Annotated in this window: 107 protein-coding genes and 1 tRNA gene (2 of these 108 running past the window's edge); 71 read left to right on the forward strand and 37 right to left on the reverse strand. The window is 70.8% G+C overall.

The features are described from left to right. Positions 1–1,096, forward strand: partial view of a formaldehyde dehydrogenase, glutathione-independent gene (gene fdhA, locus HRF36_RS03205; RefSeq protein ID WP_173206081.1) — the 3' portion only. The gene continues 125 nt to the left of window position 1, outside the view; only the last 1,096 of its 1,221 coding nucleotides appear in the window; its start codon lies beyond the left edge, outside the window; it ends in the stop codon at positions 1,094–1,096. A gap of 145 nt (positions 1,097–1,241) precedes the next feature. After that, complete coding sequence (locus HRF36_RS03210) at positions 1,242–2,762, forward strand: MFS transporter (RefSeq protein WP_173206084.1); 1,521 nt, start codon at positions 1,242–1,244, stop codon at positions 2,760–2,762. 7 nt (positions 2,763–2,769) lie between these two features. Here the strand turns inward: HRF36_RS03210 and HRF36_RS03215 are convergent, their stop codons facing one another. The 4 genes from HRF36_RS03215 to aroA all read right to left on the reverse strand — a co-directional run bounded on the left by HRF36_RS03215 (position 2,770) and on the right by aroA (position 6,873). Continuing rightward, a complete protein-coding gene (locus HRF36_RS03215) occupies positions 2,770–2,910 on the reverse strand; it encodes a hypothetical protein (protein WP_173206087.1) in 141 nt (46 codons plus the stop codon). Between the two features lie 477 nt (positions 2,911–3,387). Next, entirely contained in the window at positions 3,388–4,149 is a 762-nt protein-coding gene (locus tag HRF36_RS03220) for an inositol monophosphatase family protein (RefSeq protein ID WP_217270975.1), read from the reverse strand. A 125-nt stretch (positions 4,150–4,274) separates the two neighbouring features. Further along, the gene (gene rsgA / locus HRF36_RS03225; RefSeq protein ID WP_173206106.1) at positions 4,275–5,405 is read right to left on the reverse strand and encodes a ribosome small subunit-dependent GTPase A; all 1,131 of its coding nucleotides are present in this window, start codon (positions 5,403–5,405) and stop codon (positions 4,275–4,277) included. A 52-nt stretch (positions 5,406–5,457) separates the two neighbouring features. Continuing rightward, positions 5,458–6,873, reverse strand: coding sequence for a 3-phosphoshikimate 1-carboxyvinyltransferase (gene aroA, locus HRF36_RS03230; RefSeq protein ID WP_173206109.1), 1,416 nt, complete (start codon positions 6,871–6,873; stop codon positions 5,458–5,460). A 96-nt stretch (positions 6,874–6,969) separates the two neighbouring features. On the opposite strand from aroA, the gene HRF36_RS03235 reads away from it, so the two are divergent. Genes HRF36_RS03235 through HRF36_RS03245 form a run of 3 tightly spaced genes read left to right on the forward strand, consistent with a single transcriptional unit; the run spans position 6,970 to position 8,401 of the window. Beyond that, complete coding sequence (locus tag HRF36_RS03235) at positions 6,970–7,659, forward strand: sigma-70 family RNA polymerase sigma factor (protein WP_173206112.1); 690 nt, start codon at positions 6,970–6,972, stop codon at positions 7,657–7,659. Beyond that, a complete protein-coding gene (locus tag HRF36_RS03240) occupies positions 7,656–7,901 on the forward strand; it encodes a zf-HC2 domain-containing protein (protein ID WP_043593711.1) in 246 nt (81 codons plus the stop codon). Before HRF36_RS03235 ends, HRF36_RS03240 begins: the two co-directional genes overlap by 4 nt. A gap of 59 nt (positions 7,902–7,960) precedes the next feature. Continuing rightward, positions 7,961–8,401, forward strand: coding sequence for a GNAT family N-acetyltransferase (locus tag HRF36_RS03245; protein ID WP_173206115.1), 441 nt, complete (start codon positions 7,961–7,963; stop codon positions 8,399–8,401). 410 nt (positions 8,402–8,811) lie between these two features. Here the strand turns inward: HRF36_RS03245 and HRF36_RS03250 are convergent, their stop codons facing one another. Then, entirely contained in the window at positions 8,812–12,570 is a 3,759-nt protein-coding gene (locus HRF36_RS03250) for a multifunctional oxoglutarate decarboxylase/oxoglutarate dehydrogenase thiamine pyrophosphate-binding subunit/dihydrolipoyllysine-residue succinyltransferase subunit (protein WP_173206119.1), read from the reverse strand. Between the two features lie 122 nt (positions 12,571–12,692). Here HRF36_RS03250 and HRF36_RS03255 point away from each other — a divergent pair, with 122 nt between their 5' ends. The 3 genes from HRF36_RS03255 to HRF36_RS03265 all read left to right on the forward strand — a co-directional run bounded on the left by HRF36_RS03255 (position 12,693) and on the right by HRF36_RS03265 (position 16,783). Then, entirely contained in the window at positions 12,693–14,129 is a 1,437-nt protein-coding gene (locus tag HRF36_RS03255) for a GuaB1 family IMP dehydrogenase-related protein (protein WP_173206122.1), read from the forward strand. A gap of 156 nt (positions 14,130–14,285) precedes the next feature. Continuing rightward, positions 14,286–15,746: a hemolysin family protein gene (locus tag HRF36_RS03260; protein WP_173206125.1), complete on the forward strand. Its 1,461-nt coding sequence runs from the start codon at positions 14,286–14,288 to the stop codon at positions 15,744–15,746. Then, positions 15,743–16,783, forward strand: a complete 1,041-nt coding sequence (locus tag HRF36_RS03265) for a hemolysin family protein (RefSeq protein WP_173206128.1) — start codon at positions 15,743–15,745, stop codon at positions 16,781–16,783. The genes HRF36_RS03260 and HRF36_RS03265 overlap by 4 nt, the downstream gene beginning before the upstream one ends. A gap of 96 nt (positions 16,784–16,879) precedes the next feature. Here HRF36_RS03265 and HRF36_RS03270 read toward each other — a convergent pair whose 3' ends face one another. After that, a complete protein-coding gene (locus HRF36_RS03270; RefSeq protein ID WP_173206132.1) occupies positions 16,880–18,013 on the reverse strand; it encodes an NADH:flavin oxidoreductase/NADH oxidase in 1,134 nt (377 codons plus the stop codon). Between the two features lie 8 nt (positions 18,014–18,021). After that, on the reverse strand, positions 18,022–18,156 hold the full coding sequence (locus HRF36_RS16035) for a hypothetical protein (protein WP_256428743.1): 135 nt from the start codon (positions 18,154–18,156) through the stop codon (positions 18,022–18,024). 102 nt (positions 18,157–18,258) lie between these two features. Here HRF36_RS16035 and HRF36_RS03275 point away from each other — a divergent pair, with 102 nt between their 5' ends. Beyond that, complete coding sequence (locus HRF36_RS03275) at positions 18,259–19,092, forward strand: NAD(P)H-hydrate dehydratase (RefSeq protein WP_371739982.1); 834 nt, start codon at positions 18,259–18,261, stop codon at positions 19,090–19,092. A gap of 114 nt (positions 19,093–19,206) precedes the next feature. Here the strand turns inward: HRF36_RS03275 and HRF36_RS03280 are convergent, their stop codons facing one another. From HRF36_RS03280 to HRF36_RS03295, 4 genes are all read right to left on the reverse strand, one after another. Next, entirely contained in the window at positions 19,207–19,899 is a 693-nt protein-coding gene (locus HRF36_RS03280) for a YceI family protein (RefSeq protein ID WP_173206135.1), read from the reverse strand. Between the two features lie 114 nt (positions 19,900–20,013). Continuing rightward, the gene (locus HRF36_RS03285; protein WP_173206137.1) at positions 20,014–20,835 is read right to left on the reverse strand and encodes an amino acid ABC transporter ATP-binding protein; all 822 of its coding nucleotides are present in this window, start codon (positions 20,833–20,835) and stop codon (positions 20,014–20,016) included. Beyond that, positions 20,832–21,671 carry an amino acid ABC transporter permease gene (locus HRF36_RS03290; RefSeq protein WP_371740048.1) on the reverse strand — a complete coding sequence of 280 codons (840 nt, stop codon included), beginning with the start codon at positions 21,669–21,671 and terminating at the stop codon, positions 20,832–20,834. The genes HRF36_RS03285 and HRF36_RS03290 overlap by 4 nt, the downstream gene beginning before the upstream one ends. Before the next feature lie 29 nt (positions 21,672–21,700). Continuing rightward, positions 21,701–22,534, reverse strand: coding sequence for an ABC transporter substrate-binding protein (locus HRF36_RS03295; protein WP_173206144.1), 834 nt, complete (start codon positions 22,532–22,534; stop codon positions 21,701–21,703). Between the two features lie 79 nt (positions 22,535–22,613). Between HRF36_RS03295 and HRF36_RS03300 the strand changes: the two genes are divergently transcribed. The 3 genes from HRF36_RS03300 to HRF36_RS03310 all read left to right on the forward strand — a co-directional run bounded on the left by HRF36_RS03300 (position 22,614) and on the right by HRF36_RS03310 (position 25,719). Further along, entirely contained in the window at positions 22,614–23,948 is a 1,335-nt protein-coding gene (locus HRF36_RS03300) for a glycosyltransferase 87 family protein (RefSeq protein ID WP_173206147.1), read from the forward strand. Then, on the forward strand, positions 23,945–24,274 hold the full coding sequence (locus HRF36_RS03305; RefSeq protein WP_173206150.1) for a thiamine-binding protein: 330 nt from the start codon (positions 23,945–23,947) through the stop codon (positions 24,272–24,274). The genes HRF36_RS03300 and HRF36_RS03305 overlap by 4 nt, the downstream gene beginning before the upstream one ends. Positions 24,275–24,468: 194 nt before the next feature. Then, positions 24,469–25,719, forward strand: a complete 1,251-nt coding sequence (locus HRF36_RS03310; RefSeq protein WP_173206153.1) for an MFS transporter — start codon at positions 24,469–24,471, stop codon at positions 25,717–25,719. Between the two features lie 391 nt (positions 25,720–26,110). Here HRF36_RS03310 and HRF36_RS03315 read toward each other — a convergent pair whose 3' ends face one another. The 5 genes from HRF36_RS03315 to HRF36_RS03335 form a co-directional block, all read right to left on the reverse strand. Beyond that, positions 26,111–26,788 carry a response regulator transcription factor gene (locus HRF36_RS03315; protein ID WP_173206156.1) on the reverse strand — a complete coding sequence of 226 codons (678 nt, stop codon included), beginning with the start codon at positions 26,786–26,788 and terminating at the stop codon, positions 26,111–26,113. An 86-nt stretch (positions 26,789–26,874) separates the two neighbouring features. After that, positions 26,875–28,125 (reverse strand): hypothetical protein, encoded by a 1,251-nt coding sequence (locus tag HRF36_RS03320; RefSeq protein WP_173206160.1) that lies wholly within the window; start codon positions 28,123–28,125, stop codon positions 26,875–26,877. After that, on the reverse strand, positions 28,122–29,279 hold the full coding sequence (locus tag HRF36_RS03325) for a sensor histidine kinase (RefSeq protein WP_173206162.1): 1,158 nt from the start codon (positions 29,277–29,279) through the stop codon (positions 28,122–28,124). Before HRF36_RS03325 ends, HRF36_RS03320 begins: the two co-directional genes overlap by 4 nt. A gap of 175 nt (positions 29,280–29,454) precedes the next feature. Next, on the reverse strand, positions 29,455–30,654 hold the full coding sequence (locus tag HRF36_RS03330) for a homoserine O-acetyltransferase (protein WP_173206165.1): 1,200 nt from the start codon (positions 30,652–30,654) through the stop codon (positions 29,455–29,457). A gap of 102 nt (positions 30,655–30,756) precedes the next feature. Continuing rightward, a complete protein-coding gene (locus HRF36_RS03335; protein ID WP_173206169.1) occupies positions 30,757–32,088 on the reverse strand; it encodes a bifunctional o-acetylhomoserine/o-acetylserine sulfhydrylase in 1,332 nt (443 codons plus the stop codon). Positions 32,089–32,270: 182 nt separating this feature from the next. On the opposite strand from HRF36_RS03335, the gene HRF36_RS03340 reads away from it, so the two are divergent. Next, the gene (locus HRF36_RS03340) at positions 32,271–33,047 is read left to right on the forward strand and encodes an SDR family oxidoreductase (protein WP_173206172.1); all 777 of its coding nucleotides are present in this window, start codon (positions 32,271–32,273) and stop codon (positions 33,045–33,047) included. On the opposite strand, the gene HRF36_RS03345 is transcribed toward HRF36_RS03340, so the two are convergent. Next, positions 33,034–33,636, reverse strand: coding sequence for a hypothetical protein (locus HRF36_RS03345; RefSeq protein WP_173206175.1), 603 nt, complete (start codon positions 33,634–33,636; stop codon positions 33,034–33,036). The genes HRF36_RS03340 and HRF36_RS03345 overlap by 14 nt on opposite strands. A 620-nt stretch (positions 33,637–34,256) precedes the next feature. Here HRF36_RS03345 and HRF36_RS03350 point away from each other — a divergent pair. The 7 genes from HRF36_RS03350 (at position 34,257) to HRF36_RS03380 (ending at position 40,069) form a co-directional block, all read left to right on the forward strand. Continuing rightward, the gene (locus tag HRF36_RS03350) at positions 34,257–35,225 is read left to right on the forward strand and encodes a glycosyltransferase family A protein (protein ID WP_173206178.1); all 969 of its coding nucleotides are present in this window, start codon (positions 34,257–34,259) and stop codon (positions 35,223–35,225) included. 105 nt (positions 35,226–35,330) lie between these two features. Continuing rightward, positions 35,331–36,527: an FAD-binding domain-containing protein gene (locus HRF36_RS03355; protein ID WP_173206181.1), complete on the forward strand. Its 1,197-nt coding sequence runs from the start codon at positions 35,331–35,333 to the stop codon at positions 36,525–36,527. 80 nt (positions 36,528–36,607) lie between these two features. Further along, the gene (locus tag HRF36_RS03360) at positions 36,608–37,372 is read left to right on the forward strand and encodes a YqjF family protein (protein WP_254280992.1); all 765 of its coding nucleotides are present in this window, start codon (positions 36,608–36,610) and stop codon (positions 37,370–37,372) included. A 34-nt stretch (positions 37,373–37,406) separates the two neighbouring features. Next, positions 37,407–37,955, forward strand: a complete 549-nt coding sequence (locus tag HRF36_RS03365; protein ID WP_173206184.1) for a phosphoribosyltransferase — start codon at positions 37,407–37,409, stop codon at positions 37,953–37,955. After that, on the forward strand, positions 37,952–38,695 hold the full coding sequence (locus HRF36_RS03370; protein ID WP_371739983.1) for a Type 1 glutamine amidotransferase-like domain-containing protein: 744 nt from the start codon (positions 37,952–37,954) through the stop codon (positions 38,693–38,695). Before HRF36_RS03365 ends, HRF36_RS03370 begins: the two co-directional genes overlap by 4 nt. Then, positions 38,692–39,435, forward strand: a complete 744-nt coding sequence (locus HRF36_RS03375) for a uracil-DNA glycosylase (protein WP_173206187.1) — start codon at positions 38,692–38,694, stop codon at positions 39,433–39,435. Before HRF36_RS03370 ends, HRF36_RS03375 begins: the two co-directional genes overlap by 4 nt. A gap of 40 nt (positions 39,436–39,475) precedes the next feature. Next, positions 39,476–40,069, forward strand: a complete 594-nt coding sequence (locus HRF36_RS03380; RefSeq protein ID WP_173206190.1) for a GNAT family N-acetyltransferase — start codon at positions 39,476–39,478, stop codon at positions 40,067–40,069. A gap of 3 nt (positions 40,070–40,072) precedes the next feature. On the opposite strand, the gene HRF36_RS03385 is transcribed toward HRF36_RS03380, so the two are convergent. Together HRF36_RS03385 and HRF36_RS03390 are read right to left on the reverse strand one after the other, a co-directional pair. Continuing rightward, entirely contained in the window at positions 40,073–40,654 is a 582-nt protein-coding gene (locus tag HRF36_RS03385) for a TetR family transcriptional regulator (RefSeq protein WP_173206193.1), read from the reverse strand. A 5-nt stretch (positions 40,655–40,659) separates the two neighbouring features. Further along, a complete protein-coding gene (locus HRF36_RS03390; protein WP_173206196.1) occupies positions 40,660–40,998 on the reverse strand; it encodes a multidrug efflux SMR transporter in 339 nt (112 codons plus the stop codon). Between the two features lie 121 nt (positions 40,999–41,119). Here HRF36_RS03390 and HRF36_RS03395 point away from each other — a divergent pair, with 121 nt between their 5' ends. After that, on the forward strand, positions 41,120–42,544 hold the full coding sequence (locus HRF36_RS03395) for an amidase (RefSeq protein ID WP_173206199.1): 1,425 nt from the start codon (positions 41,120–41,122) through the stop codon (positions 42,542–42,544). 9 nt (positions 42,545–42,553) lie between these two features. Here HRF36_RS03395 and HRF36_RS03400 read toward each other — a convergent pair whose 3' ends face one another. Genes HRF36_RS03400 through HRF36_RS03420 form a run of 5 tightly spaced genes read right to left on the reverse strand, consistent with a single transcriptional unit; the run spans position 42,554 to position 47,649 of the window. Beyond that, a complete protein-coding gene (locus HRF36_RS03400; RefSeq protein ID WP_371739984.1) occupies positions 42,554–43,360 on the reverse strand; it encodes an ABC transporter ATP-binding protein in 807 nt (268 codons plus the stop codon). Next, a complete protein-coding gene (locus tag HRF36_RS03405) occupies positions 43,357–44,136 on the reverse strand; it encodes an ABC transporter ATP-binding protein (protein ID WP_173206201.1) in 780 nt (259 codons plus the stop codon). The genes HRF36_RS03400 and HRF36_RS03405 overlap by 4 nt, the downstream gene beginning before the upstream one ends. Then, on the reverse strand, positions 44,133–45,053 hold the full coding sequence (locus tag HRF36_RS03410; protein WP_173206204.1) for an ABC transporter permease: 921 nt from the start codon (positions 45,051–45,053) through the stop codon (positions 44,133–44,135). Before HRF36_RS03410 ends, HRF36_RS03405 begins: the two co-directional genes overlap by 4 nt. Beyond that, complete coding sequence (locus tag HRF36_RS03415) at positions 45,050–46,003, reverse strand: ABC transporter permease (RefSeq protein ID WP_173206207.1); 954 nt, start codon at positions 46,001–46,003, stop codon at positions 45,050–45,052. The genes HRF36_RS03410 and HRF36_RS03415 overlap by 4 nt, the downstream gene beginning before the upstream one ends. Continuing rightward, positions 46,000–47,649, reverse strand: a complete 1,650-nt coding sequence (locus tag HRF36_RS03420; RefSeq protein ID WP_371739985.1) for an ABC transporter substrate-binding protein — start codon at positions 47,647–47,649, stop codon at positions 46,000–46,002. The genes HRF36_RS03415 and HRF36_RS03420 overlap by 4 nt, the downstream gene beginning before the upstream one ends. Before the next feature lie 135 nt (positions 47,650–47,784). On the opposite strand from HRF36_RS03420, the gene HRF36_RS03425 reads away from it, so the two are divergent. Beyond that, positions 47,785–48,213: an SIP domain-containing protein gene (locus HRF36_RS03425; RefSeq protein WP_173206213.1), complete on the forward strand. Its 429-nt coding sequence runs from the start codon at positions 47,785–47,787 to the stop codon at positions 48,211–48,213. A gap of 13 nt (positions 48,214–48,226) precedes the next feature. Continuing rightward, positions 48,227–49,174 (forward strand): siderophore-interacting protein, encoded by a 948-nt coding sequence (locus tag HRF36_RS03430; protein WP_173206216.1) that lies wholly within the window; start codon positions 48,227–48,229, stop codon positions 49,172–49,174. An 84-nt stretch (positions 49,175–49,258) separates the two neighbouring features. Here HRF36_RS03430 and HRF36_RS03435 read toward each other — a convergent pair whose 3' ends face one another. The 3 genes from HRF36_RS03435 to HRF36_RS03445 are packed head-to-tail and all read right to left on the reverse strand — an operon-like array spanning position 49,259 to position 51,830. Next, entirely contained in the window at positions 49,259–50,080 is an 822-nt protein-coding gene (locus HRF36_RS03435; protein WP_173206219.1) for an SDR family NAD(P)-dependent oxidoreductase, read from the reverse strand. Further along, positions 50,077–50,433 carry a Fe-S oxidoreductase gene (locus HRF36_RS03440; RefSeq protein WP_173206221.1) on the reverse strand — a complete coding sequence of 119 codons (357 nt, stop codon included), beginning with the start codon at positions 50,431–50,433 and terminating at the stop codon, positions 50,077–50,079. Before HRF36_RS03440 ends, HRF36_RS03435 begins: the two co-directional genes overlap by 4 nt. After that, a complete protein-coding gene (locus tag HRF36_RS03445) occupies positions 50,430–51,830 on the reverse strand; it encodes an NAD(P)/FAD-dependent oxidoreductase (protein WP_173206224.1) in 1,401 nt (466 codons plus the stop codon). The genes HRF36_RS03440 and HRF36_RS03445 overlap by 4 nt, the downstream gene beginning before the upstream one ends. 193 nt (positions 51,831–52,023) lie before the next feature. On the opposite strand from HRF36_RS03445, the gene HRF36_RS03450 reads away from it, so the two are divergent. Then, positions 52,024–52,194, forward strand: coding sequence for a CsbD family protein (locus tag HRF36_RS03450; protein WP_043595102.1), 171 nt, complete (start codon positions 52,024–52,026; stop codon positions 52,192–52,194). An 81-nt stretch (positions 52,195–52,275) separates the two neighbouring features. Here HRF36_RS03450 and HRF36_RS03455 read toward each other — a convergent pair whose 3' ends face one another. The 6 genes from HRF36_RS03455 to HRF36_RS15720 form a co-directional block, all read right to left on the reverse strand. Beyond that, positions 52,276–53,142: a crotonase/enoyl-CoA hydratase family protein gene (locus HRF36_RS03455; RefSeq protein WP_173206227.1), complete on the reverse strand. Its 867-nt coding sequence runs from the start codon at positions 53,140–53,142 to the stop codon at positions 52,276–52,278. Beyond that, positions 53,139–53,966, reverse strand: coding sequence for an arginase family protein (locus tag HRF36_RS03460; protein ID WP_371739986.1), 828 nt, complete (start codon positions 53,964–53,966; stop codon positions 53,139–53,141). Before HRF36_RS03460 ends, HRF36_RS03455 begins: the two co-directional genes overlap by 4 nt. A gap of 13 nt (positions 53,967–53,979) precedes the next feature. Next, positions 53,980–55,083 (reverse strand): DUF418 domain-containing protein, encoded by a 1,104-nt coding sequence (locus HRF36_RS03465; protein ID WP_217270857.1) that lies wholly within the window; start codon positions 55,081–55,083, stop codon positions 53,980–53,982. A 32-nt stretch (positions 55,084–55,115) separates the two neighbouring features. After that, positions 55,116–55,838 carry a PspA/IM30 family protein gene (locus HRF36_RS03470; protein WP_173206233.1) on the reverse strand — a complete coding sequence of 241 codons (723 nt, stop codon included), beginning with the start codon at positions 55,836–55,838 and terminating at the stop codon, positions 55,116–55,118. Between the two features lie 115 nt (positions 55,839–55,953). Further along, positions 55,954–57,975 carry a TPM domain-containing protein gene (locus HRF36_RS16040; RefSeq protein WP_371739987.1) on the reverse strand — a complete coding sequence of 674 codons (2,022 nt, stop codon included), beginning with the start codon at positions 57,973–57,975 and terminating at the stop codon, positions 55,954–55,956. A 58-nt stretch (positions 57,976–58,033) separates the two neighbouring features. After that, on the reverse strand, positions 58,034–58,441 hold the full coding sequence (locus HRF36_RS15720) for a hypothetical protein (RefSeq protein WP_254280993.1): 408 nt from the start codon (positions 58,439–58,441) through the stop codon (positions 58,034–58,036). Between the two features lie 51 nt (positions 58,442–58,492). On the opposite strand from HRF36_RS15720, the gene HRF36_RS15725 reads away from it, so the two are divergent. The 3 genes from HRF36_RS15725 to HRF36_RS03490 all read left to right on the forward strand — a co-directional run bounded on the left by HRF36_RS15725 (position 58,493) and on the right by HRF36_RS03490 (position 60,430). Further along, positions 58,493–59,383: a DMT family transporter gene (locus tag HRF36_RS15725; RefSeq protein ID WP_371739988.1), complete on the forward strand. Its 891-nt coding sequence runs from the start codon at positions 58,493–58,495 to the stop codon at positions 59,381–59,383. A gap of 150 nt (positions 59,384–59,533) precedes the next feature. Beyond that, positions 59,534–59,749, forward strand: a complete 216-nt coding sequence (locus tag HRF36_RS03485) for a hypothetical protein (RefSeq protein ID WP_173206239.1) — start codon at positions 59,534–59,536, stop codon at positions 59,747–59,749. A 96-nt stretch (positions 59,750–59,845) separates the two neighbouring features. Next, a complete protein-coding gene (locus HRF36_RS03490) occupies positions 59,846–60,430 on the forward strand; it encodes a recombinase family protein (RefSeq protein WP_173206242.1) in 585 nt (194 codons plus the stop codon). Between the two features lie 64 nt (positions 60,431–60,494). Here HRF36_RS03490 and HRF36_RS03495 read toward each other — a convergent pair. Beyond that, a tRNA-Arg gene (locus tag HRF36_RS03495) sits at positions 60,495–60,569 on the reverse strand. 77 nt (positions 60,570–60,646) lie between these two features. On the opposite strand from HRF36_RS03495, the gene HRF36_RS03500 reads away from it, so the two are divergent. Together HRF36_RS03500 and HRF36_RS03505 are read left to right on the forward strand one after the other, a co-directional pair. Next, positions 60,647–61,366, forward strand: a complete 720-nt coding sequence (locus HRF36_RS03500) for a pyridoxal 5'-phosphate synthase (protein ID WP_173206245.1) — start codon at positions 60,647–60,649, stop codon at positions 61,364–61,366. 101 nt (positions 61,367–61,467) lie between these two features. Next, on the forward strand, positions 61,468–62,268 hold the full coding sequence (locus tag HRF36_RS03505) for a gamma-glutamyl-gamma-aminobutyrate hydrolase family protein (RefSeq protein ID WP_254280994.1): 801 nt from the start codon (positions 61,468–61,470) through the stop codon (positions 62,266–62,268). A 39-nt stretch (positions 62,269–62,307) separates the two neighbouring features. On the opposite strand, the gene HRF36_RS03510 is transcribed toward HRF36_RS03505, so the two are convergent. Next, positions 62,308–62,934 carry a hypothetical protein gene (locus HRF36_RS03510; protein WP_173206248.1) on the reverse strand — a complete coding sequence of 209 codons (627 nt, stop codon included), beginning with the start codon at positions 62,932–62,934 and terminating at the stop codon, positions 62,308–62,310. 64 nt (positions 62,935–62,998) lie between these two features. Between HRF36_RS03510 and argS the strand changes: the two genes are divergently transcribed. The 21 genes from argS to HRF36_RS03615 all read left to right on the forward strand — a co-directional run bounded on the left by argS (position 62,999) and on the right by HRF36_RS03615 (position 85,224). Beyond that, positions 62,999–64,660: an arginine--tRNA ligase gene (gene argS, locus HRF36_RS03515; protein WP_173206251.1), complete on the forward strand. Its 1,662-nt coding sequence runs from the start codon at positions 62,999–63,001 to the stop codon at positions 64,658–64,660. An 83-nt stretch (positions 64,661–64,743) separates the two neighbouring features. Beyond that, positions 64,744–65,523, forward strand: coding sequence for a DUF2993 domain-containing protein (locus tag HRF36_RS03520; protein WP_173206254.1), 780 nt, complete (start codon positions 64,744–64,746; stop codon positions 65,521–65,523). A 66-nt stretch (positions 65,524–65,589) separates the two neighbouring features. Further along, a complete protein-coding gene (lysA, locus tag HRF36_RS03525; RefSeq protein WP_217270859.1) occupies positions 65,590–67,038 on the forward strand; it encodes a diaminopimelate decarboxylase in 1,449 nt (482 codons plus the stop codon). A gap of 50 nt (positions 67,039–67,088) precedes the next feature. Then, positions 67,089–68,420 carry a homoserine dehydrogenase gene (locus tag HRF36_RS03530; RefSeq protein ID WP_173206260.1) on the forward strand — a complete coding sequence of 444 codons (1,332 nt, stop codon included), beginning with the start codon at positions 67,089–67,091 and terminating at the stop codon, positions 68,418–68,420. Continuing rightward, positions 68,420–69,502, forward strand: coding sequence for a threonine synthase (gene thrC, locus HRF36_RS03535; RefSeq protein ID WP_173206263.1), 1,083 nt, complete (start codon positions 68,420–68,422; stop codon positions 69,500–69,502). The genes HRF36_RS03530 and thrC overlap by 1 nt, the downstream gene beginning before the upstream one ends. Further along, positions 69,499–70,452 carry a homoserine kinase gene (gene thrB / locus HRF36_RS03540; protein WP_173206265.1) on the forward strand — a complete coding sequence of 318 codons (954 nt, stop codon included), beginning with the start codon at positions 69,499–69,501 and terminating at the stop codon, positions 70,450–70,452. Before thrC ends, thrB begins: the two co-directional genes overlap by 4 nt. 271 nt (positions 70,453–70,723) lie before the next feature. Beyond that, entirely contained in the window at positions 70,724–72,991 is a 2,268-nt protein-coding gene (gene rho, locus HRF36_RS03545) for a transcription termination factor Rho (protein ID WP_173206268.1), read from the forward strand. A 2-nt stretch (positions 72,992–72,993) separates the two neighbouring features. Beyond that, positions 72,994–74,076, forward strand: coding sequence for a peptide chain release factor 1 (gene prfA / locus HRF36_RS03550; RefSeq protein WP_173206271.1), 1,083 nt, complete (start codon positions 72,994–72,996; stop codon positions 74,074–74,076). Further along, entirely contained in the window at positions 74,073–74,963 is an 891-nt protein-coding gene (gene prmC / locus HRF36_RS03555; protein ID WP_371739989.1) for a peptide chain release factor N(5)-glutamine methyltransferase, read from the forward strand. Before prfA ends, prmC begins: the two co-directional genes overlap by 4 nt. A 39-nt stretch (positions 74,964–75,002) precedes the next feature. Continuing rightward, positions 75,003–75,680: an L-threonylcarbamoyladenylate synthase gene (locus HRF36_RS03560; protein ID WP_173206276.1), complete on the forward strand. Its 678-nt coding sequence runs from the start codon at positions 75,003–75,005 to the stop codon at positions 75,678–75,680. Further along, positions 75,677–76,957 (forward strand): MraY family glycosyltransferase, encoded by a 1,281-nt coding sequence (locus HRF36_RS03565; protein WP_173206279.1) that lies wholly within the window; start codon positions 75,677–75,679, stop codon positions 76,955–76,957. Before HRF36_RS03560 ends, HRF36_RS03565 begins: the two co-directional genes overlap by 4 nt. Next, positions 76,954–77,379 carry a hypothetical protein gene (locus HRF36_RS03570; RefSeq protein WP_173206282.1) on the forward strand — a complete coding sequence of 142 codons (426 nt, stop codon included), beginning with the start codon at positions 76,954–76,956 and terminating at the stop codon, positions 77,377–77,379. The genes HRF36_RS03565 and HRF36_RS03570 overlap by 4 nt, the downstream gene beginning before the upstream one ends. 182 nt (positions 77,380–77,561) lie before the next feature. Then, positions 77,562–78,368 (forward strand): F0F1 ATP synthase subunit A, encoded by an 807-nt coding sequence (atpB, locus tag HRF36_RS03575; RefSeq protein WP_173206285.1) that lies wholly within the window; start codon positions 77,562–77,564, stop codon positions 78,366–78,368. Positions 78,369–78,422: 54 nt separating this feature from the next. After that, the gene (gene atpE / locus HRF36_RS03580; RefSeq protein WP_043594505.1) at positions 78,423–78,656 is read left to right on the forward strand and encodes an ATP synthase F0 subunit C; all 234 of its coding nucleotides are present in this window, start codon (positions 78,423–78,425) and stop codon (positions 78,654–78,656) included. A 20-nt stretch (positions 78,657–78,676) separates the two neighbouring features. After that, the gene (locus HRF36_RS03585; RefSeq protein ID WP_173206288.1) at positions 78,677–79,237 is read left to right on the forward strand and encodes a F0F1 ATP synthase subunit B; all 561 of its coding nucleotides are present in this window, start codon (positions 78,677–78,679) and stop codon (positions 79,235–79,237) included. Positions 79,238–79,239: 2 nt separating this feature from the next. Continuing rightward, positions 79,240–80,034 carry a F0F1 ATP synthase subunit delta gene (locus HRF36_RS03590; RefSeq protein ID WP_173206291.1) on the forward strand — a complete coding sequence of 265 codons (795 nt, stop codon included), beginning with the start codon at positions 79,240–79,242 and terminating at the stop codon, positions 80,032–80,034. Positions 80,035–80,093: 59 nt separating this feature from the next. Further along, the gene (gene atpA, locus HRF36_RS03595) at positions 80,094–81,731 is read left to right on the forward strand and encodes a F0F1 ATP synthase subunit alpha (RefSeq protein WP_173206294.1); all 1,638 of its coding nucleotides are present in this window, start codon (positions 80,094–80,096) and stop codon (positions 81,729–81,731) included. 44 nt (positions 81,732–81,775) lie between these two features. Continuing rightward, positions 81,776–82,675, forward strand: coding sequence for a F0F1 ATP synthase subunit gamma (locus HRF36_RS03600; RefSeq protein ID WP_173206298.1), 900 nt, complete (start codon positions 81,776–81,778; stop codon positions 82,673–82,675). Positions 82,676–82,716: 41 nt separating this feature from the next. Next, positions 82,717–84,177: a F0F1 ATP synthase subunit beta gene (atpD, locus tag HRF36_RS03605; protein ID WP_173206301.1), complete on the forward strand. Its 1,461-nt coding sequence runs from the start codon at positions 82,717–82,719 to the stop codon at positions 84,175–84,177. Between the two features lie 2 nt (positions 84,178–84,179). Then, on the forward strand, positions 84,180–84,440 hold the full coding sequence (locus tag HRF36_RS03610; protein WP_173206304.1) for a F0F1 ATP synthase subunit epsilon: 261 nt from the start codon (positions 84,180–84,182) through the stop codon (positions 84,438–84,440). A gap of 28 nt (positions 84,441–84,468) precedes the next feature. Then, positions 84,469–85,224 (forward strand): YaaA family protein, encoded by a 756-nt coding sequence (locus HRF36_RS03615; RefSeq protein WP_173206307.1) that lies wholly within the window; start codon positions 84,469–84,471, stop codon positions 85,222–85,224. A gap of 31 nt (positions 85,225–85,255) precedes the next feature. Here HRF36_RS03615 and HRF36_RS03620 read toward each other — a convergent pair whose 3' ends face one another. Further along, positions 85,256–85,819 (reverse strand): methylated-DNA--[protein]-cysteine S-methyltransferase, encoded by a 564-nt coding sequence (locus HRF36_RS03620; protein WP_173206310.1) that lies wholly within the window; start codon positions 85,817–85,819, stop codon positions 85,256–85,258. A 192-nt stretch (positions 85,820–86,011) separates the two neighbouring features. Here HRF36_RS03620 and HRF36_RS03625 point away from each other — a divergent pair, with 192 nt between their 5' ends. The 9 genes from HRF36_RS03625 to HRF36_RS03665 all read left to right on the forward strand — a co-directional run bounded on the left by HRF36_RS03625 (position 86,012) and on the right by HRF36_RS03665 (position 102,356). Then, the gene (locus tag HRF36_RS03625) at positions 86,012–86,560 is read left to right on the forward strand and encodes an FHA domain-containing protein (RefSeq protein WP_173206313.1); all 549 of its coding nucleotides are present in this window, start codon (positions 86,012–86,014) and stop codon (positions 86,558–86,560) included. Continuing rightward, positions 86,557–87,354, forward strand: a complete 798-nt coding sequence (locus tag HRF36_RS03630; protein ID WP_173206316.1) for a protein phosphatase 2C domain-containing protein — start codon at positions 86,557–86,559, stop codon at positions 87,352–87,354. Before HRF36_RS03625 ends, HRF36_RS03630 begins: the two co-directional genes overlap by 4 nt. 175 nt (positions 87,355–87,529) lie before the next feature. Then, positions 87,530–88,951: a serine/threonine-protein kinase gene (locus HRF36_RS03635; RefSeq protein WP_173206318.1), complete on the forward strand. Its 1,422-nt coding sequence runs from the start codon at positions 87,530–87,532 to the stop codon at positions 88,949–88,951. Then, positions 88,951–94,755 carry a fibronectin type III domain-containing protein gene (locus tag HRF36_RS03640; protein WP_173206321.1) on the forward strand — a complete coding sequence of 1,935 codons (5,805 nt, stop codon included), beginning with the start codon at positions 88,951–88,953 and terminating at the stop codon, positions 94,753–94,755. The genes HRF36_RS03635 and HRF36_RS03640 overlap by 1 nt, the downstream gene beginning before the upstream one ends. Positions 94,756–94,790: 35 nt before the next feature. Beyond that, positions 94,791–95,762, forward strand: coding sequence for a MoxR family ATPase (locus tag HRF36_RS03645; RefSeq protein ID WP_173206324.1), 972 nt, complete (start codon positions 94,791–94,793; stop codon positions 95,760–95,762). Continuing rightward, positions 95,759–97,222: a DUF58 domain-containing protein gene (locus HRF36_RS03650; protein WP_371739990.1), complete on the forward strand. Its 1,464-nt coding sequence runs from the start codon at positions 95,759–95,761 to the stop codon at positions 97,220–97,222. The genes HRF36_RS03645 and HRF36_RS03650 overlap by 4 nt, the downstream gene beginning before the upstream one ends. After that, positions 97,219–99,591, forward strand: coding sequence for a transglutaminase domain-containing protein (locus tag HRF36_RS03655; RefSeq protein ID WP_173206327.1), 2,373 nt, complete (start codon positions 97,219–97,221; stop codon positions 99,589–99,591). The genes HRF36_RS03650 and HRF36_RS03655 overlap by 4 nt, the downstream gene beginning before the upstream one ends. Beyond that, positions 99,591–101,402, forward strand: a complete 1,812-nt coding sequence (locus HRF36_RS03660) for a zinc-ribbon domain-containing protein (RefSeq protein WP_217270860.1) — start codon at positions 99,591–99,593, stop codon at positions 101,400–101,402. The genes HRF36_RS03655 and HRF36_RS03660 overlap by 1 nt, the downstream gene beginning before the upstream one ends. Positions 101,403–101,498: 96 nt before the next feature. Then, positions 101,499–102,356, forward strand: coding sequence for a hypothetical protein (locus HRF36_RS03665; RefSeq protein ID WP_173206333.1), 858 nt, complete (start codon positions 101,499–101,501; stop codon positions 102,354–102,356). On the opposite strand, the gene HRF36_RS03670 is transcribed toward HRF36_RS03665, so the two are convergent. Then, positions 102,353–103,369: an asparaginase gene (locus HRF36_RS03670; protein WP_173206336.1), complete on the reverse strand. Its 1,017-nt coding sequence runs from the start codon at positions 103,367–103,369 to the stop codon at positions 102,353–102,355. The genes HRF36_RS03665 and HRF36_RS03670 overlap by 4 nt on opposite strands. 68 nt (positions 103,370–103,437) lie before the next feature. Here HRF36_RS03670 and HRF36_RS03675 point away from each other — a divergent pair, with 68 nt between their 5' ends. The 12 genes from HRF36_RS03675 to HRF36_RS03730 all read left to right on the forward strand — a co-directional run. Continuing rightward, positions 103,438–103,929 (forward strand): OsmC family protein, encoded by a 492-nt coding sequence (locus tag HRF36_RS03675; RefSeq protein ID WP_173206339.1) that lies wholly within the window; start codon positions 103,438–103,440, stop codon positions 103,927–103,929. 74 nt (positions 103,930–104,003) lie between these two features. Continuing rightward, on the forward strand, positions 104,004–104,564 hold the full coding sequence (locus HRF36_RS03680) for an FKBP-type peptidyl-prolyl cis-trans isomerase (protein WP_173206342.1): 561 nt from the start codon (positions 104,004–104,006) through the stop codon (positions 104,562–104,564). A gap of 36 nt (positions 104,565–104,600) precedes the next feature. Beyond that, positions 104,601–105,614 (forward strand): FKBP-type peptidyl-prolyl cis-trans isomerase, encoded by a 1,014-nt coding sequence (locus tag HRF36_RS03685; RefSeq protein ID WP_173206345.1) that lies wholly within the window; start codon positions 104,601–104,603, stop codon positions 105,612–105,614. 63 nt (positions 105,615–105,677) lie between these two features. After that, positions 105,678–106,754 carry a 1-deoxy-D-xylulose-5-phosphate reductoisomerase gene (locus HRF36_RS03690; protein ID WP_173206348.1) on the forward strand — a complete coding sequence of 359 codons (1,077 nt, stop codon included), beginning with the start codon at positions 105,678–105,680 and terminating at the stop codon, positions 106,752–106,754. 84 nt (positions 106,755–106,838) lie between these two features. Further along, positions 106,839–108,170 (forward strand): RIP metalloprotease, encoded by a 1,332-nt coding sequence (locus HRF36_RS03695; protein ID WP_371739991.1) that lies wholly within the window; start codon positions 106,839–106,841, stop codon positions 108,168–108,170. 79 nt (positions 108,171–108,249) lie between these two features. Next, positions 108,250–109,398 (forward strand): flavodoxin-dependent (E)-4-hydroxy-3-methylbut-2-enyl-diphosphate synthase, encoded by a 1,149-nt coding sequence (gene ispG, locus HRF36_RS03700; RefSeq protein ID WP_171007237.1) that lies wholly within the window; start codon positions 108,250–108,252, stop codon positions 109,396–109,398. Between the two features lie 232 nt (positions 109,399–109,630). Continuing rightward, complete coding sequence (locus HRF36_RS03705; RefSeq protein ID WP_173206351.1) at positions 109,631–110,554, forward strand: MetQ/NlpA family ABC transporter substrate-binding protein; 924 nt, start codon at positions 109,631–109,633, stop codon at positions 110,552–110,554. Positions 110,555–110,637: 83 nt separating this feature from the next. Continuing rightward, a complete protein-coding gene (locus tag HRF36_RS03710) occupies positions 110,638–111,711 on the forward strand; it encodes a methionine ABC transporter ATP-binding protein (protein ID WP_173206354.1) in 1,074 nt (357 codons plus the stop codon). A 1-nt stretch (position 111,712) separates the two neighbouring features. Next, on the forward strand, positions 111,713–112,372 hold the full coding sequence (locus HRF36_RS03715; protein WP_371739993.1) for a methionine ABC transporter permease: 660 nt from the start codon (positions 111,713–111,715) through the stop codon (positions 112,370–112,372). Positions 112,373–112,427: 55 nt separating this feature from the next. Further along, complete coding sequence (locus HRF36_RS03720; RefSeq protein ID WP_173206358.1) at positions 112,428–113,459, forward strand: MoxR family ATPase; 1,032 nt, start codon at positions 112,428–112,430, stop codon at positions 113,457–113,459. A 5-nt stretch (positions 113,460–113,464) separates the two neighbouring features. After that, the gene (locus HRF36_RS03725; protein ID WP_173206361.1) at positions 113,465–114,352 is read left to right on the forward strand and encodes a DUF58 domain-containing protein; all 888 of its coding nucleotides are present in this window, start codon (positions 113,465–113,467) and stop codon (positions 114,350–114,352) included. Then, a protein-coding gene (locus HRF36_RS03730; protein ID WP_173206364.1) for a hypothetical protein crosses the window boundary here: on the forward strand, positions 114,339–114,596 show its 5' portion. The gene runs 225 nt beyond the window's last position; only the first 258 of its 483 coding nucleotides appear in the window; its start codon is at positions 114,339–114,341; its stop codon lies beyond the right edge, outside the window. The genes HRF36_RS03725 and HRF36_RS03730 overlap by 14 nt, the downstream gene beginning before the upstream one ends.

Below are 114,596 nucleotides of genomic sequence, written 5' to 3' on the forward strand. Positions count from 1 at the left end.
CAACCACGGCGCGATCCTGCGCACGATCGCGACGAACATCTGCGGCTCCGACCAGCACATGGTCCGCGGTCGCACCACGGCCCCGTCGAATCTCGTCCTCGGCCACGAGATCACCGGCGAGGTGGTCGAGGTCGGCCCCGACGTCGAGTTCATCAAGGTCGGCGACATCGTCTCGGTGCCCTTCAACATCGCCTGTGGCCGCTGTCGCAACTGCAAGGAGCGCAAGACCGGCATCTGCCTCAACGTCAACCCCGACCGTCCGGGCAGCGCCTACGGGTACGTCGACATGGGCGGCTGGGTCGGCGGCCAGGCCGAGTTCGTGCTCGTGCCCTACGCCGACTGGAACCTGCTGAAGTTCCCCGACCGCGACCAGGCCATGGAGAAGATCCTCGACCTGGCGATGCTCTCCGACATCTTCCCGACCGGGTTCCACGGCGCCGTCACCGCCGGGGTCGAGGTCGGCTCGACCGTCTACGTCGCCGGAGCCGGCCCCGTCGGCCTCGCCGCCGCCACCGGAGCCCTGCTGCTCGGTGCCAGCGTCGTCATCGTCGGCGACATGAACGCCGACCGGCTCGCCCAGGCCCGCAGCTTCGGCTGCGAGACCGTCGACCTGACCAAGGGCGAACCGGGCGAGCAGATCGACCAGATCCTCGGCGAACCCCTCGTCGACTGCGCCGTGGACGCCGTGGGCTTCGAGGCGAAGGGCCACGGAGGCGGATCGGGCGAGGAAGCACCGGCCACCGTGCTCAACTCGTTGATGGACATCACCGCGGCCGGCGGCGCCATGGGCATCCCGGGGCTCTACGTCACGGGCGACCCGGGCGGCATCGACGCCGCGGCCCAGAAGGGGTCGCTCTCGCTCAGCCTCGGCACCGGTTGGGCCAAGTCGCTGTCGTTCACCACGGGCCAGTGCCCGGTGATGAAGTACAACCGGCAGCTGATGATGGCGATCCTCCACGACCGTACGAGCATCGCGAAGAACGTCCACGCGCAGGCCATCAGCCTCGCGGACGCCCCGCGTGGCTACGCCGAGTTCGACAAGGGCGCCGCCACGAAGTACGTCCTGAACCCGAACGACCTGATCAAGGCGGCCTAGCGGTCGTCGCGACCCGCGCCTCCTCGGCTCTCGGCCCACCGGCCGACACAGCCCGGGAGGCGCGGGTCGGCCCACCCGGGCCGGCCGCGTTCCGCAGGCACGCGCGTCGTTGCACGTCGTGCACGGTGTATGACGGAACGATCCCATGACGAAGACATCCGACACCCCTGCCTCGGGCCGCTCCGACGCCGCCCGCCCCGCCTCCGGCCCCCGATCCGACGAGGAGCGCCAGAAGTGGCGCGCCTTCGCCGTCTGTGTCGGCGTCGCCGCCCTGACGATCCTCGACCTGTCGAAGGTCAACGTGGGCCTGCCCAGCATCGAGGCCTCGCTCGGTGCCGGCCCCACCGCCCTGCAGCTGATCGTCGCCGGCTACGCGCTCGCCTTCGGCCTGTCGCTCGTGCCCTCCGGGCGGCTCGGCGACCTCAAGTCGCGCCGCATGATGTTCGTCATCGGCCTGACCTCGTTCACCGTCGCCAGCCTGCTCTGCGCCCTCGCGCCCACCATCGAGCTGCTCGTCGCCGCTCGCATCCTGCAGGGCGTCGCCGCCGGCATCCAGATGCCTCAGGTGCTCGGGCTGATCCAACAGCTCTTCCAGGGCAAGGAGCGCGGGCGGGCCTTCGGTTTCTTCGGCGCCATCATCGGCGTCAGCACGGCGTTCGGCCCCACCCTCGGCGGCCTGCTCATCGCGATCGGCGGGCCTGAGGACGGGTGGCGGCTGCTGTTCTGGATGAACATCCCGCTCGGCCTGATCGCCATCTTCTTCGCGCTCAAGCTGCTGCCGAAGACCCGCACGGCCTCGAACGGACACAACGAGCTCGACCTCTTCGGCATCGTGCTGCTCGGCTTGACGATCTTCACCCTGATGCTGCCGTTCGTGCTGACGACCGGCCAGGGCGACGATCCGCTGCGCTGGCTGTTCTTGATCGGCTTCGTCGGCTTCGGCGCCGCCTTCGTCTGGTGGGAGCAGCGCTACAAGGCCCGGGGCAAGTCACCGGTCGTGCACTTCAGCCTCTTCTCGCTCGCGTCGTACCGCAACGGCACGCTGATCGCCACGGTGTACTTCTGCGCCCTGCCCGCGACCTTCCTGCTGACGACGCTCTACCTGCAGCAGGGGCTCGGCCTCGAGCCCGTCTACGCCGGCATGGTGACGATCCCGTTCGCCCTGACCAGCGCCGTCGCCGCCTTCTACGGCGGACGCCTGGTCGACCGTTTCGGCCGCAGCCTCGTCGTGCTCGGCCTGGTCCTCGTGGCGGTGGGTTTCGTCGCCCTGCTCCTCGCGGCCGTGCTCACCCCCCGCGAGATCACGCCGTACGCGATGGGCGTCGGCATGCTGATCGCCGGTACGGGTGGTGGCTTCGTCATCTCGCCGAACCAGACGCTGACCCTGGCCGAGGTGCCCGTCGAGATGGGTGGCGTCGCCGGCTCGATGGGCCAGGTCGGTCAGCGCGCCGGCACGGCCATCGGCACCGCGGCGGCGGTCTCGACGTTCTATTCGGTGATCGCCGGGGCCGGGGGAGCCGCAGGCTCGAATCTCGACGTCTACCACGAGGCCTACCGCAACGGCTTCTTCGTCACGATCGCCCTGGTGGCCGTGGCGCTCGCGCTCGGCCTGATGGACCTGCGGGCTCGCAAGAAGGGCCGCGTGGGCGAGGCGGCGGAGGCGTAGTCGGTGGTCAGAGGCGGGCGAAGGCCTCGACGACGTAGCTCGTGACGTCGACCTGACGTGTGCCCGGCAGGGCGATCGACGCGGGGTCGATCGAACCGGCGGCGGTGCTGGCGGTGGCGGTGGCGGAGACGACGGGCGTGACGAACATGGTGGGCCTTTCGGTCGGCTGGTGAGGCGGTTGGCGGGGCCCGGCCGCCCCTCACAGGGAGACGGGCGGCGGAGCCCCCGGCGCCCCTGCCCGAGATGCTCGGTGCTCCTGTCCGGAGCCGGTGACGTCGTGCGACCAGTCAAGCCGCCTCGACGTTGCGTGACCATGGGCGCAGGGCTGAGAGTCCCTCCGTCGGAGGGATGAACCTCGGCCCGGGCCCGGGACAATCGGGTGCACGGACGCACGCGCGCACGTTCATTTGCCGCGCCGCCGCCGCCGCCGCCGCCGCCTCGCCGCCGCGTCGCCGCGTCGCCGCCGCGTCGCCGCGTCGCCGCCGCGTCGCCGCGCCGCCGCCGCGTCGCCGCGTCGCCGCGCCGCCGCCGCGTAGCCGCGTCGCCGGGTCCACTGTGGGCGTCGATCCGGTACGTACCGGATCACACAAAGAGACGGATGCGTCCCTGGGCGGAACGGCGCGACTCAGGCAGGAGGCGCGGCCACGACCCCGAGGACGCTCTCGTGCAGCAGTCCGTTCGTCGCCATCGCGGTGCCGTGCCAGGGTCCCGGCTGCCCGTCGGCGCTCGTGAAGCGCCCACCGGCCTCCTCGACGACGACCGCCACGGCCGCCATGTCGTAGGGCTGCAGGTCGAACTCGCCCGCGACGTCGAGTGCGCCCTCGGCGACGAGCATGTACGACCAGAAGTCGCCGTACGCCCGCGTCCGCCAGACCCGGCTGGTCAGCTCGAGCAACTGCGGCAGGCGCCCGGCGTCGATCCAGTACTCGAGCCCGTTGAAGCTGAGCGAGGCGTCGGCCAGGTCGCGCACGCCCGACACCCGCAGTGGGCCGTCGTGCTCGGTCGAGAACGCTCCGCCGCCCTGCGTCGCCCACCAGCGCCGTCCGAGGGCCGGAGCGCTCACCACGCCCACAACAGGCACCCCGTCGACGACCAGCGAAATCAACGCGGCCCAGACCGGCACCCCGCGCAAGAAGTTGGCCGTGCCGTCGATCGGGTCGACCACCCACTGGCGGTGCGAGGGGGCGTCGTGGCCGTACTCCTCGCCGTAGAAGGTGTCGTCCGGACGCGCGGCCGCGACCCGCTCACGGATCGCCCGCTCGACGGCCCGATCGGCGTCGGTCACGTGCGAACGGTCGGGCTTGAGCGACACGTGCAGGTCGGCCGAGCGGTACCGCTCGGTGCTGATCGCGTCGGCCAAGTCGGCCAGCTCGAGCGCGAGCGCCAGGTCGTCCGCCCAGGGTGCCCCGGTCGATCGGTCGGACGAGGAGGCTCGGGTCGGCTCGGCAGCATCGGTCACCCCGTCAGCGTACCCAGCCCGCCCTGCTCGTCCGGGCCCTGCGCGCCGGCGCGCTAGCCGAGCTCGTCGCTGCGTGCGTCGTCGGCGGCCGCGGCGAGGTCCCGACCGCTGACGCCGCCCTTGGACTGGAGCAGCGACTGCAGCGACTCGAGCCGTTCACGGCCGACGTCGCCGAGCTCGCCGGCCTCGACGCGGTCGACGATCTCCCAGTCGTGGGCCTCGGCCAGGGGAATGCCGTCGACCGGCTCGCCCTCGGCCGGGATCGCGTGCGCCGCGAACGACTTGAGGATGTTCTCGGGGTCGACGTGCCCGAGCCCGAACGACCGGACGCCCGGGGTGTCGACGATCCAGCCGCCCGTCGGCACCTTGAACGACACCGTCGACGACGAGGTGTGCCGCCCGCGGCCGGTGACGGCGTTGACCACGCCCACCTCACGCCGCGACCCGGTCAGGGCGTTCACGAGCGTGGACTTGCCGACGCCAGAGTGGCCGACCGTCACCGTGACGTGACCGTCGAGGACGCCACGCAGTTCGTCGAGCGCGGGGGAGACCTGCCCGCCCGGCGCGACCTCGTCGAACGAAGTCGACGTCGTCGTGACGATGCGCAGGTCGAAACACGAGAAGTGCGCCGCGAACGGCGTCGGGTCGGCGAGGTCGGTTTTCGTGATGCAGAGGATCGGTTCGACCCCCGCGTCGAACGCGGCCACCATGTACCGGTCGACCAGGCGCGGGCGCGGTTCGGGGTCGGCCGCGGCCACGACGATCAGCATCTGGTCGGCGTTGGCGACGATGACTCGCTCGACCGCGTCGCTGTCGTCGGCGCTGCGCCGCAGCAGCGTGGACCGCTCGTGCACCTTGACGATGCGGGCGAGCGACCCCTCGGAGCCGCTCGTGTCGCCGACCACGCCGACGCGGTCGCCGGTCACGACGCTCTTCTTGCCGAGTTCGCGCGCCCGGGCCGTCGTGATCTCACGCTCGTCGGGCGTGCCCGCATCCATCAGCACGCCGTAGCGGCCGCGGTCCACCGTCCAGACGACGCCCTCCTCGGCGTTCGCGTAGGCGGGCCGCTGCTTGGTGCGCGGCTTGTTGCCCTTGGGGTTCGGGCGCACCCGCACCGAGCTCTCGTCGTACTCGCCGTAGTCGCGCTCGTCGTCGGCCTCGTCGCCGTCGGTCCACCAGCTCATCGTGTCCTGCCCATCGTCGACCGTGCCCTGCCCATCGTCGTCGGCCCGGCGCCTAGAGGAACCCGAGCAGGTCGATGTCGGCGGGGCTCTGGTGGACGGCCCGACCGAGCATCTCGTCCCACAGCTCGACGAACTGCGGCAGGGTCTTGCCCACGACGCGGACGTCGTCGAGCTCGACCCCCTCGACCGCGAGGCCGATGATCGCCGCCGCGGTCGCCATGCGGTGGTCCTCGTAGGTGCGCCACTGGCCCGCGTGCAGCGGGGACGGCTCGACGCGCAGGCCGTCCTCGAGTTCGGTCACCGCGCCTCCCAGGGCGTTGATCTCGGCCGCCAGGGCTGCGAGACGGTCCGTCTCGTGACCACGCAGGTGACCGATGCCGGTGATCGTGCTCGGGCCCGACGCGAGGGCGGCGAGGGCGACCAGCGCGGGGGCGAGTTCGCCGCCGCGCGAGAGGTCGACGTCGACGCCGGGCAGTGAGCCGCCGCCGACGAGGCCGGGACCGCCGTCGACGGTGAGGGTGTCGCCGTCGAGCGTCACGGTCGCCCCCCAGAGCGGCAGCAGGTCGATCAGGTCGGCCCCGACCTGCGTCGTGTCGGCGGGCCAGTGGGCGATGGACACGGTGCCCCCGGCGACCAGGGCCGCCACGAGGAACGGCGCCGCGTTTGACAGGTCGGGCTCGATGACCACCTCGCGCCCCGCGATCGCGGTCGGCGGAACGATCCACGTGCCGGTGGAGGGCGACTCGACCTCGACCCCGCGCTGCGCGAGCGCGTCGATCGTCATCTCGATGTGCGGCAGGCTCGGCAGGCGTTCGCCGGTGTGGGTCAGGGTGAGGCCGCGCTCGAAGCGCGGCGCGGAGAGCAGCAGTCCCGAGACGAACTGGCTCGAGGCCGAGGCGTCGATCTCGACGTCACCGCCCTCGACCTCGCCGGTGCCGTAGAGGCTGAACGGCAGCATGCCCCGGCCGTCGTCGTTGACCTCGACGCCGAGGGAGCGCAGAGCCTCGATCGTGGTGCGCATCGGGCGCTTGCGGGCACCGGCGTCACCGTCGAACGTGACCGGTCCGAGCGCCAGCGCCGCGACCGGTGGCAGGAACCTCATGACCGTGCCGGCCAGGCCGCAGTCGATCGTGGCGCCGCCCTGCAGCTCGCCCGGCGTGACGACGAGGTCGGGCCCGAACGGGGAGTCCGACGGGAACTCGGTGACCGTCGTGCCGAGCGCCTTGAGCGCCTCGATCATCAGCGCCGTGTCGCGGGAGTGCAGCGGCAGGCGCAGCGTCGACGGCGACGACGCCAGCGCCGAGAGCACGAGTTCGCGGTTCGTGAGCGACTTCGACCCGGGCAGGGACGTCGAGGCGCGCAGCGGTCCGGAGGCGGTGGGCGCGACCCAGCGCCCCTCGTCGACCTCGGGAACCTTTCCGTCGCCGTAGGGAGAGAACTCGGGCCCGGAATACCTGTACACCTGCATCGGTTCACCACAGTAATGCAGCAAGAACCTGGAGGACCTGTGCCTGTCGCACTCGCACCGAGGGAAATCACCGTCGCCGAACTAGAATCGGCCCTGATGAGCACCCCCGAGGGCCACGAGCCCACACCGACCGATGCCGCCGTCGAACCGACCGAGGCCGACGTCGACGCCGCCCTCGAGGCGATCGACGCCGACGCCGAGAAGCGCGCCCTGTTCGAAGAACAGGCGCTGCCCTTCATGGACCAGCTCTACGCCGCGGGCATGCGCATGACGCGCAACCCGGCCGACGCGAGCGACCTGGTGCAAGAGACGTTCGTCAAGGCCTACGCGGCGTTCGCGCAGTTCCAGCAGGGCACCAACCTGAAGGCCTGGCTGTACCGCATCCAGACCAACACGTTCATCAACACGTACCGCAAGAAGCAGCGCGACCCCTACCAGGGCACGATCGACGAGTTGGAAGACTGGCAGATGGGCGGCGCCGAGTCGGCGACCCGCGCCTCCGGCTCGACGCGCTCGGCCGAGGCCGAAGCGATCGACCATCTCCCCGACAGCGCCGTGAAGGACGCCCTGCAGAAGGTCCCCGAGGACTTCCGCATGGCCGTGTACTTCGCGGACGTCGAAGGCTTCTCGTACCAAGAGATCGCCGACATCATGAAGACCCCCGTGGGCACCGTGATGAGCCGCCTGCACCGCGGCCGTCGCCTGCTCCGTGAACTCCTCGCCGACTACGCACGCGATCGTGGCATCGCCGTTCCGGTCGGCTCGTCGAAGGGCGGAAAGAAATGACCGACTGTGGTTGCACCAAAGCCAAGGCCGAGCTCGAGGACTACCTGCACAACGAGTTGTGCCGCGAGGACGCGGCCGACATCCGCGAGCACATGGCGAACTGCGGTGACTGCTCGGGCGAGCACAAGGTCGGCGTCGTGCTGACCGAGGCCGTCCAGCGGGCCTGCCGCGAGACGGCACCCGAAGACCTGCGTGCCACCGTGCTGGCGCGCCTGCGCGAGCTGCAATCGGCCCACCGCTAGCCGCGGCCACCGGGGGCACCCGGTCGTCACACGCCGAGAGCCTGCGCTAGCGTCGTGGCATGACCGCACCGGTGCAGCCCCTCGGCATCCCGACCACCAGCGACCTCGACGACCTCGTGTCGTTGATCGGACTGCTCGGCTACACGCTCGACACCGACGTCCTGTCGGCCCGCCTGACGCGCTTGACGGCCGATGCGGGGCACGAGACCTGGGTCGTGCGCGGTGACGACGGGCGCATCACGGCGGTGGCCGGCGGTCACGTCGTGTGGGCGTACAACGACGATGCACCGACAGCCGAATTGTTGTTGCTCGTGGTGTCCGCCGAGGCCCGTCGTGACGGCGTCGGATCGTACCTGCTCGGGCACTTCGAGGCCTGGGCCCGGGGCCACCAGGCGCGTGTGCTCAACGCGGTCTCGGCCGCGGCCACGGACTCGGCCAACCGCTTCTACCGCAAGCGCGGCTACCACGAGGCCGGCGTCCGCTACTCGAAGCTGATCTGACCGCCGGGACGGATGTTCCCGCCGCCTGCGGCTCCTTAGGCCCCTGCGGCCCCTGCGGCCGGTCGGCGATTCGGGCCCCCCGTCCTGCCGGGTGATCGACATTCCCCTGGGCGTACCTGTCCTGGTCGGCGAGCCCGTGACGGGTGGTCGCCCGGTTCCCTGGGCGGCGACCACCGCCTCCGGCACCGCCCCGCTCGAGCATCGTCGTGGGTCGTGGGTCGGTAATTCAGGGCTGCTGCTTCGGATCGGGTCCCCGGCGCGGGACGGGGTGACAGGAGCCCTGAATTGCCGACGCGCAGGGCGAGGCGGCGCTGCCGCGACAGCGAGCCAGGGCCGACGGATCGCGGTGAGACGACCGTGGCCGCGCCTCCCGTAGGAGGCGCGGCCACGGTCGTTCGATCGGTGGCCGTCTACAGGTCGAGCGCCTCGGCGATCAGAGCCGCCTGCTGCACCGCGCTCGCCTTGTTCGACCCGGCGGCCGGCGAGGCCGACGCGGGGCGCGAGGCCACGCGGATCTGTCGGTCGAGGTGCTTCTGCAGCTCGAGCACGACGAAGGGCCAGGCCCCCTGGTTCTCTGGCTCCTCTTGCGCCCAGACCAGTTCGGCGGACGGGTACCGGTCGAGCACGCGGCGGATCTCGTCGAGGGGCAGCGGGTAGAGCTGCTCGAGGCGGACCAGCGCGACGTCGTTCTGCACGTCACGCTTGTCGAGCTCGGTCGCCAGGTCGTAGTGGATCTTGCCGCTGTGCAGCACGACACGCTTCGTCGACTCGGGCTCGGTGACCCGGGTGCAGTCGAGCACCGGCTCGAAGCGCCCCGAGGTGAACGCGTCGACCCCGCTGGTCGCTCCCCGGAGGCGCAGCATGGCCTTCGGGGTGAAGACCACGAGGGGGCGACGCGGGCGGGCGTAGGCCTGACGACGCAGCAGGTGGAAGTACGACGCAGGCGTCGACGGCCGCGCGATCGTCATGTTGTCCTCGGCGCAGAGCTGCAAGAAGCGTTCCATGCGGGCCGAGGAGTGGTCGGGGCCCTGACCCTCGTAACCGTGCGGCAGCAGCAGCACCACGCTCGAGCGCTGGCCCCATTTCTGCTCGGCCGACGAGATGAATTCGTCGATGACGGTCTGGGCGCCGTTGCTGAAGTCACCGAACTGGGCCTCCCACAGCACGAGCGCGTCGGCCCGTTCGACCGAATAGCCGTACTCGAACGCCATGGCCGCGTACTCGCTGAGCAGCGAGTCGTAGATCCAGAGCTTCGCCTGGTTGTCGGCGATGTTCTGCAACGGCAGCCATTCTTGGCCGTTCTCGCGGTCGTGCAGCACCGAGTGCCGCTGCACGAAAGTGCCGCGACGGCTGTCCTGCCCGGCGAGGCGCACGGGGGTGCCCTCGGTGAGCAGCGAACCGAAGGCGAGCAACTCGGCGAAGGCCCAGTCGATGCCGCCGTTGCGGCTCATGTCGACGCGCTTCTTGAGCAGCTGTTGCAGCTTGGGGTGGACCGAGAACCCGGCCGGCGGGTTGTCGTGGGCGTCGCCGATGTCGTGCACGAGTTCGAGCGAGACGCCCGTGCTCTCGGGCTCGCCGCGGGCGTCGTCCTGCTGGGCGACGGGCCGCTCGAGGTCGGCCACGTCGCCGTCGTCGTTCGTCACCACCGGGATCGACCCGGTCTGCGCGGCGTGCGTCTCGGCGAAGGCCCGCTCGAGTCGGTCCTGGAAGTCGCGGTGGGCGCCGTCGTACTCGTCTTGCGTGATGTCGCCGCGACCGACGAGGGCCTCGGTGTAGAGGGTGCGCACCGAGCGCTTCTGCTCGATCAGGTTGTACATCAGCGGTTGGGTCATCGACGGGTCGTCGCCCTCGTTGTGACCGCGTCGGCGGTAGCAGACGAGGTCGATGACGACGTCGCGCTTGAACTGCTGACGGTACGAGAACGCCAGCTCGGCCACGCGGGCCACGGCCTCGGGGTCGTCGCCGTTCACGTGGAAGATCGGCGCCTGGATCGTCTTGGCGACGTCGGTCGAGTACACCGACGTCCGCGACTCGGACGGCGGCGTCGTGAAGCCCACCTGGTTGTTGATGACGACGTGGATGGTTCCCCCGACGCGGTAGCCCCGCAACTGCGACATCTGCAGCGTCTCGACCACGACGCCCTGGCCGGCCATGGCCGCGTCACCGTGGATCAGGATCGGCAGCGTGCTGAACGCACCGGCCGTCCCCCTGTCTTGCTTGGCGCGCACGATGCCCTCGAGGACGCCGTCACCGGCCTCGAGGTGCGAGGGGTTCGCGGCCAGGTACACCGGGATGGTCTCGCCGACGGCACTGGTGAATTCGCCCTCGGTACCGAGGTGGTACTTTACGTCGCCCGACCCCTGGACGGTCTTGGGGTCCTGGGTGCCCTCGAACTCACGGAAGATCTGGCCGTAGGTCTTGCCGGCGATGTTCGTCAGCACGTTGAGGCGGCCACGGTGGGCCATGCCGATCGCGACCTCGTCGAGACCCTCGCGGGCGGCGTGCTGCATGACCGTGTCGAGCAGCGAGATGGTGGATTCGCCGCCCTCGAGGCTGAACCGCTTCTGGCCCACGTACTTCGTCTGCAGGAAGGTCTCGAACGCCTCGGCCTCGTTGAGCTTCGCGAGGATGCGCATCTGCTCGTCGTGCGAAGGCTTCGTGTACGGCACCTCGAGGTGGTCCTGGATCCACGTGCGCTGCGCGGGATCTTGGATGTGCATGTACTCGACGCCGATCGTGCGGCAGTACGAGTCGCGCAGGATGCCGAGGATGTCGCGCAGCAGGGCGTGCGTCCGACCGCCCAGGCCACCGGTCACGAACTCGCGGTCGAGGTCCCAGAAGGTGAGCCCGTGGCTCTCGATCGCGAGGTCGGGGTGGGTGCGCTGCCGGTACTCGAGCGGGTCGATGTCGGCCATCAGGTGGCCGCGGACCCGGTAGCTGTTGATGAGTTCTTGTACGCGGGCCGTCTTGCTGACGCGCTCGGCCAGGTTGACGTTGATGTCGGCGTTCCAGTGGATGGGCTCGTACGGGATGCGCAACGCCGCGAAGATGTCCTCGTAGAAGCCCCGCTGCCCGATCAGCAGCTCGTGCACCTTCTTGAGGAACTCGCCCGACCCCGCGCCCTGGATGACCCGGTGGTCGTAGGTGCTGGTCAGCGTGATGGTCTTGCCGATGCCCAGTTCGACGAGCGTCTTCGAGGCCGAACCCTGGAACTCGGCCGGGTAGTCGAGCGCGCCGGCACCGATGATGGCCCCCGCGCCCTTCATCAGGCGGGGCACGCTGTGCACGGTGCCGATGCCGCCGGGGTTGGTCAGCGAGATCGTGTTGCCCTGGAAGTCGGCGGCGGCGAGCTTGTTGTCGCGGGCGCGCTTGACGATGTCCTCGTAGGCGGTGAGGAACTCGCCGAAGTGCATCTCTTCGGCCTTCTTGATGCCGGGCACGAGCAGGGCACGGGTGCCGTCGGGCTTCGGGATGTCGATCGCGAGGCCGAGGTTGACGTGAGCCGGTGTGACGACCGACGGCTTGCCGTCGACCTCGTCGTAGTAGACGTTCTGGCTGGGGAACTCTTTCAGCGCCTGCACCAGTGCCCAGCCGATGAGGTGCGTGAACGACACCTTGCCGCCGCGGGCCCGCTTGAGGTGGTTGTTGATGACGATGCGGTTGTCGATCATCAACTTCGCCGGGATCGTGCGGACGCTGGTCGCGGTGGGGACGGTCAGGCTGGCGTCCATGTTGGTCGCGAGCGACTTGGCCATGCCGCGCAGCGGCGAGACGACGTTCTCGGCCTCGGGTGTGGGCTGCTCACCGGGGGTCGCGGGCTTCGCCTTGGCTTTGTCGGGCACCTGGGCCGGGATCGGCTTCGCCGCCGGCTCGACCGACGTGGTGCGCGCGGCGGCCTTCTGGCCGGCGGGCGCAGCGGCCTCGGCCGGAGCGCCGGCGCCAGAGGACGCAGGAGGCGCGGGTGCGGTCGCGACGGACGGCTCGGCGGGCGACGTGGGGGCGGACCCGCCCTCGGGCGGCGTGTAGGCCTCGAGGATCGGCCACCACGATTCGTCGACCGAGTTCTTGTCGACCACCCACTGCTCGTAGAGCTCGTCGACGAGCCATTCGTTGGCCCCGAACTCCGCCGCAGCGCCGTCGTCAGTTGTACCGGTCACGTGGCTTGACACAGCCGATCGCCCACTCTCCGTTGATTGTTGATCAGTGCGTGGGCAGCGATGCCCACCTCGCCCAGCTTAAGCGCAAAGGGTCGGTCCTCGGCGGGACGACTCACAGGGATTACCGTGGACCCATGCGGTTCTACGAGACGACCCCCACACACGATCTGACCTACTCCGACGTGTTCCTCGTCCCGAGCCGGTCCTCGATCACCAGCAGGCTCGACGTGTCCCTCGCTCCGGGCGACGGCACCGGCGCCACGATCCCGATCGTGTCGGCCAACATGAACTCGGTCACGGGGCCCCGCCTCGCGGCGACCCTGGCCCGCCGCGGCGGCCTCGGTGTGCTGCCGCAGGACATGCACCTGCAAGACCTCGACGCCGCCATCCGGTGGGTCAAGGCGCAGCCCGTCGAGTACGACACCCCGTACTCGTTGGACGCCGGGCAGACCGTCGAGCAGGCGCTCTCGGTCGTCCCGGCCGTCGAGGGCCACGGCATCGTGCTGCACGACGGCACGGGTGCCTACCTCGGCTGCATCGCCACCTCGCGCCTGGCCACGGCCCCGCGTGACGCCCTGCTCGGCGACCTGCTGCACGGGGCGCTGACCTCGCTCGACGCCGATGACGTCGAGAGCCCGCGCGACGCGTTCGACCGCATGGTCGCGGCCGACATCCACTTCGCCCCCGTGCTGCGGCACGGTCAGGTCGTCGGCACGGTCAGCCGCAAGAGCGCGCTGCGGTCGACGGTCTACCAGCCCGCCGTCGACGCCGACGGTCGGCTGCGGGTCGCCGCGGCGATCGGCATCAACGGCGACGTCGCGGGCAAGGCGAAGGCCCTCGCCGCGGCGGGTGTGGACGTGCTCGTGATCGACACGGCGCACGGTGACCAGGACGGCATGATCCGGGCCGTGCAGGCGGTGGCCGCCCTCGGCCTGGGCCTGCCGATCGTCGCGGGCAACGTCGTCACCGAAGAGGCCGTGCGGCACCTCGTCGCGGCCGGCGCGTCGATCGTCAAGGTGGGCGTCGGACCGGGCGCCATGTGCACCACGCGCATGATGACCGCCGTGGGACGCCCCCAGTTCTCGGCCGTGCTCGAGACGGCCGCCACCGCCCGCGCCCTCGGTGCCCACGTCTGGGCCGACGGTGGCGTGCGGTACCCGCGCGACGTGGCGCTGGCGCTCGCGGCGGGCGCCTCGTCGGTGATGATCGGCTCGTGGTTCGCCGGCACGATCGAGGCGCCGGGCGAGCTGGCGAGCGACGAGCGGGGACTCTACAAAGAGAGCTGGGGCATGGCCTCGACCAAGGCCGTCCGCGGTCGGTTCGAGCGCCTCGATCCGTACGAACTGGCTCGCAAGACGCTCTTCGCCGAGGGCATCTCGTCCTCGAAGATCTACCTCGACCCGCTCCGCCCCGGCGTCGAGGACCTCCTCGACATGATCACCTCGGGGGTTCGCAGCTCGTTCACGTACGCCGGGGCCACGTCCCTCCCCGAGTTCGCCGAGCGCGCGCTCGTCGGGGTGCAGTCGGCGGCCGGTTACGAAGAGGGCAAGGCGCTCCCCGTCAGCTGGTGAGACCGCGTGACGTCGAACCACGGGAATCGTGCACGTGCCGTAAGATCTCCCGTCTATGGATGACCCTCCGTCTCAGACGACCGCACCCTCGCACCATCGCACGCCGCGCCTCCTGACCACGGGCCCCACGACCTCCGAGCGGGGTGAGGGCACCCGGTGAACGAGTGGATACTGCTCGCCTTCGGCCTGTTGCTCACCGTCGGCACCGGTCTCTTCGTGGCCAGCGAGTTCTCGCTGGTCAACCTCGACCGGTCCGACCTCGAGGCCCGTCAGTCGCGGGGTGAGAAGGGGCTCGCCCCGACCATCGGCGCGTTGCGCATCACCTCGACCCACCTGTCGAGCGCCCAGCTCGGCATCACCTTGACCACCCTGCTGACCGGCTACACGATGGAGCCCGCGATCTCGAGGCTCCTCTCGCCGCCGCTCACCGCCGTCGGCGTGCCCGAGGGGGTCGTCGCGGTCGGCGCACCGATCGTCTCGATCGTCGTCGCCACCCTGCTGTCGATGATCATCGGCGAGCTCGTGCCCAAGAACTTCGCGCTCGCCCTGCCGCTCCAGACGGCCAAGCTGGTCATCCCGTTCCAGGTGCTGTTCACCACGGTGTTCAAGCCCGCCGTCGCCCTGCTGAACAACACGGCCAACGGGGTGTTGCGCGCCATGGGCATCGAACCGAAAGAAGAGCTGTCGGGTGCTCGCACGGCCGAAGAGCTCTCGTCGCTCGTCCGTCGCTCGGCGACCGAGGGCAGCCTCGACCGCGACACGGCGACCCTGCTGGCCCGGACGCTCGTCTTCAGCGACCACACCGCCTCCGACGTCATGACGCCGCGACCCCGCCTGTCGACCGTCGCGCGTGGCGACTCGGCCGAGACCGTGCTCGAGTTGGCGCGGCGCACCGGCTATTCACGGTTCCCGGTGACCGACGACGGGATCGACGACGTCGTGGGCCTCGTGCACGTCAAGCAGGCCGTCTCGGTGCCGCGTGAGAAGCGGGCCGACGTGCCCGTCTCGGCCTTGTTGACCGATGCCGTCCGTGTTCCCGAGACGATGACTCTCGACAACCTGCTGGGCGAGGTCCGAGGTCGCGGCTACCAGATGGCCGTCGTGGTCGACGAGTACGGCGGCACCGCCGGCGTGGTCACCCTCGAGGACCTCATCGAAGAGCTGGTCGGCGAGGTCAGCGACGAGCACGACCGCAGCCGCGTCGACGTGGTGCGGTCGCGCAACTGGCTGACGTTCCCCGGTCTGCTGCGGCCCGACGAGCTGCTCGAGCGCGCCTCGGTCAAGGTGCCGGAGGACGGCCCGTACGAGACGGTCGGCGGCTGGCTGATGAGCGAACTCGGACGTGTGCCGAAGGTCGGCGACGTGGTCGAGACCGACGACGGGGTCTTCCGCGTCGAACGGCTCGACGGCCGACGCATCGACCGCATCCGCTTCACACCCACGCCCGACGAGGTGGTCGAGCCGACCGCGACGGAGCCTGGCCGACGAGACGGACGAGACGGCCGAGACGGCCGCGACCGTTCGGGCCGACGCGACCCGAAGGTGTTGCCCGACAAGGTGCGCACGGGTGTCGAGGACGACCGGCGTGCCGTCCGCACGAAAGAGGTGACGCGATGAGCAGCGACTGGTGGGGCATCGTCTGGCTCGTCGTGCTGCTCGCCGGCAACGCGTTCTTCGTGGCCGCGGAGTTCGCCGTCATCTCGGCTCGGCGGTCGCAGATCGAGCCCAAGGCCGAGGCCGGCAGCCGTGCCGCCAAGACCACGTTGTGGGCCATGGAGCACGCGACGATGATGCTCGCGACCACGCAGCTCGGCATCACCATCTGTTCGCTCTTGATCCTCAACGTGTCCGAGCCGTCGATTCACCACCTGCTCGAGGGGCCGCTCGGCTGGACGGGGCTCAGCCCCGAGCTGGTCAGCGTCGTCGGCTTCGTCATCACGCTGGTTCTCGTGTCGTTCCTGCACGTGGTGTTCGGCGAGATGGTGCCCAAGAACATCTCGTTCTCGCTGCCCGACCGCGCCGCACTGCTGCTCGCCCCGCCGCTCGTCGCGATCGCCCGTGTGCTGCACGTGGTCGTGTTGGCCCTCAACCACTCGGCCAACGCCGTGTTGCGGGCCTTCAAGGTCGAGCCGAAGGACGAGGCGACGAGCGCGTACACGGTCGACGAGGTCGCGACCATCGTCGCCCAGTCGCAACGCGAGGGCATGATCACCGATGCCACCGGCACGGTGCGGGCCGCGTTCGAGTTCACCGAGAAGACCGTCGCCCAGACGGCCGTCCCGATGGACCAGCTCGTCACCCTGCCCGAGGACGCGACGCCGCACGACGTCGAGCGCGCGGTCGCCCAGCGCGGCTTCTCGCGGTACGTGCTCGTGGACGACGGCGGTGACCCCACCGGCTACCTGCACCTGAAGGACGTCATCGACCTCGACGAGGACGAGTTCGCCGATCCGGTGCCCCCGAAGCGCATCCGCCAGTTGATCTCCATCTTCCAGGGCACCGAGCTCGAGGACGCCCTGGCGACCATGCGTCGCAGCGGGGTGCACGTCGCGCGGTCCTTCGACGAGTCCGGCGCCACGCGAGGCGTGCTCTTCCTCGAGGACATCCTCGAAGAGCTCATCGGCGAGGTGCAGGACGCGACCAGGCGTCGCTGACCGGGCCCGACGCAGACGACGCGACCCGCGCCTCCTGACCCCGAGAGGGTACGGAGGCGCGGGTCGCGTCGTCCGCGAGGCCGCGGCCCCTGCGGCTCAGCGCCCGCGGAACGGTGCGCGCTGGTACTGCGGCGGGGTGTAGTCGAGGTCGATCCCGAGCTCGGCCGCGGCGCGCAGGGGGAAGTGCGGGTCACGCAAGAACTCGCGGGCCATCAGCACGACGTCGGCTCGCCCGCTCGCGACCACCTCGCTCGCCTGCTCGGCTCCGACGATGAGGCCGACGGCGCCGGTCTCGACGCGGCCCTGCGTGCGGACGTGCTCGGCGAAGCGCACCTGGTAGCCGAGGCCGACCGGGATGCTGACGCCGGCGACGAGGCCGCCGGTCGAGATGTCGAACAGGTCGGCGCCCGCGTCGCGCGCCCAGGCGGCGACGGTCGCGGTGTCGTCCTCGTTCCAGCCGCCGTCGGCCCAGTCGGTCGCCGAGAAGCGGACGAGCAGCGGATACTCCTCGCCGACCTCGGCTCGGACCGCCGCGACGACCTCGAGCAGGAAGCGCGCACGGTTCTCGAGCGAGCCGCCGTACCGGTCGTCGCGCCGGTTGCTCAGCGGCGAGAGGAACTGGTGCAGCAGGTAGCCATGGGCGGCGTGCAGCTCGATCAGCTCGAAGCCGGCGTCGATCGAGCGGCGCGCGGCGACCCGGAACGCCTCGACGAGGTCGCTCACCGCCTCGGTGGTCAGGGCGACGGGCTCGTCGTAGCCCTCGAAGGCAACGGCCGAGGGGGCCACGGTGGTCCAGCCGCCCTGGTCGGCGGGGACGGTGCCCTGCGTCTCGCTCCACGGGCGGAAGGTCGAGGCCTTGCGGCCCGCGTGCGCGAGCTGCACGCCCGGCACCGAGCCCTGCGAGCGGATGAAGGCCGTGATCGGGCGGAACGCCTCGACCTGGGCGTCGTTCCAGAGGCCCAGGTCCTGCGGCGAGATGCGTCCCTCGGGTGTGACCGACGTGGCCTCGGCGATCACCGCACCCGCGCCTCCTCGGGCGAGCGAGCCCAGGTGCACGAGGTGCCAGTCGGTGGGGACGCCGTCCTCGAGCTCGGCCGAGTACTGGCACATGGGCGCCACCCAGAGCCGGTTGCGGAAGGCCTGCCCCCGGAGGGTGATGGGGTCGAAGAGGCCGACGGGGGCGTCGGAGGGGGTCGTGGGGGCGGGTGCCGTCTGTGCTGCGTTCGTCACGAGGGGGGTCAGCGCCTTTCGGTGGGGTGGGCCGCGAGTTCTTCGACGAAGCGTCGGAGGGGCTCGGGCCCGGTGGACAGGTGCCCGATGATGCCGAGCTCCTGGGCGGCCTCGACGTCGTCGGACCTGTTGTCGATGAACACCGCGCCGGCGGCCGTTGTTCCGAGTTCAGCCAGCGGGGTACGTGTTCATCGCTCCACCGTATCGGCGGACCCGGCGCAGGCGGGCCCGACTACCGTCGAGGCGTGACCATCGAAACCCGCTTCGCCGACTGGACCCCCTCCGACGCCTCCGACTGGATCGCCGTCCCCTCCGAGAACGACGACAAGTACAGCCGCGGCGTGCTCGGCGTCGTGACCGGTTCGAGCGCGTACCCGGGGGCCGCCGTGCTCGGCGTCGAGGCCGCGCTGCACACCGGGGTCGGCATGCTGCGCTACCTCGGCCCGGCCCGCGCCTCCGACTTCGTGCTGCACCGTCGGCCCGAGGCCGTGACGAGCCCGGGTCGCGTGCAGGCGTGGTTGCTCGGCTCGGGTGTCGACCCGGACGATCTCGACGCCGAGACGCGCGACGGGTTCGCGACCGGCGCCTCCTCGGGGCTGCCACTCGTGCTCGACGCCGGTGCGCTGGCGCTGCGCGAGCAGGCGACCGGGCCGGTCGTGCTGACGCCGCACTTCCGTGAGCTGGCGAAGGCCTCGGGGCGTGAGGTCGACGAGGTCGCCGCCGATCCGGCCGGCGCCGCCGAACGGGCCGCGGGGGAGTGGGGCTGCACCGTGCTCGTCAAGGGCCACCGCACGTACGTCGCCTCGCCCGGCGGCGCGAGGCTCGTCGCGGCCAGCGCCCCGTCGTGGCTCGCGACCGCGGGCGCAGGTGACGCCCTCGGGGGAGTCCTGGGCGCGCTGGTCGCGACACACGCCGACGAGGTCGCCGAGGACGAGGAGGCGCTGGCCCGGTTGGCCGCGACGGCCGCGGTGGTCCACGGCCTCGCCGCGTCCCGCGCCAGCGCCGGGGGCCCCGTCACCGTGCTCGGCCTGATCGACGCCCTGCCCGCCACGATCGCCGAGCTGCTGAGCCGGGCCTGAGCCGGGCCCGACCCGGGCCGTGGGACACCGCGCCACGAAGTGAGCGTCGCACCACCAAACTCGGTGGTGCGACGCTCGGTTCGTGGTGCGACGCCCGCCGACGTGCGCGGAGGGTCAGGAGGCGGGGGTGGCGGCCACGAGGAACTCGACCGTTCCTTGGTCTTCGACCTTGACGAAGCCGAGGCTCGGCGCCTCGACGCCGTAGTCCGAGAAGGTCACCGGGATCGAACCGCTCACCTGCACGCCGTCGCCCGAGAGCGCCGCCTGCAACGGGACGGTGACCGTCTTCGTGACGCCGTGCATGGTCAGCTCGCCGGTCGCGTCGACGCTCGCGACCTCGCCGTCGGCCGGAACCGCGGCCTCGATCGGCTGGGTCAGCGTGAAGGTGGCCGTCGGGTACTGGTTCACCTGCATGGCGGTGCCCCGGAAGTAGTCGTCGCGGTTGCCGCTGTCGGTGGCGATCGAGGCCACGTCGACGTCGATGGTCGCGGCCGAGATGGTCGTCCCGTCCACGGTGACGGTGCCGGAGACCTGGTCGGTCTTGCCGACGACGGTGACGTCGGTGCCGTTCAGCACCTCGTCGACCCGGTACCCGGCCGTGCTGCCGTCCCCGATGTTCCAGTCACCCGAGAGCTGGTCGGGGTCGAGCGTGCTCGTCCCGGGGGTGAGGGCGGCGGTGGGCGCGGCCTCGGGTTCACCGACGATCACGTCGCGGTAGAAGGCCGGCCCGGCGAAGGCCGCGGTGGCCCCCAGGACGACGACGACGGCTGCGGCGATGCCGAGCCCGATGGTGGTCTTCTTCTTCATGATGGTCGTCCTTCGGAGGGGTCGGCGTGACGCGCGGCGAGTCCACGGGGCTGACCCGATGGTGACGCGTCACCCTCGCAGGAACCTGGGAGGCGCGGGTGAAGACGGTGGGGGTCAGGGCGCGGTGAAGCGGGTGAGGAATTCGCGCGTTCTGGCCTCGCGGGGCGCCGTGAAGAGCTGGTCAGGCGGCCCCTGCTCGGCGATGCGGCCCCGGTCGAGGAAGACGACCCGATCGGCGACGTCGCGGGCGAAGGCCATCTCGTGCGTCGCCATCAGGATCGTCGTGCCGACCTCTTTCAGCGTGCGCACGAGGTCGAGCACCTCGCCCACCAGCTCGGGGTCGAGCGCGCTCGTGATCTCGTCGAGCAGCAGGACGGCGGGGCGCGGGGCCAAGGCCCTGGCGATGGCGACCCGCTGCTGCTGCCCGCCGGAGAGGCGGTCGGGGTAGGCGCCGGCCTTGTCGCCGAGGCCCACGCGCTCGAGGACCTCGAGGGCGCGCTCGTTCGCGGCGGCCTTGGGCTGGCGCAGCACGTGGCGACTGGCCAGTGCGACGTTGTCGAGCACGGTCAGGTGTGGGAAGAGGTTGAAGTGCTGGAACACGACTCCGATGCGGGCCCGCACGGCGTCGACGCGCACCCGGGGATCGGTGATGTCGTCGCCGCCGAGCACGATGCGGCCGTCGTCGACCTGCTCGAGCAGGTTCACGGTGCGGAGCAGTGTCGACTTGCCCGAGCCGCTGGCGCCGATCAGAGCCACGACCTCGTCCCGTGCGACCTCCAGGTCGATGCCGTCGAGCACGACCGTGTCGCCGAACGACTTGCGCACGCCGTCGAGCCGCAGCACGGTCTCGGGGGGCCGGACCGTCTCGGGGCCGGTGGCAGCGGGTGCGTCGGGAACCGTGCCTCCTGAGGTGGTGTCGGGGGTGTGTGCGGTCATACGACGCTGCCCGCCTGTTCGCGACGACGGAGGCGCGCCGACAGCCAGTCGGTCAGCCAGATGGTGGGCAGGGCGAGCAGCACGAAGAGCAGCCCGGCGAGCACGTAAGGCGTGAAGTTCGCCGCGGTGGCCGTCTCGATCTGCGCGGCGCGGACGGCGTCGACGGCACCGAGCACCGAGATGAGACCGACGTCTTTCTGCATCGAGACGAAGTCGTTCATCAGGGCGGGCGTCACCTTGCGCAGGGCCTGGGGGAACACGACGAGGCGCAGCGTCTTGGCGTGGCTGAGGCCGAGCGACCGGGCCGCCAGGCGCTGCGACGGGTGCACGGCGTCGATGCCGGCGCGGATGACCTCGGACACGTAGGCCGAGTAGGTGAGGATGAGCGCGATCGTGCCCCAGAACTCGGCGGGGAGGCGCGGAATGCCGAGGCCCAGGCCCGGCACGCCGAAGCCGACGAGGTAGAGCACGATGATCAGCGGCATGCCGCGGAACAGGTCGGTGTAGCCGCGCACCAGGGCCCTGACCGGGAAGAACACAGCCCCCCGGAGGGTGCGGAGGGCGGACAGGACCGTGCTCAGGACGGCCACGCCGACGGCCGCGACCAGCAGTACCCGGACGTTGAGCCAGAGGCCCTCGACGACGCGCGGCCAGGCCGAGGCGAAGGTGGCGCCGTCGAAGAAGCTGAACTGCACGCGGGACCAGCCGGGCGTGCTCGTGACCGCCCACCAGGCAAGTGCGGCGAAGGCGACCGTGCTGACGGCGGCGATCACGACGGAGCGGGTCGACTGCCGTCGACGGAAGGCTCGACGGTCTAGTTCGAGGTCGCTGACCACCACGGGGTCGGCAGCGACCGTGCGAGGCGCTACGACAGCTCTTTCACGTCGTAGTCGGCGAGCCACTGCTGCTGCAGCTCGGCGAGCGTGCCGTCGGCCTGGAGGTCGTCGACGGCCTTCGTGACGTCGGCGGTCAACGAGCTGCCGAGCGGCAGGACGATTCCGAGCTGGTCGCTCGCACCGTCGATCGCGGGCAACTGGCCGAGCACGACGCCGTCCTCGACGAAGTAGGTGGCGGTGGGGACGTCGAGCACGATGGCGTCGACCTGACCGGCCTCGAGCGCCGCTTTGGCGTCGTCGTTGGAGTTGTACGCCTGGACGCCGTCGTCGGGATCGATCGCGTTCTCGGCGGCGGTGAAGCTCGTCGTGCCGCTCTGGGCTCCGATCGCGAGGCCCTTGAGCTCGGCGATCGAGGTGGCGTCGGCTGCGGCCGTACCGGGCAGGGTGACGACCGCCTGGCGCGTCTCGTAGTAGGCGGGCGAGAAGTCCACGGCCTTCTTGCGCTGATCGGTGATCGAGAACTGCTGCAGGTTGAGGTCGAAGGTCTTGGGGCCGGGCGCGATGGCCTCGTCGAAGGTCGTCCGCACCCAGACGACGTCGGAGTCGTCGTAGCCGAGCTTCTCGGCCACGGCGTAGGCCACGGCCGCCTCGTAGCCCTTGCCGGACGTCGGATCGTCGTCTTCGACCCACGGGCCGTAGGCCGGTTCGCCCGTCGCGACCGTGATCTTGCCGTCGGTGACGGGGCCGACGGCCGCCCCGTCGGTGCCCGAGCCCCCGCCGGACGAGCAGGCGGCGAGCGATCCGACCAGAACGAGGGTGGCGGCGGCGGTCGCGACGAGTCGGAGGGAGGCGGGTCTGCGCATGAGAGGGATCGTAGCGGCGACGGACGACGTCGGCCGACGCATGACGCCCGGTGTCGGGGTCGGCGGCTAGCCTGTGGGCATGCCGACCTCCGTGCCGCCCGCGTCGGCCGATCCCGGGGCGCCGCCGGCCGTGCCCGACGCGGGCTCGCCGCGCACCCGTGCGGGGGCCGACGATCGCACCGCCCTCGTCGATCGGGCGAGGTCGCTCGCCGCGTCACCCGTGGTGCTCGGTATCGCCTTCGTGCTGGTTCACGCCTGGCTCGTCCGGCTGAACCTCGTCGGGGGCAACCGCACCCTGGGCGACGTGGACGTCGTCTACCGCACCTGGATGCAACAGGGCGTCGGGGGCGGCGACTGGGTGGGCGTCGACCGACCCTGGGTCTACCCCCTCCTCGCCGCGGTGCCGATGCTGGTCGCGCGCCTGGGGGGCGACTCGGGTTACGGAGCGGTCTGGCTCGTGCTGGTGTCCTTGCTGAACGCTGGTGCGTTCGTCGTGCTCCTCGCGCGACGACGCGTCGGGTCGGTGGTCGCCGCGTGGTGGTGGCTGGCGTTTCTCGTCGCCCTGGGGCCGATCGCCCTCGGCCGCATCGACGCCGTCACGGTCGCGCTCGCACTGGTGGGCCTCGTGCTCGTCTCCACCAGGCCCTCGCTGGCGTCCGCGCTGCTCACGATCGCGGCGTGGGTCAAGGTCTGGCCCGCCGCCCTCGTGGTGGTGGCCCTCCTCGCCGTGCGCCGTCGGGTCGAGGTCGCCGTGGCCGCCGCGGTGACGAGCGCCGTCGTGGTGTCCATCTCGCTCGTGCTCGGCAGCGGCTGGAACGTCGTCGGCTTCGTCGGCCAGCAGGCCGGTCGGGGGCTGCAGGTCGAGTCGCCGGCGGCGGTGCTCTGGCTCTGGCGGGCAGCCGCGGGGGCCCCCGGTACCTTCGTCTACTACGACCGCGAGATCCTCACCTACCAGATCGCCGGCGACGGGGTCGGCTTCGCGGCGAAGGCCATGAGCCTCGTGATGGCCGCCGTCGTGCTGGGCGTCGTGCTGCTGGGTCTGCGGGCGGTGCGCCGCGGGGTGACGGCCACGCGCCTCCTCGGCCCGTTGTCGCTGGCCGTCGTCGTCGCATTGATCGTGACCAACAAGGTCGGTTCGCCGCAGTTCGTGGCCTGGTTGGCGGTGCCCGTCATCGTCGGGCTCGTGCTCGCTCGCTCGGGTGGTCCGCGATTCGTCGTGCCGGCGGTGCTGGCCGTCGTCGTCGCGGGGTTGACGCAGGTGGTCTACCCGCTCGAGTACGACGCCCTGCTCGCCGCGCGGCCCGACCTGGTCGCCGTGGTCACCGTGCGGGCCCTGCTCGAGCTCGGGTTGCTGGCGTGGGCGGCCGTCACGCTCTGGCGTGTGCGGCCCGCACACGCGAGGATGGGCGCATGATCGTCGCGTTCTCCGTCTCGCCCAGTGGTGCCGCTCCCGAGGGCGGGCCCTCCGCCGGTTCCGAACCCGATTCGGTCCATTCGGCCGTGGCCGCCGCCGTCGCGGTGGTGCGCGCCTCAGGGTTGCCCAACCACACCTCGTCGATGTTCACCGAAGTCGAGGGCGATTGGGACGAGGTGATGGCCGTGGTCAAGGCCGCGACCGAGGCCGTCGGCGCCTTCGGATCACGCGTGTCGCTCGTGCTCAAGGCCGACATCCGTCCGGGGCGCACCGGCGAGCTGAGCGGCAAGGTCGAACGGCTCGAGGCCGCGCTCGGCGACGTCTGACCACGACCGCCCCTTGAGTTCGGCCTCACGGGTCGTACACTGGTTTCCGTACCGCGCGGTCGAATCGATACGACCCGGCGCAGAGCACCCGTCAGGGTGGCCGCGCCGTCTTCGGGCCCGCGCCCTTCCCAGCTCGACGGCGAGCCGTGGCAGGCTCCCTCGCTGACACCCCCTCGATCCTGAAGGCCCCGCTCGTGACCCATCTCTCCCGCCGTCGCCGCACGGCCGCCCTGATCGCCCTCGCCCTGGGCGGCTTCGGCATCGGTTCCACCGAGTTCGTGGCCATGGGCCTGCTGCCGAACATGGCCGGCGATCTGCTGCCCGATCTGTACTCCCGGTCGGCCGATGCCGGCATCGCCCAGGCCGGCTGGTTGATCAGCGCCTACGCCCTCGGCGTCGTCGTCGGGGCCCCGACCATCGCCGCGATGTCGTCGCACTTCCCGAAGAAGAAGCTCCTGCTCGCCCTGTTGGCGGCCTTCACCGTCGGCACGATCGCCTCGGCACTGCTGCCGTCGTTCGGTTGGGTGCTCGCCGCCCGCTTCGCCGCCGGTCTGCCTCACGGTGCCTACTTCGGCATCGCGTCCATCGTCGCCGCCTCGATCATGGGGCCGGGCAACCGCGGCAAGGGCGTCGCGCTCGTGCTCAGCGGCTTGACGATCGCCAACGTCATCGGCGTGCCCACGATCACCTGGCTCGGTCAGCAGGCCGGCTGGCGCGTCGCCTACCTCGCCGTCGCCCTGATCTTCGCCCTCACCTTCGCCGCCGTCGCCCTCGCGGTGCCGCACCAGGACGGCGACGCGTCCGCCTCGATGAAGCGTGAGCTCCGAGCCTTCAAGCAGCCCCAGGTGTGGTTGGTGATGGGCATCGGAGCCATCGGCTTCGGGGGGTTCTTCGCGGTGTACAGCTACATCGCCAACGCCGTGACCGAGGGCGCGGGTGTGTCCGAGGGAATCGTCCCCTGGGTGCTCGTCACGGTCGGCGTCGGCATGACGATCGGCAACCTGCTGGGCGGCTGGTTGGCCGACCGATCGCTCAAGCTCGCCATGTACCTCGGCTTCGTCGGCCTCATCGCCGCGCTCTCGGCCTACGCGCTCACCTCGAGCTCGATCGTCGGCATCTTCGTCAGCACGTTCTTCGTCGGCCTCGTCGGATCGAGCGTCGGCCCCTCGGTGCAGTCCCGCCTGATGGAGGTCGCCGGCGAGAGCCAGGTCATCGGCGCCGCCCTGAACCACTCGGCCATGAACCTCGGCAACAGCTTCGGCGCCTACCTCGGCGGCGCGGTCATCGCGGCCGGCCTCGGCTTCTCGGCACCCGGCTGGGTCGGCGTCGTGCTGGCCCTCGCCGGAGTCGTCCTCACCATGGTCAGCTTCGGCATGCAGCGCATCGACGACCGACGCGGCACGGCCCGGGCCAGGGCCGACGAACGCGAGTCGGTCTCGGCGTAGACGTCCTCGGAACGCCGACCCGCGCCTCCTCGGGTCGTGCTCGACCTCTCGTGGACGAGGATGCACCTGCTGTGCGCGTTCGGATGCGGGCTGCCGGCCCGGGATGACCTCTGGCCCGTGCGCCGTGCCGAACCCGACTCGCCTCGTGCCGTCAGGCGTGCCGAACCCGACTCGCCTCGTGCCGTCAGGCGTGCCGAACCCGACAGAAGGCGTCCGACTCGCCGCTCATCTCTGCCTGGAACCGCGCGTCGGCCGCAGACTTGTCGCGATTTGCACAACGCAGGCGGGTGGGCAGGGCGGGGGAGTGCGGCTCAGGAGGCGCGGGGGACGCCGACGGCGGACGGCCCGGCCCAAGAAGGGGCCGGGCCGTCGCGCGGGGTCGCGCCGGGGGTCAGAAGCTGGTCTGGGCCGGGGTGTCGGTCTGCAACAGGATGCCGTCCTGGATGGCTCGCTTCCGCAGGGCCACCTTGGTGCCCACGTCGTAGCCGGCCACACGGTACTTCTCGCGGATGCGCTTGAGGTAGCTCTTGGCGGTCTCTTCGCTGATGCCGAGTTGGTAGGCGACGGCCTTGACGGGCTCGCCGCCGCCGTAGAGCGCCATGACACGACGTTCTTGCGCGCTGAGCTTGGGCACCCCGCCGATCTCGGCGGCGTTGAGGGCCAGGTCGAGCTCGGCCGAGATGTAGGACTCGCCCTTGGCGGCCGAGCGGATCGCCTCGACGATCATCTCGGCGTCCTCGCTCTTGACGAGGTAGCCCAGTGCACCGGCGGCGAGGGCTTCGCGCACGACGTTCGGCTCGGAGTAGGTGCTCATCAGCACGGTCTTGACGCCGGTGGTCTTGAGCGTGTTGATCTTGAGCGAGATCGGGATGTTGTCTTTCAGGTCGAGGTCGAGCAGCACGACGTCGACCGGGAACTCGGGGTGCGTCAGCAGCTCGGGCCAGGACGCGACGGCGGCGACCATCGAGATGTCGCTCGCGGCTCCGCGGATCCATTCGCTGAGGGCGCCCAGCAGCATCTTGTGATCGTCTACGAGGGCGAGGCGGATGCGGTCGTCGGGGTCTGACACGTCGGGACCTTCTTTCAGGGCGGAGTGGTGTTCATGCTACGGGCGGAGGCGGTGATCGGGATCGACCACGCGGGGGACTCGTCGGCTCAGACCTCGGCGGGGTTGTCGACGATGCAGCTGAGCGAGATCTTGACGCTGGACTCGTGGGACGACACGACGTATTCGCCGGCGCGCTCCAGGGCGTTCCAGGTCGCGGGTGTCACGCGGTTGCGGCGGATGCCCGTCGTCGAGATCACCACGGGCACGCACACACTGCGACCGGCGAACGACTGGGACGCCGCGGTGACCGGGCCGAGGGCCAGCTGGATCGTCGTGCCCGGGGCGCGGCTCTTCGAGTCGCCGAGCAGCAGCCAGACGCCCTGCAGCAGCCCGTCGCGCTGCGGCGGGGCCAGTAGGCCGGCCAACGACGAGGGGTCGACCAACGTGACCGACCGGCCGAGGTACTCGGACTCGGTGACGGCGTGGTGCAGCCAGGTCTCGCGTCGACCCTCGATGAGGTGCAGCCGGAGCTCGGTGGCGAGCGACGCGGCCTGCGAGGCGACCTTCGGGGCGAGAGGCAGCGGGACGTCGCCATTGGACACACCGTCGAGCAGCTTCTCGGCCGCGAGGTCGAGCCGTGCCAGCTCGTCGCTCGCGAGCATGCCCACCGCGAAGCGCGGTTGTGACACGTTGCTCTGCACGAGCACGCGGTCGAGCTCGACCTGCACCATGCGCCGGAACCGGTGCACCGCGAACGTGGCGATGGCGCTCGGCAGGACGGCCAGGGCCACGACGGTGATCTGCTGCGGGCCCGAGTCGCTGGTGACGGGGGTCGAGAGCGCCACCATGACGACGAGCGCCACGAACAGCAGAGCGGTGGCCACGACGACCTCGCGCACGGGCCTCAAGGTGACGATCGGCAGCAGACCGAAGCCGACGGCCACGCTCGAGGTGGCGTAGGCGCCCACGTCGTGCAGCGGCCAGATGGCGACGAAGTCGAGCGCGACGACCACGGCCAGCACGACCCCGATCACCGCGAAGACGCCCGTCGTCAGCCTCTCGCCCCGCACGGTCACGAGGACGGCCGTGCCGATGAAGGTCGCGACGTAGAGCAACCAGGAGACCAGCACCGGAGCGACGTCGGGATAGGTCGAGAGGTGGCTGAGGAAGAACGTGAGGCCGTACACGGCCTGGAGGGCTGCGACCACGGCCGCACCCACCCCGAGGTAGCCGGTGCCGAGCGTGGCTCCCGCCGCCCGGGCCTGGCGGAGCGAGCGCGCCCCGGTCGAACTGATCGGCAGGCCCCGAGCCGCCCGCCGGCCACGGACGACCCCGAAGGTGTTCTCGTCGACGCTCAACGCGGTGCCTCCAGGACGACGGTCGTGCCCGAGCCGGGGGACGAGAACAGACGGGCGCTGCCGCCGACCTCGTGCAGTCGACCGACGACGGACTCCTTGAAACCGAGGCGTTCTTCGCTGATGCCGGCGAGATCGAATCCCACGCCGGCGTCGGTGACCATGGCGCGGACCATCGAGTCGTCGTGGATGATCGTGACGTGCGCCTCGGTGACGCCGGCGTGGCGTCGGACGTTCTCGAGGCACTCGGCGAGGGCCAGCAGGAACGCGTCGAGCACGTGCGTGGGCAGCAGCACCTGCCCGGTGCCGTGCCAGCTCACCTCGAGGCCCATACGGCCGAAGCGTTGCTTGACCGACTCCAGGGTCTGGCCGAGCGGGGACTCCTCGACGGTCTCGAGGCTGTAATCGCCCGAGGCCTGGGGTTGGGGTGTGCCGCCGAGACGCAAGTGGCGAAGCAGGCGCGCGTCCTCGGCCGCCTGGTCCTGCAGGGCCTGGGGCGTGACCCCGAAGCCCGAGTGGGCGAGCAGCGTGAGCGTGGCCAGGACGGTGTCGTGCAGCAGTCGAGCACCCTGACGGCGTTGGGCCTCGGTCTCGCTGGCCTGGCGCTCGGCCCGGTGGGCGTTGCCGATGCTGTAGATGCGGCGGGCCGCCCGCGGGACGGCGCGCCCGAGCCAGAGACCCGTGACGAAGCAGGACACCCAGCCGAGCAGGACGGCCGCCACGGGGAAGGTGAAGAGCGAGCCGGTGGCCAGGGCGACCAGGGCGAGTTCGACGAGGAAGGCCACGACGGCCGTGGTCAGACGCGGTCGGCTCGACGAGAGCATCAGGCTGAAGGCGGCGGTCGCACCCCCGGCCAAGGGAATGATCGCGGTGGCGAGCGGGCCGTCGTCGGGGCCGCCGGCGGGCAGCAGGGCGACGACGGTCGCGGCGATGCCCGAGGCCAGCCCGACCGGCACCCAGACGCGGGCGCGGGGACCCGTGACGAACAGCAGCGACACGATGAGCAGCGCGGCGAGCGGTGCGATCGCCGCCAGGTGGAGGGGGTCGGTGACGCCGGGGATCGCCAGTGCCACGATCGAGACCGCCGCGCAGGCGAGACCCAGGGTGCGGGTCGTGCTGCTGAGCAGACGATCGCGCTCTTGGGCGAAGATGTCCATGGTTCGTGAGTGGCTTCCGACGGTGTCGTCGCTCCGGCCGGGTGGCTGGCGACCCCTCATGTTTTCATACCCAGCCCCCTCTCAGGGGGTCATGCAGGGACCGAATCGCCGATCGGGAGGGTAACGATCCGGTCGCGGCGCGGAACTGTACCCCGAGGTGTCCACCGAAGTGGGGTCAGTCGAGCAGGCGGCGCAGATGTGCGCCCACCTCATCGCCTTCGATGAGGAAACCGTCGTGCCCGTACGGGCTCTCGACCACGGCCACGTCGTGGCCGTCCAGGCCGTGTCGCAGGTGTCGCGCGATCTCTCGCTGGTCGGCCACGGGGAACAACCGGTCGCTGTCGACGCCGAGGACGAGCGTCGGGGCCGTGACGCGGCTCAAAGCCGCGGCGACGCCACCCCGGTCGCGTCCCACGTCGTGCGAGTTCATCGCTCCCAGCAGCGTCACGTAGCTGCCCGCGTCGAAGCGGCGGGTGAACTTGTTGCCGTGGAAGTCCAGGTAGCTCTCGACCTGGAACCGCCCCGGACCGCCCAGCGGCGATATCTCGCTCTGCCAGTTGCGTCCGAACCGCGCGTTGAGCTCGTCGGGGGAGCGGTAGTTGAGCAGAGCCATGCGGCGCGCGAGGGCGAGGCCTCGGTAGGGGCCGTCGACGGCGTCGTAGTAGTCGCCGCCGTCGAAGGCGGAGTCCATGCGGATCGCCTCGTACTGCACGGTGTTCAGGGCGATCTGGTCGGCGCTCACGACGGGTGGTGCGGCCAGTACGGCGAGGCGGGCGACGCGCGACGGATGCGTGATCGCCCACTCGAGGGCGTGCATGCCACCCATCGAACCGCCGACGACGGCGGCCCACCGATCGATCCCGAGGCGGTCGGCGAGGGCGGCCTGGGCGGCGACCTGGTCGCGGATCGTCAGGTGCGGGAACCTCGAACCCCATTCGACGGCGTCGGGGGCGAACGACGAGGGGCCCGTGCTGCCCTGGCAGCCGCCGAGCACGTTCGGCGCGACCACGAACCACCGGTCGGTGTCGATCGCCAGGCCCGGACCGACGACGCCGTTCCACCAACCCGCCGTGGGGTGACCGCGCCCGGCCGAGCCGGCGACGTGGCTGTCCCCGGTCAGGGCGTGTGACACCAGCACGGCGTTGCCGTGGTCGGCGTCGAGCTCGCCCCAGGTCTCGAACGCCAGTCGAGGCCGGGGCAGCACGACACCGCTCTCGAGCGCGAGGTCGTCCAGGGCCACGAACGATCGTCCCCCGGGGTCGTCGCCGTCGCGCCAGGCGCCGGTGACCGGCGGGCGCCCCAGCATCGCCAGCCGGGTGCGCTCGCTGACGACGCTCGACGGGACCGTGTCCTCGGGTGTGCTCTGCCAGTCCATGTGAGATCCATCCTGGACGAGCCGAGGAGGCGCGGCGCGTTTGTTACGCGCACCGCGCCTCCTCGGGGTTTCCGCGGCCGGTGTGGCCCCGTCGCGGTCGTCCTAGCTGCTGCTCAGCGACTCGCGGGTGACCGCGCGCGCAGCGGCGAAGCCCGCGTCGAGGTCGGCCTTCAGGTCGTCGACGTTCTCGAGGCCGACCGAGAGTCGGACGAGTCCCGGGGTGACCCCGGTCGTCAATTGCTGCTCGGGGGTGAGCTGCGAGTGCGTCGTCGAGGCGGGGTGGATCACGAGGCTGCGCACGTCGCCGATGTTCGCGAGGTGGCTGAACAGGCGCAGGGCGTCGACGAGCGCCCGACCGGCATCGACACCGCCCTTCAATTCGAACGAGAGGACGGCCCCGACACCCCGGGGGGCGTACTTGTTCGCCGCGGCGTACCACGGGCTGGTCGGCAGTCCCGCGTAGTAGACCGCGGCGACGTCCTCCCGGGCGTCGAGCCACTCGGCCACCTCCTGCGCGTTCTGGACGTGGCGCTCGATGCGCAGGCTGAGCGTCTCGATGCCCTGGATGAGCGAGAACGCGGTGTCGGGGCTGTTCGACGCCCCGAGGTCGCGCAGCAGTTGCACCCGGGCCTTGACGACGTAGGCGAGGCCGTCGCCGACCGCCTCCGTGTAGACGGCCCCGTGGTACGACGGGTCGGGCCGGGTCAACCCGGGGAAGCGGTCCGCGTTCGCCGACCACGGGAACGTGCCGCCGTCGACGACGAAGCCACCGATCACCGTGCCGTGTCCGCCGAGGAACTTGGTCGCCGAGTGCACCACGATGTCGGCCCCGTGCTCGAGGGGCCTGATCAGGTACGGCGTCGCGATCGTGTTGTCGACGATCAGGGGCACGCCCTCGGCGTGCGCCACGCCGGACACCTTCTCGAGGTCGAGGATGTTGATCTTCGGGTTGCCGATCGTCTCGGCGAAGAACAGTTTCGTGTTCGGACGGACGGCACGGCGCCACTCGTCGGCGTCGTCCTGGTTCTCGACGAAGGTCGTCTCGATGCCGAGCTTCGCGAGCGTGTACTTGAAGAGGTTGTAGGTGCCGCCGTAGATCGACGACGACGACACGATGTGGTCGCCCGCCTCGGCGATGTTCAGCACCGCGAAGGTCGACGCGGCCTGACCCGACGCCACCAGCAGGGCACCCGTCCCGCCCTCGAGCGCGGCGATGCGCTTCTCCACGACGGCGTGGGTGGGGTTCATGATGCGCGAGTAGATGTTGCCGTTCTCGGCCAGGGCGAAGAGGTCCTGCGCGTGCTGCGCGTCCCGGAAGACGTACGAGGTCGTCTTGTAGATCGGCGTCGCACGGGCGTGGGTCGTGGGGTCGGGCTGGGCCCCGGCGTGAATCTGCTGCGTCTCGAACTTCCAGTCGGGCTGGGCGTCGGTCATGGTCTGCTCCTGCGGTCGGGGTGCGTTCGCCGGGGTGGTCGGCGGGGTCTGCGGTGCCAGCCACGGTACGGACCGTGCACCTTGGCGTCCACGATGCCGGACACGGGGCGTAACCGGGGCCGCTAGCGTGGGCCGGGCGCGTCCGCGGTGGGCGACGACGAACGAGACAACAGGAGGCGCACATGGTGGGACGGGTCGTGGTGACGGGAGCCAGCTCGGGCATCGGAGCGGCGACGGTGCGGCTGTTCCGCTCGCGCGGCTGGGACGTCCTGGCGGTCGCCCGGCGCGAGGACCGCCTCCGCGCGCTCGCCGACGAGACGGGGGCGTCCTGGTTCCGGGCCGACCTCACGCGCGAGGACGACGTGGCCGCCCTGCGGGCCCACGTCGAGGCGACCGGGCCGTTGCACGCCCTGGTCAACAACGCCGGCGGTGCCTTCGGGCTCGACAGCGTCGAGAACGGCTCGATCGACGACTGGCAGCGCATGTTCGACGTCAACGTGCTCGGCACCAAGCGCATGGTCACGGCCCTGTTGCCCTCGCTTCGCCGCGGTGCCGAGGAGGCGCGGGGCGCCGACATCGTGACGGTCACCTCGATCGCCGGTCACGTCGCCTACGAGAACGGCGGCGGATACAACGCCTCGAAGTTCGCCGAGCACGCCCTCGTGGCCGTGCTGCGACTCGAGCTGGCGGGGGAGCCGATCCGGGTGATCGAGATCGCGCCGGGCATGGTGCACACCGAGGAGTTCTCGCTCGTGCGCTTCGGCGGCGACCGGGACCGTGCGGACGCCGTGTACCGCGACGTCGAATCGCCGCTGACGGCCGACGACGTCGCCGAATCGATCGTGCACTCCGTCGAGCTGCCGGCCCACGTCAATCTCGACCTGGTGACGATCAAGCCCGTGGCGCAGGCGGCCACCTACAAGGTCGCCAAGGGCGAGCTGAAGGTCAAGAAGGACTGAGTCGGGACCGGTCGACCGGCACGGTGCCGTCGAACCGGGCCCGGCGCAGTGCCGCGAGATCACCTTCGACGAGGTCGCGCAACCGTTCGGGACGACCGTCGTCGTAGTCGTCGTCGGGACGAGCGGCCCAACCGAGCCGATCGACGACGGTCTGTCCGACGTCGTCCCACGCCCGGGAGCGGGCGGCGGCCACGACCTCGGCCACGAAGTCGTCGTCGTCCCGCCGGGTGGCCAGAGCGCGGGCCACGCCCTTCGAGGCGGCCTCGCGCAGCTTCAACGCGTCGACGTCCTCCGGGCGGTAGTCGAACTGGTGGCGCGACTGGCCGTACGACCGGCCCGTCATCCGTCGCAGGCGACGCACCCGGACGGCGGCCGCGGTCTGCTCGGCAATCAACCGGTCGATCTCGTCGCGCGCGGCCTCGGTGGCGACGGCCTCGTCGAACGGCAGGTGCTCCTGCAACGCCCGGCGGATGATGTGGTTCGTCACGGCGACGACCAGGGCCGACCGGACGATGAGCAGCCCCTCGTCGACGGCGCGCTCCAGGGCGGTGCGTTCCGCGCGACGGCGGGTACCGGGGCCGTGGGGCACTCGTCGACGTCCTCTCGTGCTGGTGGGTCAGGCCCCGACCCTACCGGCGACGGGGTGGGTGTCGATCGGGTGAGGAGCCGAGCGGACGCCCGGGCGATCCACGCGTGGCACGGGTCACCAGAGGGTGGTTCCGGCGCGGAGTGACCCGTCCGGGGGCCGGGCCGACGGTGCGGACGGCACCCGTGCCTCCTGCCGTTCCTGGCCTGGCCGGCCCTCGAACCGCACAGGACGGCGGGCCTCACCCGGAGCACGGCGACGCGGACCGGGCCCCACCCGGACGTCACCCGGGCGCGGCGTCCCTCGAAAGGGGGACCCCTGCGGGTCTCGTTTTCCCAGCCACCCCCGCGTACCGTTGACGGGGTCAGGACGTCCCGAACCCGAATCCGGGGCGAGCCTCTGCCACGGTCGCCCGAATCGACCGTCGGCCGACGACGCCGGGCCACCCACCCATCGACGTCACCGAACGCACCCTCCGACGAGGGTCGCCACCCGAACGCGCCCTCCCGCGGCGTGCCGGCGACCGTCGACGAACCCAGAGGAACCCCCGTGACCCTCCGCGTCCGCCCGCCCCGGCCCGCCGTCCGCCTGTCCAGCTGCCGTCCCGTTCAGGGAGGCACCGCGTGAACCGCCCGGCCCCCCGTGTCAGCGTCGTCGTCTGCGCCGACGGCTCCACCCCGTTCGACGGCCTGACGGCCGCGCTCGACTCCGTCCTGCGCGACGGAGACGTGCACGACGTCCTGGTCGTCGTCGACAGGGCACCACGACTCCGCGACCACCTGCGCCACCGGTACGACGACCTCGTCGTCGTCGACAACACCCGCACCCCGGGGCTCGCCGGCAGCCGCGACACCGGGATCGAGTCCGCACGTGGTGACGTCGTGGCGTTCCTCGGCGCGGACTGCGTCGCCCACGCCGGCTGGGCCCGCGCGCTCGCCGCGCCCTTCGACCAGGTCGACGTGATCGCCGTCGTCGGTCGGACCGAACCGACCTGGCCCGGCACAGCCGCGTCGGCCCTGCCCGACGACCTGCTGTGGGCCGTCGACTGCACTCCCCGCTGGCGACCCGACGGCCTCGTCGGGCTCGACGACGTGGCGGGGGCCACGGTCGCTTTCCGGCGGTGGGACCTGCTGCAGGTCGGCGGCCTGGCCAGCGGGGTCGACGCTCACGAGGGCGTGCCCCGCGGTGCCGAGTTCGTCGAGCTGTGCCTGCGTCTGGCGGCGGACGAGCCGGAGGCGCGGGTCGTCTCGACCTCGTCGGCCCGCGTCTCGCGCACCGTGCGTCCCGGCGAGACGCGTCCACGGTCCGTCGTGGCCGCCGCCGTCGACCGCGGTGTCGCCCACAGGGCACTGCGACGCTCGGTCGGAGGGGAGGGCGACTCCGGCACCGGCGCCCCCCGGGGCGTCACCTTCGGTCGACTGGCCTCGAGCGCGTGGCGGTCGTTCGTCGGTCGCCGTCGGGGAACGACGGTGCTGGCCGCCGCCGCGATCGCCCTGGCCACCGGTCACCTGCTCGGCCTGGTGCGGGGAACGCGCATCGGCCTGCCGGTCGACCAGCTCGTCCCGCTGCGCTCGGCCACCGTCCGCCGATGACCGCGGGCGCCCGGGGAGGGGCGCGTCGCGCGTTCCGGTGACGCCCCTCCGCGGCCTGTGGGACGACACCGGGCCCCACGGCCCACCGGGTCGCATGATGGAAGCGTGTTCATCGCCACCAGAGTCGCCGGTCTCGAAGCCCTCGACGAATTCCTGCCCCACGCCGGCTCCGCCTACGCCCGAGACCGGAACCACGACCTGGGGGCCTCGCGTCGTGCCGTCTCGGGACTGTCTCCCTACCTGCGGCACCGGCTCGTGACGGAACGCGAGGTCGTCGGCGCGGTCCTGGAGCGTCACACGCTCGGTGCCGCCGAGAAGTTCGTGCAGGAGGTGTTCTGGCGCACCTACTGGAAGGGATGGCTGGAACAGAACCCGGAGGTGTGGCGGCGGTACCGCCGGGACGTCGACCGTGTCGCCGACGAGGGCGTGCCCGCGGGGTACGACGAGGCGGTGGCCGGCCGGACCGGCATCGACGCGATGGACGCCTGGGTGCGCGAGCTGGTCGACACCGGGTACCTCCACAACCACGCGCGCATGTGGTTCGCCAGCATCTGGATCTTCACCCTCGGTCTGCCCTGGCACCTGGGTGCCGACTTCTTCCTCCGCCACCTGCTGGACGGGGACGCGGCCTCGAACACCCTGTCGTGGCGGTGGGTCGCGGGCTTGCAGACCGCCGGCAAGACCTACCTGGCGACGGCCGAGAACATCTCGCGCTTCACCGACGGGCGGTTCTCGCCCGCGGGCCTCGCCACCACGGCCCGGGCGCTCGACGAGGAGCCGCTGCCGCCGCGGACCCCGGTCGAGCCGGCCGACGTCGTGGGGGCCCCGCGGTCCCGGGTCGGACTGTTGCTCCACGACGAGGACCTCGAGCCCGAGAGCCTGCTCGCCGAACGCCCCGGCCTCGTCGCCCGGGTGACGGCCACCGCTGTGGTCGCCGACCCGGGAGCACGGTCCCCCCGGGAGGCATCCGCTGCGGTGGTGAGCTTCACCAGGGAGGCCGTCGACGACGCGGCGAGGCGCACGCCGGACTCCGACGGTCGTCCCGCCCGGACGCTGCCCGACGCGGGCTCCGACACCGTCGTGGACTGGGCGACCTCCGAGGGGCTCGACACGGTGCTCTCGCCGTACGCGCCGGTCGGTCCGGCCCAGGAGCGCCTGGCGACGGTGCGCCGTGCCCTCTCGGCCGAGGGGATCGACCTCGTCACCGTCCGCCGCCGGTGGGACGGCGAGGCCTGGCCGTCCGCCTCACGGGGTTTCTTCCCGTTCCGAGGGCGCATCCCGGAGCTCGTCCGCCAGCTCTGACGAGGCTCGACACAGGGTCCGCCGACGACACCCGGGCCGAGATGTGGGTCGTTCAGGAGGGCATCCGTAGCGTGGCCTCCATGGACCAGACCATGCCGGGGGCCGAGCCCGCTCCGGTGACCCGCATCGCGCCTCCGTTGCTCCGCCCGGCGTTCATCCGGCAGCACTGGGGCGGCCTGGCCTTCGCGCACTGGCGGGTCGAGCCCGACCGCGTCGCACCGCTGCTGCCGCCCGGCACCCGCCCCGACGTGTTCGACGGATCGACCTGGGTCGGGCTCATCCCGTTCAAGCTGACCGGCAGCGCCTTCGGGCCCTTGCCTGCGGTGCCCTGGGCCGGCGACTTCCTCGAGACGAACGTGCGGCTGTACTCGGTCGACGCCCTGGGGCGTCGCGGCGTCGTGTTCCGCACCCTCGAGGCGCAGCGCCTCGTGTCGGTGCTCGCCGCCAACGTGGGGCTCGGCCTGCCGTACCGGTGGGCGTCGATGCACGAGACCAGGGAGGACGGGGTCGTGACGTATCGCAGCACGCGGCTCGGACCGGGCACGAACCCGTCGTCGCGCCTGGCCGTCCGCCCGACCGACGAGGTCGTCGACGGCGACCCGCTCGCCGAGTTCCTGACCGCCCGCTGGGGCATGCACGTCGCCCGGGGCGGTCGCACGCGGTACTGGCCGAACCACCACGACGCCTGGTCGCTGCGCCGGGCCGAGCTGGTCGACCTCGACGACGAACTGGTGTCCGACGGAGGCCTGCCGGGCGTCACCGACCGCGAGCCCGACTCGCTGCTCTGGTCCGATGGCGTCGACACCGTCTTCGCGCCTCCCGGGGGTGCCTGGGTCCCCGCGTGACGCGCGGGGGCCTCCGCGCGTTACGGTTGTCGGCATGGTCACCCCACCCGACGACAGCCAGGCCGCCCCCGCACGACCCGAGGTCGAGGCTCCCGAGAGAGAGGTGCTGGGCTGGCTCGAGTTCGGCGAGGCCGCTCGCCACCTGGCCTCGGACGTCGTCCAGGCGGGGTTCACGCCCGACGTCATCGTCGCCGTCGCCCGCGGCGGGCTCGTCCTCGCCGGGGCCGTGGCCTACGCCCTCGACACCAAGATGTGCGGCTCGATCAACGTCGAGTTCTACACGGGCGTCGACGAGCGGCTGCCCGAGCCCGTCCTGCTGCCACCGACCCTCGACGCGCCGTCGCTCGAGGGCAAGAAGGTGCTCGTCGTCGACGACGTGTCCGACTCGGGTCGCACCCTCGTGCTCGTGCGCGACCTGCTCGCCGAGGTCGCCGCCGAGGTGCGCACCGTCTGCCTGTACAGCAAGCCCCGGACCGTGCTCGAGCCCGACTTCGTCTGGAAGCGCACGGATCAGTGGATCACCTTCCCGTGGAGCGCGCTGCCGCCCGTCACGCGCGAGGTCGGCTCGGGGGTCGGCGCGTGAGCATCCACCTCGTGGGCGGCGGCTGGTCGCCCGACGACACCGAGCTCTACGACCTCTTCGTGGCCGAAGCCGCCGTTCGTGGCACCGCCGTGGGCCGGAGCGTGCCGCGCATCGCCGTGCTGATCGTCGTGGCCGACGATTCGCCGTCCGCCGAGTTCCGGGACGGCTACCCCGCCATGATCGCCGCCGGCGGACGCTGCGAGGCGCTCACCACCGTCGTCACCGCGGGCGACGAGTTCGACACCCGCGTCCTCAGTGACGTCGACGGGTTGCTCGTCGCAGGCGGGGTCACCCCGGCCTACCTCGACGCCGTCGCACCGCTGATCGACCAGGTGCGCCTGCTCGTCGCCGACGGGTTGCCCTACCTCGGCTTCTCGGCCGGGGCCATGATCGCCGCCGACCGCGCCCTTCTCGGCGGCTGGCTGATCGGTGACGTGCCGGTCTGCCCGGAGGACGCCGCCGAGGACCTCGACGAGGTGACCCTCGCCGACGGACTCGGCCTGGTCGACCTCGCCATCGACGTGCACGCCGCCCAGTGGGGCACCCTCACCCGGCTCATCGCCGCCACCGAGGCAGGCTTGGTCCGCGGCGGTGTCGCCATCGACGAGAACACGGCCCTGGTCGTCGGCGAGGGCGCCCTCGCGGTGCTCGGCACCGGCAGCGTCTGGCGGGTCGAACCGCAGCACGACGAGGACGGCGAGATCGTCGGCGTCTCCGTCGGCACGCTCGGGGTCGAGTGACCCACGCGACCGGCCCCGGCGGGGGCGACGAGCAGGGCCGCGACGAGACACACGACCACCGTCGGCCGCTCTCCGAGCAGATCGACCCGTCGTGGGCGTCCGCCCTCGAGCCCGTCGCCGACCGCATCGCCGACATGGGCGAGTACCTGCGCTCCGAGGTGCGTGCGGGGCGCGGCTACCTGCCCTCGGGCGAGAACGTGCTGCGGGCCTTCCGGCAGCCGCTCGAGGACGTCCGCGTCCTCGTCCTCGGGCAGGACCCCTACCCGACGCCCGGCCACCCGATCGGGTTGTCGTTCGCCGTCGACCCCCACGTCCGTCCGGTGCCGCGCAGCCTCGCGAACATCTACCGCGAACTGCACGACGACCTCGGCGTGCCGGTCGTCGAGCACGGCGACCTGACCTCGTGGTCTCGCCACGGCGTGCTACTGCTCAACCGCGTGCTGACGGTGCGCCCGGGCGAGACGGCATCGCACCGCGGCAAGGGCTGGGAGCCCGTCACGCAGCGCGCGATCGAGGTGCTGGCCGCCCGGGGAGGCCCCCTCGTGGCCATCCTGTGGGGCCGTGACGCTTCGGCGCTCAAGCCTCTGCTCGGCGACGTCCCCTCGATCGAGTCACCCCACCCGAGCCCCCTGTCGGCGTCGCGGGGGTTCTTCGGCTCGCGGCCGTTCAGCAGGGCGAACGAGCTGCTCGTCGCCCAGGGCGGCGAACCCGTCGACTGGACGCTTCCCCCCACGGTCTGAGCTGCGGGCCGGGCCCGCACAGGCATGACAGAGTGGGGCCGTGCTCGAAGAGGAATACCAGCCCCGGCGGCGACTGCCCCGCGCCCTGCGGCCCCCGGCCCCGGTCGAGCCCCCGTTCACGTTCGAGATTCGCCCGGCGACGACCGCCGACCTGCCCTACGTACGAGAGATCTACAACCACTACGTCGCGAACTCGTCGGTCACCTTCGACGAGGACGCCATGACCCTCGCCGAATGGCGCCGCAAGCACGCCTTCGTCACCAGGCTCGGCATGCCCTTCCTGGTCGCGGTGAACCCCTCCGGCGAGGCCCTCGGTTACGCGGTCGCGACCCCGTGGGGTGGCAAGGCCGCCTACCGCTACACCGTCGAGAGCTCGATCTACCTCCGGGCCGCGTCGACGGGCAAGGGCCTCGGCCGTGCCTTGCTCGAGGCGCTCGTCGAGGCCTGCCGTGACGCGGGCATCCGAGAGATGATCGCCGTCATCGCCGACAAGAACGCCGAGGCCTCGATCGGCTTGCACGAACGGCTCGGTTTCTCCGAGGTCGGCCGCATGGGGCGGGTCGGCTTCAAGTTCGGTCGGTGGCTCGGCACGGTCACGATGCAGAAGTCGCTCAAGAAACGCCGCCGCGCCTGAGGCTCAGGGCAGCGGACCGACGATCTCGTCCAGCACCCGTGCCGTGGCGGCGACGGTGCCCGGTTCGCCACGCCAGAGCATGCGGACGATCAAGCCGTCGACCGCCAGGGCCACGACGTCGAGCCGCTCGGCCGGCACGCCGGCCCTCGTCAACACGTGCTCCAGTGAGGAGTACCAGAGCTCGGCGTCCTCACGCAACGACGCATCCCGCATGGCGGTGAAGAGCAGTTCGTACTGCGCCCGGGCCGACCCACGCTCGGTGATCGCGTACCGGACGAGCGTCTCGGCGAGGTCGCGTACGGAGGCGCGCTCGAGTCGGTCGAACGACCGCACCCAGTCGGTGGTCGCGTGGCGGAGCGCCGCACGCAGCAGGTCGTCCCGGCCGGCGAAGTAGTACGTGGCCGCCGACACCGGGACACCGGCCGCACGGGCGACCGCCCGGTGCGTCACGGCCGAGGGGCCGCCCGCCTCGAGGACGGAGAGGACGCCGTCGAGCAGGGCGCGCCTCCTGGTCTCGCCCTTGGGGGTGAGGGCCGGACCCCCAGGGGACGGGGCCGGGTCGTGGCCCGACGTCGTGTCGGCCACCGGCGTCAGGCCGTGACCTGGTGTCGGCCACCGAGCTCGAGCATCGTGACTCCACCGATGACGAGGACGATGCCGCCGAGTTGCACCAGCGTCAACGGTTCCTTGAAGAAGATCCAGCTGATGAGGGCGACCAGCACCACGCCGACGCCGGCCCAGATCGCGTAGGCGATGCCGAGCGGTACACCCTTGGTCAACGACTGCGAGAGCATGGCGAACGCGAAGACGTAGCCGACCACGACCGCCGCGTACTGCCACCATTTGGCGTCGGGGCTGCTGGTGACCTTGAGGAAGCTCGTGGCGAAGACCTCGCCGACGATGGCGAGCGCGAGGAAGAGGTAACCCATGACGGTGTCCTGTCGAGACGTGCGGCGGTCCCGGTGGCGACCTGCGACCGGGGGAGCACGAATGGGACAAATGTACCAGAAAAGGCAGTCGGTGGCGAGGGCCGCAGCCTAGGCTCGAGGGGTGTTCGAACTCCACCATCTGAGCGCCCACGAGCAGTGGGACTGGCTTCGCCGCGGCGAGGTCTCGCCCCGCGAACTGACCACCCACTACCTGGAGCGCATCGCGCGCCTCGACGGCGACCTCGGCGCCTTCGTCACGGTGACCGGCGGCGCCGCGCTCGAGCGGGCCGACGCCCTCGCCGCCGCCGGCCCGACGGTCGCGCCGCTCTGGGGGTTGCCGCTGGCCGACAAGGACCTCAGCGACCGTGCCGGCGTGCCGACCTGGTCCGGTTCGCGCCTCAGCCGTGGGCGGGTGCCCGCGGCATCGTCCGAGATCACCGAGGTGCTCGACGAGGCCGGTGCCATCAGCCTCGGCAAGACGGCCACGCCCGAGTACGGGCTGACCGCCTACACCGAGACGCTCGTCGGTCCGCCGACGCGCAATCCGTGGTCACCCGAGACGGGCGCGGGCGGGTCGAGCGGCGGGGCCGCGGCCGCCGTGGCCGCGGGGCTGCTGCCCTTCGCTCCCGGGTCGGACGGCGGGGGCAGCATCCGCATCCCGGCCGCCGCCACCGGCCTGGTCGGCCTCAAACCCTCGCGGGGCCGGGTGCCGGCGCAGTCGGGGCTGACCAGCCTCGCGGGCCTTCCCGTCGGCGGTGCGCTGGCCCGATCGGTCGCCGACGCCGCCTTGCTGCTCGACGCGATGGTGTCGCCCGACGGCCGTCCGCCGCGTCACCATCAGGCGCTCTCGGCTCCGCCGTCACCCGACGGGGCGTACCTCGGCACCGCCGTGCGGGGCGAGGGACGCTTCCAGGTCGCCGTGATGACGACCAGTCCGTGGGACGACACGTTCGACGTCCGGGTCGACCCGCGCCTCCTCGGCGTCCTCCACGAGACCGCCGACCTCTTGGCGACCACGGGGCACGGGGTCGACGAGACCAGCCTGCCTCCGTCGGACTACCCGGCGCTCTTCCGGACGATCTGGCAGGCCGGTGCGGCGGGCATCCCCGCCGAGACCGAGGCCGAGCTGGCGCTGCTCGAACCGATCACCCGATGGCTGGTCGAGCAGGGCCGACGCGTGACGGGACGCGACCTCTCGGCCGCTCTCGTCGGGCTCGCGGCGTTCGAGCGCGACGTGATCGAGCGGTTCTCGGCGTTCGATGCCGTCGTGACGCCGACGCTGGCGATGCTGCCCCGACCGATCAGCTGGTACGACGCCGAGGACGCCGAGCGCAACTTCGAGCAGCAGTGCCTCTACTCGCCGTTCACGTCGTTCGTCAACGTGGCCGGGCTGCCCGCGATCAGCCTGCCCGTGGGCGAAGTCGACGGCCTGCCGGCGGGCGTGCAGCTGATCGGTCGGCCGGGGCGCGAGGACGTCCTGCTCGCGATCGGCGCCCAGCTCGAGCGGCGGCTGCGGTGGCAGCGTCGGCATCCACCGATGTGGTGAGCCGGTCCGTCACTCGAGCGTCGGCACCGAGTCGACGAGGGCGCGCGTGTAGTCGTGCCGTGGGCGACGCAGCACGTCGTCGGTGGGGCCCTGCTCGACGATGCGTCCGTCACGGAGCACCGCGACCCGGTCGGCGAGGTGCTGCACGAGCCCGATGTCGTGCGACACGAGCAGCAGCGACAGCCCCCGTTCGTCGCGCAGCTCGCGCAACAGCTCGAGGATCTGAGCCCGGACGGTGACGTCGAGCGCGCTCATCGGTTCGTCGCCGATCAGCAGCCGCGGCCGGTGCACGAGGGCCCGGGCCAGGGCGATGCGCTGGCGCTGTCCTCCGCTGAACTCGTGTGGCCAGGCCCCGGCGTCGTGTGCCGCAAGCCCCACGCGGTCGAGCATCTCGGCCACCAGGCGGTCGTGGTCGCCCTCGACGCCGAGGGCGCGCAAGGGCTCGGCCACGATGTCACCGACACGCATGCGGGGGTCCAGCGAGCTGTAGGGGTCCTGCAGGACGATCCCGGTCTGCCGACGCAGCCAACGCAGACGTGAGGCGCGGTCGGGAGCGACCGGTCGGCCGTCGAAGGTCACCGTGCCGGACGTCGCGTGGTCGAGGGCGAGCAGCAGGCGCACCAGCGTCGATTTGCCCGACCCGGACTCGCCGATCAGCGCGACGCTCTCGCCGGCCGCGACCTCGAGGTCGGCGTCGACCAGCGCGTGGCGCTGTGGGCCCGGCTGGAACGGCGACCGGCGCGGCAGCGTGAACGTGCGGGTGAGGCCCCGGGCGATCAGCAGAGGAGGCACGGGTGCGGTGACGGGGTCGCTCACGAGGCCCTCCAGGTCGTCGCCCTCGTGGCCTCGACGAGACCGCGGGTGACCTCGTGCTCGGGGCGGTGCAGCAGCTGCTCGACCGGGCCGCGCTCGACGACGCGGCCGTGCGACAGCACCGCCGCGTGATCGGTGATGCGCGAGAGCACGGCGAGGTCGTGCGTCACGAAGAGCAGCGACGTGCGCTGCTCATCGACCAGACGTTGAAAAAGTGCGAGCACCTCGGCCTGCGTCGTGACGTCGAGCGCCGTGGTCGGCTCGTCGGCGAGCACGAGGCCCGGGCGGTTGATCAGGGCCATCGCGATGCCGACGCGCTGTCGTTGGCCGCCCGAGAGCTGGTGTGGATAGAGGTCGACGACGGTCTCGGGGTCGGGCAGGCCGACCTCGGCGGCGGCCGCCACCGCCCGCGCGCGGGCGTCGCGCCGGCCGAGGCGACCGTGCAGGCGGAGGGGCTCGGCGATCTGCCGCCCGACCGTGACGACGGGGTCGAGGGCCGTGCGGGGGTCCTGGAACACCGTGCCCACCACACGGCCGCGGAGGCCCGCCAGTTCACGGTCGGGGGCCCCGAGCAGTTCGCGTCCGTCGAGCCGGATGCTGCCCGTGGCCCGCGCGCCGTCCGGGAGCAGGCCGAGCACCGCCAGCGTCGTGAGCGATTTGCCCGAGCCGGACTCGCCGATCAGCCCGACTCGTGCGCCGTCGGGCACGTCGAGCGAGAGGCCGTCGACGAGTCGGCGGTCGCCGATCGTCACCGTCAGGTCGTCGATCACGAGACTCACGAGATGACCTCCGGTGCGACGGGCTGCGGGGGAGCGGTGCGCGGCGACGACCCGTCGGTGGGCGCCCCCCGACCGACTCGTCGTGACCGCAGCCGGGGGTCGGACGCATCGCGCACGGCGTCGCCCAGCAGGTTCAGGGCCAGCACGGTCAGCGTGATGGCGAGCCCCGGCCAGACGACCGAGCCGGGGTGGACGCCGATGAACTTCTGCAGGTCGCTCAGCAGGCGGCCCCACGATGCCGTGCCGGCCGGGGCTCCGTAGCCGAGGAACGACAGTCCGGCCTCGGCGAGCACGCTCGTGGCCATCGACAACGAGAGCTGGACGACGAAGACGGGCGCGATGTTCGGCAGCACGTGACGTCGCAGCACGGCCCCGGTGCCGAGTCCGTTGGCCCGGGCGGCCAGCACGTAGTCGGTCCGCACGACCTGACGGATCTCGGACCGACTGACCCGGGCGATCGTCACGCCGTAGCCGATGCCGACCGCGACGACGACCACGGTGAGCGACCCGCCGAACGCCGCCGCGAGGGCCATGGCGATCAACAGCGTCGGGAATGCCACGAGCACGTCGATCAGCACGGCGACCGACTCGCGTACCCAGCGGGCCGTCAACGAACCCAGGGCCGCGAGGCCCACACCGACGACGGTCGCGACCACCCCCGAGGCGACGGCGACCACGACGGTGGTGCCGGTGGCGGCGAAGACGTAGCTGAAGATGTCGCGGCCGACCGAGTCGGTTCCGAACGGGTGCGCGAGCGACGGCGTGAGCCAGGCCGCGTACGGGTCGGTGTCGAACGGGTCGAGCGGGGTCCAGAACCGGCTCACCAGGGCCGACGCCACGATCAGGGCCAGCCAGCCGACGCCGAAGGCGCCCTGCGGCCGCCGCAGCAGGTCGAGGACGAACGAGCCGCGCCTCATCGGTCGCCCTCGCGCAGGCGCGGGTCGAGTCGTCGGTGCACGACGTCGATCACGAGCCCGATGAACAGCACGAGCGTGGTCAGCGTCATCAGTTCACCCTGCACCTTGGTCAGGTCGCGGCGACCGACGTCCGTCACGAGCATGCGGCCGAGCCCCGGCAGCGTGAACAACTGCTCGATGACGACGGCCGACACGATGAGGCCCGCCACCTGCAGGCCGAGGATCGACACCACGCTGAGCATGACGTTCGGCAGTCCGTGCCGCACGAGGGCACGCGACCGAGTCATGCCGTTGGCGGCGGCCGTCCGCACGTAGTCCTGATCGAGGGCGCCGAGCGCCGCCGAGCGCGTGAAGCGCAGCAGCACGGCTCCCTCGACGATGCCGATCGTGAGCGCCGGCAGCACGAGCGAGCGGAGTGCGGGCCCGGGTTCGCTCCAGCCGTTGGCCGGGAAGCCCTGCGTGGGCAGCAGCCGCAGGGTCACGGCGAAGACGCCGATCAGCAGCATGCCCGCCCAGACGGCGGGTACGGCCGCCAACACCTGGGCACCCGTGCCGAGGACGACGCCGGAGGCGCGGCCGCGGCGGAGCGCGCTCGTCACGCCGAGCGGGATGCCGATCAGCAACCCGAAGACCAGCGAGAGGCCGGCGAGCGGCAGGGTGACGGCGAGCTTGTCGAGCACCTCGTCGACCACCGGCGTCCCCGTGACGAGCGACTCGCCGAGGTCGAGGCGCAGCAGCCCGTCGGCCCAGTCGAGGTACTGCACCACGACGGGCCGGTCGAGACCGAGCTGCTGACGGAGGGCGGCGACCTGTTCGGGCGAGCCGGTGGTCCCCGCGATCGCCTGGGCGACGTCGCCCGGCAGCAGGCGCAGGGTGGCGAAGATCAGCACGCTCGCGACGGCCAGCCCCCCGACGAAGAGGAGCAGGCGGCCGACGACGAAGCGGGTCACTCCGCCGTGGCCAGGTCAGCCAGGTCGAGGCGGGTCGTGGTCGAACTCGTCGGGAACCCGCTCACGCCGTCGTGGACGGCCGTCAGGGTGGTCGCCGTGTAGAGCCACTCGGCGGGGGCGTCGTCCGAGACGATCGCCGCGGCCTCGGCGAGCTTCTCGTCGGCGACCTGCGGGTCGGTCGCGGCGATCGACTCGGCGTAGAGCTGCTGGACGGGCGCGCTGTCGTAGCCCCAGTAGTAATCCGGGTTCGCCCAGTTCGCGAAGTCGTGGGTCTCGGCGTGGTTGACCATGCTGAGCTCGAAGTCCTTATTCGAGTAGACGTCGTCGAGCCAGGTGCTGAAGTCGACCTGCTGGACGGTCAGCGTGACGCCGACCGCCTTGAGCTGGGTGGTGAGCACGTCGCCGATCGCGGTCGGGTAGACGTTGGGGTACTCGAGCGTCAGCGACAGGTCACCGTCGTGGCCGGCCTCGGCGAGCAGGCTCTTCGCCTCGTCGGGGTCGTAGGCGTCGACGCTCGTGAGGTCTCGGTAGCCGGGGTCGAGCTCGGGGATCGGACCGCCCTGGTCGACCGCCGAGCCCCCGACTGCAGCGATCAGCGCGTCGTTGTCGATCGCGAGCCGCAGGGCCTTGCGGACCTTGGCGTCGGTGAACGGCGCAGCGGCGTTGTTGAACGCGAGGGTGTACTTGTCGGTCGTCTTGCCCTTCTCGACCGTGATGCCGTCGACGCCGTCGAGCTGGCTCGACAGCGTCGCGTCGACCGCGGTCTGCACGTCGACGTCGCCCGAGATCGAGGCGTTGATCGCCGCGGACGGGTCGGTCACGTAGCGGAAGGTGACGCCCGCGACCTTCGCCGGAGTGCCCCAGTAGTCGTCGAAGCGCCCGAGCTGCAGGTTGTCGCCCTGTCGCCAGCTCGTCAGCTCGAAGGGCCCGGTGCCGTTCGCCGTGGTCGAGAGGTCGTTCGTCGCCGACTGCTGCAGCACGAGACCCGCCCGCCCCGTGAGGTTGAACAGCAGGGACGAGTCGGGTCGCGAGAGCGTGAGCACGACGGTGTCGGTGGCGGGCGCCGTGATGGTCGAGACGGCGGCGAGGTCGGCGTGGTTCGCGAGCGAGGCGTCGTCCTTGACCTGCGACAGCGACCAGACGACGTCGGCGGCCGTCATCGCGGCACCGTCGTGGAAGGTCACACCGTCGTTCAGGGTGAACGTGTAGGTGAGTCCGTCGTCGCTCAGGGTGTGGCTCGCGGCCAGCACGTCGCGGATCTCGTTGTCCTGCGTGCGGCCGACGAGGCCCTGGTACACGTTGTCGATCAGCACCTGGTCGAGCGCGATGCCCGCCGTGCTCCGGATGTCGAGGTCGCTCGGCTCGAGCACGAGACCGACCGTGACGGTCGCCTCGGGGTCGGGGGTGCCCGACCCGTCGGGGGACGAGGTGGACGAGCAGCCCGTCACGACGAGCAACAGCGCGGCGACGGCGGCGGAGAGAGGGAGGGTGCGCACCTGGTGGGGCCTTCCGGGGATGGCCGTGGCGGATCGTCCACGGCGACGAGGGACCGGAGGCACGAAGGAGGCACCCGGTCGTTCGGCGGGGGAGTCCCGGTCGCTGCTGAACCGGTCCACGCGATCCGCCACCGTGTTGCTGTCGGACACGGCACGGCCCCTTGCGCCGGGCGTCGCTGACGGACTCCCGAACCCGTGAGAACTTACCATCACGGCAGCGAGGTCGCTGTCAATCGAGAGACCCGTGTGGCGGTTGAGGCAAGCCTTACCTATATTGGAGGGGTCATGCTCCTCGTAGACCAGAACTCGCCCCTGCCGCACGACGCCCTCCGCGTCCTGTTCGCCGCAGACGCGTCGTCGATCCCCGTCCTGCGAGAGATGCTCTCGGTCCTGCCGATCTGTGCCCGGGGCCAGGTGTTCGTCGAGGTCGACAGCGTCGACGACATCGTCCCGTTGGCCTCGCCGGGTCGCGTGACCGTGACCTGGCTCGCCCGAGACCGCCGTTCGGGTGTGCCCGGCACGAGCACCGCCTGCGCCCCCGGCCAGGCCCTCGAGCGGGCGGTGCGAGCCTGGCTCGGTGAGATGTACGTCGAGCCCGAGACCGTGGCGACGGGTGACCACGTCGTGTGGATCAGCGGCCCGCCCTCGTTCGCGTACGACCTGCGCCACGACCTGCATCAGCTCTTCCGTGTCGGCACCCCCGCCGCCGCCTGACCGGCGAACCTCGATGACCGCCACGGCCGGCACGGCCACCACCACCGTCGAGCGCCCCGCGAAGCCGGCGCACCGTCCCTACCGAGTCCGGGTCTCGGCCGTGCGCCGACTCGCCCCCTCCTTCGTGCGCGTCACGTTCACGGGCGACGACCTCGGCGACTTCGGCGTCGACGGACTGGACCAGCGCATCAAGGTCGTCCTTCCCCTCGAGGGCCGCGGCTACGACACGTTCCCCACCGACGACTGGTACGCCTCGTGGCGGGCGCTTCCGCCCGAGCAGCAGAACACGTTCCGCACGTACACCGCGCGAGCCGCCCGACCCGCACTGCGCGAGGTCGACGTCGACTTCGTCTGCCACGGCGACACCGGTCCGGCCTCGGCCTGGGCCGGTCGTGCGCGCGTCGGCGACGAACTCCTGCTGATCGGGCCCGATGCGACCAGCGGCGTCACGGGCAGTGGGGTCGAGTGGTCGCCGGGTGACGCCCGCACGCTGCTGCTGGCCGGCGACGAGACGGCGGCCCCGGCGATCTGCTCCATCGTCGAAGCGTTGCCGCCCGACGCCCGGGGGTGCGTCTTCATCGAGATCCCGACGGCAGCCGACGAGCTCGACCTCGTTGCGCCTCCCGGGGTCGACGTGCACTGGCTACCGCGACGCGAGGCGTCCTCCGGCCACGGCGAGGCCTTGGTCGTCGCCGTCCGCCGCTGGACCGCCCGCTACGTCACGGCATGGCACCACGGAGTCGAGGTGAGCGAGGTCGACGTCGACCACGACCTCCTGTGGGACGTCCCGCACGGCGACGACCCGCACGGTGCGGCCGTCAGTGCCGACCTCTACGCGTGGTTCGCGGGCGAGGCGGGCGCCATCAAGACTCTCCGTCGCTTCCTCGTCAGCGAGGTCGGCATCGACCGCCGCCAGGTCGCCTTCATGGGCTACTGGCGGGTCGGCAAGTCCGAGTCCTGACGCGAGGCCCACGAGAACGCGGGAGGCGCGCCCCTGTCGGTCGCGCCTCCTGCGTGTCGTCCTCGGACCGCTCCTAGACCTCGGCTAGACCTCGGCGGGCAGGCCCACGAGTTCGGAGCTGCGCTCCCAGAGGGCCTCGGCGAGCAGAGGGTCGGTCGCCTGACGATGCAGGCGACCGTCTGCCTTCAGCTGGTCGAAGTAGGTGCCGCTCTCGACCGCGATCGTCGTCGGGCCGGCGAGCTGGATCAACGGCACGGCGCCGGCCGACGCCGAGATGCCGTAGTTGCCGTTGGTCAGCACGTTCGCGACCCGCATCGAGCGTGAATCCGAGCCGAAGCCGGTCATCACGACGCCCGGGTGGAACGAGAACGCGTCGAGCCCCGTGCGCTTCGCCAGCTCGCGGATGAACAGCACGGTCTCGATCTTGGTCGTGCCGTACTGACGCCAGCCCCCGGCCCATCGGCGCTTCGACCAGTTGAGGTCGTCCAGTCGGACGTGCCCGAGCAGATTGGCCGCACTGGCCGTCGAGACGACACGGCCGCCGCTCTCGACGAGGCGAGGCAGGAGCAGCCGGGTCAACAAGAACGGTGCGAGGTGGTTCGACTGGAGGGTGCGCTCGAAACCGTCCGCTGTGACGCCCCGTTCGCTGACGAGACCGCCGGCGTTGTTCGCGAGGGCGTCGATTCGGGGGTAGCGCTCGAGCAGGCGGTCGGCCAACGACCGGACGTCGTCGAGCCTGTCGTAGTCGACCAGGAAGGCCGTTCCGCCCACCTCGTCGGCCACGGCCTGCGTGCGCTCGGGGTTGCGTCCGACCACGCCGATCTCGGCGCCGCCCTTCGCGAGCTCGCGGGCTGCCTCGCGGCCGATGCCGCTGCTCGCCCCGGTGATGATCACGGTGCGGGTCATCGATATCCGCCCTTCTCGAGGCCGGCCTCGATTTCGAATCTGTTCGACAGCGGGTCGCTGCCAGCCAAGAAGTACAGTACGGGCATCAGCATGCCGTACTTCCGCCACTGACGGACGTGCACGGCCTCGTGTTCGAGGACGCGCGGCCCGTCGTTGTCCCGGGTGAGGTACACCCGACCGACGCACGTTCCCCCGCGTTTGAACGCCCAACGGGGCAGTCCCCGGCACACGATCAGGTCACCGACCACGCGGACGCGCCCGACGCTGAGCGGCACGCCGACCGCGAGGCCGACGGCCGTCGCCCAGGCGCAACCGAGCCTCGAGACAGGGGAGTCGAGCAGGGGGTTCTTCACGGACGGCCGTATGCGTCGAGCAGGCGCAGCCAGACCTCGCTGACCGTGGGGTACGAGGGCACGGCGTGCCACAGGCGGTCGATCGGCACCTCGCCGACGACCGCGATCGTGGCGGCGTGCAGCAGGTCGCTGACGTCCGGGCCGACGAAGGTCGCGCCGACGATCACCTTGCGGGACTCGTCGACGACCAGGCGGGCCTGGCCCTCGTACTCGTCCGAGTGGAGGGCCGAACCGGCCACGGCGGCGAGGTCGTAGTCGACGACCTTCACGTCGATGCCACGCTTGCCGGCGGCGTCGGCGGTGAGGCCGACGCTCGCGACCTCGGGATTCGTGAAGGTGACCTGGGGCACGGCTGCGTCGTCGGCGGTGGCGACGTGGGCACCCCACGGCTCTGCGTGCACGGGCTTGCCGAACGCACGAGCGGCGATGACCTCGCCGGCGGCACGCGCCTGGTACTTGCCCTGGTGGGTGAGCAAGGCGCGGTGGTTGACGTCGCCCACGCCGTAGAGCCAATCGGTGCCCTTCACGAGCATGGTGTCGTCGACGTCGAGCCAGTCGCCGGGGGTGAGGCCGACGTTCTCGAGGCCGAGGTCGGAGGTGCGGGGCACGCGTCCGGTCGCGACGATGATCTCGTCGGCGATGACCGTCGAGTCGTCGTCGAGACCGACCTCGACCGTGTCGTGCTCGGTGCGCAGCACGGTCGAGGGCGAGACGCCGAGGCGTACGTCCACGCCGAGTCCTCTCAGCGAGTCGGCGACGAGTTCGCCGGCGAAGGGCTCCTGCCCGCCCAGCAGACCGCTGCGGGCGATCACGGTGACGGTCGAGCCGAGCTGCTGGTAGGCCGTGGCCATCTCGGCCGCCACCACGCCGCCGCCGACGATGACGACGCTCTGCGGCAGCGACTTCACGCTGGTGGCCTCGCGGCTGGTCCAGGGGTTCGCCTCGGCGAGGCCGGGGATGTCGGGCAGAAGGGCCGACGAGCCGGTCACGGCGGCCACGGCGTACGTGGCCCGGTGCACCTCGCCGTTCACCGTCACTTCCTTGACGCCGGTGATGGTGGCGTGACCGCGGATCAGGTCGATGCCGGCACCCTCGACCCAGTCGGCCTGACCCGAGTCGTCCCAGTTGCTGGTGAACGAGTCGCGCCGGCGCAGGACGGCCGCGACGTCGACGTCGCCGGTCACGGCCTGCTTGGCTCCGTCGAGCGACTTCGCCGCGCGGACGACCGCGCTCGAGCGCAGCAGCGCCTTGGAGGGCATGCAGGCCCAGTACGAGCACTCGCCACCGACCAGTTCGGCTTCGACGAGAGCTACCTTGAGGCCGTTGCGGGTGGCGTAGTCGGCCACGTTCTCGCCGACAGCGCCGGCTCCGATCACGATGAGGTCATAAGTCGTCATGGCCCGACGCTAGTCGCCCCGCCGACCGCGTTCTCAGGCGGCCTCGTTCGGGCGACATGGCCGTTTCGTGAAACCCTGCTGAGTTTTCTCTGGACGCCGCGAGCGAGACCGAGGAGGCGCGGGTAACGTCCTTCCCATCAGCGCAACTCCGCGATCGTTGCGGCGGAGCGCGTCAACCTACGAGGAGGCACACATGGGACTCGACGACAAGATCAAGAACGCCGCTCAGGACATCGCCGGCAAGGCGAAAGAGGCTCTCGGCGACCGCAAGGGCGACGACGAGCTGAAGGCCGAAGGTCAGAAAGACCAGGCCGGTGCCTCCGCCAAGAAGGTCGGCGAAGACGTCAAGGACGTCTTCAAGTAGGCCGATCCGCCTCGTTCTCGAACCCGTCCACCCTTCGGGGTGGGCGGGTTCTTTCGTGCGTCCCCCGTCGGCGAGGCGCGGTCAGCGTCCCGTGAACTCGGCGGTGGTGCGGCTGACGAAGGCCTCGAAGCCGATCCGCGCGTCGTCGGAGGCGAGCAACCGCACGAGCTCGGGCTGGAGGCGGGCCTCGGCTGCGGCGTCGCCCTCGCGAACGGCCAGCCGGGAGTTCGCGAGCGTGGCCTGCACGGCCAGAGGCGCTTGGGCGGCGATCCGCCGGGCGAGGTCGAGGGCGTGGTCGAAAGAAGACCCGACGTCGACCAGGTCTTGCACGATGCCGATGCGCCGAGCCTCCTCGGCGTCGAGGAGGTCGCCCGTCAACAGGTACCGCATGGCGTCACCCCAGCCGACCCGACGGGGCAACCTGATCGTCGCGCCACCGAACGGCAGGATGGCGCGGGTCACCTCGATCTGGCCGAAACGGGCGTCGCGGCTCGCCACCACGACGTCGCTCGCCAGCGCGAGCTCGACACCGAGCGTCAGGCACGTCCCCTGCACGGCCATCACGACGGGTTTGGACACCTGGCGTCCGTGGACCTGCCACGGATCGAGGCCACCCTCGGGGACGACGTCCAAGCCCTCGGCGGTCACCGCGGGCACGACGTCGCCGAGGTCGAGGCCGGCGGTGAAGTGGTCGCCGTGGGCGAAGAGCAATCCGACGCGCAGCTCGGGGTCGCGGTCCAGCTCGCCGTAGGCCAGTGCCAGCTCGCGCAGCATCCGCAGGTCGGCCGCGTTGCGTTTCTCGGGTCGGTCGAGGCCGATCAGCAGCACGTGGCCGTCACGCTCGACGGTGACGCGCGGACGCTCGTCATTCGAATCGACGGCATCGGTCGGGTCCGAGCCCGTCGGGAGTCCGCTCGACCGATCGGTGCCCGTCTGACCTGCGCTCATCGGGCCAGTGCCCCGAGGATGCGCAGGATCGTTCCCATGTCGTCGGAAGCAGCCTCGGCGTCGACCGGTGCGAACGAACACAGGCCCGCGCCGACGAGGGCGAAGCGCTCCTTCAGGGCCGTGATGGTCTCGATCAACACGCCGAGCTCGAGGCCGAACGGCTGGGGATCGAGCAAGCCCTCGATCACTCCCGGGTCGAGGACGTCGAGGTCGACGTGCAGGTAGACCTCGGTGGCCCCCGACTGCTCGACGGCGGCGAGGACCTCGGCGGGGTCGAAGTCCAGGGACGAGACCGTGCGGACGTGGCGGCTCTCGATGTAGCGGTCTTCCGCGTCGTCGTAGCTGCGCGCCCCCGCGAGGACCACTCGAGCGGGGTCGAGCGGCTCGGAGGTCGGACCGGAGCCGATGGTCGGGAGGTCCTCGCCCGTGTCTCCGATCAGGGCCCGCAGCACCATGCCGCTGAACGCGCCGCTCTCGCTGCTGCGAGGGCTGTGCAGGTCGGGGTGGGCATCGAACCAGACGACCGCCGTGCGGGGCGTGACGGCATGACGGACGGCTGCGAACTCGACGCCGCAGTCACCGCCCACGACGACGGCAGGGGAGTCGTCGGTGCGCAGTTCGCGTCCGACCGACTCGGCGATGGTGAGCACCGACGAGAGCCGGTGCACCCGCGTGCCCAACGAGTCGCCCGCGCCCACCGGGACCTCGACCAGGGTGGTGGCGGTCGACGGCAGGTCGCCCAGGACGGCGTACGCCCCCTCGGCGAGCCGCATGGCCCTCGACGACGGAGAACCCTGCCACTGTGGAACCACGACGAACCTCACGGGCGTCAGTCTGTCACGGTCGGGCGCCCGTGCTCCAGGCCCAGGGGCGACTCAGCGCACCGATCGCGCGCTCGAGGGGCCCGCGCCCGACGAACCGTTGCCAGAGGGTCGCGTAGACGAGCGTGAGGACGACGGCGGCGACCAGGTGGCCGAGGGGCAGACCGTAGGCGGCGGCCGGGTCGGACAGACGGTACACGGTGAACAGGGGGGCCGTCACGAGCACGTGGGCCGTGTAGACGGTCAGGGGTTGCGCGCCCGTCGCCGCGAGGGGACGCAGGACGGTGCGGACGACCGCGGCCGCGCCTCCTCGTCCCCGGCTCTCCGGCGTCATCGGGCGATGCGCGGTGGTGGCGAGCAGGAGGCATCCGAGCACGGCGGCGGCGACGCCACCCGAGCCCACGATCTCGGCCGGCATGCCCTCGTGGTCGGCCGGGTCGAACCAGGGGACCGAGGAGGCACCGGGCAGGAAGCGCGCCGAGTACCCCACGATCGCGGCCGACGTCCCGACGACGAGCAGCGTGACCTGGGTGCGGGTACGAGTCAGGTCGGAGCGCGCCGCGGCGACTCCGACGAGCAGGAAGGGCGTCCAGACCAGCGCCGGGTAGGCGCCGACCAACAGGGCCTGGGTGGCGAGACCGCCGGCGCCGGACAACGCGGTGTCACCGTAGGCGTCGACGGGGACGGACGAGGCCAGCCACGGAGCCACGACGGCGAGCAGTGCTGCGGCCGCGAGCAACACGGCCCGAGGGGCGAAGAGCAGCCCCAGCACGAGGACGAACATGACGCCGTAGTACGGCAGGATCACGAGCAGGTAGGGGTTCCAGGCCTGGAGTGCGAGGCCCAGGACGACCAACAGGCCGCCCCGGATGGCGATGCCCCCGAGAGTTCGGCCCCGACGGCCGCGGGGCGTCGGCCTGGCGCCACCGGACATGAGCCCGAGCGAGACCCCGGCGAGGGTGGCGAACAGGATCGCGGACCGGCCGTCGAAGATGCGCTCGTCGAGCAGCGGCCGAGGCCACATGTGGGCGGCGAACATGCCCAGCACGGCGAGGCCGCGGGCGATGTCGACGCCCATGAGGCGCGGCGCCGCCCCACGCCCCTGCACCGGCGGGGTCACCGACGGAGCAGGCAGGCGGGGCGGCGGGTGGCTCACTTGTCGAGCGCGCCGAGCTTGAGGGCCGCGAGGCGGGCGTCGACCTCGGTCTGCTCCCCGAGGTCGTCGAGGTTCTCGAACTGGGCGTCGAGGCTCGAGGCCGCGAGCTCTTGACGACCGAGCATCTTGGCCTCTTCGCGGCGGACCTTGTCCTCGAAGCGGCTGATCTCGCTCGTCGGGTCGAGGATGTCGATGCTCTGAACGGCGTCGGCGACCTTGGTCTGGGCCTCGACGGTCTTCGAGCGGGCGTTCAGTTCGTCGCGCTTGGCGGCGAGCTGGTCGAGCTTGGACCGCATGCCGCTCAGCCCCGTCTTGAGCTTGTCGACGACGTCCGTCTGGGAGGCGATCTGCGGCTCGGCCGTCTTCGCCTCCTTCTCGCTCTGCAGCTGCTTGCCCAGGGCCACACGGGCGAGGGCGTCGAACTTGTCGGCGTCGACCGTGTTGCCCGACGAGCGCAGCTCGTCGGCCTTGTTGCTCGCCGCGAGGGCCTTGCGCTCCCAGTCCGCGGCCGCGGCGACGTCCTCGGCGTGGTCCTGCTCGAGGAGGCGCAGGTTGCCGATGGTGGTCGCGACGGCCTCCTCGGCCTCGGCGATGCTGTTCGTGTAGTCGCGGACCATCTGGTCGAGCATCTTGCTGGGGTCCTCGGCCTGGTCGAGCAGGCTGTTGATGTTCGCCCGGGTCAGTTGCGCGATGCGTCCGAAGATCGACTGCTTTGCCATGGTGCGTCCTTTCGAGAGGTGGTGCGGTGGGGTGGTGCTCGTCGTAGTCGTCGTGCTGCTGGTTCGGGGCGGGGCGGGGCGGGGCGAGGCAGGGCGGGGACGGTGACGGACGGGCCTAGAACCGGCCGCCGCCGGAGCTGCGGCCGCCCCCTCCGCCTCCGCCTCCGCCGCCGAAGCCGCCTCCGCCACCGAAGCCGCCTCCGCCGCCCCCGCCACCGAAGCCTCCGCCGCCCCCGCCACCGAAGCCTCCGCCGCCCCCGCTGAACAGGCCACCGAGCAGCATGCCGGTGACGATCCCGCCGAGGTCGGCGCCGGCCGACCCGCGGCTGCGGACGCCGCCTCCGAACGGGCTCGCCTGCTGGTACGACGAGACCTCTGCCTCGGCGCCGGCCGCTGCGGCCTGCGACAGTTGGACGGCCTGGTGGGCCTCGAACAGGGCTGCGTCGCGGTCGGACGTTGCGAGGGCCACCGCGGTGGCCAGGTGGCGCTCGGCCTCGGACAAGCGGGTGCGCGGCTGCGGACCGATGCCGCCCCGACGAGTCTCGATGAAGTCACGGGTGGCGCTGATCTGGCTGCGGGCGGTCAGCAGCGCCTGGTCGAGGGCAGCCTGCGCCCGGCGCTGTTTCTCGGTGTCTTCGCGGACGGCGGCCAGCACCCGGTCGATGCGGTCGTTGGCGGCACCGAGCGAGGCGACGACGGCGAGCGGGTCGTCGGTCGTCGTCTCGGCCAGGGCCACGGAGTCCCGTGCGGCCGAGACGGAGCCGGCGACGTCGACTCCCTGGGGAGCCGCGCCGTCGGGTAGGCGCTCGGCCGTCTCGATGTCCCTCCGTAGGTCGAGGGTCATCGCCGAGATCGTGCTGCCCGCCGTCCGCAGCGACTCGGCGGCACCGTCGATCGCGGTCAGCAGCTGGTCGACCTGTGCCAGTGCCTGACGGGCCTCACGGATGGCGACGACGGCTTCCGAGGTGGCCGACGAGCTCACCGCAGCAGCAGCCGTGCCCCTCCGCTCGTCGGCGAACTCGAGGAGGCGGTCGGCCTGGTCGTCGTTCTGGTCGATCGACGCGACCGCTCGCGCCGAGTAGAGGGTGGTCAGCTCACCGATCGTCGAGCGAGCCGTCACGAGGCGGGCCCGTCGGCTCTCGATCTCGCCCGGCAGGGCCTGGAGGTCGCGCGGTGCCCTGCTCTCGGCCTCGCGCAGCTCGTCGAACGCGGCGGACTGCTCGGCGAGCGAAGCGTCGGCCGCCTCGCACAACTCGATGATGCGGGTGGTCCACTCGCGGCGTTGCTCGGGGGAGTCGGGAACGGAGTCGTCGAGCTTCTGCTGCAGGGCGAACGCTTCGCGAGCCTGCACCCGGGCCGCGTCGAGTGCCTCGGCGAACGGCTTGGCCGCATCGTCGCCGAACTGCGCGGCGGCGAAGCCGACCTCGTGCGCGCCGGCGGTCAGTTCGTCGTCGAGGGCGACCAACACCCGGGCGGCGCGTCGGTCGAGCTCGTCCTGGTCGGCCTTCTGTGCGTCGACCTCACGGCGGCGGCGTCGTGCCCGGCGGATGACGGCGACCACGACGACGGCCGCCACGACGAGCAACAGCACGAGCAGCGCCCACAACACCCAGCTGAGGTGGGGACCCGCCTCGTCGCTGCGGATGCCGTCGGCCAGGGCCACGGCGGCGCCGGCCCAATCGCCGTCGCGCAGCTGCGGCAGGACCACGTCGGTCTGAAGAGCCTGGCGGTCGGACTCCGACAGGACGGAGGTGTCGGCCGAGAGGTCGTAGAACTGGTCGTCCACCGAGACCGAGAGCAACACGTCGTTCGTGCCGAGCTGGTTCAACGATGCCGTGGCCTCACCCCAGGCCGTGCGGTCGGAGGGGGAGGTGAACGAATCGACGTAGACGACGAAGAGATTGACGCCGGTGTCGGCCGAGAGCGAGTCCAGCGCGTCGGTGACGTGACGTTCGTCGGCGCCCGAGAGGACGTCGGCCTGGTCGACCACGTAGGCACCGGAGAGTTCGACCGGTTCGACCGCCTGAGCAGGGCCCCCTCCGACGACGATGCCGCCCACCAGGGTCAGGACGGCCGTCACGGCAGCGACCAGGGCCCACCTCGTCGGTCGTCGGCCGGTCGTTGCGCTCGTTCTCACGACGCTCCCCTCGCTCGTTGCGGGGAGTCTATCGACGGCCCCTGTCGGAGCGCCCGGGTCACGAGACGAAGAGCAGGCCCACCGAGGCGACGGCGCAGACGGCCCCGACGGAGCACAGGACGACGCCCACCGTCCGGGGTGCCCGACCGTCGTCGTGGGGCGGGTGGACCCGGGCCCGGTGCGGGCGGTCGGGGTCGTAGTGCACGGTGAGCTCGGTCTCGAGCGGCGTGGTGACCGGGATCTCGCCGAACTGCGTCTCGTGCAGCTGCCCGTCGACGTCCATCCAGCGGGCGGTCGCGGCACGGGCCCACTCGGGTGGCGGGATGACCACGCCCACGGTGCTCTCGAGGCGGGTCGCCCGGCGGCGCAGCAGCCAACCGGCCAGGAGGAAGGGGGTGCCCACGACGAATCCGAACCAGCCGAAGAGCTCCACCACCGGCGCGATGACGGAGAAGGCGTCGCTCATGCCACGATCGTACTGTGCCGCCGCGCACCCCGTGACGCACATTGGAGCCCCGTGAACCCCAGCCCCCTCGGCCGTGTGCCGGCGCCCCTGCTCGCCGTGGCGGCGATCGTGTCGGTGCAGTTCGGGGCCGCTCTCGCTAAGACGCACTTCGAGGCCCTGGGGCCCACGGGCGCGGCCGCCCTGCGCCTCGCCTTCGGGGCCGCGCTGCTGCTCGTGGTCTTCCGTCCGCGCCCCTGGCGGTGGCCGGGCCGGACGTGGCTCGGAGTGGTCCTGCTCGGCCTCGCCCTCGCGGGAATGAACTCGTTGATCTACCTCGCGATCGACGTCGTGCCGCTCGGGGTGGCGGTCACCCTCGAGTTCCTCGGTCCGCTCGTCGTGGCGCTCGTGCAGACCAGACGCTGGTGGGACGCGGCCTGGGCATTACTCGCTCTCGCGGGAGTCGTGCTGCTCGGTTCCGACTCGACCGGGGCGATCCCCACCGCCGGTGTGCTGCTCGCCCTCGGGGCGGGGGCTTTCTGGGCGTGTTACATCCTGGCCAACGCCTCGCTCGGACGAGGCCGTGACCCTATGGGCACCCTGGCGACCGCGATGCTCGTCGCCGCGGTCGTCGTGGTGCCCTTCGGCGCGCACGACGCGACGGTCGCGGTGCGGGCCGACCCGCGCCTCCTGGTGATCTTCCTGGTGGTGGCCGCCCTGACCTCGGCGATCCCGTACGCCCTCGAGTCCGTGGCGCTGCGGCGGCTGCCCACGAGGGTGTTCGGGGTGCTGTCGAGTCTGGGGCCGGCGGTGGCCGCCGTGGCCGGGCTCGTCGTGTTGCGTGAGGCCCTCGGAGTGCGCGAGGTCGTGGCTCTCGCCTGCGTGACGACGGCGAGCGTGGGGGTCACGGTCGCGGCCGGTCGGCGACGGCGTCCGGGGCCCCTCCCCGAGGCTCCGACGGCCTGAACGGACGCAGATCCCCGCCCGGCGCGACGTCTGTCCGCAGTGCGAACGAGAGGACGATCCTGAGCGCTCGGGGGCACCGTGTACCCCCCTCGCGGGGTACGCTGCGATCACGGTCCACCTGACGGGCCGGAGAACGATGAAGGAGACATCATGGGTGCTGTCTTGGAGCGTACGTCCCGAGCCGAGGTCATCCCGCTGGGTGACGGATTCCACCGTGTGTCGACACCGACCGCCGGAGTGATCGGGTTCGTGCACGAGACCGAGGGCCTCTTCGAGGTGCTGCGTGGTCGCGTCCGGACCGCCGTCCGTCGAGAGGGCTCGTACCGCACGCTCGACGTCGCAGTGATCGCTCTGACCTACAGTTGAGAACGACCGTCCACTGACGCGGCCACCGGCAGGCGTCACCGAGGCCTCGCCACCGGCGAGGCCTCTCCTCTCTCCACCGTCGTCGGAAGGCCTCCCGTGACCGTCGTCGGGTACGCCCGAATCTCGCGAGACGACCCGTCGTCCGACCGGCAGGTCGACCGCCTCCGGGCCACCGGGTGCGACGAGGTCTTCGTCGATCACGCCACCGGTACCCGGCAGCCCCGCCCCGAGTTCGCCAAGGCCATCGGCAGCCTGCGCGAGGGCGACGTGTTCGTCGTGGTGAACGTCGACCGCATCGGGCGCTCGGTCGCCGAGCTGGTCGGCGTGATGGCGACGCTCGACGCCCTGGGCGTGGCCTTCCGCTCGATCGACGAGCAGATCGACGAGCTGAACGCGTACGGCCGTTTCTTCTTCCGGGTCACCGCCGCCCTGGCCCGCTTCGACGAGCAGGTCGGCGGCGAGCTGCACCGTGCCGAGACCCGCAGACGTCAGGAGGCGCGGGTCGCGCAGACCCCGAAACCCCCGGTCTCGAGGCGCCGTCTCGATGCCGCCCGTCAGCTGCGCGCGGGGGGAGCGAGCATGCGCGAGGCCGCCGAGCACGTCGCCGTGCCCGAGCGCGTCCTCCGCCGCGAACTCGAGCGCGACGACGCCGATCGTGCCCGGCGGCAGCAGCCCGACTGACTCCCGGCGCTGAGAGGACCGGCGCGCACGGGATGGAATGGACCAGCATTCGGCCGAGAGAACGTGGTGCCCCCAGGCAGATTCGAACTGCCGCCCCTGCCTCCGGAGGGCAGTGCTCTATCCCCTGAGCTATGGGGGCCCGGGAACGTCGTCAAGGTTAGCAGCGAATCGGTGCCGTCTGGAACGACGACGCCGGGCAGGGTGCATCGTGGGGGAGTGACCGACGACAAGCACACCGACCCAGCCGACCGCGACGCTCGCTCCGACCGCACCGATCCCGACGGCCCGACGCTGCGCGAGCGCCTCCGCTCGGCCAAGGTCTTCCATCCCGAGCTGCCCACCTTCGACGTCGACGCCGTGGCCGACGACGCGGTCGACCAGTTCGTCGCCTGGCTCGTGGAGGCCGTCGACCAGGACGTGGCCCAGCCGCACGCCATGGTGATCTCGACCTCGTCGTCCGACGGTGACGTCACCGCCCGCACCCTGCTGCTCAAGGACGTCGACGACGGCGCCCTCTGGTTCGCCACCTCCTCGATCAGCCCGAAGGGACGGCAGATCGCCGAGAACCCCCGGGTGGCCCTCACCCTCTACTGGCGGGAGCAGGGCCGCCAGGTCCGGGTGCTCGGTCGGGCGACGCCAGGACCGCGCGACGTCAGCGAGAAGGACTTCACCGCGCGCCACCCGGACTCGCGCGCCGTGGCCATGACGCAGCCGCAGAGCAGCCCGATCACCGACGAGGCCGAGACGCGTCGTCGCCTCGCCGAGGCCAAGGCCGCGATCGAGTCCGACGACACCCTCGTCCCCGAGGACTGGACGGCCTGGCGGGTCGACCCCACCTCGATCGAGTTCTGGCAGGCGACCACGGGCCGCAACCAGGTGCGTCTGCGGTACGACCGCGACGGAGACGGCTGGACCCGCGCCTCCTTGTGGCCCTGACGACCACGGAGGTCGTCGACGGCGTGACCTCGACGGTCGAGCGGACGTAACGCGACGACACGCACCTGGCAGACCGTCGGCGCCGACGGCAGCATGGGGGCATGACCTCGTACGCCGCCCCGACGACCCGCCCGAGCGACCCCGCCGTCGCCTCGATGCGCCTCGCGGTGGTCGAGGTCACCCGGCACCGGCCGCATGCTCCCGAGTACCACGCCTACGTCGAAGAGATGAACTCCCGCGTTCGGGAGACCGCCGCCGCGGCGGGCTGGCGGGCGACGCGGTTCGCAGCCGGCGACCTCGGCGTCGACGAGCTGCTCCGCCTGACCGTCGACCACGACGCGATCGTGGTGCTCGGCGGAGAAGATCTGTCGCCCCGCCACTACGGAGGCGCGACCGGCTACCCGGGAGAAGGCCGCCACGACCCGGTGGCCGACGAGGCCCAGCTCGCCCTCGTCCGGCGGGCCGTCGCCCGACGCACCCCGCTGCTCGGCGTCTGCCGCGGCCATCAACTGATCAACGTCGCGCTCGGCGGCGACCTCGTGCAGCACCTCGACGACGAGGACGGCCTGCACCGCACCCCCGAGGCACCGGTCGCAGAGCTGATGCACCCACACGGCGTGCGGCTCGAACCCGGCAGCCGTCTCGCCCAGGTCCTGGGTGCCGCGCCCGTGGTCCAGAGCGCGCACCACCAAGCCGTCGGTCGGGTGGGCGACGGTCTCCGCGTCGTCGGTCGGGCCGCGGACGGCACCGTCGAGGCCGTCGAGCACGACTCGGCCCCGATCCTCGGTGTCCAATGGCACCCCGAAGACCGCGGGGCGCCGGTGGGCCAGCTCGAGGCGTTGTTGGCCTCCTTGGCCGAGACCGTCGCCACGCGAGCCGACCAGGAGGCGCTGGTCGCCTAGGACGCGCCCCTCACCCGAGCGCGCCTCCTGCCCGTCGGCTCAGCCGTCCTGCCGCAGTGCGGAGAGCACGGCCGACACGACGGGTTCGGCGTCGCCCGGTTCGAGGAACGTCGTCGATCGGGCCACGACGAACGCCGGCGAGGAGAACGCCTCGGCCGTCCCCACCCGACCGGTCGTGTCGAAGTAGCCTTCGACGCCGTACGTGGGCACCGAGTTGCTCGTCGCGACGAGATCGTTGGCCAGTTCGTCGAGGCTCTCGTCGTCGAAATGGGCGACCCCGACCGTGATCGTCGCCCCGTCCGCGTCCTGCCAGGTGCAGGTCGTGCCGTCGGCCTCGGCAACGATCCCGAGGGCCTCGCCGTCGCGGCTCTCGTCGCCGCGGACGTCGTCGGCCGAGACGGGGGCGAGAGCCGAGTAGTACGACGAGAGGCTGCCGGCCGCGAGCAGGTCGCCGCAGTCGACGGTGAACGGTGTGCTCACGAGGTCGGGGACGGGTACGGCGGTCGACGTCGCCTCGGGGGTGGTCGACGACGTCTCGCTCGGGGTCGCCGAGGCGTCCGGCCGGGACGGCGCGTTGCCCGTGCAGGCGCTCAGCGACAGAGCGAGGACGCCGGTCACGGCGAGGGCACGCAGGGTGGCGGGGGAGCGGGTCGAGGCGGGGCGCATCCCTCCATCATCACCGACGTGAGACTCGTCGGCGGTCCCTCCGCTGCCGGTAAGATCGTCCCTCGTGACTCCCGCCGAACTCTCCACGTCCTTGCTCGCCGTCGTCCAGGGCGTCCTCGAGCGCCGAGGCACCGTCGACGTGACGGTGACCGAGGGCGACGTGGCGCTCGAGCGGCCGAAGAACCGCGAGCACGGTGACTGGGCCTCCAACGTCGCCATGAAGTTCGCGAAACGCGTGGGCACGAATCCCCGCGAGCTCGCCACCGACATCGCGGCCGACCTGGCCGAGGTCGACGGGGTGGCCGACGTCGACGTCGCGGGCCCCGGGTTCATCAACATCCGGCTCGACGCGGCCGCCGCAGGACTGCTCGCGCGCTCGATCGTCGAGCAGGGCGAGGCCTACGGACGCGGCGACTACTACCGCGGCGTCACCATCGACCTCGAGTTCGTCTCGGCGAACCCCACCGGCCCGATCCACCTCGGCGGTGTCCGCTGGGCCGCGGTGGGCGACAGCCTGGCTCGCGTCTTCCAAGCGCAGGGCGCCCTCGTCACCCGCGAGTACTACTTCAACGACCACGGCGGGCAGATCGACCGCTTCGCCCGCAGCCTGCTGGCCAGCGCGCTCGGCGAACCCACCCCCGACGACGGCTACGGCGGGCAGTACATCGCCGAGATCGCGGCCCGCGTCCTGGCGACCTTCGACGGCGACGTGCGTGAGCTGCCCCGTGACGAGGCGCAAGAGCTGTTCCGCTCGGTCGGCGTCGACTTCATGTTCGCCGACATCAAGTCGTCGCTGCACGACTTCGGCGTCGACTTCGACGTCTACTTCCACGAGAACTCGCTGCACGAGTCGAGGGCCGTCGAGCGCGCCGTCGCCCGACTGCGCGAGCTCGGGCACGTCTACGAGGCCGAGGGTGCCACCTGGCTGCGCACCACCGAATTCGGCGACGACCGTGACCGGGTCATCGTCAAGAGCGACGGCGAGGCCGCCTACATCGCCGGAGACCTGGCCTACTACCTCGACAAGCGCGAACGCGGCTTCGAGCGCAACCTGATCATGCTCGGAGCCGACCACCACGGGTACGTCGGTCGCATGATGGCGATGTGCGCCGCCTTCGGCGACGAGCCCGGCGTCAACCTCGAGATCCTGATCGGGCAGATGGTCAACCTGCTGCGCGACGGTGAGCCGATGCGCATGTCGAAGCGCGCGGGGACCGTCGTCACGATGGAGGACCTCGTCGACGCGGTCGGAGTCGACGCCGGTCGTTACTCGCTGGTCCGCAGCCCGGTGAACAGCTCGATCGACATCGACCTCGACCTGCTCACCAAGCGCAGCAACGACAACCCGGTCTTCTACGTCCAGTACGCCCATGCCCGCACCCGCGCCGTCGCCCGGAACGCCGAGGCCGCCGGGGTCACGCGGGACGCGTTCGACGCGTCGCTGCTGACTCACGAGACCGAGAGCGCCCTGCTCGGGGCGCTCTCCGAGCTGCCTCGCGTCGTCGTCCAGGCCGCCGAGCTGCGCGAGCCGCACCGGGTGGCTCGCTACGTCGAAGAGCTCGCCGGCACCTACCACCGCTGGTACGACACCTGCCGTGTCACACCCCTCGGCGACGACGAGGTCACCGACCTGCACCGCACCCGTCTGTGGCTCAACGACGCGGCGGGCCAGGTCATCCGCAACGGCCTCGGCCTGTTGGGCGTCTCGGCACCCGATCGGATGTGAGCCCCCACGCCGCGCCTCCTCGGCCTCGACCGCAGGAGGCGCGGCGTGAGCGATCCTCGCCGGCCGGCTGACATGATGGCCCGATGAGCGACATCGACACCGACTTCTTCGAGGCCAAGCCCGTCGCCCGACGCCGGGGGCGTGGCTTCGGCATCTTCGTCTTCGTGCTCCTCGGCATCGTGGTGGTCCTCGGAATCCTCGCCGTCGTCGCCGACCTCGTCGTCCGGACCGTCGCCGAAGGCCAGGCCGAGAAGCAGATCTCGCAACAGCTCGGAGACGCCGCGGGCCCGGTCGACGTCCAGATCGGCGGGTTCTCGATGCTCTGGCAGCTCGTGCAGGGCAGCATCGACCAGGCCACCATCTCGTCCGCTGGGTCGTCGGACGGGCTCTCGTTCGATTTCGACGTGCGGGACGTCCCGACCGATTTGAGTGGTTCGACCGGTGCCATCAGCGGTACGGTCACCGCCGACGCGGCGACCGTCAACGGGCTGGCTGCCGTCCAAGAGAGCGGTGGAGCGATCTCGTTCGGCGACGGACAGGTCACCTACGCCCGCGACTTCACGATCCCGCTGGTGAACACGGTCGTCCCCGTGGACGTCGTCGCGACGCCCTCGATCACGGGCGAGGGTCGGGTCATCTCGCTCACGCCGACGACCGCGTCGCTGCGGGACACGTCGGTGTCGCTCGACCTCGCACCCTTCATCGGCGGCTACGCCTTCGACGTGTGCGCCGCGCAGTACCTGCCCCAGGGCACCACCCTGACCGGCGTCGCCGTCACGTCCTCGGCTGCGACGATCGACGTCGCGTCACCGGGCCTGCCCATCTCGTCGAGCGGCATCGGCAGCAAGGGGTCCTGCTCCTGACCTCGCGTCGCCGTCGAGGAGGTCCCGCCCGTGGCCGTCACGCCCGTCGGCGGTCGGTAGGCTCTGATGTCGTTCCCCGTCCTTCGAACCCCCGAGGTCCGCGTGTCCCCGAACCCCCTGGCCCCTGCCTGGCTCGTCGAGCCGGTCGACGCCGACGCCCTCGACCCGGCCGTCTGGTCGGCCTCGGCCCGGCGGTCCTCCGACGGTGAACTGGTGCTCGGCGGCGTCACCGTCTCCGAGCTCGTGTCGTCGTTCGGCACACCGCTCTACGTCCTCGACGAGGACGACGCCCGCACCCGGGCCGTCGAGGCCGTCCGGTCGTTCGAGCGCGAGGCGGCCCGCATCGGCACGAGGGCGACGGTCTACTACGCCGCCAAGGCGTTCCTCTCGGCCGAGGTCGCGCGGTGGGTCGCCGAGGCGGGCATGGCGGTCGACATCTGCACCGGCGGCGAGTTCGCCGTGGCCCTGGCCGCGGGCGTGGCCCCGGCCCGCATGGGGTTCCACGGCAACAACAAGTCCCTCGCCGAGATCGATCGGACGGTCGAGGCCGGCATCGGCACCGTCGTCCTCGACAACGCCGCAGAGGTCGGCCGGGTCGCCGCGGCGGCCGCGCGGCACGGTCGTGTCCAGCGGGTGCGTCTCCGGGTCAACTCGGGCGTCCACGCGTCCACCCACGAGTACCTCGCCACCGCCCGTGAAGACCAGAAGTTCGGCGTCCCCCTCGCCGACACCCCCGAGATCGTCCGGGCGATCCGCGAGCAGTCCTCGCTCGAGTTCGTCGGTCTTCACTCACACATCGGCTCGCAGATCTTCGGCTCCGACGGCTTCGCCGAGGCCGCGCGCCGTCTGCTCGCGGTGCACGCCGACCTGCTCGCGTCCGGGCCCGTTCCCGAACTCAACCTCGGGGGCGGCTTCGGCATCGCGTACACGAGTGCCGACGACGCCCGTCCGCTCGACGAACTCGCCGTCGCCCTGGCCGACATCGTCCAGGCCGAGTGCCTCCGGCTCGAGATCGACGTTCCCCTCCTCGCGGTCGAGCCGGGTCGAGTCGTCGTCGGGCCGGCCGGCACGACGCTGTACGAGGTCGGCACCATCAAGGACGTCACCGTCTCGTCCGACGACGGCAGCGCGGTGCGACGCTACGTCAGCGTCGACGGCGGCATGAGCGACAACGCGCGCACGGCTCTCTACGCGGCGGACTACTCGGTGCGCATGGCGAACCGCACCTCCTCGGCCCCGCCCGCTCTCGTGCGGGTCGCCGGGAAGCACTGCGAGAGCGGCGACCTCGTCGTGCTCGCCGACTACCTGCCCGGCGACGTCGCCCCGGGCGACCTGCTCGCCGTACCCGCCACCGGCGCCTATTGCCACAGTCTCGCCAGCAACTACAACCATGTCGGGCGTCCCCCCGTCGTGGCCGTGCGCGACGGCCGGGCCCGCGTCATCGTGCGGGGCGAGAGCGAAGCCGACCTGCTGGCCCGTGACGCCGGCCTCGACCGGGCGACCAGCGCCTCCTGACCCGTGCGAACTCCGCACGCCGACGACGAAGCACCCGAGAACGGACTGACATGATCGAATACCGCAACGTGAGGGTCGCCCTGTTGGGCGCCGGCTCGGTGGGGTCGCAGGTGGCGCGGCTGCTGCTCGAGCAGGGCGACGACTTCGCCGGGCGCGCGGGGGCCGGGCTCGAGCTCGTCGGTATCGGCGTGCGCGACGTCGACGCCCCCCGGGACGTCGACCTGCCGCGCGAGCTGTTCACGACCGACGTCGAGTCGCTCATCGTCGGTGCCGACATCGTCGTCGAACTGATCGGCGGACTCGAGCCGGCCCGGAGCTACGTGCTGCAGGCGCTGAACTCGGGCGCCGACGTCATCACCGGCAACAAGGCCCTGCTCGCGAGCCACGGCACCGAGCTCTTCGACGCGGCCGAGCAGGTGGGCGCTCAGGTCTACTACGAGGCCGCCGTGGCCGGGGCCATCCCGATCATCCGCCCGTTGCGCGACAGCTTGGCCGGTGACCGCGTCCAGCGCATCATGGGCATCGTCAACGGCACGACCAACTTCATCCTCGACCGCATGGACACCGACGGCTCGAGCCTCGAGGACGCGTTGGCGACGGCCACGGCCCTGGGCTACGCCGAGGCCGACCCCACGGCCGACATCGAGGGCTACGACGCCGCGCAGAAGGCGGCCATCCTGGCCAGCCTCGCCTTCCACACGGCCGTTCCGCTCGCGGCGGTGCACCGTGAGGGCATCACCTCCGTCACGCACGACCAGGTGGTCGCGGCGCGCAAGGCCGGCTACGTCGTGAAGATCCTCGCGATCTGCGAGCGTCTCGTCGACGACGAGGGAGTCGAGGGCGTGAGCGCCCGCGTCTACCCGGCACTGGTGCCGCTGAGCCACCCGCTCGCAGCCGTGCACGGCGCCAAGAACGCGGTCTTCGTCGAGGCGGAGTCGGCCGGAGACCTCATGTTCTACGGCGCCGGTGCCGGGGGAGTCGAGACCGCGTCCGCAGTCCTCGGCGACCTCGTGTCGGCCGCGCGTCGCCACGTCATCGGTGGCCCGGGCGTCGCCGAGTCCACCCACGCGAACCTCCCCGTCTTCCCGATCGGCCGCGTGTCGACCCGTTACCAGATCACCCTCGACGTGGCGGATCAACCGGGTGTGCTCGCCGAGGTCGCAGGAGTGCTCAGCGACCACGGCGTCAGCGTCCACAACGTCGAGCAGACGTCGGGTGCGACGCCGGGCGTCACGGTCGAGGGCGACCCCGTGGCCACCGCTACGCTGATCATCGGCACCCACCGGGCGCGCGAGTCCGACCTCGCCGCGACGGTGACCGCCCTGAAGAACGCCACGGTCGTGAACTCCGTCACGAGCGTGCTGAGAGTCGAAGGAGCCTGATGGCCCACCAGTGGCAGGGTGTCCTGCGCGAATACGCCGACCGTCTCGACGTCACCGACGCCACCCCGATCGTCACGCTCGGCGAGGGCGGTACGCCGCTCATCCCGGCTCCGGCACTGTCGGCCCGCACGGGTGCCAAGGTCTTCGTCAAGTACGAGGGGATGAACCCGACCGGCTCCTTCAAGGACCGCGGAATGACGATGGCCATCTCGAAGGCCGTCGAGCACGGCGCGAAAGCCGTCATCTGCGCCTCGACGGGCAACACCTCGGCCTCGGCCGCCGCCTACGCCGCGCACGCCGGAATCACCGCCGCGGTGCTCGTGCCCGAGGGCAAGATCGCCATGGGCAAGCTGAGCCAGGCCGTGGCGCACGACGGACAGCTGCTGCAGATCCAGGGCAATTTCGACGACTGCCTCGACATCGCGCGCGACCTCGCCGCGAACTACCCGGTGCACCTGGTCAACTCGGTCAACAACGACCGCATCGAGGGGCAGAAGACCGGTGCGTTCGAGGTCGTCGACGTCCTCGGCGACGCTCCCGACTTCCATTTCATCCCGGTCGGCAACGCCGGCAACTACACGGCCTACACACGCGGTTACCGCGAAGACCTCGAGATCGGACGCGCCACCAAGCTGCCGCGCATGTTCGGTTTCCAGGCCGCCGGCTCGGCTCCGATCGTCGCGGGCGAGGTCGTCAAGGCCCCCGAGACCATCGCCAGCGCCATCCGCATCGGCAACCCGGCCTCGTGGCAGCTCGCCCTCGAGGCACGCGACCTGACGGACGGCTGGTTCGGAGCCATCACCGACGAGGCGATCCTCGCCGCCCAGAAGATCCTCTCGGCCGAGGTGGGCGTCTTCGTCGAGCCCGCATCGGCCATCAGCGTGGCGGGTTTGCTCGAGCGGGCGGACGCCGGGGTCATCCCCGCCGGTGCCACCGTGGTGCTCACCGTCACCGGCCACGGCCTCAAAGACCCCCAGTGGGCCCTGCGTCGCCCGGACGGCAGCGACGTGCAGCCGACCGTGGTCGCGAGCGACACGGCCCAGGTGGCCGAGGTGCTCGGACTCGCACCGGCCTCTGCATGACCTCGGGGGTCGTCGGGCGTTCGGTGCTGGTCAAGGTCCCCGCGACCTCGGCCAACCTGGGCCCCGGTTTCGACACGCTGGGCCTCGCGCTCTCGCTCTACGACGAACTCGAGGTCACCGCCACCCGTGAGCCCGGCGTCCGGGTCGAGGTGTCCGGAGTCGGCGAGGGGCAGGTGCCCACCGACGGCTCGAACCTCGTCGTCCGGGCGATCGCCACCGCGTTCGCGTCGGTCGACGTCCCGCTGCCGGGACTGCACCTCCGGGCTCGCAACGCGATCCCGCACGGCCGCGGACTCGGTTCGTCCGCCGCCGCCATCGTCTCGGGCATCATGGCCGCCAAGGGGCTGCTCGACGGCACGGTCGACCTCGACTCGGCCGCGTTGCTCGCGCTGGCGACCGAGATGGAAGGGCATCCCGACAACGTCGCCCCGGCGTTGTTCGGCGGCCTCACGATCGCGTGGATGAACTCGCACGGCCCGTCGCACAAGCGACTTCTCGTGCACCGAGGGGTCTCGCCCGTGGTGTTCGTGCCCGAGTCGACCCTCTCGACCAAGCTCGCCCGCAGCCTGCAACCCGCCTCGGTTCCGCACGAGGACGCCACGTTCAACGTCTCGCGTTCGGCCCTGCTGGTGGCCGCCCTCGTCCAGAGTCCCGAGCTGCTGCTCGCGGCCACCGAGGACCGGCTGCACCAGAGCTACCGCGCCAGCGCCATGCCCGAGACCGACACGCTGATCCGCATGCTGCGCGACGCCGGTCTCGCGGCCGTCGTGTCGGGAGCCGGGCCGTCCCTGCTCGTGCTCGGCAGCGACCCGGCACAGCGCCTGTTCGCGGCCGATCTGGTGCGCGAACACGCCGTGTCGTCGTGGCGTCCTCTGATGCTGGCCGTCGATCTCAAAGGTGCTACAGTTGTGGCGCACCCGGTAGAAAACTCAGATTTCCTGGGCATCTAGCAACGTTCCCACCGTCACTCGTGGGGCAACCGCGTGGGGTCACAAGTCTTCGAGTCCCCGGGTCGCACATCCCGTAGTGCACATCTAGCAGTGTTCGTCTGCCGATCTGGTCGGCGCGCACCGCACCTCCCCGGCCTCCTGCTCATCCCGTGCAGAGCCCGCACAGGGCAGCCCCTCGGGGCGAACCCGCACAGTGCAGGCCTGAGGCCGCGAGGTGTGACCAGCTCTGCCTCGCCGATCAACGCGGGGGAGCGAAAGGAACCCATCACTCGTGACTGACGTCCAGAACGGCGCCGCTGCGCCGTCCACGCCCGAACTCACCGCCATGCGCCTGCCCCAGCTGCAGGCCCTCGCCTCGTCGCTCGGCATCAGCGGCATCTCGAAGCTGCGCAAGGGCGACCTCGTGGCCGCCATCGCGGCGAAGCAGGGCGAGGGGGCCGCCGCCGAGGTCGCCCCCCAGCCGACGCTCGACGGTGTCGTCGACGCCGGCGTCCCGGCCTCCGTCGAGACTTCCGTCGCCGAAGGCGTCGAGGCCCCTGCGGCCGAGACCGTCGCCGAGCCCACCGAGGCGCCCACCCGGGCCCGTCGTGGCTCGCGTCGTGCCACGTCCGCCGCCGGGGCCCCTGAGTCCCGTGCCGCCGGTGCGCACGTCAACGCCGGCGAGACCGGGGTCGCGCCGCTCGTCGAGGTGCCCGCCACCGAGGCCACCGCCGTCACGGCTCCCGTCCCCGCCGACGAGCAGTCGGCGACCGACCACTCCACGACCGAGCCCGTGGCCGCCCCCGAGCGGCCGTCTCGCCGTCGTGGCTCGCGACGCGCCTCCGACGCGTCCGTGGCTGCCGACGCGGCGCAGCCCGGTGCGTCGGTCGACACCCCGGCGGCAGACCCGTCGGTGTCCACCGAGACCACCCCGTCCGGGGCCACCGACGAGGTCGTCACCGACCAGCAGGGTCAGACCGACCAGGCCCAGTCCGAGCAGCAGAACGCCGACCAGCAGAACGGCGGCCAGCAGGGTGGCGGCCGTCGCAGTCGCAACCGCAACCGCGGCAAGGGCGGGCAGCAGGCCCAGACCGAGCAGAACGGCGGCCAGCAGAACGGCGGCCAGAAGGCCGACGGCCAGCAGCAGAACGGCCAGCAGCAGAACGGCCAGCAGCGCGGCGACCAGCAGCGCGCCGACCAGAAGGCCGAACAGCAGGCACAGCGTGAGGCCGGCGAGAAGAACGACGCCGCGCGGGGCGAGCAGGCCGGCAACGGTCCGCAGTCCGGCGGTCAGAACGACGAGGGCGGGCGTCAGGGTCGCGGCCGTCAGCGAGACCGCAAGCGTGGTCGTGGTGCCCAGAACGACGACGTCGAGCCCGAGATCGGCGAGGACGACGTCCTCATCCCCGTCGCGGGCATCCTCGACGTGCTCGAGAACTACGCCTTCGTGCGCACCACCGGCTACCTGCCGGGTGCGAGCGACGTCTACGTCTCGCTCGGCCAGGTCAAGAAGTACCACCTGCGCAAGGGTGACGCGGTCGTCGGAGCCATCCGTCAGCCTCGCGAGGGCGACCAGGGCCAGGGACGCCAGAAGTACAACGCGATCGTCAAGATCGACTCGATCAACGGTCAGCCCGTCGACGAGGCGGCCAAGCGCGTCGAGTTCAGCAAGCTGACCCCGCTCTACCCGCAGGAGCGCCTCCGACTCGAGACCGAACCGCAGAAGCTCTCGACCCGCATCATCGACCTCGTGTCGCCGATCGGCAAGGGCCAGCGCGGTCTCATCGTGTCGCCCCCCAAGGCCGGCAAGACCCTCGTCCTGCAGTCGATCGCCAACGCCATCGCGGTCAACAACCCCGAGGTGCATCTCATGGTCGTGCTCGTCGACGAGCGCCCCGAAGAGGTCACCGACATGCAGCGCACGGTCAAGGGCGAGGTCATCGCCTCGACGTTCGACCGCCCGGCCGAGGACCACACCACGGTGGCCGAGCTGGCCATCGAGCGTGCCAAGCGTCTCGTCGAGCTGGGCCATGACGTCGTCGTGCTGCTCGACTCGATCACTCGTCTCGGCCGTGCCTACAACCTGGCCGCACCGGCGTCGGGCCGCATCCTCTCGGGTGGCGTCGACTCGTCGGCCTTGTACCCGCCGAAGCGCTTCTTCGGTGCCGCTCGCAACATCGAGAACGGTGGCTCGCTGACCATCCTCGCGACCGCTCTCGTCGAGACCGGTTCGAAGATGGACGAGGTCATCTTCGAGGAGTTCAAGGGCACCGGCAACATGGAGCTCCGCCTCTCGCGCCACCTGGCCGACAAGCGGATCTTCCCGGCCGTGGACGTCAACGCCTCGGGCACGCGTCGCGAAGAGATGCTGCTCAGCCCCGACGAGGTCAAGATCACCTGGCGCCTGCGCCGGGCTCTCGCCGGTCTCGACCAGCAGCAGGCTCTCGAGATCGTCCTGCGCAACCTGCGCGAGACGCAGTCGAACGTCGAGTTCCTCGTCCAGGTCCAGAAGTCGGTCCCCGCCTCGAACGGACACGACTCGGGCCACAAGGAGCACTGAGCGTGTTCGAGTCGGTGGCCGTGCTGCTGGCCGAGCACGACGACCTGCAGACGCAGCTCAGCGATCCGGCCGTCCACGCCGACGCCGCGCGTGCCAAGAAGATCAACCGCCGCTACGCCGAGCTCAGCCGCATCGTGGCTGCTCACTCGGCGTGGCAGCAGGCGGGCGAAGATCTCGAGGCCGCGCGGGAACTCGCGAAAGAGGACGAGGCGTTCGCCGACGAGGTGCCCGCCCTCGAGCAGGCGCTCGACGAGACCCAGGAGCGACTGAGGCGCCTCCTGATCCCGCGTGACCCGGACGACGGACGCGACGTGATCATGGAGATCAAGGGCGGCGAAGGCGGTGCCGAGAGCGCCCTGTTCGCGGCCGACCTCCTGCGCATGTACCTGCACTACGCCGAGTCCAAGGGCTGGAAGTCCGAGATGATCGCGAGCGACGACTCCGACCTCGGCGGTTACAAGAACGTGCAGGTCGCGCTCAAGTCGAACGCGTCCGACCCCTCGCAGGGCGTCTGGGCGCACCTCAAGTACGAGGGTGGCGTCCACCGCGTGCAGCGGGTGCCGGCGACCGAGTCGCAGGGGCGCATCCACACCTCGACCACGGGCGTGCTCGTGTTCCCCGAGGTCGACGAGCCCGAAGAGGTCGACATCAACCAGAACGACCTCAAGATCGACGTCTACCGGTCCAGCGGCCCCGGCGGCCAGTCGGTCAACACGACCGACTCCGCCGTCCGCATCACCCACCTGCCCACGGGCATCGTGGTCGCGATGCAGAACGAGAAGAGCCAGCTGCAGAACCGCGAGGCCGGCATGCGCGTCCTGCGGGCGCGCATCCTGGCCCGGCAGCAAGAAGAGCAGGCGGCCATCGCGTCGGACGCCCGCAAGAGCCAGATCCGGGGCATGGACCGGTCGGAGCGCATCCGTACCTACAACTTCCCCGAGAACCGCATCGCCGACCACCGCACCGGCTACAAGGCGTACAACCTCGACGCGGTCATGGACGGCGCGCTCGACCCGGTGGTCGAGTCGTGCATCCAGGCCGACGAAGAGGCACGTCTCGCCGAGATCGGCGACACCGCGTCGTGACCGACGCGATCGCCGCTGCCTTCGACGGTGCGACGACGGTCGACGCCGCCCTCCGGGTGGCGTCGGCCGTCCTCGCCGATGCGGGGGTGCCGTCGCCCACCGTCGACGCCGAACTGCTGCTCGGTCACGTCACCGGCCTGGACAGGGGAGTGGTTCGCGCGCGGGCCGTCACCTCGGCACCCTTGACGGTGGACGAACACGAGGCGCTGGTCGCGGCGATCGTGCGCCGCGCCTCCCGCGAGCCCCTCCAACACATCACCGGGCGCGCGTCCTTCCGCCGTCTCGAGCTGCACGTGGGGCCCGGTGTCTTCGTGCCGCGGCCCGAGACCGAGGGTGTCGCACAGCTGGCCATCGACGCGCTGCGTGCCGTGCCCGACTCGTCACCGGTGGCAGTCGACCTCGGCACGGGCAGTGGGGCCCTGGCGTTGGCGATGGCCTCCGAGGTGCCCTCGGCGTCGGTGGTCGCGGTCGAGCTCTCCCCGGACGCCGCCGTGTGGACACGCCGCAACATCGTCTCGGTCGGGGCCGAGAACGTGCGGCTGGTGGAGGGCGACCTCTCCGACGCGGTGCCCGAACTCGACGGCACCGTCTCGGTCGTGGTGTCGAACCCGCCGTACGTGCCGACCGGCATGGTCCCTCGCGATCCCGAGGTGCGCCTCCACGATCCTGCGCTCGCGCTCTACGGCGGTGTGGACGGCCTCGACCTCGTCCGCGCCCTGTCCCTGACGGCCCGACGACTGCTCCGCCCCGGGGGAGTGCTCGTCATCGAGCACGGTGAGCTCCAAGGAGGCGCGATCCGCGACCTCCTGACGGCCGACGGTTGGCGCTCCCCGGCCACGCATCCCGACCTCACCGGTCGGGACCGGGCGACGACGGCGGTGCGCTGACCGGGTATTCCCGGTCCGTCGCACTATCATCGTCACGTCATGGCCACTTTTCACGACTGCTCCGTCGACTCCGAACTCCTCGCCGGCATGCGCATGGCGCGCGGCGCCATCGGGCGCGGCGAGCTCGTCGTCCTGCCGACCGACACGGTGTACGGCGTCGCGGCCGACGCGTTCGACCCGGCAGCCGTTCAACGGCTGCTCGATGCGAAGGGGCGCGGACGTCAGTCACCGCCTCCCGTGCTCATCAAGGGACAAGAGACGCTCGCCGCCCTCACCGACCGCGTGCCCGACGTCGTCCGTCCGTTGCTCGACGAGTTCTGGCCCGGGCCGCTCACGGTGATCTTCCGTGCGCAGGCGTCCCTGAGCTGGGACCTCGGCGAGACCCGGGGCACCGTCGCCCTGCGTGTGCCCAGTCACCGCATCGCCCTCGAATTGCTCGAAGAGACCGGCCCGCTCGCGGTCTCGAGCGCCAACCTGACCGGCCGTCCCGCTGCCGAGTCGGCGGGTGACGCACGTCGCATGCTGGGCGACTCGGTGTCGGTCTACCTCGACGACGGCCCCGTGGGCACCTCCTACGAACACCGGGCCGGCGCCAACACGGGTTCGACCATCGTCGATGCCACGGGCGGCGCCGACGGGGTGTTGCGCATCGTGCGCCACGGCGTCCTCTCCGACGCCGACATCACCCGCGTCGTCGGGGTCGACGCGCTCGCGTGAGGTACTACCTCCTGGCGCTGGCGATCTCGGCCGCGGTCAGCTTCGTCCTGTCCGTCGTCGTCTGGCGCGTGGGGCTCAAGTACCGCCTCTATCCCTCGATCCGAGAACGTGACGTCCACCAGACGCCGACGCCGCGCCTCGGGGGAATCGCGATGTGGGCCGGCATCGTCGTCGCGCTCCTCGCCGCCTGGTTCGTCTTCCCCCTCATCTCGGGCGTCGACTACTTCCGTCTCGTCTTCGCCGACGCGGGCCCCCCGTTGGCCATCATCGGCGCCGCCACCATCATCGTCGTCATCGGCGTCGTCGACGACCTGTACGACCTCGACTGGATGACCAAGCTGGCAGGGCAGATCATCGCCGCCGGAGTGCTGGCGTGGCAGGGCGTGCAACTCGTCTCGCTGCCCATCGGCGGCAGCCTGGCCATCGGGTCGCCCTACATGTCGCTCGTGCTCACCGTCCTCACCATCGTCCTGGTGATGAACGCCGTCAACTTCATCGACGGTCTCGACGGTCTCGTGGCCGGGGTGGCCATCATCGCGAACGGTGTCTTCTTCGTCTACAGCTTCGTCATCTCGCTCACCATCGGCCAGACCGAGTACTTCAATCTCGCGGCGCTGCTCTCCGCCGTGCTCATCGGGGCCTGCCTCGGCTTCCTGCCGCTGAACTGGCACCCGGCCAAACTCTTCATGGGTGACGCAGGCGCCCTGCTCACCGGCCTCGTCATGGCCACCAGTGCGATCTCGGTCACCGGCCAGATCGACCCGGCCGGCATCTCCCGGACCGCCCTGCTGCCCGCGTTCATCCCCATCGTGCTGCCCTTCGCCATCCTGATCGTCCCGCTGCTCGACTTCGGTCTCGCGGTCCTCCGTCGACTCAGCGCCGGCAAGTCCCCGTTCACCGCCGACCGCAAACACCTGCACCACCGTCTTCTCGACATGGGGCACTCACACTTCCAGGCCGTCCTGATCTTCTACGCCTGGACCCTCGTGGCGGCCGTCGGCGGCCTGATGTTCCTCTTCGTGAAGCCCACCTATCTGGTGGCGGTGTTCCTCGGTGTCGGACTGGTCGCCTGCACCGCCGCCACGTTGTCTCCCCTCAGCCGCCGCAAGAAGGTCGAGATCGCCGTCCAGACGACGCGAACGGGCGAACTCTCTGCGACGGAGTCCGACCGGTTCGACCCGCTGGACGCCGCCGCAGACGCCCTCGACCCGCACGACACCGACACAGCGGCCCAGGCCGCCGTGCCCGAACTGACGAACCCAAAGGACCACCCATGAACGCCGGCTCGATCTTCACCCAGATCTTGAAGTACACGGGCGTGCTCGCCCTCGTCATCGCTGTGGTCGGAGGCGGGCTCGGCTACCTCTTCGCAGGCCCCGACGGTCTCTGGAGCGCCCTCGTCGGGGTCGGCCTCGCGATCCTCTTCGCCGCGATCACGGCGGCCAGCATGTTGGTGGCCATCCGGTTCACCCTCGGGGCGTTCTTCGGCATCGTGATGGGCGCATGGTTGCTCAAGCTGATCATCTTCATCGTGCTGCTCGTCGTGTTGCGCGACCACCCGTTCGTGAACGACGTCGTGTTGTTCCTGGCCCTGGTCGTCTCGATCATCGGCACCCTCGCCGTCGACGCACTGGTGGTCGTGCGGGGCCGGCTCTCGTACGTCAGCGACGCGACGTTGCCGCCTGCACCCCAGGACTGACGCCCATGCGTGCACACGGTGAAAATACCTCGACCGATTCGTGCAAGCAACCATTACCTTGATAGGGTTGACGACGTTCCCCGGCCGCGTCTCTAGCGTGCACGGATGACAAACCCCACCAATCGTCGCGACACTTCAGGGTGCTCGCCCCGACACAGGAGATAGCGCTGATAGCGAACGCTGTGAACCTGCTCTCCGCTGCCGAAGCCGGCCACGGGGACGGGGGATTCCACGCCCCGACTCTTGACGAGTTCTTCCCTCCCGCCATCTTCTTCGAGGGCACCCCCTTCGAGCTGAACCGCATCATGCTGGTCCGTCTTTTCGCGATCGCCGTCATGTTGCTGCTGTTCTGGCTGGCCCTGCGCAAGGGACGGCTCATCCCGTCCCGTGGGCAGAGCATCGCCGAGCTGGGCCTCGACTTCGTCCGAATCCAGATCGTCGAGGAGATCCTCGGCGAGAAGCTCGGACGCAAATACCTTCCTCTTCTGGCGGCCATGTTCTTCGGCATCTTCGCCATGAACATCACGGGTATCATTCCCGGCCTCAACATCGCGGGCACCTCGGTCATCGCGATGCCGCTCTTGCTGGCCGTCGTCGCGTACATCATGTTCATCTACGCGGGCTTCCGCGAGGCGGGCGGGGCGACCTTCTTCCGCAACGCATTGTTCCCGCCCGGTGTGCCGTGGGTCATGTACATCTTGCTGACCCCCATCGAGTTCATCAACATCTTCATCGTCCGGCCGATCTCGCTCGCCCTGCGACTCCTTCTGAACATGATGGTCGGCCACCTGTTGCTGGTGCTCTGCTTCGCAGCGACGCACTTCTTCTTCTTCAGCATGAGCGGGGGCTTCATGGCCTTCGGTGCGCTCACCCTCATCGGTGGCTTCGTGATGACCATCGTCGAGATGGCCGTCGCCGTGCTGCAGGCCTACGTCTTCACGCTCCTCGCCTCGGTCTACATCCAACAGGCCGCGGCGAAAGAACACTAAATACAGACGACGCACGTCATCCGACGAGCATCGCCCAACCGGAAGGAAACACAAGTGGACACCACCACGATCCTCGCTGAGATCAACGGCAACATCGCGACCGTCGGCTACGGCCTCGCTGCGATCGGCCCCGGCATCGGTATCGGCATCGTCGCGGGCAAGACCGTCGAGGCCATGGCTCGCCAGCCCGAGCTGGCCGGTCGCCTCCAGGTCACGATGTTCCTCGGCATCGCGTTCACCGAGCTGCTGGGCTTCATCGGCCTCGCCGCCGGCTTCATCTTCTCCTGATCAGTTAGGACCACACACCGATGATCGAGACGATCCTCGCGGCCGAGGGTGGTGCGCCCCAGGGGGCCGCCATCTTCTTCCCCGCTGATTACGACATCCTCTGGTCCTTGGTCGTCTTCGTGGTCATCGCTGCGTTCTTCGGGCTCTTCGCGATCCCCAAGTTCAGCAAGATCCTCGACGAGCGTGCCGAGCGCATCGAAGGTGGCATCAAGCACGCCGAGGCCGCACAGGCCGAGGCTGCCAAGGCCCTCGACGAATACAAGAAGCAGCTGGCCGACGCCCGTGCCGAGGCCGCCCGCATCCGTGAGGCTGCGCGCGCCGAAGGCAACGAGATCATCGCTGAGCTCAAGCAGCAGGCACAGGCCGATGCCGACCGCATCACCGCCTCCGCCCATGCGCAGATCGAGGCCGAGCGACAGGCTGCCGTCGCGTCGCTGCGGTCCGAGGTCGGCTCGCTGGCCATCGACCTCGCGTCGGGCGTCATCGGTGAGTCGCTCAGCGACGACGCCAAGGCCTCGGCCGTGGTCGACCGCTTCCTGGCCGACCTCGAGGCCGACGAGAACGCTAAGGCGGGCAGCTGACCATGGGTTCCATGTCCCGAGAGGCACTCGGTTCGGCGCGGTCGGTCCTGGCCGACCTCGGCGGGTCGGTCGACCTGGCGACGGGTGAGCAGCTGCTCGACGCCGGCCGGGTCATCGGCGGATCCGTTCAGCTGCAGTCGTACCTCGCCGACCCCGCCGTCGACGTCGCGACCAAGAAGCAGTTGCTCGACCGGCTCTTCGGGTCGTTCTCCGAGTCGGCACGGGCTCTGCTCGTGTCGGTCGTGGGCAGCCGCTGGTCGTCGTCCGACGATCTCCTCGCCGGCATCGAAGAGGTGGCCTTCCGGGCGATCGCCTCGACGGCACCTGCCGACAGCGGCATCGAGAACGAATTGTTCGCGTTCGACGCCGCCGTCCGCACCGACTCCCAGCTCGAACTGGCCATCGGCTCCAAGTTGGGCGACCCGACCGCGAAGGCGGCCCTGGTCGAGCGACTGCTCGGGGGCAAGGCCAGCCGACAGACGGTCACGATCGTCATGCACCTGGTGCGACAGCCTCGCGGTCGCCGCATCGGAGAATTGCTGCGTCACGCAGCCGACATCGTCGCGGACCAGTCCGACCAGCTCGTCGCCACCGTCACGAGTGCCGTGCACCTCGACGAGGCGCACGTGGCACGACTGCAGCACGGCTTGGCCAAGCAGTTCGGGCGTAGCCTGCGCATCAACCAGGTCGTCGACCCGGTCGTCGTCGGCGGGCTCCGCGTTCAGGTCGGCGACGAGGTCATCGACGGCACCGTCGCGACCAAGCTCAGCCTGCTCCGCCTGCAGCTCGCCGGCTAGTCACGCTCTCACACACAGACTCGAGGCCTCCCGAAGCCTCGCTACGAATAGGAATCACAATGGCAGACATCAAGATCAGCCCGGATGAGATTCGCGACGCGCTGAAGGACTTCGTCTCGTCGTACGAGCCCTCGAAGGCCTCGACCACCGAGGTCGGCCACGTCACGGACGCAGCGGACGGCATCGCCCACGTCGAGGGGCTCCCCGGCGTCATGGCCAACGAGCTCATCCGCTTCGCGGACGGAACGCAGGGCCTGGCCCAGAACCTCGACGAAGACGAGATCGGCGCCATCGTTCTCGGCGAGTTCTCGGGCATCGAAGAAGGCATGGAGGTCACCCGCACGGGTGAGGTCCTCTCCGTCCCCGTCGGCGACGGCTACCTCGGTCGCGTCGTCGACCCGTTGGGTGCTCCCATCGACGGTCTCGGAGACATCGCGACCGAGGGCCGTCGCGCTCTCGAACTCCAGGCGCCCGGCGTCATGCAGCGCAAGTCCGTCCACGAACCGATGCAGACCGGCATCAAGGCCATCGACGCCATGATCCCCGTCGGGCGTGGCCAGCGTCAGCTCATCATCGGCGACCGTCAGACCGGTAAGACGGCCATCGCGATCGACACGATCATCAACCAGAAGGCCAACTGGGAGTCCGGCGACGAGAACAAGCAGGTCCGCTGCATCTACGTCGCCATCGGTCAGAAGGGCTCGACGATCGCCTCGGTCAAGGGTGCCCTCGAAGAGGCCGGTGCCATGGAGTACACGACCATCGTCGCCGCTCCCGCCTCGGACCCCGCCGGCTTCAAGTACCTCGCTCCGTACACCGGTTCGGCCATCGGCCAGCACTGGATGTACAGCGGCAAGCACGTTTTGATCATCTTCGACGACCTGTCGAAGCAGGCCGAGGCCTACCGTGCGGTCTCGCTTCTCCTGCGTCGTCCGCCGGGACGCGAGGCCTACCCCGGTGACGTCTTCTACCTGCACTCGCGTCTGCTCGAGCGTTGCGCGAAGCTGTCCGACGAGCTGGGTGCCGGCTCGATGACGGGTCTGCCCATCATCGAGACCAAGGCAAACGACGTCTCGGCGTACATCCCGACCAACGTGATCTCGATCACCGACGGCCAGATCTTCTTGCAGTCCGACCTCTTCAACGCCAACCAGCGTCCCGCGGTCGACGTCGGCATCTCGGTGTCGCGCGTCGGCGGTGACGCCCAGGTCAAGTCGATCAAGAAGGTCTCGGGCACGTTGAAGCTCGAACTCGCGCAGTACCGCTCACTCGAGGCCTTCGCGATGTTCGCGTCCGACCTCGACGCCGCGAGCCGCCGTCAGCTCGCGCGCGGTGCCCGTCTGACCGAGTTGCTCAAGCAGCCTCAGTACTCGCCGTACCCCGTCGAGGACCAGGTCGTGTCGATCTGGGCCGGCACGAACGGCAAGCTCGACGAGGTCCCCGTCCCGGACATCCTGCGTTTCGAGCGTGAACTCCTCGACTACATGGGTCGCAACACGTCCGTGCTGTCCGACCTGCGGGAGAAGAACGTCCTCAGTGACGAGATCGTCGCAGCCCTCGAGAGCGGCATCGACTCGTTCAAGCAGGAGTTCCAGACCGGTGAGGGCAAGCCGCTCGCCTCCGTGGGGCGCGAAGAATTCCAGGCCACCGACGCCGACGACGTCAACCAGGAGAAGATCGTCAAGACGAAGCGCTGACGCGCCCGTTCGACGTTCACGACTGACGAGACAACAGGAGAGTAATGGGAGCCCAACTCCGGGTCTACCGGCAGAGGATCCGCTCTGCGCAGACGACCAAGAAGGTCACTCGCGCGATGGAGCTCATCTCGGCCTCGCGCATCCAGAAGGCGCAGGCCCGGATGAAGGCCTCGGGCCCGTACTCGCGGGCCATCACGCGCGCGGTGTCGGCCGTGGCGACGTTCTCGGACGTCGACCACGTGCTGACCACCGAGCCCGAGACGGTCGAGCGTGCGGCGATCGTCGTGTTCACGTCCGACCGTGGCCTCAACGGTGCGTTCAGCTCGAACGCGCTGAAAGAGAGCGAGCAGCTGGCGCAACTGCTCAGAAGCCAAGGCAAAGAGGTCGTCTACTATCTCGTCGGCCGGAAGGCCCAGGGGTACTTCGCGTTCCGTCGCCGTGACTCCGAGCAGGTGTGGACGGGAAACACCGACCAGCCCGAGTTCGCCACGGCGAAAGAGATCGGCGACGCGGTCGTGTCGAAGTTCCTCACCGAGGCGTCCGAGGGCGGCGTCGACGAGATCCACATTGTCTACAACCGCTTCGTGAACATGGTCAGCCAGGTTCCCGAGGTCGTGCGCCTGCTTCCCCTTGAGGTCGTCGAAGGCATCGAAGAGCCGGGCGAGGACGAAGTCCTTCCGCTGTACGACTTCGAGCCCGATCCGAACGAGGTGCTCGACGCCCTGCTTCCGGTCTACATCGAGAGTCGCATCTTCAACGCCATGCTGCAGTCGGCGGCTTCCGAGCACGCTGCCCGTCAGAAGGCCATGAAGGCTGCCAGCGACAACGCCGACACCCTCATCCGCGACTTCACCCGTCTGGCCAACAACGCGCGTCAGGCCGAGATCACGCAGCAGATCTCCGAGATCGTGGGCGGCGCAGACGCCCTCGGGTCGGCCAAGTAGAGCTCTGCACCACAGCATCATCATCCGAAGAGAGAGTAGCCATGACTGACACCGCAACCGCTCCGGTCGCGACCGAGTCGGCTCCCGGCGTCGGGCGCATCGCCCGGGTCACGGGCCCCGTCGTCGACATCGAGTTCCCGCACGATGCCATCCCCGGCGTCTACAACGCGCTGACCACCAAGATCACCATCGGTGACACCACCACGCAGATCACGCTCGAGGTCGCCCAGCACCTCGGCGACGACCTCGTCCGTGCCATCGCGCTCAAGCCCACGGACGGCATCGTCCGCGGGCAGGAAGTCATCGACACCGGTGCACCGATCTCGGTCCCCGTCGGTGACGTCACCAAGGGCAAGGTCTTCAGCGTCACGGGTGAGATCCTCAACCTCGAGCCCGGCGAGACGGTGGAGATCACCGAGCGCTGGCCGATCCACCGCAAGCCCCCGCAGTTCGACCAGCTCGAGTCGAAGACCCAGCTGTTCGAGACGGGCATCAAGTCGATCGACCTCCTCACGCCTTACGTCCAAGGTGGCAAGATCGGCCTGTTCGGTGGTGCCGGTGTCGGCAAGACCGTCCTCATCCAAGAGATGATCCAGCGTGTGGCTCAGGACCACGGCGGTGTGTCGGTGTTCGCAGGCGTCGGGGAGCGTACCCGTGAGGGCAACGACCTCATCGCCGAGATGGACGAGGCGGGTGTCTTCGACAAGACCGCCTTGGTCTTCGGCCAGATGGATGAGCCGCCGGGAACCCGCCTCCGCGTCGCGCTCTCGGCCCTCACCATGGCCGAGTACTTCCGTGACGTGCAGAAGCAGGACGTGCTGCTGTTCATCGACAACATCTTCCGCTTCACGCAGGCCGGTTCCGAGGTCTCGACCTTGTTGGGTCGCATGCCTTCGGCCGTCGGCTACCAGCCGAACCTCGCCGACGAGATGGGTGTGCTCCAAGAGCGCATCACCTCGACGCGTGGTCACTCGATCACCTCGTTGCAGGCCATCTACGTGCCCGCCGACGACTACACCGACCCGGCCCCGGCGACGACGTTCGCCCACCTGGACGCGACCACCGAGCTGTCCCGCGAGATCGCTTCGCAGGGTCTTTACCCCGCGATCGACCCCCTGACCTCGACCAGCCGCATCCTCGACCCCCGGTACCTGGGTCAGGCGCACTACGACACGGCGATCCGGGTCAAGGCGATCCTGCAGAAGAACAAAGAACTGCAAGAGATCATTGCGATCCTCGGTGTCGACGAGTTGTCCGAAGAGGACAAGATCACGGTGTCGCGCGCTCGTCGCATCCAGCAGTTCCTCTCGCAGAACACCTACATGGCGAAGAAGTTCACCGGCGTCGAGGGGTCGACGGTCCCTCTGAAGGACACCATCGAGTCCTTCACCGCCATCGCGGACGGCGAGTTCGACCACGTCGCCACGCAGGCGTTCTTCAACGTCGGCTCCATCTCGGACGTCGAAGAGAAGTGGGCTCAGATCCAGAAGGAGAACGGCTGATCGTGGCTGCTCTCTCTGTCAGCGTCGTCTCGGCCGATCACGAAGTGTGGTCGGGCGAGGCGTCGTCGATCGTCGCTCGCACCGCCGAGGGTGAGATCGGCATCCTCCCCGGCCACGAGCCGATCCTGGCCATCCTGGCTTCAGGTCAGGTCAGGGTCCGGTTGTCCGACGGCACCACCGTCGAGGCCACCGCAGACGACGGCTTCCTCTCCGTCGAGAACGACACCGTGACGGTCGTCGCGCGCAACGTGCAGCTCAACTGACGACCAGTCCTCCGCGCCACCGAGATCGATGCTGTTCCTGCTGCCCCCGTCCGAGACCAAACTCGACGGGGGCAGCGTCGGTTCACGGCTCGACGTGGCCGCGCTGTCGTTCGCTGCGCTCGAGGCGCCGCGCCGCACCTCCTTGGCCCTCCTCGGTGAGCTGTCGGCCGACATGCCGTCTGCGGTTCAGGCGCTCAAACTCGGACCCACGCAGGTCCACGAGGTCGAGCGCAACCAGAGGGTGACGGAGTCGCCCACGATGCGGGCCCTGGCGCGGTACACGGGCGTCCTCTTCGATCCCCTCGATGTGGCAAGCCTCGATGCCGAGGCGTGGGACTGGGCCGATCGTCATGTGGTCGTCCACTCTGCGCTGTTCGGCCTGGTGAGGGCAGGCGACGAGATCCCCGCGTACCGACTCTCCCATGACTCGAAGCTCCCGGGGACCTCCCTGAAGAAGCTCTGGCGTGATCCGGTCTCGGCCGTGTTGGCCACCGTGGACGAACCCGTCGTCGACCTCCGATCAGAGGGATACGTCGGCCTCGGGCCGGCCGGTGTCCGCTCGACGTACGTGCGCGTCGTCTCGGACGCGGGGGACCGTCGTCGGGCCCTCAACCACTTCAACAAGAAGAGCAAGGGGTTGTTCGTCCGCGCTCTCTTGACGGATCGCCCGGATTTGCTCGACGTGGACGACCTCGTGGACTGGGCCCGCGGGCGCGGTTTCGTCGTCGAGCCAGGTGCCGAGACCGTTCTCGTCGCCGAATCCGTCCTCCAGGCGTCGGCCTGACGTCGGGCGTACGCCGGTCGTCGTCCATCGCTCAGTCGATGGGCACGGGACCGTCCCGGAATGCGATGCCTTCGTGCCGCAGCAGCCACTTCTTCGTCTCGACCCCCGCACCCACGGTGTACCCGGTGACGCCGCCCGTGCGGCCGAGGACACGGTGGCACGGCACGAGCAGGGGCAGCGGGTTCGCTGCGACCGCGCCACCGACGGCTCTTCCCGCCCGCGGATTGCCGAGGACCCCGCCGAGGCGTCCGTACGTCGTGGCCCGACCCCACTCGACCTCGAGCAGACCGGCCCAGACCGACCGTTGGAAGCTCGAACCGACCAGGCGGAACGGCAGGTCGAAGCGGGTGCGCACTCCGCCGAAGTACCCCTCGACCTGCCGTCGGGCGGCGTCGAGCAGGCTGTCGGGACGTTCGGGCTGGTCGTCGTGCGGAAGCATGCCGCCGCGTTCGATGGCGAGGCTCTCGACGGCGAAGTGACGGCTGACGATCTCGATGCGCCCGACGGGGGAGTCGAGCCGCACCAGTCCCGGTGGGTCGTCGTCGTCGCCGGCTCGGCCTGGCGGCAACGGGGGCACGAGGACGAGGGCGGTCATGGCGTCACGCTAGGGCCGGTGTCGGGTCCGCCCGACGAAGGATGGATCCGATGTGCACGGACGGTCACCGCGCCGCGACTGGGGAGGAGACGTGGTCCGCCGATGGCCTTCGCGCTCCGGGAGCGCGACCGGACGCTAGCGTGGACGTCGCGGTCGCCGACCTGCGCCGCGGCCACCGGGGAGAGGAACGACATGTCCGCCGAACAGTCACGAGACCCGTGGCACGAACTCCACGGGATCGACGACACGGTCGTCGGTCGTCCCGTCCGCGCCCCCGGCGGCGTGGACCTCGACGACACGGTCCTCCGGACGTCCCGGGACGGGGTCGCGCCGACGGGCCGGGAGCCGGCCGGGTCCGGTCGAGCTGCACCGCGCCTCCACGGGGTGAGGGTGGCCGGGCAGGACATCCTGCTCGACGCTCCGGTCGTGGTGGGGCGACGGCCGGCCGGGCCACGCGTCGCGTCCGGGCCCGTTCCCCGGCTGGTGACGGTGTCGTCGCCCCGGCACGAGGTGTCGGGTGCGCACGTCGACGTCCGCCAGCACGGAGACACCGTCGTCGTCACCGACCTGCGCTCCACGAACGGGACACGGGTGACCGAGCCGGGACGCGTTCCCGTCGTTCTCCGGCAAGGCGAGTCGCTCGTCGCGCGCGCAGGCACGATAGTGGACGTAGGTGACGGGAACCTTCTCGAGATCCTGCCTCCCCAGCGCATCGTCCTGACGAAAGAACCCCTCCTGTGACAGAGCTCGGCCGCCCCACGACCGCCCACGCCCTCGGCCTCGACGGCCCGGGTCTCGTCTTCGACTGGGCGGGGGTGACCGACGTCGGTCGTCGTCGAGCCCACAACGAGGACAGCTACCTCGCCGAAGCGCCGCTCTTCGTGGTCGCCGACGGCATGGGCGGGCACAGTGCCGGCGACGTGGCCAGTGACGCGGTCGTGCGTCGCATGAGCGAGATCGCCTCCCGCCCCTTCGCCACCACGGACGACGTCGAGACGGCCCTCCGCAGCGCCACCGAGGACATCGCGGTGGCAGCGGCCGACACCGAGCTCGGAGTCGGCACCACGGCGACCGGAGCGTTCCTCTCGCGTGAAGCCGACGGCGCCGACGTGGAGTTCACGGTCTTCAACGTGGGCGACTCGCGGGTCTACATGTGGGAGGCGGGGCGTCTTCGCCAGGTGACCGTCGACCATTCCGTCGTCCAAGAGATGGTCGACGCCGGGCTCTTGCACGCGGACGACGCCGAGAAGCACCCCGACAGCAACGTCATCACCCGGGCGGTGGGGTTCGACGTCGACCCGCGGCCCGACTACTGGAGGGTCCCCGCCCGACCCGGCCTGCGCCTCCTCGTCTGCTCGGACGGCCTGACCAAAGAGCTCTCCGCGGACCGCATCGCCGACCTGCTGGGCGGTGTCGAGGGTGCCGAGGCTGCGGCGACGGCACTCGTCGAGGCCGCCGTCGAAGCGGGCGGTCGTGACAACGTGACGGCCGTCGTCGTGGACGTCCGGGGTGTCGAGACGCCGGACGCCGACTAGGCGGCAGAGGCACCCCAGGGTGACTCGGCCCCCGAAGTGGGGGGACCGGGGCTCTCCACAGAGGGACCGATGGGCCCCTCGGGCGCCGGTGGCCCCCACGTAGAATGACCGTGGTCGGACCGACGCCGACCGGCCCTGCCCAGCCGACCCGGCATCGATTCCCAGAGGAGGCGACGTGGCTCGACGACTTCCTTCGGCGCCACCCGTGCTGCCGGGCTTCTCGCACGTCCGTGTGCTGGGCTCAGGCGGCTTCGCCGACGTCTTCCTCTACGAGCAGAACATGCCACGGCGACAGGTCGCCGTGAAGGTCATGCTCAGCGAAGTCGTGAACGACCAGGTCAGACAGATGTTCCAGGCCGAGGCCAACCTCATGGCCCAGCTCAGCGCCCACCCGTCGATCCTCACGGTGTTCCAGGCCAGCGTCTCGGCCGACGGTCGCCCCTACCTGGTGATGGAACTCTGTTCGTCGTCGCTGAGCGAGCGATACCGGCGCGACCGCATCCCCGTCGCCGACGTCCTGCGCATCGGCGTCAAGATCGGCAGTGCGGTCGAGACCGCCCACCGCCAGGGCGTGCTCCACCGCGACCTCAAACCGTCGAACATCCTCATGACGGCGTACGGCCATCCCGTGCTGTCCGACTTCGGTATCGCGGCGTCACTGAGCGAGAGCGAGCCGCAAGAGATCGTCGGCATGTCGATCCCGTGGTCGGCCCCCGAGGTGTTGCTCGACGAGACGAACGGCACCATCGAGTCCGAGGTGTGGTCCCTCGGCGCGACCGTGTACTCGCTGCTCGCCGGACGGAGTCCCTTCGAGGTCCTCGGCGGTGACAGGAACGGAGCGTCCGACCTCATCGGCCGTATCGACAAGGCGAAGCTCGTACCCACCGGTCGGACGGACGTCCCTCCCACGCTCGAGCGTCTGCTCGCGAGGTCCATGTCGCGTCGCCCCGAGAACCGTCAGGCGAGCGTCCTCGAGTTCGTGCGCGAGCTCCAGCAGGTCGAGAGCGAGATCGGCGTGGCACAGACGCCCATCGAGGTGGCCGTCGACGACTGGGCTCTCGCGACCGTCGCCGACCTCGAGGACAAGACCCGCCTGCGGGGTGTCACCCCTGTGCAGGCCTCCCGGCGTCGCCGTCGGCGCCGGGCCACCGAGGCCCAGGTGCAGGCGCAACACGGCGGTTCTCTGCAACAGAGCCGAGCCGTGCCTCGAAGCACCGGCACGCGCCCCGCACGTCGCCGATCAGCGCTCGTCCTGACGTGGGCGCTGGTGGCCGCGTCCGTCGTGGGCATCGGCCTCGCGGCCGCGGCGACGCTCGTGCTCGTCCGCTCGACCTCGACCGACATCCCCCGCGTGGCCGACGTCGCGTCGTCGAGCGACGGGTCCTCCGTGGTCTTCACCTGGAGCGACCCGGGGCTGCGGGCCGGCGACACCTATGTCATCTCGACCGGCGGGCAGACCAGTCAGCAGTCCGCCGACCGTTTCGTCGCCACCCCGGCCGACCCGGGTGACGAGGTGTGCATCACCGTCGCGGTGAGCCGCGGTGGTTCGACCGGCCCCGCGAGCAACGAGAACTGCGCGACGGCGGGCCAGGGCTGATGGGACGTCTGCTCGACTGGGCTTCGCGTCGTCGGTCTGCCGTGGCCACGGGCGTCGGAGTGGTCCTCGTGGCCACGCTCGTGACGACGGTCGCGGTGGCCAGCAACGGTTACGAGGCCCAGCGGGTCGACCTGTCCGACGGCACCGTGTGGGTGGCGAACGGCGAACGGGCAGCGATCGGCAGGGCGAACACCGACGTGTTGCAGCTGAACTCCGCCGTGCGCGGTACGGGCGCGGACCTCTCGGTGGTGCAGCGGGGGCAGGACGTCCTGCTCGTCGACCGCGGCAACGCCACGGTCGGCGTCGTCGACACCGCGACGGCCGAGGTCGCGGAGAGCGTCCCCTTGCCGCCGGAGTCACCCGAGGTCACCCTCGCGGGCGACCGTGCGCTCGTCGTGTCGCAGGGCACCGGCGAGGTGTGGAGCCAGCCGCTCTCCGACCTGTCGTCCTTCAGTAACGAGGTCGACCCCGACCTCAGCCTCGGCAAGGGGTTGGTCACCAGCGTCACGCCCGACGGCACCGTGGCCGCCTATTCGACCGACACCGGGCAGGTGTCGCTCTTCGACGGCACGGTGTCACCGGAGGTGACCGAGACGCACGACCTGCCGGCGTCGTCGTCAGTGGGGTACCAGGTGGCATCGGTGGGCGGCCACTGGGCCGTGCTCGACACGGTTGCGGGGGGACTGGTCGTCGACGGTCGTCGGGTCGACCTGTCCGATCGGGCCTCGGGTGGTCTGGCCCTGCAGACCGCGTCCGATTCGGGTGACGACGTCCTGGTCGCGACGGCCACCGGTCTCCTGTCCGTGCGGTCCGACGGTTCCGAGGTCACCGAGGTCGTCGGGGACAGAGAGGGCAAGCCCGCGCGCCCCGTGGTCGTCGGTGACTGCCGGTACGCCGCCTGGGCGGGTGGCTCGGCGTGGAGCGACTGCGCATCGTCCCGCGGGGGAGTCCTCGCCCTCGACGACATGCCCGGCGGCGCGGACCTCGTCTTCGACGTCAACGCCCGCCGTGTCGTGCTCAACGATCCGGCTTCCGGTCGATCCTGGGCGGTTCAACGCTCCGGCCAGCTGATCGACAACTGGTCCGACCTGTTCCCAGAGGACCGCGACCGAGAAGAACAGCAGGAGAACGACGACGAGCAGCCGCCCGAGCTCGATCCCGACCAGAAACCTCCGGTCGCCGTGGACGACGCGTTCGGCGCACGCCCGGGTCGCGCGACCACCCTGCCCGTCCTGCTCAACGACTACGACCCGAACGGTGACCCTCTCGTCGTCGACGAGGTGTCCACCCCGGACGAAACCGTCGGTCGACTCGACCTGGTCAACGATCGCCAACAAGTGTTGCTCACCCTCACCGACACGGCCGCGGGGACCTTCACCTTCGACTACACGATCTCCGACGGGCGGGGCGGCCGGGCGAGCTCCACGGTCACCGTGACCGTCCGGCAGCCGTCCGAGAACTCGCCGCCTCAGCAGGTCCGCACGACGACCGCGTCGGTGTCGTCGTCGGGGCGTGTGACCACCTCGGTGCTGGGCGATTGGGTCGACCCGGACGGCGACGCCTTCTACCTGACCTCGGCGGGGGGGACGACAGGGGTGTCGTACAAGCCGTCAGGGGACGTCGTCTACCAGGATTCCGGCGCGGGTGACACGACCGTGGACGTCCCGCTGACGGTCTCGGACGGCCGTGACGAGGGGCGCGGGTCGCTCTCGATCGGGGTGATGGGGGCGGGACAGGTGCCGCTCGAGGCCCTGCCGTTCTCCCAACAGGCCTACGCCGGCCAGCAGCTGACCGTGCGACCGCTGACCTACGCCCGGGGCGGTACGGGCGCGATCAAGCTGAACAGCGTCCCGGCGAAGGCCGACGTGACCGTCACACCGAATTACGAGCAAGGAACGTTCCGGTTCCTCAGCGACGTTCCGGGAACCTACCTCCTCGAGTACACGGTGACGGATGGCGACCAGACGGCGACCGGTACCGTCCGGGTGGACGTCGAGTCACCTCCTGACGCGGGCACGCCTCCGGTCACGACACCCAAGACGATCTTCATCGAGACGCTGGGCACGCAGAGGCTCGACGTCGTCGCGACCGATCGGGACCCGGCCAACAACGTACTCATGCTCACGGAGACCGACGCCGTGCCGGTCGCCTCCGGGCTCCGGGTCGAGACGCTCGACCAGCGCTACGCCCGCATCACGCTCGCGGCTCCCCTCGATGCCGGGCCGGTCACCTTCGGCTACACCGTCAGCAACGGTCTCGCCTCGGCCGCCGGGACGGTGACCGTGGTCGAGATCCCACGCCGGTCGATCACGCAGCCCCCGATCGCGACCGACGATCAGGTGACCGTCCGCATGGGGGACTCGATCGACATCGACGTCCTCGCCAACGACGAGCAGCCCGACGGTGATGAGCTGACGCTGGTGCCGCGCCTCGAGAGCGATGTCCCCGCCGGTAGCGGGCTGCTGTTCGCGTCGGGCAACCGTCTGCGGTACCTCGCGCCGTCGACCCCCGGCAACGTGACGGCGACCTACACCGTCGAGGGCCCGGACGGGCAACGGGCGTCGGCCCAGGTCGCGATCGCGGTCCGGGAGGTCGACGCCGGCAGCAACGCGGCTCCAGCGCCGCAGGCCGTGACCGCCCGTGTCGTCGCCGGCGAGACCGTGCGCATCGGCCTCCCCCTCGACGGGATCGATCCCGACGGAGACTCGGTCCAGTTGCTCGGGGTGGGCACCAACCCCGAGAAGGGCAGTGTCTCGACGGTCGGCGCGGACTTCGTCGAGTACCAGGCGAACGCCAGCTCGGCGGGCACCGACACGTTCACCTACACGGTCGTCGACGGATTGGGTGCCCGGGCGACCGGAACGGTCCGCGTGGGCATCTCGACCCGTGCCGACGGGTCCCGCAACCCGATCGCCGTCGCGGATGCGGTGACGATGCGACCAGGCGGGTCCATCACGGTCCGGGTGCTCGACAACGACTCCGACCCCGACGGAGGCGCACTCTCGGTCGATGCGGTGGAGGCCAACGGCGAGGACATCGTCGCGAAGGTCGTGTCGGGGACCATGGTGTCCGTGACGCCGCCCGAGACGCCGGGCACGTACGGGCTGGTCTACACGGTGTCGAACGAGCGGGGCGGTCAGAGCTCGACCTTCGTCACCGTGACCGTCGACCCGGACGCACCGCTGAACTACCCTCTCGCCGACGACACGGTGCTCGGACTCAGCGACATCGCCGGCCGTCAGACCGTGACGGTCAACCCGCTCGCGAACGTGTTCTTCTCGGACGGAAGCACGTCGCGACTCGACCTGGGGCTGGCACCAGGCTTCGGCTCGACCGCCGAGGTGACGCCGAACTCACGCGTCACCGTCCGGATCACCGACTCGAGCCAGATCATCCCGTTCTCCGTCTCGCGCAAGGACGATCCGGGCATCCGCGCCTACGCGTTCATCGTGGTTCCCGGTTTCGACGACGCCCTCCCGCAGATCGATCGGACGGTCCGGCCGATCACCGTCGAGAGCGAGAAGGCCGTCACGATCGACCTCGATCGCTACGTGATCTCCGCCGGGACCAACGGGGTGCGCCTGACCGACCCCGGAACGGTCCGCGCGACGAACTCGAACGGTGACGACCTGGTCGTCGACGACACGACGCTCCGCTTCACCTCGGCCGACCTGTTCTCGGGTGCGGCGTCGATCTCGTTCCAGGTGACGGACGGCCGGTCGGCGGACGACCCGGACGGGAGGACGGCCTCGCTCGTGCTCCCGATCACGGTGACGTCGCGAGAGAACCAACCTCCCGTCTTCAACGGGACGTCGATCGACCTCGAACCGGGCCAGTCCCGCACACTCGACCTCGCTCGACTCACCACGTATCCGTATCCGGACGACGTCGACGAACTGCGTTTCACCGTCGAGCAGAGTGGCACGGCGGGCTTCCGCTACGACCTGTCGGGGTCGGATCTGACCGTCTCGGCCGACGCCGGCACCGCCAAGGGGACGACCAGGTCCTTGCCCGTGGCCGTGAGCGACGCGCTCAACCCGGGCCGGAGCGGGACCGTCACGCTGTCGGTGGTGGGATCCAGCCGCCCGCTCGCGCAACCGGCGGCCGACCGTGCCGTCGTCAAACGTGGGGCCTCGACCACTGTCGACGTGCTGCAGAACGATCAGGCGACGAACCCGTTCCCGGGCCAGGCGCTCAGGGTGGTCGCGATCCGGGGGCTGAACGGGTCCTCCGTCCCGGCAGGCGTGTCCATCACGCCCAGTGGCGACAACCGCAGTCTCGCCGTGTCGGTCGCCGCCTCGGCCGCGCCGGGTGACACGAACCTGCAGTACCAGGTGGCCGACGTCACGGACGATCCCGACCGCTACGTGTGGGGGACCGTGACGATCAGCGTGCAGGACGTTCCCAACTCGCCCAACGCCCCGGTCCGATCGGGCACGTTCAAGGGCGGGCAGCTCACCCTCAGCTACACGGCTCCCGCAGCCAACAACTCGCCGCTGAGTGGCTACCGTCTCACCGGTACCGGCTCGGCAGGAGGTTCGTACTCGAAGTCCTGCGGACTCGCCACGGTGTGCACTCTGACCGACCTGCCGGTCGGCCAGCGGTTCTCGTTCACGGTCGTCGCCACCAACGCCATCGGAGACTCCGCGTCGTCGGCGTCCAGCCCCGCCTACAGCGCCGACTACGTGCCCGCCGCACCCACCGGTCTGAGCGCGACCGCGGTGGCATCGGGCCAGGGCGACACCCGGATCGCCTGGTCCGATCCGCCGGACCCTCGCCCCGGCTCCGCGATCCAGTCGTACGTGGTCGAGTGGTCCGGGCCCACGGCGGGGTCGCAGGCCGTTCGCCGCGGGGCTCAGCAGACCGTCATCACCGGACTTCTGCCGATGCAGAACTACACGGTGAACGTCTATGCGAAGAACGACGCCGACGTCGACAGCGATGCTGCCTGGGCTCGGGCGACCCTGTCGAGGGTGGTCCCCGTGGGAAGCCCCGGGGTGCCCGAGGTATCGGCCACGCCGGTGAGCGGTGGTGTGCAGATCACCTGGACGCCTTCGGCCGCCAACGGTGGAACGCCCCCCACGTACACGGTGGTTCGTCTCGCGAACTCCGACGGACCCGTGTCCTGCGACACCGTGGGTGACGCCGTTCCCCTCGTCGGCGGGGGAGCGCTGGATTCCTCTGCCGAGGACGGCGTCACGTACCTGTACGTCGTGAAGGCCGACAACGGCACGTTCTGTTCGGCCGGCTCGGGTCGGACGACGGCGCTCAAGGCCCCGGGGGCTGCTCGAGCCACGGTGACGGCCGCCGAGAACGGCGGCGGACGTTTCGACGTCCGGGTGTCCGCGGCCGACGTGGCGGCAGGGACGGCCGCCCGATACGAGTGGTCGCAGAACGGGCAGACGGGTTGGCAGACCGTCGCAGCCGACGGATTCATCTCGTCCGGTGGCTACGGCACCGAACTCGAGGTGTACGTCAGAGGCTGCCGGGACGACTCCGAGACCTTCTGCGGCTCCGCCTCCGGTCGATACGCGGCGACACCGGTGACCGTACGACCGGTCATCGTCTCCTGCGTACCCGGCGAAGCCCTCGTCGTGAACCCGCCCTCGAACGGTAGCCTCGACTTCTCGGCGACGGTCGAGTTCAACGTGTCACCCATCCTCTTGGACAACTGGCAGTCCGGGAACGGTAACGGCGCGTACACGACGTCGTCCCGGGTCGAACCGACGGCGACGGAGGTCCGCATCCGCGGCACGGTCGACGGCAAGACCGACAGCGGCTACGCGCAGGTCAGCTGCGGCTGAACCCCCGCGAACGACACGACGAGGAACGAAGACACATGAGCATGACCCCCGAACAGGCGACCTGGTTCTCCGACATCTTCGGGCGCCTGGTGGCGAACGTCGACCAGGTGCTGCTGGGCAAGACCTTCGTCGTCCGGCTGTCGTTCACGGCTCTGCTGAGCGAGGGGCACCTCTTGCTCGAGGACTTCCCGGGCACCGGCAAGACCTCGCTCGCCCGTGCGATCGCGCAGAGCGTCCAGGGCACGAGCAACCGTGTCCAGTTCACGCCCGACCTGCTGCCCGGCGACATCACCGGCGTCAGCATCTACGACCAGAAGGCCGGTGAGTTCGAGTTCCATCGTGGGCCGATCTTCTCCAACATCGTGCTGGCCGACGAGATCAACCGGGCCAGTCCCAAGACGCAGTCCGCCCTCCTCGAGGTGATGGAAGAGAGTCGCGTCACGGTCGACGGCGTCAGCCACCCCGTCGGTTCGCCGTTCATGGTGATCGCCACCCAGAACCCGGTCGAACAGGCGGGCACCTACCGCCTGCCCGAGGCCCAGCTCGACCGTTTCATCATGAAGACCTCGATCGGCTATCCCGACCACGCGGCGACCGTGCGCATCCTTGAGGGCTCGGCCACGAGGGTCCACGAGGGCAGTCTCAACCCGATCGTCCAGGCCGGGGTCATCACCGAGATGGCCCAACTCGCCCGCACCGTCCACGTCGAGCCCACCATCAGCGATTACGTCGCACGGCTCGTCGACGCTTCGCGCACAGCCCAAGAGGTGCGACTCGGCGTGAGTGTCCGGGGTGCGCTGGCACTCGTCCGGTCGGCCAAGACCTACGCGGCGTCCCTCGGCCGCCATTACGTCATCCCGGACGACGTCAAGTCGCTCGCGGAGCCTGTGCTCGCCCACCGTCTCGTGCTCGACCCCGAAGCGGAGTTCGACGGCGTCACACCGTCCAGCGTCGTCAGCCAGCTGCTCATCGAGACGGCGCCACCCGCCGAACGGGTAGCCGTGTGAGCGAGCGTCCCCGAGGCACCGACCGGGCTGCGAGGCCCGCGCCGGGGACGACGGCGGAGGACTCCCGCGCCGGCCGCACACGACCGCGGGGAGGTAGCCGTGGCGTCGACCAGCGGTTCGACTCCTCGTTCTCGACGGGAACGCAGGGTCTGACCAACGCCCGGACTCGGATCGTCGGCGACCGCACCGGCATCGGAGCCGACCTGGTCGTCCTGTTGGTCAGGACGACCCGAGGGGCGCGCCGCGTGGTCCGCCGGGCCTTCACGAGCGCCTCCTCGGTGATCACGCCCTTCGGGTGGTCGATGCTCGTGGCCGCGCCGGTGGCCCTGCTGGCCGGCTACCTGCTCGGTTGGACCGAGTTCGTGGTGGTCGGCGTCGCTGCGATCGTGTTGTTGCTCGTCGCGGGGCTGGCCCTCGTCGGGCGCAATGCCGTCCGCATCACCCTCGAGATCCCGCACGAACGGGTCGCCGTCGGGGCCTCTGCCTCGGGCACCGTGCGGGTGCGCAACGCCACCCGCCGCCGCATCCTCGGCGTGTCGGTCGAGGTCCCCGTCGGCCCCGGCCTCGCCGAGATCGACCTGCCCAGCTTGCGGTCGGGTGACGAGGTCACCGAATCCTTCGACCTGCCCACCACACGACGCGGTGTCGTCGCCGTGGGGCCGGTCAGCACCGTGCGCGGTGATCCGATCGGCCTCGCCCGTCGAGAGATCGACTGGACCGGCGTCACCGAGGTGTTCGTGCATCCCCGAACCATCGGCATCCCGAGCACGAGCACGGGACTCATCCGCGACCTCGAGGGCAACCCGACGCGGGACCTCTCGCCCAGCGACATCTCGTTCCACGCCCTCCGCGAGTACCAGCCCGGCGACGAACGTCGGAACATCCACTGGAAATCGACCGCCAAGACCGGCACCTACATGGTGCGGCAGTTCGAGGAGAGCCGCCGGAGCCACCTCGTGATCGCGCTGAGCCTGGCGGCCGGGGACTTCACGAACGAGGACGAGTTCGAGCTCGCCGTCAGCGTCGCCGGATCGCTCGGTGCCCGGGCGATCCGGGATGCCCGGGAGGTCAGCGTCGTCGTCGGTGAGACCACCCCCGAGTTCGCCAAACGGAAGAACCTCGCGATCCGCTCGCTGAGCACGCTCACGCGCAACCGGTTGCTCGACGAGCTCTCGGTCGTGAGCACGGCCGAGTCGGCACTGGCCATCACCGACGTGGCACGGGTGGCCGGCGACCAGGTCGTCGGGATATCTGTGGCTTTCCTCGTCGTCGGTTCCACGACGACCGTGACCGAGATGCGCGCGGCGGCCATGCAGTTCCCCCTCGGGGTCGAAGCGGTCGCGATCGTGTGCGACCCCGAGACGGTCCCCGGCATGAGGCGCATCGCCGACCTCACCGTGCTGACCATCGGCTACCTCGAGGACCTCCAGAAGTCGCTCGCGCGGACGGCGAGCGCATGAGCGTCGCTGACGACGCCCGGAGTCCGGCAGGGCAGGTGACGCCTCCTCCTCGTGCCCGGACCCGTGTCCGCCCCGCTCGCCTGCGGGCGCCCTTCGTCACCTCCGTCGTGGCGCTCTTCGGCCTGTCGCTCGGCACCGCGACCGCTGCGTTCTGGCCTGTCTACGAGAGCGGTGCGTTCGTCCTGCTCGTCGTCGTCGCCTTCGCCGTCGGCGTGGTCGTCGCGCTCGGTGCGGCCCTCCTGCGCCTGTCGAGCGTGTGGGTGTTCGTCGCCACGGTCCTGGCCTATCTCGTCCTCGGCGTCCCGTTGGCGGTGCCGTCCCAAGCCCTCGCCGGGGTGCTGCCCACGGGCAGGGGGCTGGGGACGCTGGTCTCGGCCACGGCTCTCGGCTGGAAGCAGCTGGTCACCATCGCCTTGCCCGTGGGTAGCTACGAGGCCCTGCTGGTGCCGGTCTTCGTGCTCGTCCTCGTCGGCACGGTCGTGGGTCTGTCCGTCGCGCTCCGCAGTCGGCGCGGTGAACTGGCCGTCATCGTCCCCGTCGTGGTCTGGATCATGGCGATCGTGCTCGGTCCGGCCGAGGCTTGGTGGCCCCGCGCGATGGGGGTGGCCCTGCTGGTGACGGTGGTCGCCTGGATGGTGTGGTGGCGCCTCCGTCGACGTCGGGTCGCCCTCGACGCCCTCACCGCTCGCCCCTCGGGAGCGTCGGCCGGGCACCGTCCCGTGGCCGTCCGGGCCGTCGTGGGCACGGTCCTCACGTTGGCCGTCGCCGGCACGGCCGGGACGATCGCCGTCGGGGCGGCCCCGCCGACCGGCTCGCGGACGGTGGCGCGCACGGTCGTCGAACAGCCCTTCGACCCGCGCGACCACGTCAGCCCGCTCAGTGGCTTCCGTGCCTACGAACAAGCGCCGACCGTCGACCAGACGCTCCTCACGGTCTCGGGGTTGCGCGACGGACAGCGACTCCGCGTCGCCACGCTCGACACCTACGACGGTGTCGTCTACAGCGTCGGCAGCGGCGACGTCGACAGCGCCTCCGGGTTCTTCACGCGGGTGCCCTCCGACGTCGACCAATCCGAGGTCGATGGAGAGACGACCACCGTCGACGTCACGGTGGGTGCCTACCGTGACCTGTGGCTGCCCACCGTGGGCCGCCTCGAGTCGGTCGCGTTCGACGGCGCCTCGGCGGACGCTCGGCGTGACGCCTTCTTCTACAACGACCTCACCGGTACCGCCGCCGTCCTCGGCGGTCTGCGCCAGGGTGACGCCTATCGGCTGGACGCGGTCGAGCCCCGCCAGCCCGGCGACGACGAGCTCGATGGGCTCACACCGGGGACGGCGACGGTGCCGACCCCTCGCGACGTGCCCGACGAGCTCTCCTCCGCGCTCGAGGAGGCCGTCGCCGGTGTCCAGGGCCCCGGGGCGCGCCTCCAGGCGGCGCTCACCGCCTTGAGGGAGGACGGCTACGTCAGCCACGGGGTCACCGCCGACGAACCGGTCAGCCGATCGGGTCACGGGTCGGACCGCATCGCGCAGCTCTTCACGGACCCCGTCATGATCGGTGACGCCGAGCAGTATGCAACGGCCGCCGCCCTGATGGCCGATCGACTGGGCTTTCCCGCGAGGGTGGTGATGGGGTTCGCGCCCGAGACCGGAGGAGGCAGCGTCGACGTCACGGGCTCGAGCGTCACGGCGTGGATCGAGGTCGACACCGTTCAGTACGGCTGGGTGGCATTCGACCCGAACCCCGTCGAACGGCCGATCCCCGAGGACCAGGTGCAGGACCCGACGCAGATCTCTCGTCCTGAGTCGGTCGTCCAACCGCCCCCCCAGGACCCTCAGATACGGAACGACCAGACCCCGCCGCAATCCGAACAGGACGACCCCGAGACCCCTCCGGCCTGGTTGGCCGTCGTGCTGTTGGTCGTGCGGATCGCCGGCTGGAGCGCCCTCGTCGCCGGCGTGCTCGCGGCCCCGTTCGTGACCGTCGTCGCCCTCAAGGCCCGAAGGCGACGCCGACGTCGGACGGCCACGAGTCCGTCGGACCGCATCAGCGGCGGCTGGCACGAGTTCGAGGACGCGGTGGTCGACCACGGCATCCGCACCCCGCCGGCCGCGACGCGAAGCGAGGTCGCCGCAGTGGTCGGTGGCTCCCGCCCCGCGGTGCTGGCCCGGGTCGCGGACCGTGCGGTGTTCTCGCCGAACCCGCCTGTCGAATCCGACGCCGATCGGGTCTGGACGGCCGTCGCCGAGATGCGGCGTGCCCTGGCCGTGGGGCTCACGAGACGGCAGCGGTTCGCCGCGGCGGTCTCGCTCCGATCATTGCGTGGTTACCATGGGCGCACCCCTCCCGAGCGACAGAGGAACGACTGATGTACTGCCCCACCTGTGCCAGCCCCTTGCCCGTCGGCGCGATGTTCTGCGGCGAATGCGGTCGGGCGGTCTCGAGCGCAGACCTCGCCGCCGCCCGTCGTCGGGCTGATGCCGCCGCCGAACACGTCGACGCCGTGAGCGCGTCGGATCTGCCCGAGCCGCCCTCGCGCGCAGCCTCGCATCCCCGCCGCCAAGATGTCGAGCAGCCATGGTGGGTGCGTGATCGTCAGCCCGACGCCGGCGGTGCCGAGACCGGATCGCCGGGTACCGAGGTCGACTCGACCGATGCCGAACACCACCGACCCGTGTCGCCCGAGTCGGTCCCCGCACCTCCCGCGTGGCCGGTCGACGACCGGACCGTGGCCCACGAACCCGACCGGTCGTCTGGCCCCGAGGAGGCGCGGTCCGAGTCCCCGAGACCGCCTCGCCCCGTCAGCCCGGTCGGCTCCGACGACCCGGTCGGTTCCGTGGATCGCCTCGACCGGGGGAGCGCCGTCGGCGTGGTGGCCCCGGACGCGTCCGAGCCGCCCACACCGCTCCGGTCACCGGCCAAGCACCCCGACAACGGGCCACGACCCACGTCCGCACCGCTCTGGACCGCCTCCTTGACGCCTGTCGGTACGGACGACCCGTCGCCCGTCGCGGCCGACGACGTGTCGTCGTCGGAAGAGCCCGTCGTCCGTCCGGACGACGAGAACGAGTCCGTCGGCGTCGCCCCGTCGGGTGTCGTCCGAGCCGCGCCTCACGGCGGTGCCGATGGCGCAGCGAACGGTGACGACGACCGCGACGGGGCGGCACCATCTGCCGAACCCGAACCCGAAGCCGAAGCCGAAGCCGAAGCGGAAGCGGAAGCCGAACCCGGACCCGCTTCTGCCGGAGCCCCTGACCTCGCCTCGGCGGAGGTCGTCGACGACCAGGCCGAGGCCCCTTCGGTGCCACCGGCACTCGTGCGCCCGAGGGCCGACGGCCCCCGGGACGGCGACACCGCTCCCCTCGCGGCCCTCGACCGGGACTTCCGTCCGTCGGCTCCGGACGTGTCCTCGTCCGCCCCGGTCGAGTCCAGCCGCCCCGAACCGGTGCCGCTCGTCGAGCCCGTGCCCCTGGTGCAGCCCGGCTCGGCCGTGGTGCCCGAACGCTGCTCGCACTGTGGTGCCTCCATCGGCGAGGACGACATCTTCTGCGGCGAATGCGGAGCGGTCGTGCAATCGGTCGCCCTGTCGTTCACCGGCCCCGTGGTTCCGATCTCACCCGAGTGGCGACCGGACGACGAGTCACCGGCAGAACCGCGTCCAGCCCCCGAGCCCATCGACCACGTTCCGGGCTTCCGGGCCGAACGACCGGCCGTGACTCCGAGGCCGACCCTCGCCGACGTCCCTCCGGCCCCGTCGTCGTCCTCGGCGCCGGCCTGGCGTCCCCGTCGGCCGTCCGTCGAGCTCCCTGACGACGACGTCGACGAGACCCGAATCGTCCGTCGCGGTGCCCTGGGAACCGAGTACGTGCTGCAGTTCAGCACGGGGGAGAGCATCACGGTCGACGGTACGGGCCTCGTCGGACGTGCCCCGACACCCCAGCCCGGGGAACGCTTCGACCAGCTCGTCCGCATCGTCGATCCCGGCAAATCGGTGTCGAAGACGCACCTCGAGTTCGGACAGGAGGCGGGCGTCCTGTGGGTCAGCGACCGGTGGTCCGGCAACGGGACGGTGGTGCGTCCTCGAGACCTCCCACCCCGGCGGGCCGATCCGGGCGCCAGGGTCAGGGTGACGCGCGGTACCCGGGTCGAGATCGGCGAGCAGTTCTTCGTCGTCGTCTGACGCTCGCCTCCTCCCGTCGTGGCGAGGCGGTCGCGTCCCTCCCCAGGGGCGCTCACGCGCCGGCCGCCGGGGTGGGGCATCCGATGCACTAGGGGGATGAAGTCCTCCCTCGCCTCGACGTCCTCGTCCGCCGCTGCGCGCATCCGGCTTCCGCCTGCCCCGGCCCGGCCCCACCCGACGGCACCGCCGGTCGTCGCGACCTCGACCGGCGCCGTCGCGTCGGCGTGCTGCGCCCTCGCTCCCTGGGCGGGCACGTCCGCCGTGCTCGGGTCCGCCGTCGTGACGGCCCTCGTGGTCCTGGGCGGGTGGTCAGTGGACCGTCACCTCGGGGTGGTGGTGACGGCACGTCGTCGACGGTCGGAGTTCTTGGCTTCCCTCGACGCGGTCGACGAGGCCGTGGCGCGCCTGCGGGCGGCGAGGACGCGTGAGCTGGCCGACTGGTACCCGACGGCCGATCGGCTCGTCGCGTCCGGCCCGTCATGTCGTCCGACCCGGGCGCTGGTGCTCGGGGTCGGTCGCGCCTCCAGCGGGCTCGTCCTCGAGGGGCGTCCAGAGGACGACCTCGAGCCGGGCGACCCGGCTGTCGCCCGGCTCGCCCGACTGCGCGTCGAGGCGGCCACCCTCGACGAGGCTCCGCTGTGCGTTGCGCTCTCGTCGACGGTCCGCGTCGTGGGTCCGCCCGTCGTGGCCGAGGCCGTGGCCTCGGGCCTCCGACGGCAGGTCCGGGCCGGAGGGCCGGGGCCCACCGAGGCCGCCGACGCGATCGAGTGCGTGCTCGTCGACGCGGCGGCCGCGGACGGTCCGCCCCCGACCCCGCTTCGCCCGGTCGACACGATCGTCGTGATCGGCCAGGACGGCGAGGCCGTGGTCACCCGGAAGGACGGCCGTCGGTGTCGTCAGAGCCTGCGGGTCGCGTTCTGGTCGGTGCGCGACGACGGCGCACCGTCCGTCTAGCGGTCGAGACCGCTGCCGAGACGGATGCGACCGACGAGGTCGCCACCTCCGGTGACCTTCTCGAGCGTCCGCTCGACGACGCGATCGGCGGCGTCCGCGTCGACGGCTCCCTCGTCGACCAGGAGGCGCAGCGCGACCAGGGTGCCGGCCCTCACGTTCCCGTCGAGGACCTTGACGGCCACGGCCACACCGTCGGTCGTTCCCATGACCATGACGCCCTCGGCGCCCAGCTTGGCCAAAACGCCCAACTCGTCGATCGTCACGGTGTTGGCCCGGCCGGGGCCGTCGATCGCCCAGGCGTCGCCGAGGACCGCCTCGACGAGGTGCGCCGCGTGCTCGTCGCGTCCCGCCCCGGTCGCTCGGACCGACCCCGCGACCCGGGCGACGGCCCGGGCGAGACCGGCGACGGTGGTTGCGATGACCGGGGCCCCGCACCCGTCCACGCCGGCGCGGTCGACGGTCTCGCCGGTGAAGTCGGCGACCGTCTCGCGGACGGCGGCCTGCACCGGGTGCCCCGACGAGACGTACGTCGCGGGGTCCCATCCGTTCTCGGCGCAGGCCAACAGGAACGCCGCGTGCTTGCCCGAGCAGTTCATGGCGAGGCGGCGTGCCGACGAGGCCGCGCGGGCGCTGGCCCGGTCACCCGGCCAGTCCGGCGGGCAGAGCAGGTCGTCCTCGGTGCTGGCCGAACGGCCGAGCAGTGCCTCGACCACCTCGAGGTGGGCGGGTGTCCCGGCGTGGCTCGCCGTGGCCAGGACGGCCTGGGCGCCGTCGAGCGCGACACCCGAGCGCAGCACGGTGATCGCCTGCAGGGGCTTGAGGCACGATCGAGGGTAGATCGTCGCGTCCGCGTCGCCGACGCGACGCAACTCGTGGCCGTCGGCGTCGACGACGACGCCTGCTCCGAGGTGCCGGCTCTCGTCCCACCCCGAGCGTTCGAGCACGGCCAGCTCGACGCTGCCCGGGGCGGTCAAGGGGTGACGGGAGGGCACGGCGGTGTGGGGGTCGGTCATGATGGGGAGTGTACCGAGGCCCCGCATGCGACCCCGTCGCACCGACGGGGGCCCGAGAAGGAGGCAGCATGCTCGACCACGACTACGCCGTCGACGTCCGATGGACCGGTGACCGGGGTGAGGGGACCACCTCGTACCGCTCGTACGGTCGCGACAACACCATCGTCGCGACCGGGAAGCAGCACGACATCCTGGCGTCGGCCGACCGGACGTTCCACGGCGATGCCGACCGCTGGAACCCCGAAGAACTCCTGCTTGCCGCGTTGGCGCAGTGCCACATGCTCAGCTACCTGCACGTCGCCGCGACCGCCGGGGTCGTCGTCGTCGCGTACGAGGACGCCGCCGTGGGACGCATGACCCAGACGCACGACGGCGGGGGACGCTTCACCTCGGTGACGCTCCGGCCGCGGGTGACCGTCGCCGACGACGACATGGTCGGGCCCGCCCTCGCCCTGCACGCCGAAGCCAGCCGCAAGTGCTTCATCGCGGCGTCCGTGGCCTTCCCCGTCGGGCACGAGCCCACCGTCGTGGCGGCGTCCAGAGAAGCCCGCCAGGCGTGAGGCAGAATGGCACGGCACGTCCGCCGCGACCCGTCCGGCGACTCGACCCCCGTCACCCTCACCGAGAGATCCCCATGCGCCGCTCCCTCGCCCTCCTGGCCGTCCCCGCCCTGCTCCTGTCCCTCGCCGCCTGCGCGGGCGACGCCGGCGGGTCGACCGATGCCGCGACGCCGAGCAGCTCGTCGTCGGCGACGGCCGACGTCCCCCTGCGCGCCTCCGGCGAGCCCCAGTCCCCTCAGGCCGGTTTCCCGACCGTCGAGCTGGACGCCGACGGTCGCCCGACGGTCACCGTCCCCGACGCCACCGCACCCACCGAGCTCGGGGTCGAGACGCTCATCAAGGGAGACGGCGCCACGGTCCAGGCCGGCGACACGGTCACCGTCCAGTACCAAGGCGTCATCTGGAACACCGGCGAGATCTTCGACGAGAGCTGGTCGCGAGGCGCCCCGGCCACCTTCTCGACCGACCAGGTGATCACCGGCTTCGCCGACGGAATGATCGGACAGACCGTCGGGTCGCAGACCGTCGTGGTCATCCCGCCGGCGGACGGCTACGGCGAGACGGGGCAGCCCCAGGCCGGCATCTCGGGTACCGACACGCTCGTCTTCGTCATCGACATCCTCGCCGTCTCGTAGCCGGCCGTCGCCGTCGACCGCCGAGACGACTCCTCGATGCCTCTCACCGCGCCTCCTCGCCCGTCCACCCGTGCCGGTCGGGGGCGACTCACGACCCTGGTGGCCGTGCCGCTCGTCGCCCTCGCGCTGAGCGGCTGCACAAGCGGTTCCGATCAGCCGTCGCCCACGGCGAGCGGTGCGACCGGCGACTGCGAGGTGCCGGCGTCCGGCCCCCTGTCCGACGGCGTCGACGTCACGGGCGACGTCGAGGCCAAGCCCGAGGTCAGCTTCGACACCCCGCTCGAGGTCACCTCCACCCAACGCACCACCCTGGTCGAGGGGAGCGGCGAGGTCGCCGGGCAGGGCGCGGTGGCCAACGTCCGCATCGCCGTGTACGACGCGACCACCGGTGCCGAGGTCACGTCGGCCGGTTTCGACGAGGGGCAGCAGCCCACGCAGCTCACGGTGAGCACCGACTACTACGTGCCGGGCATCGTCGATGCCATCGCGTGCGTGCCTTCGGGCAGCCGAACGGTGACCGTCGCCTCGGCGGCCGACATGACCACGGCGACCGCGGGGGAGCAGGCCGCCACGCCCACGCCCGTGGTCATCGTCGCGGACGTGGTGTCGATCGTGCCGACCAAGGCGACAGGCGAGGCCCAGCCCCCGGAGGACGGCTTCCCGACGGTCGAGCTCGCCGACGACGGCCAGCCCACCGTGACGATCCCGCCCGGTACCGAACCGCCGTCGGACCTGCGGATCGAGGTCCTCAAGAAGGGTGACGGTCCGGTCGTGCCCGACCCCGCCAACGTCACCGTGCAGTACCAGGGCGTCAACTGGACCACCGGCGAGGTCTTCGACCAGAGCTGGGGCAAGGGCACGCCGACGCCCTTCTCGACCGACCAGGTCGTGCCCGGTTTCGCCAAGGCCATGATCGGCCAGACGGTGGGCTCGCAGGTCGTCGTGATCATCCCCCCGAGCGAGGGCTACGGCGATGCCGGGCAGCCCTCGGCCGGCATCGGCGGGACGGACACCCTCGTCTTCGTGATCGACATCCTGGCCGTCGCCTAGTCAGGGCAGGGGCGACGTCGACGACGCGGACGGCTCCACGGGTGCTCGCCGTAGGCTGACCCCATGCGTCGCATCACGATCCTCGGCTCCACCGGCTCGATCGGGGTCCAGGCCCTCGACGTGGTCCGGGCCCACCCCGACCTGTTCGAGGTCGTCGGCCTCGCGGCCGGCTCGAACCGCGAGGGCGTCGCCGCGCAAGCGGCCGAGTTCGGGGTCGAGCACACGGCACTGGGCACCGACGAATCGGTCCAGCTCGTCCGCGACGTGCGGGCGGACGTCGTCCTCAACGGCATCACCGGCTCCGTCGGCCTCGCGCCGACCCTCGCCGCCCTCGACTCGGGCGCGTCGCTCGCCCTGGCGAACAAGGAGAGCCTGATCGTCGGCGGTGACCTCGTGAAGCAGCGCGCCGCCCCCGGCCAGATCGTCCCCGTCGACTCCGAGCACTCGGCCATCGCGCAGGCCCTGCGGTCCGGGGCCGAGCGCGAGGTCCGTCGGCTCGTCCTGACGGCGTCGGGCGGGCCGTTCCGCGGCCGCACGCGAGACTCGCTGGCCGACGTCACCCCGCGCGAGGCACTCGCGCACCCGACCTGGGACATGGGCCTGGTCGTGACGACGAACTCGTCGACCCTCGTCAACAAGGGGCTCGAGGTGATCGAGGCGCACCTGCTCTTCGACGTCGACTACGACGACATCGACGTCACGGTGCATCCGCAGTCGATCGTCCACTCGATGGTGGAGTTCGTCGACGGCTCGACCATCGCCCAGGCCTCACCCCCCGACATGCGGTTGCCGATCTCGTTGGGGCTCGCCTGGCCCGACCGTGTCGACGGCGTGGGAGTCCCGCTCGACTGGACCCGCGCCTCCACGTGGACGTTCGAACCGCTCGACGACGAGGCCTTCCCGGCCGTGCGACTCGCCAAGCAGGTGGGACGGGCCGGCGGTACTCACCCGGCCGTCTTCAACGCCGCCAACGAGCAGGCCGTGCTGGCGTTCCACGCCGGCCGCGTCGGCTACCTCAACATTCTCGACGTGGTCGGTGCAGTCGTCGACCGGCACACGGCGGGCGAGGCCAGCCTCGAGGGAGTGCTCGAGGCCGAGCGGTGGGCGCGTGCCGAGGCGGAGACGCTGCTGTCCCGCTGAGGCGGATGCCCCAGTTCGGGGCTCCCAGCGTCGTCATGGCGCCGGTCCGGTGGACGTCCGGCCGCGGGCGGCTACCCTTGCCCGGTGCAGACGATCCTCCTCTTCGTACTCGGCGTCCTGGTCATGGTCGTCGGGTTGGCCGTGTCGATCGCCCTGCACGAGGTGGGCCACCTCGTGCCGGCGAAGAAGTTCGGCGTCAAGGTCGGGCAGTACATGATCGGCTTCGGGCCGACCGTCTTCTCGCGCAAGAAGGGCGAGACCGAGTACGGCGTCAAGGCCCTGCCGCTCGGCGGCTACATCTCGATGTCGGGCATGTTCCCTCCGGGAAAGACCGGAGGAGGCGCGCGGCAGTCGAGCACCGGCTTCTTCAACACCCTCGTTCAGGACGCCCGTACCGCCAGTGCCGAGACCATCGACGAGGGCGACGAGTCGCGCACCTTCTACCGGCTGCCCGTGTACAAGCGCGTCATCATCATGCTCGGTGGTCCCGTCATGAACCTGCTGATCGCGATCGTCCTGTTCGCCGTGCTGCTCTGTGGCTTCGGCGTCCAGCAGGCGAGCACGACCGTCGGAAGCGTCAGCACCTGCGTCCTGCCCGCCGGGTCGTCCGCGACGAGCTGCCCCTCGGACGCACCCGAGGCCCCCGCCTACGCCGCGGGCATGCTGAACGGCGACCGCATCGTGTCGATCGACGGCACCACCGTCACCGACGGTGACCAGATCACGAGCATCCTGCAACGCTCGCCCGGCGACACCCTCGACGTCGTGGTCGATCGCGACGGCACCGAGCGCACGCTGCAGGTGACACCGGCTCTGTCCGAGCGCTACGTGACGACGTCGAGCGGTGCCGTCGCGACGAATCCCGACGGCAGCTCGCAGACCCAAGAGGTCGGTTTCGTCGGTATCGGCTTCGCCTACGAGAAGGTGCGAGAGCCCGTGACCGCCGTGCTGCCGGCCGTCGGCGACAACATCGCACACGTGGCCGGCGTCATCGTCACGCTGCCGCAACGTCTCGTCGGGGTCGCGCAGGCCGCGTTCGGCGGGGCCGAGCGAGACCCGAACGGCCCGGTCAGCGTCGTCGGCGTCGGGCGCATGGCGGGCGAGATCGCGAGCCTCGACACCATCCCGGTCGTCGACCGCATCAGCACCCTCGTCGGTCTGCTCGCGAGTCTGAACGTGGCGCTGTTCGTGTTCAACCTGGTGCCGTTGATGCCCCTCGACGGCGGGCACGTGGCGGGGGCCCTGATCGAGGCGATCCGCCGTGGCTTCGCCAAGCTCTTCCGTCGACCCGACCCGGGCCCGGTCGACACCGCCAAGGCCATCCCCGTGACCTTCGCCATCGTGATCCTGCTCGGTGGCATGACTGTCCTGCTGACCTACGCCGACATCGTGAACCCGATCGACATCTTCGGTTGACCCCGGCCGTGGGTGTCGCGTGACGAGCCGGTCGCGCGCCCGTCACGCAGCGTCCAGCGCCGAGGATTACGATGACACCGTGCCAGCAGTCAATCTCGGAATGCCGAAGGTCCCCGAAGTCCTCGCCCCGCGCCGCAAGACGCGGCAGATCAAGGTGGGCAAGGTGCTCGTGGGTGGCGACGCCCCCGTCAGCGTCCAGTCGATGACCACGACTCCGACCCCCAACATCAACGCCACCCTGCAGCAGATCGCCGAGCTCACGGCCAGCGGCTGCGACATCGTCCGCGTCGCCGTGCCGAGCCGTGACGACGCCGAGGCCCTTCCGATCATCGCGAAGAAGAGCCAGATCCCGGTCATCGCCGACATCCACTTCCAGCCCAACTACGTGTACCAGGCGATCGACGCCGGTTGTGCGGCCGTCCGGGTCAATCCCGGCAACATCCGCAAGTTCGACGACCAGGTCGGCAAGATCGCGGCCGCGGCGAAGGCCGCCGGCGTGTCGATCCGCATCGGGGTGAACGCCGGCTCGCTCGAGCCGAGCATCCTGCAGAAGTACGGCAAGGCCACGCCCGAGGCGCTCGTCGAGTCCGCCGTGTGGGAGGCCTCGCTCTTCGAAGAGCACGACTTCCACGACTTCAAGATCTCGGTGAAGCACAACGACCCGATCGTCATGGTCAAGGCCTACCGTCAGCTCGCCGAGCGCGGCGACTGGCCGTTGCACCTCGGCGTCACCGAGGCGGGCCCCGAGTTCCAGGGCACGATCAAGTCGGCGACGGCCTTCGGCATCCTGCTCAGCGAAGGTATCGGCGACACCATCCGCGTCAGCCTCAGCGCCCCGCCCGCACAAGAGGTCAAGGTGGGCCTGCAGATCCTGCAGTCGCTCAACCTGCGCGAGCGCAAACTCGAGATCGTCAGCTGCCCCAGCTGCGGTCGCGCCCAGGTCGACGTCTACAAGCTCGCCAACGACGTCACCGACGGGCTCGAGGGCATGACCGTTCCTCTCCGCGTCGCCGTGATGGGCTGTGTCGTCAACGGTCCGGGCGAGGCCCGCGAGGCCGACCTCGGCGTCGCGTCCGGTAACGGCAAGGGCCAGATCTTCGTCAAGGGCGAGGTCATCAAGACCGTTCCCGAGTCCGAGATCGTCCAGACGCTCATCGACGAGGCCAATCGTCTCGCCGCCGAGATGCCTCCCGGCGAGCTGGGCTCGCCCGAGGTCGTCACCGTCTGACGCGATCCGCCCCCGGGGCGACGTGACCTGCGTCAGGAGGCGCGGTGCGAGGAGTCTCGCACCGCGCCTCCTGCGTGTGCCGGGGCCTCGTCCACGGGGCCTCGGCGTTCTTGTGTCGTCGTGTGACGCTCCGATGTGACGTGGCACGGGGCGTCCGCCAGCATGGAGCACGCACCGCGACAGCCTCGGCCCACCACCGAGCGGTGCCCCCGCAGCACCCCGAGAGGAACCCATGACCAGCAGCGCCCCCCTGATCGACGCCCCGAAGAAGGGCCCCGGTCGACTGATCGCCGTCATCGTCGCGGTCGTCGTCGTCCTCGCCGCCGTCGGCATCGCCATCGGAGTCACCCGTGGCGGTGGCGACGACGAGACGGTCCGCATCGGTGTCGTCGGCGCGAGCGACCCCTACTGGGCCGACTTCGTCCAGGCCGCCGCCGACGAGGGCATCACCGTCGACCTCGTCGACTACTCGGATTACGAACAGCCGAACCCCGCCCTCGCCGACGGCGAGATCGACCTGAACCAGTTCCAGCACATCGTCTACCTCGCGCAGTACGACGTGGCCTCGGGCAACGACATCGTGCCGATCGGTTCGACGGCGATCTACCCCCTTCCGCTGTACTCGTCGACGTACACCCAGCTGAGCGATTTCCGGCAGGGCGACACCATCGCGATCCCCGACGACTCGAGCAACCTGGCCCGGGCCCTGCTCGTGCTGCAGTCGAACGGCCTGCTCTCGCTGAAGGACGGCGGGACGATCTTCTCGGGCGTCAACGACGTCGACGAGGCCAAGTCGAAGGTCAAGGTCGCCACGGTGAGCGCGGATCTCGCCGCCACGTCGCTGCCCGACTACGCCGGCGCGATCATCAACAACGACTTCGCGACGAAGGCCGGCCTCTCGACCGACGACGTCATCGCCCAGGACGACCCCGAGGACCCCTCGTCGGTGCCCTACGCCAACGTCTTCGCCGCGCGTGCGGAGGACAAGGACAACGCCACCTACCAGAAGCTCGTCCAGATCTACCAGGACACCAAGGCCGTCACCGACGGCGTCGTAGACAACTCGGGCGGCACGGCGATCATCACGAAGATCCCCGTGGGCGACCTCGAGAAGTCGTTGACCGAGACCGAGAAGCTCGTCGAACAGAACGGCTGACCCCACCAGGTCGCCACCACCGGCCCGGACCGCGCGCAGAACCCGCTCGCGGCCCGGGCCTCCGCCCGTGCCGAGGAGAACGCGTGCCCGCCATCACCCTGACCGACGTCGTCAAGACGTACCCGCCCCGTGAGAAGGGCGCCGCACCGCTGACCGCGGTGGACGGCGTCGATCTCGAGATCGCCGAGGGCGAGATCTTCGGCATCATCGGCTACTCGGGGGCAGGCAAGAGCACCCTGGTGCGCCTGGTCAACGCCCTCGAGCCCACGACGAGTGGGAGCATCCGCATCGACGGTCGCGAGATCACCGGCCTCCGTGAGCGCGAGCTGCGAGGGGTCCGGGCGGGCATCGGCATGATCTTCCAGCAGTTCAACCTCTTCTCGTCGAAGACGGTCTGGGGCAACGTCGAGTTCCCGCTCAAGGCGGCAGGCGTGCCCAAGGCCGAGCACCAGAGGCGGATCAGCGACCTGCTGCACTTCGTCGGCCTCGGCGACAAGGCCCACGCGCGGCCGGACCAGCTCTCGGGTGGGCAGAAGCAGCGCGTCGGCATCGCCCGGGCGCTCGCGACGAATCCGCGAATCCTGCTGGCCGACGAGGCGACGAGCGCCCTCGACCCCGAGACGACGAGCGAGGTGCTGGCGTTGCTGAAGCGGGTCAACTCAGAGCTCGGCATCACGATCGTCGTGATCACCCACGAGATGGACGTCATCAAGAGGATCGCCGACCGGGTGGCCGTGATGGACTCCGGTCGTGTCGTCGAGACCGGACCCACCTTCGAGGTGTTCTCCGACCCGCAGCAGGCCTCGACCAAGCGATTCGTCTCGACCGTCATCGCGGGCACACCGCACGGCGACGAGCTCGGGGCGCTGCGGGCCCGGCACGACGGCACCCTCGTGTCGGTGCGCATCGCCGAGGGTGGTGTCGACCAGCGCGACGTCTTCGCCCTGCTCGCCCGTCACGGCCTCTCGTTCGAGATCGTCTTCGGCGGCGTCAACGACATCCAGGGTCGTACCTTCGGCACCCTGACCCTCGCCGTCACGGGCGACGCGGGCGCCGTGCGGGCGGCCGTCGCCGAGCTGGGCGGAAACGCCACCGAATTGCTCGAGTCGGGGCCTGCCGTGCCCTCCGCCCCCGCCACGAGCACGGAAGGACGCTGACGTGGACTCTCTGATCGAACTGCAGCCCATGCTGTGGCAGGCGGCCGTCGAGACCGTCTACATCGTCGCCCTGACCCTGCTCTTCGGCGGCATCGGGGGACTCGTGCTCGGGCTGGCGCTCTACTTGACGCGAGGGGGGGCACTGTTCGCCAACCGAGCCGTCTACGGCGTGCTCAACGTGGTCGTCAACGTGTTCCGACCGATCCCGTTCATCATCTTCCTGGCCGCGGCCCAACCCCTGGCGAGGTTCGTGATCGGTTCGGGCAGCGGCAACCCGGCGATCATCTTCACCCTGTCGCTCGCGGCGTCGTTCGCCATCTCGCGCATCGTCGAGCAGAACCTGCTGACCGTGCAGCCGGGCGTCATCGAGGCCGCACGAGCCGCCGGTGCCGGCCCTGCGCGCATCATCGGTACGGTGCTGCTTCCCGAGGCGCTCGGACCGCTCATCCTCGGGTACACGTTCATCTTCGTCGCGCTGGTCGACATGTCGGCCGTGGCCGGGTACATCGGTGGCGGAGGGCTCGGCAACTTCGCCCTGCTCTACGGCTACCGGCAGTTCAACCCGGTCGTGACCTGGGCCGCCGTGCTGCTGATCATCGTGCTGGTGCAGCTCGTCCAGTTCCTCGGCAACTGGTTGGCGAGGCGCGCACTGCGACGATGACGGCATCGGGGGCGGTGAGACGGGGCTGTCGGGGGACTGGTTTACAGTGGGGCGCGTGACCGACACCGCCACCGCCAGCCAGACCCCTCCGCCGGCCTCGGCCCCCGTGACGCCCGCCGAACTCGAGCGGGCGCGGCAGATCGTCGGGGCGGTGTCGCAGGCGTTCGGCCGCAAGGTCGTCGGTCAGACCGCGCTCCGCGACACCCTGCTCGTCGCCCTGATCACCGGTGGGCACGTCCTCCTCGAGAGCGTGCCGGGGTTGGCCAAGACGACCGCGGCCCAGACCATCGCGCAGTCGATCGACGCGAGCTTCCGCCGCATCCAGTGCACGCCCGACCTGCTGCCGAGCGACATCACGGGTACGCAGATCTACGATGCGCAGAAGTCGACCTTCGTCACGCAGCTCGGGCCGGTCCACTCGAACTTCGTCCTGCTCGACGAGATCAACCGGTCCAGCGCCAAGACCCAGAGCGCCATGCTCGAGGCGATGCAAGAGCGGCAGACCACCATCGGCGGCACGGTCTACCGGTTGCCCTCGCCGTTCCTCGTCCTCGCGACGCAGAACCCGATCGAGCAAGAGGGCACGTACCAGCTGCCCGAGGCCCAGCTCGACCGCTTCTTGTTGAAAGAGATCCTCGACTACCCGACGCCGGCCGAAGAGGCCGAGATCATCCGACGCATCGAGAGCGGCGTCTACGACGAGGCCGCCGCTCCGTCGACCGGGGTGGGCCTGGCCGACGTCGTCTACCTGCAAGACCTGGCCAAGCGTGTCTACGTCGACGCGTCCATCGTCAACTACATCGTGCAGCTCATCTACGTCACGCGGCACCCCCAGCAGTACATCCCGGCGACGCTCGCCGACTACGTCGAATTCGGGGCCAGCCCGCGGGCCAGCATCGCGTTCATGCAAGCCGCCCGGGCCCTCGCCCTGCTCCACGGTCGCGACTACGTGATCCCCGAAGACGTGAAGCACCTGCGGCACTCCGTGCTCCGACACCGCTTGATCCTCAACTACGAGGCGACCGCCGACGAGGTCGCGCCCGAGACGATCATCGACGCCGTGTTCGGCGCGGTCCAGACCCCCTGACCCCGGTGGCCAGCCTGCTGCTGCGTGTGCGGACCAAGATGGGCCTCTTCGCCCACCGGCGCACCATCGACCTCCTCGAGGGCGGCTACGCCTCGGTGCACCACGGGCGCAGCCACGACTTCGACGACCTCCGGGCCTATGTCCCGGGCGACGAGGTGAAAGACATCGACTGGAAGGCCACGGCCCGTCACGGCGAGCCCCTGGTCAAGCGTTACATCGCGAGCCGACGGCAGAATCTCGTCCTCGTGATGGACACCGGTCGCAACATGGCGGCGACGGCCACGAGCGGCGAGTCCAAGAAAGACATCGCACTGATGGCGGCCGGCGCCCTCGCCTACATCGCCGCGAAGCACGGCGATGTCGTCTCGCTGGTGGCCGGCGACTCCTCGGGCACCCGCGCGCATCCGGCCGGTGCGACCGAGGCCCACCTCGAGACCCTCCTGCGGCAGGTCGACCGACGGGTCGATCTCGACGCCCCGACCAGCGACCTCGCCGCCGTGCTCGCCTGGGTCGCGCGGGGAGTCCGGCGGCGCTCGATGCTGCTCGTGGTCACCGACGACGTCGCGATCGACGAGCACATCACGCGGCTGCTCCGCCGCCTGCGAGCACAGCACGAGATCGTCTGGCTGACGATCGGCGACGCTGATCTGATGACCCGCTCCGGCCACGCCGGCGAGGTCTTCGACGTCCGCGAGATGTCCGGACTGCCGGCCTACCTCCGCGAGAACGCCCAGCTCCGACGCGAGTTCGACGACTCGTCCGTCCGCCGAACGGACGACACCGAGCGCGAGCTCCTGGCCCTCGGCATCAGCAGCCAGCGGCTCGGCAGCCAGGCCGAGGTCGTGTCGGGCCTCTTCGCCCTGATCGAGAAGCACCGTCGTGTCGGGCGCTGACGACTTCTTCGGGCCCTACCAGTACCCGCTCTGGGTGCTCTGGCTCGTGCTCGGTCTGGTGGGGCTGGCCCTGGTCGTCGCCTGGTACGTCTTCGTCTTCCGCTTCTCGGCCAGGCGACTCCCGCCGGCACGACGGGCGGCCCGGGCGGCCTCCCGACCGGCCTCCCTCGCCGACACCAAGGCCAAGTACCTCGGCCTGATCGACGAGGTCGAGGGGGCTGCCGCCTCGGGTCGGCTGAACGAC

Source organism: Frigoribacterium sp. VKM Ac-2836, assembly GCF_013248995.1.
In the GTDB taxonomy this organism is placed as follows: domain Bacteria; phylum Actinomycetota; class Actinomycetes; order Actinomycetales; family Microbacteriaceae; genus Frigoribacterium.

What these genes read in the sequence shown, in the direction of transcription:
- HRF36_RS03560 (WP_173206276.1), top strand. Translation starts at nt 75,003, where the DNA reads ATGGCCACTTTTCACGACTGCTCCGTCGACTCCGAACTCCTCGCCGGC.
- atpA (WP_173206294.1), top strand. Translation starts at nt 80,094, where the DNA reads ATGGCAGACATCAAGATCAGCCCGGATGAGATTCGCGACGCGCTGAAG.
- HRF36_RS03585 (WP_173206288.1), top strand. Translation starts at nt 78,677, where the DNA reads ATGATCGAGACGATCCTCGCGGCCGAGGGTGGTGCGCCCCAGGGGGCC.
- HRF36_RS03530 (WP_173206260.1), top strand. Translation starts at nt 67,089, where the DNA reads ATGATCGAATACCGCAACGTGAGGGTCGCCCTGTTGGGCGCCGGCTCG.
- thrC (WP_173206263.1), top strand. Translation starts at nt 68,420, where the DNA reads ATGGCCCACCAGTGGCAGGGTGTCCTGCGCGAATACGCCGACCGTCTC.
- HRF36_RS03670 (WP_173206336.1), bottom strand. Translation starts at nt 103,369, where the DNA reads ATGACCGACCCCCACACCGCCGTGCCCTCCCGTCACCCCTTGACCGCC.
- HRF36_RS03600 (WP_173206298.1), top strand. Translation starts at nt 81,776, where the DNA reads ATGGGAGCCCAACTCCGGGTCTACCGGCAGAGGATCCGCTCTGCGCAG.
- HRF36_RS03300 (WP_173206147.1), top strand. Translation starts at nt 22,614, where the DNA reads ATGCCGACCTCCGTGCCGCCCGCGTCGGCCGATCCCGGGGCGCCGCCG.
- HRF36_RS03360 (WP_254280992.1), top strand. Translation starts at nt 36,608, where the DNA reads ATGGACCAGACCATGCCGGGGGCCGAGCCCGCTCCGGTGACCCGCATC.
- HRF36_RS03325 (WP_173206162.1), bottom strand. Translation starts at nt 29,279, where the DNA reads ATGGACATCTTCGCCCAAGAGCGCGATCGTCTGCTCAGCAGCACGACC.
- HRF36_RS03485 (WP_173206239.1), top strand. Translation starts at nt 59,534, where the DNA reads ATGGGTGCTGTCTTGGAGCGTACGTCCCGAGCCGAGGTCATCCCGCTG.
- HRF36_RS03245 (WP_173206115.1), top strand. Translation starts at nt 7,961, where the DNA reads ATGACCGCACCGGTGCAGCCCCTCGGCATCCCGACCACCAGCGACCTC.
- HRF36_RS03450 (WP_043595102.1), top strand. Translation starts at nt 52,024, where the DNA reads ATGGGACTCGACGACAAGATCAAGAACGCCGCTCAGGACATCGCCGGC.
- lysA (WP_217270859.1), top strand. Translation starts at nt 65,590, where the DNA reads ATGTCGTTCCCCGTCCTTCGAACCCCCGAGGTCCGCGTGTCCCCGAAC.
- HRF36_RS03410 (WP_173206204.1), bottom strand. Translation starts at nt 45,053, where the DNA reads ATGAGGCGCGGCTCGTTCGTCCTCGACCTGCTGCGGCGGCCGCAGGGC.
- HRF36_RS03425 (WP_173206213.1), top strand. Translation starts at nt 47,785, where the DNA reads ATGCTCCTCGTAGACCAGAACTCGCCCCTGCCGCACGACGCCCTCCGC.
- HRF36_RS03210 (WP_173206084.1), top strand. Translation starts at nt 1,242, where the DNA reads ATGACGAAGACATCCGACACCCCTGCCTCGGGCCGCTCCGACGCCGCC.
- HRF36_RS03285 (WP_173206137.1), bottom strand. Translation starts at nt 20,835, where the DNA reads ATGACCGCACACACCCCCGACACCACCTCAGGAGGCACGGTTCCCGAC.
- HRF36_RS03665 (WP_173206333.1), top strand. Translation starts at nt 101,499, where the DNA reads ATGAAGTCCTCCCTCGCCTCGACGTCCTCGTCCGCCGCTGCGCGCATC.
- HRF36_RS03215 (WP_173206087.1), bottom strand. Translation starts at nt 2,910, where the DNA reads ATGTTCGTCACGCCCGTCGTCTCCGCCACCGCCACCGCCAGCACCGCC.
- HRF36_RS03505 (WP_254280994.1), top strand. Translation starts at nt 61,468, where the DNA reads ATGACCTCGTACGCCGCCCCGACGACCCGCCCGAGCGACCCCGCCGTC.
- HRF36_RS03645 (WP_173206324.1), top strand. Translation starts at nt 94,791, where the DNA reads ATGAGCATGACCCCCGAACAGGCGACCTGGTTCTCCGACATCTTCGGG.
- HRF36_RS03265 (WP_173206128.1), top strand. Translation starts at nt 15,743, where the DNA reads ATGAGCAGCGACTGGTGGGGCATCGTCTGGCTCGTCGTGCTGCTCGCC.
- thrB (WP_173206265.1), top strand. Translation starts at nt 69,499, where the DNA reads ATGACCTCGGGGGTCGTCGGGCGTTCGGTGCTGGTCAAGGTCCCCGCG.
- HRF36_RS03705 (WP_173206351.1), top strand. Translation starts at nt 109,631, where the DNA reads ATGACCAGCAGCGCCCCCCTGATCGACGCCCCGAAGAAGGGCCCCGGT.
- HRF36_RS03435 (WP_173206219.1), bottom strand. Translation starts at nt 50,080, where the DNA reads ATGACCCGCACCGTGATCATCACCGGGGCGAGCAGCGGCATCGGCCGC.
- HRF36_RS03470 (WP_173206233.1), bottom strand. Translation starts at nt 55,838, where the DNA reads ATGGCAAAGCAGTCGATCTTCGGACGCATCGCGCAACTGACCCGGGCG.
- HRF36_RS03675 (WP_173206339.1), top strand. Translation starts at nt 103,438, where the DNA reads ATGCTCGACCACGACTACGCCGTCGACGTCCGATGGACCGGTGACCGG.
- HRF36_RS03685 (WP_173206345.1), top strand. Translation starts at nt 104,601, where the DNA reads ATGCCTCTCACCGCGCCTCCTCGCCCGTCCACCCGTGCCGGTCGGGGG.
- HRF36_RS03280 (WP_173206135.1), bottom strand. Translation starts at nt 19,899, where the DNA reads ATGAAGAAGAAGACCACCATCGGGCTCGGCATCGCCGCAGCCGTCGTC.
- HRF36_RS03640 (WP_173206321.1), top strand. Translation starts at nt 88,951, where the DNA reads ATGGGACGTCTGCTCGACTGGGCTTCGCGTCGTCGGTCTGCCGTGGCC.
- rsgA (WP_173206106.1), bottom strand. Translation starts at nt 5,405, where the DNA reads ATGAGCTGGTGGACCGACGGCGACGAGGCCGACGACGAGCGCGACTAC.
- HRF36_RS03510 (WP_173206248.1), bottom strand. Translation starts at nt 62,934, where the DNA reads ATGCGCCCCGCCTCGACCCGCTCCCCCGCCACCCTGCGTGCCCTCGCC.
- HRF36_RS03445 (WP_173206224.1), bottom strand. Translation starts at nt 51,830, where the DNA reads ATGACGACTTATGACCTCATCGTGATCGGAGCCGGCGCTGTCGGCGAG.
- HRF36_RS03295 (WP_173206144.1), bottom strand. Translation starts at nt 22,534, where the DNA reads ATGCGCAGACCCGCCTCCCTCCGACTCGTCGCGACCGCCGCCGCCACC.
- HRF36_RS03615 (WP_173206307.1), top strand. Translation starts at nt 84,469, where the DNA reads ATGCTGTTCCTGCTGCCCCCGTCCGAGACCAAACTCGACGGGGGCAGC.
- HRF36_RS03590 (WP_173206291.1), top strand. Translation starts at nt 79,240, where the DNA reads ATGGGTTCCATGTCCCGAGAGGCACTCGGTTCGGCGCGGTCGGTCCTG.
- HRF36_RS03365 (WP_173206184.1), top strand. Translation starts at nt 37,407, where the DNA reads ATGGTCACCCCACCCGACGACAGCCAGGCCGCCCCCGCACGACCCGAG.
- HRF36_RS03255 (WP_173206122.1), top strand. Translation starts at nt 12,693, where the DNA reads ATGCGGTTCTACGAGACGACCCCCACACACGATCTGACCTACTCCGAC.
- HRF36_RS03620 (WP_173206310.1), bottom strand. Translation starts at nt 85,819, where the DNA reads ATGACCGCCCTCGTCCTCGTGCCCCCGTTGCCGCCAGGCCGAGCCGGC.
- HRF36_RS03655 (WP_173206327.1), top strand. Translation starts at nt 97,219, where the DNA reads ATGAGCGTCGCTGACGACGCCCGGAGTCCGGCAGGGCAGGTGACGCCT.
- HRF36_RS03455 (WP_173206227.1), bottom strand. Translation starts at nt 53,142, where the DNA reads ATGAGCGCAGGTCAGACGGGCACCGATCGGTCGAGCGGACTCCCGACG.
- HRF36_RS03330 (WP_173206165.1), bottom strand. Translation starts at nt 30,654, where the DNA reads ATGGACTGGCAGAGCACACCCGAGGACACGGTCCCGTCGAGCGTCGTC.
- HRF36_RS03680 (WP_173206342.1), top strand. Translation starts at nt 104,004, where the DNA reads ATGCGCCGCTCCCTCGCCCTCCTGGCCGTCCCCGCCCTGCTCCTGTCC.
- HRF36_RS03625 (WP_173206313.1), top strand. Translation starts at nt 86,012, where the DNA reads ATGTCCGCCGAACAGTCACGAGACCCGTGGCACGAACTCCACGGGATC.
- HRF36_RS03340 (WP_173206172.1), top strand. Translation starts at nt 32,271, where the DNA reads ATGGTGGGACGGGTCGTGGTGACGGGAGCCAGCTCGGGCATCGGAGCG.
- HRF36_RS15720 (WP_254280993.1), bottom strand. Translation starts at nt 58,441, where the DNA reads ATGAGCGACGCCTTCTCCGTCATCGCGCCGGTGGTGGAGCTCTTCGGC.
- HRF36_RS03390 (WP_173206196.1), bottom strand. Translation starts at nt 40,998, where the DNA reads ATGGGTTACCTCTTCCTCGCGCTCGCCATCGTCGGCGAGGTCTTCGCC.
- HRF36_RS03235 (WP_173206112.1), top strand. Translation starts at nt 6,970, where the DNA reads ATGAGCACCCCCGAGGGCCACGAGCCCACACCGACCGATGCCGCCGTC.
- HRF36_RS03305 (WP_173206150.1), top strand. Translation starts at nt 23,945, where the DNA reads ATGATCGTCGCGTTCTCCGTCTCGCCCAGTGGTGCCGCTCCCGAGGGC.
- HRF36_RS03430 (WP_173206216.1), top strand. Translation starts at nt 48,227, where the DNA reads ATGACCGCCACGGCCGGCACGGCCACCACCACCGTCGAGCGCCCCGCG.
- HRF36_RS03240 (WP_043593711.1), top strand. Translation starts at nt 7,656, where the DNA reads ATGACCGACTGTGGTTGCACCAAAGCCAAGGCCGAGCTCGAGGACTAC.
- HRF36_RS03660 (WP_217270860.1), top strand. Translation starts at nt 99,591, where the DNA reads ATGTACTGCCCCACCTGTGCCAGCCCCTTGCCCGTCGGCGCGATGTTC.
- HRF36_RS03520 (WP_173206254.1), top strand. Translation starts at nt 64,744, where the DNA reads ATGAGCGACATCGACACCGACTTCTTCGAGGCCAAGCCCGTCGCCCGA.
- HRF36_RS03570 (WP_173206282.1), top strand. Translation starts at nt 76,954, where the DNA reads ATGAACGCCGGCTCGATCTTCACCCAGATCTTGAAGTACACGGGCGTG.
- HRF36_RS03690 (WP_173206348.1), top strand. Translation starts at nt 105,678, where the DNA reads ATGCGTCGCATCACGATCCTCGGCTCCACCGGCTCGATCGGGGTCCAG.
- aroA (WP_173206109.1), bottom strand. Translation starts at nt 6,873, where the DNA reads ATGCAGGTGTACAGGTATTCCGGGCCCGAGTTCTCTCCCTACGGCGAC.
- HRF36_RS03335 (WP_173206169.1), bottom strand. Translation starts at nt 32,088, where the DNA reads ATGACCGACGCCCAGCCCGACTGGAAGTTCGAGACGCAGCAGATTCAC.
- atpD (WP_173206301.1), top strand. Translation starts at nt 82,717, where the DNA reads ATGACTGACACCGCAACCGCTCCGGTCGCGACCGAGTCGGCTCCCGGC.